Raw genomic sequence first — 113,589 nt, forward strand, 5'->3', positions numbered from 1 at the left:
GCGACGAGTTCACGCTCCATCGGAGTGCGGAAGCGCGGGGTGACGCGGGCGTCGCCCACCCACGCGGCGAGGCGGGAGGCCTCGGCGGTGATCGCCTCCTCGGCGGCGCGGCCGGGGTCGCCCAGCAGCCGCCAGACGATCTCGCCGTCCGGGCGCTGGGCCCAGCCGCCGACGATCTCGCCGTTCCACCACACGGTGGGGCCGATGTTGCCCGCGTAGTCGAACAGGGCGGGTCTGTGGGCGGCATCGAGATGGAACCCCCGGTCGGCCCAGCCCATGCCGGTGGGATCGAGCGCGGGCAGCAGCGCCGCCCATGGCTCGGGAGCCGGCTCGGGCGCGGTGTCCCCCGGGCTGACGAGGGCGGTGCTGCCGTCGTCCAGGCGCACCTGGTCGGGGCCGACGGCCGCGAGCGCCGTACGGACGTCCGTCAGGGTCCAGCCGGTCCACCACTTCAGATCGGCCTCGGTGGCCGGTCCGTACGCGTCCAGCCAGCGACGGGCGATCTCCGCACGGGCCTCTGCGGCCGGTGCGGCGGGCCAGGGCGCGGTGTGGACCCAGCGGAACTGGCTGGAGGTCCACGATCCGCGCGGCCGGTCCCGGCGGATCCGGCCGTCGGCGGCCAGCAGGCGGATGACCCGGGTGGCGACGCCCTGCTCCGTCTCGTACTTCTTGCCCCGGCTGATGGTGATCTTCTGGCGTAGGGCGGGCACCGCGGTGGACAGCTGACTGCCGGTGAGGGGGCCGCGGGTGTCGAGGGTGTCCAGCGCGGCGGCCTCCGCCCGGGCCAGCCAGGCGGCGTCGAGCCCCTGCCCGTCCTCGTCGAGGTGCTTGAGCAAGGTACGGCGTTCCTTGGCGGCGATGGCACGGGCGGTCGACGCGTCGACGTACGGGGCCAGTTCCGTCGACACTGCGAAGAGGGTGTTGCGCATGCTGAGCAGCCGCACGAGGCGGACGTCCTCGTAGAGTGCCTGCTCGACCACGCCGGCGCCGCCCTCGGTCAGCCGGGCCCGCGCGGAGAGGAAGACGGTCGCGGCGTCGGTGGCGTGCAGGGCGACGACGGAGTCCGCCGCCTCCGTGACCGTCGAGGCACGGGCCGAAGGAGCCAGGCGGTGGCGTTGGCCGAGCCGGTTCCGGCGCTCGGTGGCGCTGATGAGGGGGAGACTGGCGCTCATCTTCCCGATCGTAGGCCGGGCCGCCGACACAGCGACCCGGCCCGGCCCACGCAGCGGCCGGTCAGAGCTGGAGCTTGAACCCGACGTGCGACGCGGTGAACCCGAGCCGCTCGTAGAAGCGATGGGCATCGGTCCGGGTCACGTCCGACGTGAGCTGCACGAGCGTGCAGTTCTCGGCACGGGACTTCTCGATCGCCCACTCGATGAACCGGGTGCCCAGCCCGCTGCCGCGCTCGTCCGCGTGGACGCGGACGCCCTCGATGATGGCGCGGGTTGCTCCCTTGCGGGAGAGGCCGGGGACGATCGTCAGCTGGAGGGTGCCCACGACACGGCCGGCCCGGACTGCGACGACCACATGCTGGTTCGGGTCGCCGGAGAGCCGTGCCAGGGCTGTGCGGTACGGGGCGAGGTCCTCCGGGGACTCGCGGGTGGCACCGAGCGGGTCATCCGCCAGCATCGCGACGATGGCAGGCAGATCGGCTTTGGTGGCGGGCCGGATCGCCGGCTCGGAGGTGTTGGTCACGAGGCAGTCCCTTCTCAGCCCGCGGCCACGGTCAGCGGCGCCCACCGGCGGGTCCAGTCACCGGGCAGGTCGGGGATGTCCCGGGCCATGACGGCGTTGAAGGCGACGGATTCCAAGCCGCGTTCCTTGAGCCACGCGAGCAGTTCCTCGTGCCGTACGTCGACATCGGTGCGCAGCGCACGGTCCGTGCCCCTGGCGAGGGCGGTGACCAAGGACTTGGCGGTGTCGGTGTCACGGGCGATCAGCGGGCCGACGACATGGGTGTGCATGTTGGGCCATGCAGCGGCGTAGCCCGTGAGCGTGCCGTCGCCGCTGCTGTCCTCGGAGACGAGCAGCTGATCGGCGAAGGCGGGCAGCCGCGTGATCATGTGCATGCGGTCGGCCCCGAAGACCTCGGCGTCCAAGCGCAGGATCCGGGGAAGGTCTTCTGCGACCGCCCGCCGGACCGGAGTCGTGCCGTGGGTGTCGGAGGCGCTCTCCTCCCGGAAGGTGCCCACCAGCATCTCGGCGCGGCCCGTGGTCTTGAACCCGAGCTGCTCGTAGAGCGGGCGCCCGTAGGGCGTGGCGTGGAGGGTGAGTGGGACGCCCTTGAGCGCGTCGTTGCAGACATGGGTCATCAGGGCGCGCCCCAGACCCTGACGGGCGTAGCGGTCGGCCACGAGAACCATGCCGATGGCGGCGAGTCCGGGTCCGGCGGGGCTGCTGCCGTACCGGGTGACGACGCAGGCGGCGGCGAGGCCCCGGCCGTCCGGGGCATCGACGCCGTAGCCGTTCCCTGCCGTGAGCAGCAGTCTCCACTTGTGCTCCTCGCGGAGCCAGCCACGATCTTCGGAAAGGTCGGCGCAGCGGTGGAGATCGTCCACGGTCAGCGCCCGGATCGGCAGATCGGTGATGTGTGGTGGTGTCACCGGCCCAGACTGGATCATGGGCCGGGAGCCGTCCAGAGGATTTGAGGCTCATGTTTCACGTGAAACACGAGCACACCTGGGGTCGCACCGGATGATGTTTCACGTGAAACGCGGTGTTTCACGTGAAACGAACCCACTAGCCTCGATGGCTATGACGCGCCTGCACCTCTTCGACCTCGACGGAACGCTGATGTACGGCTCGGCGGCTCCGGTGGAGATCTCCCGCCAGCTCGGAGTCAGCGCCGAGATCGCCAAACTGGAGCGGTCCTTCTCCGCGCGCGAGATCGGGCCGCACCAGTTCTCGGTGGCCGTGCACGCGCTGTGGGCCGAGCTGACGCCGGCGCATGTCAGGGCGGCGTTCGACGGGGCTCCGTGGCTCGCGGGCATCCGGGACGTCTGGCAGGAGATCCGGCAGCGCGGAGAGTACTGCGCGGTGGTCTCCCTGTCTCCGTCCTTCTTCGTGGAACTGCTGCTGGAGTGGGGCGCTCATGCCGCCCACGGGTCCGTCTTCCCGGAAGTGCCGTTCACCCGGCCCGTCGAGGAGGCCGGGATCCTGACCCCCGAGGCCAAGGTCATGGTGGCCGACCGGCTGTGCGAGCAGTTCGGCGTGACGCGGGGCGACTGCGTGGCGTACGGGGACTCGGGGACCGACATCCACCTCTTCGAGGCGGTGTCCGTTTCGGTGGCGGTCAACGCGCGACCGCACCTGGCCGAGCGCGCGACCCACGTCTACGAGGGACGGGATCTGCGGGAGGTATACCAGCTCGTGGCGGTGGCACGCCCGGGAGTTGACGCATCTTAGGAGGAAAGTGGGTTCGAAACGCGGATTTTCCGCGTTTCCCCGCAGGCCTCTGGGGCGGGTGGCACGCTGTGAAACCGGGAACCACGGATTCATGACCGTGGCGTGTGCAGACCGACCGAGATGCTCGAAGCGAGGCACCGCATGGACGCTCCGCCCACCAGATCGGCCAGACGCGAAGCGGCCCGGATACCCTCCGAGGGCGGGGCGGCCGAGCCCTCACCGGATGCCGTACTCATCCGCCGGACCCTCGCGGAGATCGCCCCGGTCGCCGACAAGGTGACCTCGTACTTCTACGCTCTGGTCTTCACCGGGCACCCGGAAGTACGAGGGATGTTCCCGGCGGCGATGGACACGCAGCGCGACCGGCTGCTGAAGGCGCTCCTGACAGCCGCCGAGCACATCGACAACCCCGAAGTGCTCGCCCCCTACCTCTGCCGACTCGGCACCGGGCACCGCAAGTACGGCACCATGGCCGGTCACTACCCCGCGGTCGGCGAGGCCCTCGTCGGGGCACTGGCCCGGTTCGCCACGCAGAGCTGGGGGCCGGAGGCCGAGGCCGCGTGGGTCCGGGCGTACACCGCGATCTCCCAGATCATGATCGACGCCGCGGCGGAGGACGAGGTGAAGGCCCCCGCGTGGTGGCACGCGGAGGTGGTCTCCCACGACCTGCGCACCCCGGACATCGCCGTGCTGACCGTCCGCCCCGACCAGCCCTATGCCTTCCTGGCCGGCCAGTACGCGAGCCTGGAGACCCCGTGGTGGCCACGGGTGTGGCGGCACTACTCCTTCGCCTCGGCCCCCCGGGCCGACGGGCTGCTCTCCTTCCACGTCAAGGCCGTCCCCGCGGGCTGGGTCTCCAATGCGCTGGTGCGCCACGCCCGCCCCGGGGACGTGCTGCGCCTGGGGCCGCCGGCCGGGTCGATGGTCGTGGACCACACCACGGACAACGGGATGCTGTGCCTGGGCGGGGGTACCGGTATCGCCCCGATCAAGGCGCTGATCGAGGATGTCGCCGGACACGGGGAGCGGCGCCCGGTGGAGGTGTTCTTCGGGGCGCGCAGCGACAGCGACCTCTACGACAAGGACACCCTGCTGGGACTGCAGCGCTCGCACCCGTGGCTGTCGGTCCGGCCGGTGGTCGGAGACGGGCTGGCCGGACAGCTGCCGCACGCCGTGGGCGAGCACGGGCCGTGGAGTTCGTACGACGCGTTCATCTCCGGCCCGCCCGCGATGATCCGCAGCGGTGTCGACGAGCTGCTGCGCATCGGGATTCCTGGCGAACGGATTCGCCACGACGCGGTCGAGGAACTGGTGGGCATCGGCTGAGACCGGCGGGCACGGCCGGTCCGGGACCGGTGGCAGCCCACCGGCCCCGGAAGGGCCTCAACCCAGGTCGGGCGCGTGCATGGCGCGCACGCCCTCGATGTTGCCGTCCAGGTAGTGCCGTAGGGACAGCGGGACGAGGTGGACCGCGGCGATGCCCACTCGGCTGAAGGGCACACGGACGATCTCGTACTCGCCCTCGGGTTCGTCGACCTCGGGGCCGTGCCGGAGGCTGGGGTCCATCGATTCGAGGCGGCAGACGAAGAAGTGCTGCACCTTCACGCCCGTCACCCCGCCGCCGGCGATGTGCTCGACGGTGTCGACGAAACAGGGCACGACATCGGTGATCTTCGCGCCGAGTTCCTCATGGACCTCTCGGTGGAGGGCGTCGACGACGGTGGCGTCCGAGGACTCCACTCCTCCGCCGGGGGTGAGCCAGTACGGGTCGACGCCGGGCTTGGTGCGCTTGATGAGGATCAGGTCGTCACCGTCGAGCAGGATCGCGCGAGCGGTGCGTTTGACCACGGGACGTTCGGTCATGGGAGAAGAGTGGCCCACCGCTCCGCTTCTGAAACGCGCCACGGGCCGGAAACAGGGGGCTCACCAGTGCACGGCGGCGTCCAGCAGCCGCTCGCGGGCCCGGGCGAGGTGGGGGAGAGAGGGGCTTCCCGTCCGCAGGACCAGGAACCAGGTGCGCAGCGGTGGTACGGCAGGCTCCGCCACGGCGGCGATCCGGCCGCTGTCGAGGGCGTCCTGGCACAGGTAGCGGGGCAGTACGGCGATGCCCGCGCCCGCGAGGACGCATTCCAGTACGGCGCGCAGGTCGGGCGCGACGACGGTGGCGGCGAGGGACCTGGCGTCGGGCAGGGTGTCGAAGACGGCGCTCCAGTACCGGGTGACGAGCGGCAGGGTCTCGTGGACCTCGACGAGCGGGATGCCCTCCAGAGCCGCGGGGCCGTCGCCGCGCAGCCGGTCCGTGTCGACGAGGGCGGCCCAGTAGGGCGCGGCGACCAGGACGTGCTCCTCGTCGCACAGGGCGGTGGCCGTGAAGGGCCCGCCGCGGGGGTGGGCGGTGGTGACCACGAGGTCGTGGTGGCCGGCGGCGAGCCCGTCGAGGACGGTCGCGGAGTCGCTCTGCAGGGTGGCGCGCAAGGTGTGGCCCTGGCCGACGAGTGGCGCGAGGGCGGGAAGCACCCGGAGCGACAGGAACTCGGGCGGCCCGGCGACGTGGAGGGACCGCAGCCCGACCGCGTCCTCCCGCTCGGCCTCGGTGATCCGCAGCAGGGCGTCGAGGTGCGGGGCGGCCTTGTGGGCGAGCTCGTCGCCGACGGCGGTGGGAGTGACCCCGCGGGCCCGGCGGTGGAAGAGCGGGCGCCCCAACTGGCGCTCCAAGGTGCGGATCTGCGAGGTCACGGCGGGCTGGGACAGCCCGAGGAGGGCGGCGGCGCGCGTGAACGAGCCCGCCCGGTGAACGGTGACGAAGGTGCGCAGCAGGGCCAGATCCATCGCGACACCTCTCGGTGGGGGTCTACAACTATAAATATGCAGATAGGCCCCTGTCGCTACCGTGATTGGACTCTGACGCAGAGTCAACTAGCCTTGTCGCGTGGTTCTTCGCGCGCGGAACCCGGGGCGGTCCGAGCCACTAGGGGGGAGGCTCGGACCGCCTTTCCACGTCGTGTTCAGTGGTCGTGGCCGGCCGGGTCGAGGGCACGGTCGAGTGCCCGCAGGACGTCCGAGACCAGGTCCTCGGTGTCCTCGGCCCCGGCCGAGAAGCGGATGAACCCCTCGGGCACGGCGTCGCCGCCCCACCGTCCGCGCCGCTCGGCGGTGGACCGTACGCCACCGAAACTCGTGGCGTCCTCGACCAGGTGCAGGGCGGCCATGAACCGTTCCGCGTGCGCCCGGTCGGGCAGGGTGAAGGAGACCACCGAGCCGAAGCCCCGCATCTGGCGGGCGGCCGTCTTGTGGGAGGGGTCCGTGGTCAGCCCCGGATACCGCACTCCGCTCACGTCGCGGCGGTCGACCAGAACCTCCGCCACGGCCAGTGCGTTGGCCCACTGGCGCTGAGCGCGCAGCTGGATCGTGGCCAGCGAACGGTGGGCGAGCCATGCCTCCATGGGACCGGGGATCGCGCCGACGATCTTGCGCCACCCCCGGACGCGGGCTGCGAGTTCCGGATCGCGGCACACGACGTACCCGAGCAGCACGTCGCCGTGGCCGGTGAGCCCCTTGGTGCCGCTCGCCACGGAGAAGTCCGCGCCGAGTTCCAGGGGCCGCTGCCCGAGGGGCGTCGCGAGGGTGTTGTCCACGGCGACCAGGGTGCCGCCGGCGTGGGCGGCGTCCGCGAGGCGCCGTACGTCGCACACGTCGAGCCCGGGATTGGACGGCGTCTCGATCCACAGCATCCGGGCCCCGTCGAGGACCTCGAGCTGGGCGTCCGCGCCGGTGGGCGCGGTGCGCACGTGGATCCCGTACGCCTCCAGCTGCTCGCGCAGCAGGGGCAGCGCCTGGTAGCCGTCGTCGGGCAGGACGACGGTGTCGCCGGTGCGCGTCTGGGAGAGCAGGGCGGCGGAGACCGCCGCCATGCCGGAGGCGAAGACGACGGTGTGCACGTCCTGGCCGGGGGCCTCCAGCTCTCCGATCGCCCGTTCCAGCAGGGTCCAGGTCGGGTTGGTGTCGCGGCCGTAGGCGTACGGGCCCTCGACGTCTCCCGGAAGGTGGAAGTGGGCGGCGAAGACCGGACCCGGCAGGGGCGGTTCGTTCTTGACTGCCTCGGGCAGACCGGCGCGCACGGCGCGGGTGCCGTCGCCGATCACCTCGCCGGGGCCTCCGGGGGCGTACTCGTTCACGTGGTGTGCTCCTTCATCGCCTCGCGTACGGCGTCCAGCAGACCGGGGCTCGCCGCCTCGACCAGGTCCAGGCACTCCTCGAACCCGGCGAGCGACCCGTAGTAGGGGTCCGGTACGTCGTGCTGCCCGGCGGGGGCCGCCGGATCGTAGGACCGCAGCAGCCGGACCTTGGCGGCGTCCTGCGGAGTGGGTGCGAGTGCCCGCAGGTCGCGCAGGTGCCCGGAGTCGAGTGCGATCACGAGGTCCAGGCGGGAGAACCAGGAGGACCGGAACTGCCGGGCCCTGTGGTCCTGGGCGTAGCCGGCGGCCTCCAGGACGGAGACGGTGCGCGGGTCGGCGCCGTCGCCCTCGTGCCAGCCGCCGGTTCCGGCGCTGTCCACCTCGACGAGGGCGTCGAGTCCGGCCCGTTCCACATGGGTGCGGAAGACGGACTCGGCCATGGGGGAGCGGCATATGTTGCCCGTGCAGACGAAGCAGACGCGGTACATGCGCAGCCCGCTCAGTCGTTGTCGGGAAGGACCATGTTCGCGGCCCAGGAGACGACGGAGATGATCAGGCCGCCGATCAGCGCCGACCAGAAGTTGTCCACATGGAAGCTGAGGTCGAACTGGTCGGCCAGCCACGAGGTCAGCAGCAGCATGAGCGCGTTCACGACGAGCGTGAACAGGCCGAGCGTGAGGATGAACAGCGGCAGCGACAGCAGCTTCACCACGGGCTTGACGATGAGGTTGACCAGGCCGAAGAGCAGGGCGACCAGGATCAGGGTCAGCGTCCGGCGGCCCATCGTGCTGCCGTCGTCCAGGGTGATGCCGGCGACCAGCCAGATGGCCACGGCCAGGGCCGCCGCGTTGGCGAGCGTCTTGACTACGAAATTCGTCATGTGTCTGATCGTGGCAGAGAAGATCCCGGTGGGACATCCGCAGATCAGCGGATGCGAGGGAACGATCGAGTACAAGGGGCACAACGACGATGAAAGCCTTCCGGCTTGACGATCTCGAAGCGGAGCGGGCCGCCAACGACGGCGCCTATCTGCAGTTCCTCCGCGAGCGGAACATGTCGGTCGGGCTGTACGCGCTCGATGCCGGCCAGACCGATCCGCAGCGGCCGCACGGTCAGGACGAGGTGTACTTCGTCGTCAGCGGGAGGGCCTCGATCACGGTCGGAGAGGAGACCACCACCGTGGCGCGCGGCAGCGTCGTCTACGTCCCGGCGGGCGTCCCGCACAAGTTCCACCACATCACCGAGGACCTGAAGGTGATGGTGGTGTTCTCCCCGCCGGAGGGCTGAGCGAGACCGCGGGTGGGGGTCGTGTCCCTGATCCCCCTAAGGGGCGGATCAGGGGACTCCGGGGGCTCGCGGGCCCCGATCGGAGCCCGCGGACTCCTAGCATCGACAGCAGGAAGTCACGGACGGGAAGACCAGGAAGAGGTCGAGGACATGAACGGGATCCGGGAGATATTCGCAGGCATGCCCTGGTGGGTTAAGTGGGTCGCCGTTCCGCTGCTGGCGCTGTTCGTCTTCGGCGGTGTCATCACCAGCATCCTGGGCGCGCTGATCTCGTTCGCCTTCAAGCTGCTGCTTTTCGTCGGCCTCGTCGGCGGGCTGATCTTCGTCGTGAAGAAGGTCGGCGGCGGACGTTCGAAGTCCTCCTTCACCGAGTGGTAGGTGACGGGCCGGGGCGGTTCCCTCGTTAACCCAGCTGAGGGAACCGGACGCTCTGAACCGCTCGCAGCCCCGGAAACGGTGGATAGAGTCGCGAACTGTGCCGTTCCCTGGGCACGAGAGCCGGCAGCACCGCCTGACCTGTGGTGACGCCGACGACCCGCCGAGCGCGACCCCCAGGATCCGGCATGAGCGGGGGCGGCCCCCGCGGGGCGGGCCACCCCTGAAGGCCCGCCGCCACGCCTGGGGGTGAGCTTGTCTCCGGTCCACAATGCGGGTGTGCCGACACTGATCGGTTCGGTGCAGAGGGCGCTGAGGCTGCTCGAAGCCGCGGGATCCCACAGCGGGGGTGCCCCGGCGAAGCAGCTGGCGCGTGAGGCCGGGCTCCCGCTTCCCACCGCGTACCACCTGCTGCGCACCCTGACGCACGAGGGCTACCTGCGCAGAGAGAGCGGGGTCTTCGTCCTCGGCGCCGCGGCCGGCAGGCTGGTCGGCGGGGCACTCCAGCAGAAACGTCGCAGCATGATCCTCGACTCGCTCGCGCACTTCCGCGACACGGTCGGGGCGCCCGTCTACTTCGCGGTCTACCGCGAGGGTGAAATCGAGGTCGTGGGTGTCTCGGACACCCCGGGCAGCCCGGCGTGTGAGGAGTGGGCCGACTTCCGTGCGACGGGATTCGCGCACGCGATCGGGCAGTGCCTGCTCGGCCAGCTCGACGAGAACGCGCGCAAGGACTATTACGACCGCCATCCGGTAGAGGCCATCACCCCTTATACCGTGCGCGATCTGCGCTCCTTGGAGAACCGGATCGGGGCCCTCGGGCGAATGCAGCCCGTAATCGAGCGGCAGGAATATGCCCTCGGCACGGTCTGTGCCGCCATCCCCATCACGGCCGGGGATGCGGCCGCGACGATGGCCATTTCTTTGCCCCTGCACCAGGAAGATCGATTGCTGTATGTAGTCGATCGACTACGGAGTGAAGTAGGCGCGCTGTTGAGCACCCTCTCGTTCTCTATCAGTATCTGAAAACTCACTCCTTGTGATCTGCATGCGCTTCCACCACTCTTGTCAAGAGGGCCCTGGGGGATCATTCCTGGCCACTTCCACTACAGCGGGGTAGGCAATGCGCGAGTCCGTACAGGCTGAGGTCATGATGAGTTTCCTCGTTTCCGAGGAGCTTTCGTTCCGGATCCCGGTGGAACTCCGGTACGACGCCCGTGATCCCTACGCAGTCCGCCTGACCTTCCACCTTCCCGGAGATGCGCCCGTGACCTGGGCGTTCGGCCGGGAGCTGCTGCTCGACGGCATCAACAAGCCGTGCGGTGACGGCGATGTGCACATCGCCCCCACCAGTCCCGAGGAGCTGTCCGACGTCCACATCCGGCTTCAGGTCGGCGGTGACCGGGCCCTGTTCCGGGCCAGCGCGGCACCGCTCGTCGCGTTCCTCGACCGCACCGACCGGATCGTTCCGCTCGGGCAGGAGCGCAACACGGGCGACTTCGAAGAGCACTTGGACGAGGCGCTCGGCAGAATCCTGGCCGAGTCGAAGCAGAACGAGCAGAACGCCGGCTGAACCGCCGCCCCGACCCGCTCACCACTCGGGCTGAACCGCCGTTCAGCGCTTGCGCCGCCGGCCCCGGCCGCCGCGTACCGGTCCCGAGCCCGGTGCGACGGCCGGGGATTCCGGCCGGTCGGCCGAGACCACCAGCGCCGCCAGCGCCGTTGTCACCGGCACCGACGCCACCAGTCCGATCGAGCCGACGAGGGTCCGTACGATCTCCACCGCGACCAGCTCGCTGTTCGCCACCGATCCCATGCTGCTGTTGGCGATCGAGAACAGCAGGAGCAGCGGCAGCGCGGCGCCCGCGTAGGCCAGCACCAGGGTGTTGACCACCGATGCGATGTGGTCGCGGCCGATTCTGATGGCGGCCCGGTACAGGGAGCGGGGCCCCTGGGAGGGGTCTGCCTGGTGGAGTTCCCACACCGCCGAGGTCTGGGTGACCGTCACGTCGTCGAGGACACCCAGCGATCCGATGATGATGCCGGCGAGCAGCAGGCCGCTCATGTCGATGTCAGGGTAGAGCCCGTGGATCAGCCCGGTGTTGTCGTCGGTGTTGCCGCTGAGGAACGCCCAGTCGATGAACACCGAGCCCAGCAGGCCGATCAGCAGGAGTGACACGAGCGTGCCCAGGACGGCCACCGAGGTGCGGGCGGTCAGGCCGTGGCACATGTAGAGCGCGATCAGCATGATCGCGCTCGCCCCGACCACCGCGACCACCAGCGGGTTCGACCCCTGCAGGATGGCGGGGAGGATGAAGAGCGTCAGCACGCCGAAGCTGACGACCAGTGCGATCAGCGCGAACAGCCCGCGCATCCGCCCGACGAGGACGACCGCGAGCGCGAAGATGCCGGCCAGCACCGCCAGCGGGAGCTTGCGGTTCACGTCGATCACCGAGTACTGGAGGTCGCGGGGCGCGTCCGGCGCGTACGCCACCACCACTTCCTGGCCGTCCGCCAACTGCCGTGGCGCGCCCGGCTGGACGATCTCCACGAAGGTGCGCCCCTTGTCCGGGCCGCTCCCGATCTCGACGGTCGCCTTCTTGCACTCGCCGGTCTGCGCGGCCCGGGCTCCGCCGCCCGTCGGGGCGGAGCCCTCGCCGGTCGGCGGCACCTGCGCGGCGTTCACGGATTTGCAGTCGACGAGTTCCAGCGAGACGACCTTGGCCTGCTGCGTCTGTCGGTCGAAGCCCACCCCGGTCCGCTCGTGGTCCGGCGTGCCGCCCGGCCAGAGGACCGCCAGGCCGACGAAGACGGCGACAGCGAAGGGGATCAGTACGGCCGCGATGACCTTGCGCAGGTGCTTCGAGACGGGTGCCGCAGGTCCGTGGCTGTGGCTGTGGGAGTGGCCGGAGGAGTGCCCGTGTCCGGCGTGCGCGTGGCCGGAGTGGCCGTTGGGCTCAGTGGGCTCGGTGGGGGGCTGCGGCGAGGACGTCACCTGCAGATCATCGCAAGAGATGAGGGGGCCCACTGTTCAGCACGCCATGGATGGCGCTAGCGTGGGGGCTACTTTGCACAACGCGGGAGCTCGGAGCACCGGGCTGAGAGGGCGCTGATCACCGTACGCGATCACGAATGCGTACGGGAGGAGGCTGCGTCGACCGCCGAACCTGTTACCGGGTAATGCCGGCGTAGGGAGATCAGGTCTCATGACCATTCAGGACGCACGCACGCCTGCCGTCAGCCAGGACGGCGACGGCTCGACCGAGCGCAAGCCGGGCTGGCACAAGGGCTACGTGGCGGGCTCCCGCCCCGACATCCGGGTGCCGGTCCGCCAGGTCCACCTCACCAACGGCAAGGACGTGACGCTCTACGACACGTCCGGTCCGTACACCGACCCGCAGATCGAGACCGATGTGCGACGGGGCCTCGCGCCGCTGCGCGAGAACTGGATCATCAGCCGCGGCGACACCGAGGAGTACGCCGGCCGTCCGGTACGCCCTGAGGACGACGGCATCAAGCACACCTCTCCGCGCGGTGGCCTCAAGAACCTCGACGCGGTCTTCCCGGGCCGCCCCCGTCAGCCCCGCCGGGGCCGGGACGGCGCCGCCGTCACGCAGCTCGCGTACGCCCGCCGGGGCGAGATCACCCCGGAGATGGAGTACGTCGCGATCCGCGAGAACGTCTCCCCGGAGGTCGTCCGCGAGGAGATCGCCGCAGGTCGCGCGGTGCTTCCGGCGAACGTGAACCACCCGGAGATCGAGCCGATGATCATCGGCAAGAAGTTCCTGGTGAAGGTCAACGCCAACATCGGCAACTCCGCCGTCACCTCCTCCATCGAGGAGGAGGTGGAGAAGATGACCTGGGCGACCCGCTGGGGCGCGGACACGGTCATGGACCTCTCGACGGGCCGCAACATCCACACCACCCGCGAGTGGGTGCTGCGCAACTCCCCGGTTCCGATCGGCACCGTGCCGCTCTACCAGGCGCTGGAGAAGGTCGACGGCCGGGCCGAGGACCTGACCTGGGAGATCTACAAGGACACGGTCATCGAGCAGGCCGAGCAGGGCGTCGACTACATGACGGTCCACGCCGGCGTGCTCCTGCCGTACGTGCCGCTGACCGCCCGCCGCAAGACCGGCATCGTCTCACGCGGCGGCTCGATCATGGCCGCGTGGTGCCTGGCGCACCACAAGGAGAACTTCCTCTACACGAACTTCGAGGAGCTCTGCGACATCCTCGCGACGTACGACGTCACGTATTCCCTCGGTGACGGACTGCGCCCCGGCTCGATCGCGGACGCCAACGACGCGGCCCAGTTTGCCGAGCTGAAGACGCTGGGTGAGCTGAACACCATCGCCAAGCGCCACAACGTCCAGACGATGATCGAGGGCCCGGGCCATGTCCCGATGCACAAGATCAAGGAGAACATCGACCTCCAGCAGGAGATCTGCGAGGAGGCGCCGTTCTACACGCTCGGCCCGCTGACCACGGACGTCGCCCCCGCCTACGACCACATCACCTCGGGCATCGGCGCCGCGATGATCGCCTGGTGGGGCACGGCGATGCTCTGCTACGTCACGCCCAAGGAGCACCTGGGCCTGCCCAACCGGGACGACGTCAAGACCGGCGTGATCACGTACAAGATCTCGGCACACGCCGCTGACCTGGCGAAGGGGCACCCCGGCGCCCAGGAGTGGGACGACGCGCTGTCCGACGCGCGGTTCGAGTTCCGCTGGGAGGACCAGTTCAACCTGGCCCTGGACCCGGACACGGCCCGTGAGTTCCACGACGAGACCCTTCCCGCGGAGCCGGCCAAGACCGCGCACTTCTGCTCCATGTGCGGTCCGAAGTTCTGCTCGATGAAGATCTCGCAGGACATCCGCCGTGAGCACGGCGGGGACCTGAAGGCGGAGGAGATCCAGGCCGGCATGGCGGAGAAGTCCGCCGAGTTCGCCGCCTCGGGCAGCCGCGTCTACCTGCCGCTGGCCGACTGAGACCGATTGCCGGACCCGGCCTACGGGGCGGACCCGCGACCCATGGGGGGAGTCGCGGGTCCGCCCCGTTTTCGTGCGTCCTTGCGGCGGCCATTGGTGTCGCATCAATAGTCCGATAAGTGGACTTATCTGCGAGGTGTGCCGCGACTCGGGGCGGCGATTCCCACGCTACCGATGGGGCCGGAGCGGCCCCGCCGCCATCGTTCGACCGGTTTCGAGAAGGAGTGGTATGCGCCCCGAGAACAGGACCAGGTCGCCTCTGGGCCCGCTGCCGAGGAGCAGTTGGCGCAGGGCCGGCACGCTCGCGTCGCTCGCGCTGGTGATGATGGGGGTCGCCGGCCCCGCCGTCGCCGTGGCACAGGGCGTCCGGGCGGCGGAGCGGGTCGGCGCGGTCATCGGCACGGACGGGGACCACTGCGAGCCGCAGGGGCACCACCACCGCCCGGACCACCGCCCCGACCGGTGGCCGGACTTCGACCCGGACCGGGGTCCGGACGACGGCCCCAGTGCCTCGGGCCTCCTGGCGGGCCCCCGCGGTGACGACCGGTGCGAGGAGGGCCGGCCGGGCCCGACGGGAGCGGACGGCGCGGACGGCGCCGACGGCGCGACGGGGGCCACGGGAGCCCGCGGTGCGACTGGTGCGACGGGTGCTACCGGTTCTACGGGTACGAATGGCGCTGATGGTGCAACCGGTGCCACTGGCGCGACGGGTTCTGACGGTGCCGATGGTGCGACGGGCGCTACCGGCGCCACGGGCGCTACCGGTGGGCTCGGTGCGACCGGAGCCACGGGCGCGACGGGTGCCACGGGCGGGGTCGGACCGACCGGCGCCACGGGCGGGGTCGGACCGACCGGCGCCACCGGGCCCTGCACCGACTTCGACAGCTTCGCGCGCTCGAACACGGAGTCGTTCCACGCCGTCCTCGTGAACGGAAACGCCGCCTTCGCCGGCCGGGCCGTCACGGCCGGTGGCGCGCCCGTCTGGCAGAACATCACGAACGCGGACAACCCGGGATTCCCCTTCGGCAGTGCCTGCGGCATCTCGATCAGCGGCCACGGCAACAACGCCTACATCAGGGTTCTCACCACGGACAACAGGATCTTCCAGACCCACGGTGACACCAACAGCGCCACCTTCATCTGGAACGAGGGCTGGATCGAGCTGACCCCCGCGCCCGCCCCGGCCCTCCGGGGCAAGGCCTTCAAAGCAGACACGACGCACGGAGCGTCCCCGAACCGCCTGCGCTAGCGGGGTTCGTGCGCAGGGGCCGGACACATCCCGCACGGTGGATGCGTCCGGCCCCTCGGCCGTAGGGGTGTGGCGGCCGTCAGGCCACCACCTGGAACTCCGGACCCAGCTTGGCCAGGGCGAACGCGCGGTTCTCACCGACCCGTTCGCGCTGGCTCTCCGGGAGTCGGCCCTCCTTCAGGAGGCGTTCGCAGCACTCCAGCGACTCCTCGTACGCGCCGACCCAGTAGGCGGCCACCGCGAGCTCGTCGAGCGCGCGCCACTCGTACCAGTCGAACTCGACGAACAGGATGTCCTCGGGGCGCGGGATCCGTGCCGCCTGACGGGCGAACAGGTACGCCAGCTCGAAGCGGCCGTCGAGACGGCACAGGCGGGCGAGGTCGCCGAGTGCCTCGGCCCGCCCGGGGCGGCTCTCGTGGGCGCGGAGGTAGCGGTCCAGCACCTCGGCCGACGGGCGCTGGAGGCCCGCCGCGAGCCGTGCCGCGTAGAGCCGGGCGCAGAAGGCCTCCTCTGCGAAGCCGCCCATCGCGGCCCGGCGGTCGTAGGCGGCCAGGGACTTCTCCGGCTCGCCCGCGTCGCGCCAGCTCTGGGCCAGATAAAAGGCGTAGCGGGCATTCCCCGGTTCTTCGATCAGCCCTTTCTCGAGGATCCCGGCATCGCGGAGGTACTTCTCCCGGTCGCCTCCTTCGCCCTGCCGGGCTCCGCCGCCGACGATGCGGATATGGAAGCCTTCGAGTACTCCGCGGGTGAACGGTGCTTCGCAATCCAGGTACTCGTGCAGGACGCCGATGTATTTCCAGGGCAACCGGGTGGAGACCAGAGCGGGCCGCCAGTGGATGACGGGCTGATGGTGCACGGCGATGCCGTACGAATCGAAAGTGAGCTCCGGCATCCGGAATCCGGGGTCCACCTCGATCACGTCGTCCGCGTCGACGAACAGCAGGTAGTCGGCGCTGGACCGGGCCAGGTCGATCGCCTCGCTGCGGCTGCCGTCGAACCCCTTCCAGGGCCGTTCGTGCAGGACGCCGGGGAGATCGCCGAGGAATTCCCGAATGATCTCCTGGGTGCCGTCCGTCGACCCGGTGTCGACGATCACCCAGGTGTCGATCAAGGGGCGCACGGATTCGAGGCAGCGCCTGATCACCGCGGCCTCGTTCTTTACGATCATGTTCAGACAGACTTTTGCTTTCAAGGATCCCGTCCACGGTGGTGGTGAAGACGACCGTGAGGCGACCGTAGGGATCCGGCCAATGGGGTGCAAGGAAGCCACGAGGCGAACCGCCATTGGGTGCCTGTTGCTGGTCCGATGAGATGACTGCCTAGCGAGCCGTTGGACCGCTTTTCTTCTGATATCCCCACGATGACCGAGGCGGCCCATCCGGGCTGTCGCAGATCGTTCGATCCGGTTTCACAAAGGGAGCGGCGTATATGAGCACCGAGAACATGACCAGGTCACCGCTTGGCCCGTTGCCCCGGCGGAACGGCTGGCTGGCGGGGAGCACGCTTGCGTCGCTCGCCCTGGTGATGGTCGGGGTCGCCAGTCCGGCGGTCGCCACCGCACAGAACGTCCAGGCGGCCGAGACGGTCCCGGCGGCGCAGGAGGCGGGCGGCGGGGGCGACTGCACGACGAACAACAACAAGAAGAATCAAAGCCCGAGAGCGGCGGAAGAGGCGCAGGCGGGCCCACGCGGCGGCGACAAGTGCCAGGGCCAGCGGGGCCCGACGGGTCCCACGGGCCCGCGCGGTCCGCGGGGCAGGGACGGCGAGGACGGCGAGGACGGCGCGGACGGCGCGACCGGTGCGACGGGTGCCACGGGTGCGACCGGGGCGACGGGAACCAGCTTCTGCGTCGACATCGACTCCGTCCGGGACAACAACGACCGCGAGTTCAAGGCGGTCAACCCCGGTGACGGCAACACCTACGCGGGCATCCGCGAGCTGTCGAACGGCGGCACCACGGTGGGCCCGTGGACCTGGTACGACCTCAGCACCAACCCCGACGGGGACTACCCGTCCGACGCCTGCGGCGTCTCCATCGGCCACCAGGCCAACCGACTGGTCATCGAGGTGGTGACGCAGGGGGGCGAGATCTGGGAGACCTTCTGTACCGTCCAGCCCGGTGCCGGCACCCTCACCTGCAACGGGGACTGGAACCTGGACGTGCCCCAGCCGGATGCGGGCGACCCGGACATCCGACGAGCGACGGCAGCCCCGGTACGACCGATGGACCCCAACCACCTGCCGAAGACGCTGAAGTAGACCGCCGAGCCGGCCGGAGTGCCTAACCCGGCCGGTGCTCGGGGCCGCCGAAGTCCGGGCTCGTGAAGTCCGGCGGCGTGTAGCCGGGCGGGGACCCCTGCGACGGGGTTCCGGGACTGGTGAAGTCGGGCCGGGTGTACCCCAGACTGGGGATGCGCCCGGCCCCCGGCGTGCGGGGGGTCGGGAAGCCCGGGCCCGCGCTCGGATCGGCCAGTGCGTCCCGCAGGAACGGGATGATGCCGCGCTCCAGCAGCGCGTGCCGCCAGGCCTCGCGGGCCCGCGCCACCTCGTCGGGTATCGCCTCGGTCTCGTCCGCCGCCACCTCGGTCGCACTGTTGCGGACGGCCGTGACCAGCAGCCCGATCACGGCGAAGAGCAGGGCCGCGGCGGTGAGCGCCCCGAAGAGCCAACCCGCCGTCAGCATGGTCTGGGCGAAGGCCGGTTCGGGCTCGATCAACTTCAGGATGTAGCCGACGAGCAGGAAGATCAGCATGGCGGTGCCCGCCAGGACCGGCGCGAGGACCGCGACCACGGCGCTGACGCCCGCGCCGCTGCCGCTGCTGCTGCCCTCGTCCTCGTCCCCCGTCGTACCGGGTCCGGAGAGCGCCTCGTCGCGTCGTTCCTCGCGGACCTTCACGTAGTGGCCGTACTCGGCGGCCGCGGCGGCCGCCAGCAGGGCGCTGGCGCCCTGGGCCATGGTGCGCAGCTGTTCGGCGTTCAGCCGTTCGCCGAGTGTGGCGAGCTCGGGCCGTTCGCTCGCCGCGCGCAGTGCCTCGTCGATGAGCCGGTCGAACTCGGGTCGGTCTTCGGTCAGCAGGTGCGGAGCGCTGGTCATGTGCATCCCCCGATGCTCCGTAGAAGCCGGTTTGCCCGCGTAGACCCGGGCGCCGGCTGAAACGGAGGAGAGCCTGCTACGGATAGAGCGATGGTAGAGCGCCCACACCACGCCGTGACAGGGGCTTTCCGGAAATACCCCTCTGCGTAAGCTCTCAGTCGCTCAGCGGAAGCCGTACGACGAGCAGCTTGCCCGCCATCGTCACGCCGCCGTCCATCGCGATGGCGAGCCCGTCCGCGTAGACGTGCGGGCCGTCCACGGCCTCCGGGCCGCGGGACTCGTCGCCGTCCTCGGTGCCCACTTCGCCGAGCAGGTACGGGATGGGGCTGTGGCCGTGCACGACGCGGCTGCCGCCGTAGGTGTCGAGCAGTTCGCGGACGGCCTGCGGGCCGGTCTCCTCGTCGCGGAACGCGAAGCGCTTGGTGAACTTCCGGAAGAGGTCCCAGGTGATGTCGACGTCACCCCGGTTCAGGAGCTCGTGGATGGTGTCGTTGACGTCCTCGATGGAGTCGCCGTAGTCGAGGTAGGCCGTGGTGTCGGAGTGGAGCAGCAGGTGGTCCTCCTCCAGGACGGCCGCGTCCAGCCGCGACATCCACTGGATGTGCACGTCCTGCAGGCGCTCCATGTCGGTGCGCTGGCCGCCGTTGAGCAGCCAGGCGGCCTGGAAGGTGGCGGTGCCGGCACCGGAGACGACGGGGGTGTCTCCGAACCGCTTGGCGCCGATGAGCAGCAGTTCGTGATTGCCCATCAGGGCCTTGCAGTAGCCGCCGGCGGCGGCCGCCTCGGCGGACAGCCGCATGACGAGGTCGATGACGCCGATGCCGTCGGGGCCGCGGTCGGTGAAGTCGCCGAGGAACCAGAGCCGGGCGTTGCCCGCGGACCAGCGGCCCTCCGCGTCGATCAGGCCCTGGGCGCGCAGCTCGGTGACGAGCTCGTCGAGGTAGCCGTGGACGTCGCCGACGACGTACAGCGGGCCGGGGCCCGCGGTGTCCTGCGGGACGTACTGGACCTGGACGGTGTCACCGGGGCCGCCGAGCGGGCTGCGGCCGATGACGGGGAGGTCCCGGTAGGTGGGCGTGTAGCCCTCGAGGTCGTCCTCCTCGGGGTCCTGGGCCGTCGCGGGCACCGGTTCGGCGTCGGTGTGCGCCTGAGGGTGCGGGTGGCCCTGGGGGCGCCCGTGGGGGTGCTCCTCGTGCCGCAGGTCCTGACGCGGGTCTTGGCGCGGGTCCTGCTGCGGGTCCTGGCGCGGATCGTGCTGCGGGACCGGCGGCGCGGGGGGCACGGGGGGCTGCGGCGCGTAGCCGGGCTGCGCCGGTACGACGGCCTGGGGAGCGTCCTCGTAGTACGCGGGGTACTCGCCGTACACGGGGGCCTCGTCGGGCAGCCCGGTGGACACGGCGTACGGAGCAGCGGGTTCGGTGACTGGCACCCGGAAGTCCCGCAGCGTTTCCGTCCGCATCGCGGGTCCCTGACCGGCCCCCTGAGTCATCGACCCCTCCACCACCACGTCGCGCTGCCGTACACCTGCGGACCCTCCTGACCTCCGGGGAGGAGGGTCCGTGATGTCGTGCGCCCATCATAGGAATGCAGCTCGCGCTCTGTGACGCACCAGGGGTGGTGAATCCTTTGCGGAGCGTATCGTTCCTACCGTTTTTGCCCGATATTGCCGTTGCTGAAATCCTGGACCGCCCGCCGATCAGGCCGACCGGACGGTCTGCCGGTCATTCCTGGGCCGGAGATCGGGGCGGGCTGACGGTCGTTCGGGGCTGCCTGCGCTGTGACGAGGTACGGATGATCAGCTCGGTAGGGACGACCTGTTCGACCGGGCGTCCGGTGTCCACGCCCTCGATCGCGTCGATGAGCAGCTGCACGACGGCGGTGCCGATGCGGCGCGGTTTGAGGGACAGGGTGGTGATGGGCGGCTCGGTGTTGGCGTACACGGTGGACTCGCTGCAGCAGACGAGCAGCAGGTCCTCGGGAACGCGCAGGCCGTAGCGGCGGGCGGCGGCGAGCAGGTCGGTGCCGTTGGGGTCGAAGAGCCCGTAGACGGCGTCCGGGCGGTCGGGGCGGGCGAGGAGCCGGTCGGCGGCGACGGCGCCCGCGCACGGGTCGTGGGCGGGGTAGGACTCGTAGACCGGATCCTGGCCGACGCGCTCGCACCAGTTGAGGTAGGCGGTGGTGGACAGGCGGGTGTAGGTGTCGGTGGTAGTGCCGGTCAGCAGCCCGATCCGGCGGGCGCCGGCCGCGGCTAGGTGGTCGAGGAGGCCGAGCACGGCGGCCTCGTGGTCGTTGTCGACCCAGGCGGTCACGGGGAGGGAGCCGGCGGGCCGGCCGTCGGAGACCACGGGCAGGCCCTGGCGCACCAGCTCGGTGACGACGGGGTCGTGGTCGGAGGGGTCGATGACGACGGTGCCGTCGAGGGCGACGTTGGACCACACGTCGTGGCGGGAGGTGGCGGGGAGGATGACGAGGGCGTATCCGCGGGCGAGCGCCGCCGAGGTGGCGGCCCTGGCCATCTCGGCGAAGTAGGCGAATTCGGTGAAGGTGAAAGGTTCATCCCCGTATGTCGTCACGGTCAGGCCGATGAGGCCGGACTTGCCGGTACGGAGGGTGCGGGCGGCGGCCGACGGGCGGTAGCCCAGTCGGTCGGCGACCTCGCGAACGTGGCGGCGGGTGGCGTCGGGCAGCCGTCCCTTGCCATTGAGCGCGTCGGAGACGGTCGTGATGGAGACGCCCGCCGCGGCGGCCACGTCCCTGATGCCGGCCCGGCCTTGTCGGCCGGCGGCCCGCCGGGTGGTCTCGGTCCGGCTCACCTGATGCTTCCCTGCTGCTGTCATGGCGAGCCGATAGTAGGGCTCGGTGGGGTGCGCGGTCCGGGTGCATATGCACGCGTTGACAGGCACGTTTCTGCATGGTTCGCCACCCCCAATGACCTTGGAAATGAAGGTGCTTGGTCGGACCAGCGAAGTGTGAAGCTTGTCGGCGGGTCCGGGCATGCCAAACCGGTGGGGTTTCGGGTCGATCTCAACTCACCTGTACGAGGGACGCGCGCCACGGCGCAGGCCACCAGCGCACGCATATATGCGTGCGCTCCCCCTCATTCCAGGCGCCCCCATTCTCGGAAGGGCGGAATCCTCATAAGGTGAGCAGTATTGAGTCGACGGCGACGTCGTACGGGACGGTCGAGGAGGACCTGCGGTGAGCGAGAACAGCCCGAAGCTGCGCACCGAGCTGGACGGCATTCCGACATACAAGCCCGGCAAGCCGGCCGCCGCGGGCGGGCGCGTCGCGTACAAGCTGTCCTCGAACGAGAACCCGTACCCGCCGCTGCCGGGCGTGCTGGAGAGCGCCGTCACGGCGGCCGGGACCTTCAACCGGTACCCCGACATGGCCTGCACCGGGCTGGTGAACGAGATCGCCGAGCGGTTCGGCGTGCCGGTCGAGCACGTGGCGACGGGCACCGGCTCGGTGGGCGTGGCCCAGTCGCTGATCCAGTCCACCGCGGGCCCGGGCGACGAGGTCATGTACGCCTGGCGCTCTTTCGAGGCGTACCCGATCATCACGCAGATCTCGGGCGCGACCTCGGTGCAGGTCCCGCTGACCGACGGCGACGTGCACGACCTGGACGCCATGGCTGCGGCCATCACCGAGCGGACCCGGCTGATCTTCGTCTGCAACCCGAACAACCCCACCGGCACGGCCGTGCGCCGGGCCGAGCTGGAGCGGTTCCTGGACCGGGTGCCCTCGGACGTCCTGGTGGTCCTGGACGAGGCGTACCGCGAGTTCGTACGGGACACGGACATCCCGGACGGCATCGAGCTCTACCGCGACCGCCCGAACGTCGCCGTGCTGCGTACGTTCTCCAAGGCGTACGGGCTCGCCGGCCTGCGGGTCGGCTTCGCGGTCGCGCACGAGCGGGTGGCCGCGGCGCTGCGCAAGACGGCGGTGCCCTTCGGCGTCAGCCAGCTCGCGCAGGACGCGGCGGTGGCGTCGCTGCGCGCCGAGGACGAGCTGATGGGCCGGGTCGGCGCACTGGTGGGCGAGCGGGCGCGGGTCCACGAGACGCTGCTGGCGCAGGGCTGGACCGTGCCGGACACGCAGGCGAACTTCGTGTGGCTGCGCCTCGGCGAGCGGACCGTGGATTTCGCGGCCGCCTGCGAGAAGGCCGGTGTGGTGGTCCGGCCCTTCGCGGGTGAGGGCCTTCGGGTCACGATCGGTGAGCCCGAGGCGAACGACCTCTTCCTGCACACGGCGGGGGCGTTCATCAAGGAGCTCTAGGCTCCGCGAACGCGAACGAGCGAACGGCGAAAGCGGGCCGGCGGGCGGTACTGCCGGCCGGGTGGGGCGGGAGTCTCAGGCCAGTTCCACGCGGACGGGGTCGCCGTCGCGGACGGTGGACAGCAGGCGGGGGTCGCCGTCGAACGAGCCGAGCACGTTGCACGGGCTCGCCAGGCGGCTCTCGCCTCCGCGCGAGATGGGCGTCGGGCCGTAGGGCAGCGCGAGGGCGTCTCCCTCGGTCCAGAACGCGACCGTGCCGGGCTCGACCACCTGCCGGGCGTCGTGCTCCAGGGCCACGGATACGCCCGTGTCGAAGTAGACCTCCTCGCCCCAGGTGTTCGCGGAGGCGGAGATCGGGAGGGCCTCGGCCAGCGCCTTGCTGGTCGGGGTCTCGTCGAGCGTTGCGGTGAGCTGGCCCGAGGGCCAGGAGATTCGTATCTGCATGAGCCGCATTCAACAATCTGTTGAATGGATTGGCTAGAGGGGTACCCCGGGTGAGGGGGGCCGAAAGTCGTGCGCCATAATGCTTGTGAATGTGAACGCGTTCACAAGCGTGTCTGCTTCCTCCCTGATTGGGCGGGTTCGGAAGTCAGGCTCCCCCTGTGATCACGGCGACACGAAGGAGACGAGGACGTGGACCTGGCTCTGGCGCCAGAAACCCTGGCGCGATGGCAGTTCGGCATCACCACCGTCTATCACTTCCTCTTCGTGCCCTTGACGATCTCGCTCGCCGCGCTCACGGCCGGCCTGCAGACCGCCTGGGTGCGCACCGAGAAGGAGAAGTACCTCAGAGCCACCAAGTTCTGGGGAAAGCTCTTCTTGATCAATATCGCGATGGGTGTCGTCACCGGCATCGTCCAGGAGTTCCAGTTCGGCATGAACTGGTCCGACTACTCGCGGTTCGTAGGTGACATCTTCGGTGCGCCCCTCGCCTTCGAAGCGCTGATCGCCTTCTTCTTCGAGTCCACCTTCATCGGACTGTGGATCTTCGGCTGGGACAAGCTGCCCAAGAAGATCCACTTGGCCTGCATCTGGATGGTGTCCATCGGCACCGTCCTGTCCGCCTACTTCATCCTGGCGGCGAATTCCTGGATGCAGCACCCGGTCGGATACCGGATCAACGAGGAGCGGGGCCGGGCCGAGCTCACCGACTTCTGGCTGGTGCTCACCCAGAACACCGCGCTCACCCAGTTCTTCCACACGATCACGGCCGCCTTCCTCGTCGGCGGTGCGTTCATGGCCGGCATCTCCGCCTACCACCTGGCGCGCAAGAAGCACGTCCCCGTGATGCGCAGCTCGCTGCGCCTGGGCCTCGTGGTCCTGATCATCGCCGGCCTGGGCACCGCGATCAGCGGTGACCTGCTCGGCAAGGTCATGTTCAAGCAGCAGCCCATGAAGATGGCCGCCGCCGAGGCCCTCTGGGACGGTGAGGCGCCCGCGCCCTTCTCCGTCTTCGCCTACGGAGACGTCGAGAAGGGCCACAACAAGGTGGCCATAGAGATCCCGGGGCTGCTGTCCTTCCTGGCCAACGACGACTTCACCTCTTTCGTCCCGGGCATCAACGATGTCAACAAGGCCGAGCAGGAGAAGTTCGGGCCGGGCGACTACCGGCCCAACATCCCCGTCGCCTACTGGGGCTTCCGCTGGATGATCGGCTTCGGCATGGCCTCGCTCGGTGTGGGCGTGCTGGGGCTCTGGCTGACCCGCAAGAAGTTCCTCCTGCCGCCGGGGCTGCGCACGGGCGAGGACGAGGTTCCGAACCTGGTGCTCTTCAAGAAGGCCCTGAGCCCCAAGATCGGCAACCTCTACTGGATGGTCGCCCTCTGGACCACGGGCTTCCCGCTCATCGCCAGCTCCTGGGGCTGGATCTTCACCGAGATGGGCCGCCAGCCGTGGGTGGTCTACGGAGTCCTGCGCACCCGCGACGCGGTCTCGCCGCACGTCTCCCAGGCCGAGGTGCTCACCTCCATGATCGGCTTCACCCTGCTCTACGCCGTGCTCGCCGTGATCGAGGTCAGGCTCCTGGTCAAGTACGTCAAGCTCGGCCCGCCGGAGCTCACCGAGGCAGACCTCAACCCGCCCACCAAGATCGGCGGGGACGACAAGAACCCCGACCGGCCGATGGCCTTCTCGTACTGAGGCTGAGGAGAACGCACCATGGAGCTCCACGACGTCTGGTTCGTGCTGATCGCCGTCCTGTGGATCGGCTACTTCTTCCTGGAGGGCTTCGACTTCGGCATCGGCGTGCTCACCAAGCTGCTCGCCCGTGACCGCACGGAGAAGCGGGTCCTGATCAACACGATCGGGCCCGTGTGGGACGGCAACGAGGTCTGGCTGCTCACGGCCGGCGGTGCGACCTTCGCCGCCTTCCCCGACTGGTACGCCACTCTCTTCTCCGGCTTCTACCTGCCCCTGCTGCTCATCCTGGTCTGCCTGATCATCAGGGGCGTGGCCTTCGAGTACCGGCACAAGCGCCCCGAGGAGAGCTGGCAGGCCAACTGGGAACACGCGATCTTCTGGACTTCGCTGATCCCCGCGTTCCTGTGGGGCGTGGCCTTCGCCAACATCGTGCGCGGAGTGAAGATCGACCAGGACAAGGAGTACGTCGGCAGCTTCCTCGACCTGCTCAACGTCTACTCGCTTCTCGGCGGGCTGGTCACCCTCACCCTGTTCACCTTCCACGGCGCGGTCTTCGCCTCGCTCAAGACCGTCGGTGACATCCGGGACAGGGCGCGCAGGACGGCGACCGTGCTGGGCCTCGTCACCGCCGTGCTGGCGCTGGTTTTCCTCATCTGGACCCAGGTCTCGCGCGGCGACGGGAAGAGCCTGATCGCGATGGCCGTCGCGGTGCTGGCCCTGCTCGGTGCGCTCGGCTTCAACCTGGCGGGTCGCGAGGGCTGGTCGTTCGCACTGTCCGGGATCACCATCGCGGCTGCCGTCGCGATGCTCTTCCTGACGCTCTTCCCGAACGTGATGCCCTCCTCGCTGGACCCGGCCTGGAGCCTCACGGTCACCAACGCCTCGTCCAGCCCGTACACGCTGAAGATCATGACCTGGTGCGCCGCCGTGGCCACCCCGCTCGTGCTGCTCTACCAGGGCTGGACGTACTGGGTGTTCCGCAAGCGGATCGGGACCCAGCACATCGTCGACGCGCACTGAGCCCACTGCTCATGCACGCGCCCGTGTCCTCGTGCCACCTGACCCGCCGGCCCGGCCGGCCCTCCCCCGGAGGATGTTTCACGTGAAACCGATCGACCCGCGTCTGCTCCGGTACGCCCGGTCCACCCGCCTCTTCCTGGGGGCGGTGGTGGCCCTGGGGCTCGCCGGGGCGGGGCTGGTCGTCGGGCAGGCGATGCTCATCGCCGAGATCGTGGTCGGCGCCTTCGAGCAGGGCCTCGACGGCGCGGCGCTCCGTACCCCCTTGGTGCTGCTCGCGGCGGTGGCGCTCGGCCGCGCCCTGATCGCATGGCTGACGGAACTGGCCGCGCACCGGGCCAGTGCGGCGGTCAAGTCGGAACTGCGGGGCAGGCTGCTGGACCGGGCGGCGGAGCTCGGGCCCGGGCGTCCGGGCGGGCAGCGGACCGGATCGCTGGTGTCGCTGGCCACCCGGGGCGTGGACGCGCTCGACGACTACTTCTCGCGCTACCTGCCCCAGCTGGGGCTCGCGGTCGTCGTGCCGGTGGCGGTGCTCGCCCGCATCGTCACCGAGGACTGGGTCTCGGCGGCCATCATCGTGGTCACCCTCCCCCTCATCCCGGTGTTCATGGTCCTCATCGGCATGGCCACCCAGTCCCGGATGGACCGCCAGTGGCGGCTCCTGTCACGGCTGTCGGGGCACTTCCTCGATGTGGTGGCCGGTCTTCCCACCCTGAAGGTCTTCGGCCGCGCCAAGGCGCAGGCCGAGTCGATCCGCAAGATCACCGACGACTACCGGCGGGCGACGATGCGGACGCTGCGCATCGCCTTCCTCTCCTCCTTCGCCCTGGAACTGCTGGCGACCCTGTCGGTCGCGCTGGTGGCCGTGACCATCGGCATGCGACTGGTCCACGGTGAACTCGACCTCTACACGGGCCTGGTCATCCTGATCCTTGCGCCCGAGGCCTATCTGCCGCTGCGGCAGGTGGGAGCGCAGTACCACGCGGCCGCGGAGGGGCTGGCGGCCGCCGAGGAGATCTTCGAGGTCCTGGAGACCCCCGGTGCCGGGCCGGCCGGTACGGCGGAACTGCCGGGCAGCGCTCCCCTGCGGATCGAGATCGAGGGGGTCGCCGTCCGCTACGAGGGCCGGAACGAGGACTCTCCCCGGCCTGTCTCGCTGACCGTCGGCCCGGGGGAGTGCGTGGCCCTCACCGGCCCGAGCGGCGCCGGCAAGTCCACGCTGCTCCAGGTGCTGCTGGGGTTCGTCCGGCCGACCGCCGGACAGGTGCGGATCGCGGGCGCGGACCTGGCCGAGCTGTCGCCGGAGCACTGGCGGGAGCGGATCGCGTGGGTACCGCAGCGGCCGCACCTGTTCGCCGGCACCGTCGCCGAGAACGTACGGCTGGCCCGGCCCGCCGCCGGTGACAGCGAGGTGACCGCCGCCCTGAAGGACGCCGGCGCCTGGGAGTTCGTGTCCGCCCTGCCGCGCGGGGCCGAGACCCTGCTGGGCGAGGGCGGAGTGGGCCTGTCCGCCGGGCAGCGGCAGCGGCTGGCGCTGGCGCGGGCCTTCCTGGCGGACCGGCCGGTGCTGCTGCTGGACGAGCCGACGGCGGCGCTGGACGGCGAGACCGAGGCCGGGATCGTGGACGCGGTGCGGCGGCTCGCCGCGGGACGGACGGTCCTGCTGGTCGTGCACCGGCCGGCCCTGCTCGCCGTCGCGGACCGGGTGGTCCGGATGACGGCCGGTCCCGTCGCCGACGCTTCCGGCACGCTCCCCCGCACCGGAGGGTCCGCGGCGGACGCCGAGGAGCCGGCCGTCGATGGCCTCGGCCCCGATGCCGGGGAGTGGATCCTCGGCGCCGCCTCCGAGCGGGTGCGGCTCGGCGGGATGCCGTCCGACGCGGGCAGCGCCGATCCGCTGCGCCGGGTGCGGGCGGTGGCCAGGGCATGGCAGGGGCGGTTCAGGCTGGGGCTGCTGCTCGGGTCGCTGGCCGTCGGCTGCAGTGTCGGCCTGATGGCCGTGTCCGGCTGGCTGATCTCCAGGGCCTCCGAACAGCCCCCTGTTCTCTATCTGATGGTTGCCGTCACCGCGACCCGGGCCTTCGGAATGGGCCGAGCCGTCTTCCGGTACGCCGAACGCCTTGTCTCGCACGATGCCGTCCTGCGGATGCTCGCCGACCTCCGGGTGTCCGTGTACCGGCGCCTGGAGCGGATCGCGCCCGCCGGGCTGCGCGAGCACCGGCGCGGGGACCTCCTGGCCCGGCTGGTCGCCGACGCCGACGCCCTGCAGGACTACTGGCTGCGCTGGCTGCTGCCCGTCGGTACCGCGGTGCTCGTCGGAACCGGCTCCGTCGCCTTCACCACATGGCTGCTGCCCGAAGCCGGGGCCGTGCTCGCCGTCGGCCTCCTCGCCGCAGGCGTCGGGGTGCCGCTGGTCAGCGGCGCCTGCGCCCGCCGCGCGGAGCGCAGGCTCGCCCCCGCACGCGGCGAGCTCGCCACCCGGGTGGCGGACCTGCTGACCGGTACCGCGGAGCTGACCGTGGCCGGGGCGCTGGCGGACCGCAAGGGCCGGGCCCGGGAGGGCGACGCCGTGCTGACGCGTATCGCCGCGCGGGGCGCCGCCGCGAGCGGGCTGGGCGGCGGACTGTCCGCCCTCGTCTGCGGGCTCACGGTCGTGGCCGCCGCGGCCGTCGCCGCGGACGCGGTCCACGACGGACGGCTGTCCGGGGTGGCCATGGCCGTCGCGGTCTTCACACCCCTCGCCGCCTTCGAGGCGGTGACCGGACTCCCCCTCGCCGTCCAGTACCGCCAGCGGGTGCGCCGTAGCGCCGAACGGGTCTACGAAGTCATCGACGCGCCCGTGCCCGTCGCCGAGCCGGAGCAGCCTGCCGAGGCTCCCGCCTCGCCCTTCCCGCTCAGGCTGGCAGGGCTCTCCGCCCGCCACCCGGGCCAGGAACGTGACGCGCTGCGCGGGCTGGACCTCACCCTGGACGCAGGCCGCCGCATCGCGGTCGTCGGCCCCTCGGGTTCAGGCAAGACCACGCTGGCGCAGGTCATGCTCCGGTTCCTGGACCCGGCAGAAGGCTCCTACCGCCTGGGCGGCGCCGACGCGCGCACGCTCGACAGCGACGACGTACGGGCGCTCGTCGGCCTGTGCGCCCAGGACGCGCACCTCTTCGACAGCTCGGTCCGGGAGAACCTCCGGCTGGCCCGGACCGGGGCGAGCGAGGAGCAGCTGAGGGACGCGCTGGCCGCGGCCCGGTTGCTGGAGTGGGCGGACGGCCTTCCGGACGGGCTGGACACGCTGGTCGGCGAGCACGGCGAGCGGATCTCGGGCGGCCAGCGCCAGCGCCTGGCTCTGGCCCGGGCGCTGCTGGCGGACTTCCCCGTACTGGTCCTGGACGAGCCTGCCGAGCACCTGGACCTGGTTACCGCGGACGCCCTGACCGCGGACCTGCTGGCCGCGACGGAGGGCCGCACCACCGTGCTGATCACACACCGGCTGGCCGGCCTGGAGGCGGTCGACGAGGTACTCGTGCTGGACCGCGGCGAGGTCGTGCAGCGCGGCGGGTACGCGGAGCTGGCGGCGGTCGAGGGGCCGCTGCGGCGGATGCTGGAGCGGGAACGCGCAACGGACGGGACTTTGGCCAACTTTCCCCTCTAATGGGGACTAACTACTCTCAAGGACATGTCAGCGCAGCCGTCGCAGGAATCACCGGATCCCCTGCCGGACCCATCGCAGGGGACGCCGGACCCCCTGGTGGCCGCCACCGAGGCCACCGCAAGCCTGCACGGACTGTCCACCGAGCTCACGGCGCGGGTACCGCAGCTGCTGGAAGCCATGCGGTCGGTCGGCACCGGGCTGGAGCTGCACTCCACGCTCGACCGCATCTGCGAGACCGCGGCCGAGCTCGCCGGCGCCCGCTACGCGGCGATCGGTGTCGTCGACACGGAGGGCCGCGGGCTCTCCGACTTCGTCACGCACGGGATCAGCCCGGAGGTGTCCCGGAAGATCGGACACCGTCCGGACGGGAAGCGGGGCCTGCTCGGAGCGTTGATCTCGCACTCCGACACGGTGCGGCTCGCCGACCTGACGAAGGACCCGCGCTCGGCAGGCTTCCCGGCGCACCACCCGCCCATGAAGACCTTTCTCGGTGTTCCGATCCGGGTGCAGGGCGAGATCTTCGGCAATCTGTACCTCGCCGAGAAGAACGGCGGCGTCGAGTTCAACGACTACGACGTCCACATGGTCCGGGTGTTGGCCACCGAGGCGGGCATCGCCATCGGCAATGCCCGGCTGTACGAGGCGGCCACCCAGCGCGAGCGCTGGATCGACGGCTCGGTCGCCGTCACCACCGCCCTGCTGTCCGGCGGGGACGCCGACGACGCCCTCTCGGTGGTGGCCGAGCAGGCCCGCCGACTGGCCGACTCCGCCGCCGGGATCGTCCTGCTGCCGGCCGAGGACAGCGGGATGGAGATCGTCGCCGTATCGGCGGAGAACCCGGCCACGTCGCTCGGAGTGGTGCTCCCGGGCGAAAGTCCGGTGGTCGACCATCTACTGCGCGGCGAGCCGGTCTTCACGGACGACGCCTCGGCGGACCCCCGCATGATCAGCCCGCTCACCAGCCAGTACGGCCCCTGCATGATGCTGCCCCTGCACAGTGGCGGGCGGGTGCTGGGTGCACTGGTCACGCCCCGCGCAAGGGGCAAGCGCCCCTTCACCGAGGCCGAGCGGACCCTGGCCACTCAGTTCGCCTCGCAGGCTGCGCTCGCGCTGATGATGGCCGAGGCACAACGCGACCGGGAGCGGCTGGCGGTCTTCGAGGACCGTGACCGGATCGCGCGTGACCTGCACGACCTCGTCATCCAGCGGCTGTTCGCCACCGGGATGATGCTGGAGGGCGCCCAGCGCCGGTCGATCGTCCCCGAGGTACGCGACGGGGTGGGCAAGGCCGTGGACGAGCTGGACGTGACGATCCAGGAGATCCGCACGGCGATCTTCGCCCTCCAGCAGGGGCCTGCGGAGGCCCCGTCCGGGTTGCGCACCCGCGTCCTGCGGGAGATCAACATGGCCGCCGTTCCGCTGGGCTTCAAGCCCGCACACCGCTTCCTCGGACCGGTCGACACGGTTGTCGGCGAGCTGGTCGGCAAGAACCTGATCGCCGCGCTGCGCGAGGCGCTGTCCAATGCGTTCCGGCACGCCGACGCGTCCCGGATCGAGGTGGTCCTGGACTCCACCGTCACGCTGCCCGACGGCAGACCCGGAGTCCGGCTGGAAGTCGCCGATGACGGGGTGGGCATTCCCGAGAGCGGCCGGCGCAGCGGCCTGCGCAACCTGCGGCGGCGGGCGGAGTCGCTGGGCGGCACGAGCTCCTACGGCCCGGGCATCGGGGAGGACGGCGGCGGGACCACCCTGGTCTGGGAAGCCCCGCTCCAGTAGCGCTGCGGTGCGCTGTCTAGGCCTGGCGCCCTGCGAGGCGTTCGGCCAGGATGCGCTCGATGACGAGGGCGACCCCGTCCTCGTTGTTGGCGACCGTACGGCCGGAAGCGGCCGCGATCACATCGGGATGGGCGTTGCCCATCGCGTAGGAGGTGCCGGCCCAGCTGAGCATCTCCACGTCGTTCGGCATGTCCCCGAACGCGACGACCTCGGCGGGGGAGATCCCCCGCTCGGCACAGCACAGGGCCAGGGTGCTCGCCTTGGACACGCCGTGCCCGCTGACCTCCAACAGGGAGGTGGGGCTGGACCGGGTGATCGACGCGTAGGTGCCGGCGGCGGAGCGGGCCAGTGCGAGGAACTCGTCCGGGGCGATCTCGGAGTGGTGCGCCAGCAGCTTGAGAACGGGCGCGGCACTTTCGTCCCTGTTCTCGTGGAGCAGCTGCTCGGCGGTCGCGAGCTTGGCGCCTGGATCCTTGAAGAAGGGCGGGTAGGCCGGCTCGTAGTTGATGCCGGTGGTCAGCTCGACTGCGAAGGACGTGCCGGGTGCCGCTGCGCGCAGGGCCTCGACGACGGAGAGTGCGGCCAGCCTCGGGAGAGCCCTGACCTGTACGAACTCCCGTCCCGCGTGCAGGTCGACCACCGCCGCGCCATTGGCGCAGATCGCGAGGCCGTGGCCGTGGACATGGTCGGCGACCACGTCCATCCACCGGGCAGGGCGGCCGGTGACGAAGAAGACCTCGATTCCCGCCTCCTCCGCGGCGGCGAGGGCGGCGACGGTCCGCGGCGAGACGGACTGGTCATCGCGCAGCAGGGTGCCGTCGAGGTCGGTGGCGATGAGCCGGGGCGCGGGGGTTTGCCCGTCCGGGCACTGAGGAGCCGAGGTCACGGCTCCATCTTCGCCCATGGGAGGGGAGGACCGGACCATGATCAAGCCAGGCTGCCGGGGTGGGAAGTGAGCGATGTTTCACGTGAAACACATCTGCGGTCGATGTTTCACGTGAAACATCGACCCGCCGTAGGCTCGATGCATGAGTCTGCGTCTGAGCACGGTGATCCTTCCGGTACGTCGATGGCACGAGGGGGGTCGGGACCAGTGGCTGCGCGCCGAGCAGCTCGGCTTCCACACCGCTTACACCTACGACCACCTGTCGTGGCGGACCTTCCGCGACGGCCCCTGGTTCGGTGCGGTGCCCACTCTGACCGCGGCGGCCGCCGCCACCGAGCGGATGCGCCTCGGCACGCTCGTCACCTCGCCGAACTTCCGCCATCCGGTGACCCTCGCCAAGGACCTCATCACCCTCGACGACGTCTCGGGCGGCCGTATCACGCTCGGCATCGGCGCTGGTGGAAACGGGTTCGACGCGACGGCCCTGGGCCAGGAGGCCTGGTCCCCGCGTGAGCGCGCCGATCGCTTCGCCGAGTTCGTGTCGCTGCTGGACCGGCTGTTGACCGAAGGCTCCGTGAGCCACGAGGGCACCTTCTACTCCGCGGAGGAGGCCCGCAACATCCCCGGCTGTGTGCAGGGACCGCGGCTGCCGTTCGCGGTCGCCGCGACCGGACCGCGCGGTCTTCGGCTCGCCGCCCGGCACGGGCAGGCGTGGGTGACCACGGGCGACCCGAAGCTCTTCGAGAACGGCACGCCCGAGCAGTCGCTGGAGGCCCTGCGCGGGCAGCTCGAACGGCTCGAGAAGGCCTTCGTAGAGATCGGCCGGGACCCCGAGCCCGTGGAGAAGATCCTGCTGACCGGGTTCACGCCCGAGGCCAACACCGTGCTCTCGTCCGTGGACGCGTTCGTCGACTTCGCCGGCCGGCACCGCGAGCTGGGATTCACGGAGCTCGTGATCCACGCACCGATCCCGGACTCCGACTTCGCTGCGGACGAGACCGTCTTCGAGGAGATCGCCACCGAGGCCCTGGCACAGCTCGACAGCTGATCCCCCGGTCGTCGCCGCTCCCGTACGGAGCGGCGACGACCGGTGCGGGACACCGGGACCGTTACCCGGCCCGGCCACCCAGCTGCGCCAGCAGTCGCCCGGCGGAGGGCAGGAGCCAGTCCGGCACCTCGTCCTCGGGAAGCGCCCGTGCCTCGTCGATCAGCGCGGCGACCCGGGCCGCCCCCGCTTCCGCGTCCCCGCGTTCCTGCTCGGTCCAGGCCGCGTTGTTCAGGCACTGGAACCGGTCCCTCAGGTGGTCCGGGCCGAGTTCCGCGTAGGTCCGGCAGGACCGGTCCCACAGCTCGATCTCCTCCAGGCGCAGTGCATCGACCTGCTCCGGGCTCAGCGGAGCCGCTCGCGCCGGGTCCGTGCCCTCGTCCGCGTCGGCTTCCCGGGCGGCGGCGACGTACCGGTCGAGCACCTGGGCCAGCTGGTGCCAGGTCTGGGCGAGTTCGGACCGCAGGGCAGGCACGCCGGGATCGGCGGCGAGAGCCGCCTCCAGCACCGCTGAGGCCTCCCCCATGCGGCCCCGGGCAAGGTCCACCGTGTGGGCGGTGACCTCCTCGCGCAGTCCCAGCCAGGCCAGGGAGCGCAGAACCCGTACCTCGGCGACCGGGTCGGCGCCCGTCCTGCGGTGCAGTTCCAGGGCCCGCTCGTAGGCGGCGGCCGCCTCCTGGGCCAGCCCCGCGTCGTCCAGGGTGTCGGCGGCCGACTGCGCCAGGCTCGCCTGCGGACGGGGGTCCTCCCAGTCCTTGGCCACCTCCGCCGCCAGCAGGTACTGCTCCGCCGCGGGGCGGAGCTCGCCCAGCCGGCGCAGCAGGTCGCCGAGGAACTCCCGTACGAACACGGTCTGCCCGTCGCCGTGCTCCAGCAGGTCCGGCAGGGCCGACTGCAGTACCTCGGCGGCCTCGGCGGTGCGCTCGTTGCGGGCGTACGCCCTGGCCAGGAGCAGCCGGGCCTGTGCACCGCCGTCTGCCCCGAGCCCGGCCCGGTCGAACCAGTGGGCCGCGGTCAGCGCGTGCGCCGCGGCCTCCGCAGCCTCGTCCCGCCGCAGCAGGATGTCCGCGAGGGTGAGCCGTACGACGCCCTGCGCCTCGGCATCGGTCACCTCGGCGGCATGCTCCAGCCCGGACCGCGCTGCCTGCTCGGCCTCCTCGGCGCGGTCCAGCGACATCAGCACTCCGGCTCGCAGCACCAGGGGGTCCACCGCCTGCCAGGGACGACCCGCCGCCAGCGCCCGCGCGGCGCTCGCCCCCAGCATCGGCAGGGCCCGCTCCGGGTCGCCCTGTGCCAGGGTCACCCGGCCCAGCATCTCCTCGGCCTCCGCCACCAGGTCCGGCGCGGCGTCCTCGTGGGCGGCGACGAAGGCCGTCAGTTCGGCTGCGAGCTCACCATGACCGTGCTCCTGGCCGTCTCCGTGGGGATGGCCGTGGTCGTGGTGCCCGCCCGGGCCGGTGGACTCCACGGTGCGCAGGTACGACTCCAGACGGATCGCCGACAGTTCCGCGAGGGCGATCCGCCGTGCCCGCAGGGGCTCGGCGTGGTCCAGGGACTCGGCGGATCGCAGCGCGGCCCGCAGCAGTTCGCGGATCTCGGCGGGCGCGGCTGCGGACTGAGCGGCCGCGCCCGCCATCCGCAGCTCCGCGAGGGCTGCCCGCTCCGCCCGGCCGAGCGCCCGGTACCCGTCCCGGACGGCGGCCAGGAGTTGGCGCGCCTCCGGCGCGCCGCGCCGCGCCGCAGCCAGTGCCTGCTGGTCCGCGAGGTCCGCACGGACCAGCGGGTCCGCAACCGGCTGCGCGTCCAGCCGCAGGGCCACCTCGGCCCACAGCGCGTCCGCACCCGGGTGGCCCAGGTCCCGGGCATTGCGGGCCCGCGCCACCAGTGCGGTGAACCCGGTGGGCGTCGCCCCGTCCGGCCCCGGCCCGGCGGGAGCGGCTTCCGCGGTGGCGGTGGCCGGCCGGGGCAGCCCGGTGCTGCGCACCCCCAGCGGCAGGTCCGCCGCCAGCGGCTCGCGGACGACCCGGGCGAGGAACCGGTCCGAGACCCGCGTGGTTCCGTTGCGCGCGTCGAACTGCCCTGCGATGTCGAGGCAGCCCGCGTAGAGCACCTCGTACAGGCCGGTGACGGTGCGGGGGGTGCCCTCGTAGGAGACGGCCGGGAGATCCCCGTGCCCCTCTTCCCGCAGGCGGTGCAGCAGGACGAGGATGCTGCCGTGGAAGGCCAGCCGGTCGTCGAGGTTGGCGAGGGGCGCCACGTGGGAGGCGTGTTCGGCCAGGATCTCCAGGCCGCGCGAGGTGTTGCCGGTGAGCGCGCAGAATTCGATGTGCTTGCCGACCGACGGCAGCAGGCTCTCGTTGCCGCGGGCCAAGCGGTAGCCGCGCAGGTGGTTCGAGCGCGCCTCGTCGGTCCGGCCCAGCCGCAGCAGCGGCAGCAGCGAGCTGGCGAGGACGCGGTGCGGTTCCTCGGCGCAGACCAGCTCCCCCGTGAGGACCGGCAGCCACAGTTCCAGGGCCTCGGCGTCGTCGCCCTGCAAGACGGCGTAGTGGCCCTGACCCCCGAGTTCGCAGGCCTGGCAGTCGCTCATGTCGTCGCGTTCCGCCGCCAGCCAGCTCCGGAAGGCGCGCTCCGCGCGCTCGTCGTCGCCCGTGGCATGGGCCAGCCAGAGTTCGGCGTCGCGCACCGGACGTTCGCTGTATCCGGCGAGCCGGTAGCGGCGCTCCATCTCGTCCAACCAGCCGGTCGCCGACGCCAGCGGGATGCCGGGTGAGTCGGCGATGGCCGTGGCCACCCACTTGAACTGCCAGAACAGCGAGTGGGTCTCCCATTCGGAGAAGGCGGCCGGGTCCTTGTCGTACTCCTGCAGCAGACGCGCGAAGGGGACGAGGATCTTCGGCGACTCGGAGCTGTAGAGGTAGGCGTTGATCAGGTTGTCCAGGGCCTCGCGGAACAGGGCCCGGTCGCCGCCGGCCTCGGCCGCGCCGGCCAAGGCCTCCGCGTGTGCGTTGCGCGCGGCGCCGTTCGGCGCCTCGCGGTTCTCCGCCAGGCCCCGCACGATCTCCTCGTGCGTCAGGGTCGTCACTTCTGGTCCTCCTTGCCGTCATGGGCATCGGTGGGGTGCGCGGTGGAGTGCATCGCCCACTCCAGGAGGCCGAGGAAGGCTCGGTTGAGCAGGGCGGAGTCGGCCTGCCGCAGCGGACGCTGGGACATCAGCAGGGCCTGCCCGTACAGCGATTCGACGGCGGTGCCGGTCAGAGCCTCGTCCTGCAGGCCGGAGATCCGGCGGATCAGCGGGTTGTTGTGGTTGAGGACCAGGCGGGCGCGGGGCGCGGATCCGCGCAGCGCCCCGAGGATGCCGCTCCACAGGGAGTCGGCGCTCTCCATCGCGGCGGTGCGGTCGCGCTCCTGGCGGGCCTGGCGGTCGTCCAGGTAGAGCGCCGGCACGGTGACCGGCTGGAAAGCGCGCAGCACCACGTCGCAGCTCTGGGCTTCGAGGCGGGTGCGCGCCGTGGCCAGGAAGGGCGCGAGCGCCAGCTCGGCCGCGGTGGGCACCGGGTCGAGCCGTTCGGTGACGGCTCCGGCGTCCAGCTCGGTCACCTTGAGTTCCGGCCGTACGGACGGCAGCAGGGCCAGCAGGTCCGCGTCGTAGGTGTAGCCGGCGTTGATGACGCCGAGGCCGTGGGCCGAGGCGATCGGCGCGATCTGGCGGAACTCCTCGACGGTGCGGGTGAAGTGGATGTCGGTGTGGGCCGCCGCGAACTCCTGCAGGCTCATCGAACCGGCGCTGGTCTCGAACGGCAGCCACGGCAGCATCAGCCCCAGCAGTTCGGAGTCGTGCCGGGCCATGGACTTCACACCAAGGTGGTGGACCCGCAGGAACGCGGCCAGGCGGTCCGGGTCGCTCGCCGCGAGCTCGGCGAGCCAGCCGCGGATGCGGGCGCCGAGGGCTTCCCGTACGGCGGCGAGCGTCTCGTCGTCGTACAGGTTCTCGCGGGAGGCGGTGGGCCGCAGGGTGTCCGTGTCGATGACGGCGCGGACGAAGAACGCCCAGTCCGGCAGCAGGTTGTCCGCCCGCTGCGTCAGGAGCATCCCCTTGAGGTGGACGCGGTGTCCGGCCCGGTGGGCGGGGCTGGTCGGGTCGGGCAGGACGTAGGCCACCCCGCGCACGCCGGCGACCGGCAGGTCGAGGTCGATGCTGTCGAGCGGGGTGAAACCGAAGAGCTCCGCGCAGTGCCCGGCCAGTGCGACGCGGCGGGCGGCGGGGGTGGGGAAGGCGCGTTCCCACACGGCGGGCCGGTCGGTGACGGGGCGCGGCCCGCCGCCCTCGCCGTCGTCGAAGGTGATGTCGTAGGGGAGCAGGGAGCCGTAGTCGCGGGCCAGTTCCTCGACCTTGGCCGGGACGGTCCATTCCGCCGCACCCGGCCGGGCTTCCAGGACGACGGTGGTGCCGGGCTCGGGGCGGGCCGCGTGGGGCAGTTCGCGCACCGTGTAGGAGCCGTCGTCGGTGGCCAGCCATTCCACGGGTGCGGCCCGGGGGTCGCGGGCGGAGCGGGTGACCACGCGGATCTGGCGGGCCACGACGAAGCATGCGAGCAGTCCGATGCCGAACTGGCCGAGGAACTCGCGGCGGGTGGCCTCCAGGGCCTGGTCGTGGAGCTCGTCCCCGCCGCCCCGCTTGGAGCTGCGGCCGATGGTGGCGAGGAAGGAATGGGCCTCGGCGGCCGTCAGGCCGATGCCGCTGTCCTCGATGGTCACCCGCCCACCGGATGCCGACAGCCGGATGCCGACCTGTGCCTCCGGGTCGATGGCCCGGCGTGCGGTGACCGCGTCCACCGCGTTCTGCAGGAGCTCGCGGACGTAGACACGCGGGCTGGAGTAGAGGTGGTGGGAGAGGAGGTCCACCAGACCGCGCAGATCCACCTGGAAGCTGTGGGGCGCGGGCATGGGTGTGGACATGGGTGTGGACGTCATGGGGCGTCACCTCGCGTGCGGGTGTGAATGGTTCGGCGATCGCGAGGTCCCCCCCTCACTGATCCCGGAGTGGGACACACATTAGGGGGATGGTCCGACAATCTCCGCGCGATTTCAGGCGTCCGCGCAAGGGCTGCCGGGCCGGGCTACTGGAAGCGCAGGAACTGCGGCGGCACGGCGTCGACCAGCCACACCCCGTTGGCGCTGATCCGGAAGACGTGGCCGGCCGCACGCATCCCCCCGGCGTCCACACTGAGGACGACGGGCCGGCCGCGGCGCGCGCCGACCCGGGTCGCGGTCTCCCGGTCGGGGGACAGGTGTACGTGGTGTCGGGCCATCGGTCGCAGGCCCTCGGCGCGGATCGAGTCGAGGGCGGGGGCCACGGTGCCGTGGTAGAGGTACGTGGGCGGTTCGGCCTCCGGAAGGTCCAGCTCCACGGCCACGGTGTGCCCCTGGCTGGCCCGGATGCGGGTGCCGTCCACGGCGAACCGCTGCTTGTCGTTGGCGGCCACGACGTGGTCGAGTTCGGCGCGGCTGAAGGGGAAGCCGTGTGCCGCGGCGGCGCTCAGCAGGTCGTCGATCTCCACCCAGCCGTGGGGATCGAGCGCCAGTCCGATCCGTTCCGGCTGGTGCCGCAGGTGTTTCGAGACGTACTTGGACACCTTCACGGTGCGTCTTTCATCCATGAACCCCAGCGTGCCCGCTCGGGTGGCCCTCCGGCAGGGATTTTCGGCGGCATGCGGCGGGGGACGTCCGGTGGACACCCTCTATCGTCATTCCGAGATGCGGAATATATTTTCCATTGCCACTTCTGCTTTGGGGGAGAAACCATGACAGCCCATACCTCTCTGCCACGCCGTGCGGCTGCCGAGCTGATCGGGACCGCCGGCCTGCTCGTGGTCGTGATCGGCTCCGGGCTCAAGGCCGCGGAGCTCAGCCCCGACACCGGCGTCGCCCTCATCGCCAACTCGTTCGTATCGGCCATCGGCCTCGGGCTGATCATCACCCTCTTCGGGCCGCTGTCCGGAGCCCATCTCAACCCGGTGGTCACCCTTGCCTCCTGGTGGGCCCGCCGTACCGGCGGCGAGGGGCTCGGCGGCCGCGAGGTGCTCGTCTACGTCGTGGCCCAGACCGCAGGAGCCATCGGCGGCGCGGTCCTCGCGGAGGCGATGTTCGGCCGGACCCCGGGCGCCTTCGCCACCCGGGCGCTCGACGGGGGCCACCTGCTCGTCGGCGAGGTGATCGCCACGGCCGGCCTCGTCCTCGTGATCCAGGGGCTGGGGCACATCGGGCGCGACAGGCTCGTTCCGGCGGCGGTGGCGGCGTACATCGCCGCCGCGATCTGGTTCACCTCCTCCGGCTCCTTCGCCAACCCGGCCGGCACCGTCGGGCGTAGCTTCAGCGACTCCTTCACCGGGATATCGCCCGGGTCGCTGCCGGGCTTCGTCGCCGCCCAGCTCCTCGGCGGGATCCTCGGTCTGGCCCTGGCGGCCTTCCTCTACGGGACCCGGGCGAAGGACGCTGCCGCGCCCGACGCCGCCGAGGCCCGTGAGCCCGAGCCGCCGGCGGGCGTCGGACCCGACCGCACCGCTTACCGGGCCGTCGGTTGAGACGCAGTCTCAGTTGCCCACAGGAAAAGGCGACTTGTCCACAGCCGTTTGGGTGGGTTTTGACGACAAACGCGTGATCCGCCCTGTGGAACCTGTGGACCAATTCCGTTCAGGCACTTCGGGTCTACCGGTCACCCCGGCGCGCCAGATCGTTCATCGTCCGGGCCTGGAGCTCCCGCTCCGTCGCGGCCCGCACGAACTCCGCCACGTGCTCGGCGCCGACCAGCTCCTGCACCGCCCGTACCGTCCCGGCCGGCAGCGCCACCGGCGAGGGACCGGTCGGCTGCGGCCCCCCGGCCGCTCCCAGGTGCCGCTGGAGGTGCCGGGTCGCGAAGAGCCGCATCGCCCGCGCCAGCTCCGCGTCCACGGTCTGCTGGGCCAGCGGCCGCAGCCGCCGTACCATCGTCGCCGCCTCCGCCGCGTCCGCGTCCGTGGGCGGCACCTGCCCGAGGTAGCGCGCGAAGACGTGCTCGGTGGTGAACTCCAGGAACCGCGAGGCGATGTGCTCCACCTGGCCCCGCAGTTCCCGGAGGTGTCCGGTGATGGCCACGAGCGGCACCCCGGCCGCGTACAGCTCGGCCGCCACTGCCAGCTCCTGCGGGGACGGAACCAGGAACTGGTCCGGGCGCCCCGGAACCCGCTCCAGCACGCCCAGGTCGCAGGCCTCGCTGACGGCGTCGTCGTCCGGCAGGCCGCCGAACCGTTCGTTCAGCTCCTCCCGGCTGATCCGGGCCGCCTCCTCGTCGGTCCACGGCCCGTGCACCTCGGCGACCAGCCCCAGTACGCCGCCCAGCCCGCGCCCCGCGTCCCAGGCCTCCAACAACTCCTTGATGGAGGCCAGGGTGTAGCCGCGGTCCAGGAGGTCGGCGATCTGGCGCAGCCGCGCCAGGTGCGTGTCCCGGTAGACGTTGGAGCGGCCCCGCCGCTCCGGCTTGGGCAGCAGACCGCGGTCCTGGTACGCGCGGATCGTGCGCACCGTCGCTCCGCTGTGGTGCGCCAGATCCTCGATCCGGTACTCGGCTACCGCCTGATCGGACAATCCCGGCTCCCTACGACATCGCGGCTCGGCCGCCCGCGCCGGCTGCGGCCCGGGCGGCAGGTGGAGCCGCAAGGTACTCGACCGCCCTGCGCAGCGAGCCCTCCTGCGAGGGATGGTACGACCGCCGGAAGGAGCGGGGTATGGCCGTGCCGGGCTCTCTCCGGCACGCGCTCACAGCCGGGGCTCCAGCCGTGCGATGCGCCGCAGGGCGCGCGGGGTGAAGCGGGACATCCACAGGGCGCCCTTGGACTCCGGTGTGACCGGCACGACCGCCTCGTTGCGGACCACGGCGCGCAGGATCGCGTCGGCGACCTTCTCCGGCGGGAAGTTGCGCAGACCGTACAGCCGCGAGGAGCGTTCCTGGCGGCGCTTCTCCTCGGCCTGGTCCACCCCGGCGAAGCGCGAGGTGGCGGTGATGTTGGTGTTGACGATGCCGGGGCAGATCGCGGAGACGCCGATGGACTTCGAGGCGAGCTCCGCGCGCAGGCACTCCGACAGCATCAGCACCGCGGCCTTCGAGGTGCTGTAGGCGGGCAGGGTGCGCGAGGGCAGATAGGCCGCGGCCGAGGCGGTGTTGACGATGTGCCCGCCCTGACCGCGGTCGGCCATCTGCTTCCCGAAGATCCGGCAGCCGTGGATGACCCCCCACAGATTGACGTCCAGGACCTTCTTCCAGTCCTCGGACGTGGTGTCCAGGAAGGCTCCGGACAGGCCGATGCCGGCGTTGTTGACCAGGACGTCGACGATCCCGTACTCGGCGGCGACCTTCGCCGCGAGCTTCTCCATCGCCTGCTCGTCGCTGACGTCCACGCACTCCCCCCAGGCCGCGGGGGCGCCGACGAGGCGGGCCATGTCGGCCGTGCGCGCCGCGCCCTCCGCGTCCCGGTCCACGGCCACCACCCGTGCTCCCGCCTCGGCGAAGGCGAAGGCGGTGGCCCGGCCGATGCCGCTGGCCGCGCCGGTGACCAGGACCAGCTGGCCGCCGAAGCGGTCGGCGTACTTGGCCGGGGCCTTCTGCTCGGGTGCCCGCGAGGTCGGCTCCTCGTGGGCCGTGACGAATTCGGCGATCCAGGAGGCCACCTGGTCGGGCCGGGTCCGGGGGATCCAGTGCTTGGCGGGCAGGGTCCGCCGCAGCAGGTCCGGGGCCCACCGCTCCAGGCCGTCGTAGAGCCGCTCGGACAGGAACGCGTCCCCGGTCGGAGTGATCAGCTGCACCGGTACGTGTGCGTAGGCGTCGGAGCGCGGCCGGCGCAGCCTCGGCCGCACGTTGTCGCGGTAGAGCCAGGCGCCGTGGGCCGCGTCCGAGGGCAGCGAGGCCGTCGGGTAGGAGCCGGCCGGCACCTTCTCGACGCGCTGCAGCATCTTGGGCCACCTCTTGCCGAGCGGTCCGCGCCAGGCGAGCTCCGGCAGGACAGGCGTGTGCAGCATGTAGACGTACCAGGACTTGGCGCCCTGACCGAGGAGCTGCGCCGCCGCACGCGGGGTCGGCCGGGACATGCGCTTCTTGATCCAGTGCCCGAAGTGGTCCAGGGAGGGCCCCGACATCGAGGTGAAGGACGCGATCCGCCCCTCCGTACGGCCGACGGTCGCGAACTCCCAGCCCTGGACGGAACCCCAGTCGTGGCCGACCAGGTGCACCGGCCGGTCCGGACTGACCGCGTCCGCCACTGCCAGGAAGTCGTCGGTCAGCTTCTCCAGGGTGAAGCCGCCGCGCAGCGGCTGCGGCGCGGTGGAGCGCCCGTGGCCGCGCACGTCGTAGAGCACGACGTGGAAGCGGGTCGCGAGCCGCTCGGCGACCTCCGTCCAGACCTCCTTGCTGTCCGGGTAGCCGTGCACCAGCACTACAGTCGGGCGGTCCTTCTCGCCGAGCTCGACCACGCACAGCTCGATCCCGCCGGTGCGCACCCAGTGTTCCCGCGCACCCGCGAGCTCCGCCGCTCCTGCTCCGGTCATGCCGCTCATGCTGCCTTCTCCTCCTCGGCCCAGCGCCGCACGTGCGGCAGATCGTCGTCGAGCCAGAACGCGCTCTCCTCGGGGTCCCGTGAGTCGGTGACCACGAGGATCTCCTCGAACTTCGCTCCGGTGCCCCGGAAGCCCAGGTGCGGTTCCACCGCCCACAGGCCGGGCTGCGGCGGGTGGTCGGAGAAGTGGTACGGGCTCCACAGCGGGGACCAGCCCTCACGGTGCCCGTGCAGGGCGTCACTGGCCAGCCCCTTGAGGGACTGGGTGCCGAATCCGAACGCCGTGGGCGACCAGCGACGCTCCTTCACCCGGTCGATCTTGTGGGCGATCACGCCGAAGGGGTACGCGCGGTGCCGGTTGGCGTACCCCTGCCGGTTCATCAGCCGCTCGACGTCCTCGTAGATCTCCCGCAGGGAGCGGCGCTCGCGCACCTGCTCCAGGATCAGCATCCGGTGCGCCTGCAGATCGGACATGAGCCGGTCCTGCACCGGGTTCAGGCCGAGGCTGCCCGAGTAGCCGATGTCCGCCGAGAAGCCCTTGTAGACCGGCGCCATGTCGAGGATGAACGGCATGCCCGGCTCCAGCCGCCGGTTGGTCGGGAAGAACTGCAGCGGGATCCGGAAGTCCGCGAAGGCGGTGCGGTCCCCGAACCAGGCGAACGGCAGGTGGAACCAGTCCCGCACCCCGCGGTCGCGCAGCCACTCGCGCTGCATGCGTGCGGCCTCGCGCTCGGTCACTCCGGGCCTCAGCCGGGCCGCGACCGCCTCTGCGCACTCGTACGAGAGGCGCTGCACCTCTCTGAACCCGCTCAGGTCGGCGGAGAGCCGTCCGGAGTGCCGCGCGGTGCGTTGCCTGGTGTCCCCAGCCATGTCAGCCCGTCCATCCGTGTAGCCGTACGCGCCCGTAAGTTGACACTGATGAATGTGACAATGACCGGAGATCACGTCAAGGGTCGTGCGCGGACCTGTGGACAAAGTTGTCCGGTCCACATCAGCCTCCAGTACGGGCATGTACGCCTGAAGGCGGAGACGGGATCCAGCTCCAGGTCTGACGCCTCACCGGGACCGCGCCACTAACGTCGGATCCGTGACTGTCATCGCGACTGAAAGCCTGAGCAAGCGGTACCCCCGAGTGACCGCCCTCGACCGGCTCTCCCTGGACATCGGACCCGGCGTGACCGGGCTCGTGGGCGCCAACGGAGCCGGCAAGTCCACGCTGATCAAGATTCTGCTGGGACTGTCCCCCGCCACCGAGGGCAGCGCCGCCGTGCTCGGCCTCGACGTCAATACGCATGGCAGCGCCATCCGTGAACGCGTCGGGTACATGCCCGAACACGACTGCCTGCCACCCGACGTCTCGGCCACCGAGTTCGTCGTCCACATGGCGCGCATGTCCGGGCTGCCGCCGACCGCGGCCCGCGAGCGCACCGCCGACACTCTGCGCCACGTCGGGCTGTACGAGGAGCGCTACCGCCCCATCGGCGGCTACTCCACCGGCATGAAGCAGCGCGTCAAGCTCGCCCAGGCACTCGTCCACGACCCCCAGCTGGTCCTGCTCGACGAGCCGACCAACGGCCTGGACCCCGTCGGCCGCGACGAGATGCTCGGCCTGATCCGCCGCGTCTACACCGACTTCGGGATCTCCGTCCTGGTCACGTCCCACCTCCTCGGCGAGCTGGAGAGGACCTGCGACCACGTCGTGGTCGTCGACGGCGGCAAGCTGCTGCGCTCCAGCTCCACCAGCGACTTCACCCAGACCACCGCGACCCTCGCGGTCGAGGTCACCGACTCCGACGCCCACCCGGACGGCACTACCGCCCTGCGCAAGGCGCTCACCGAGGCCGGCCTCACCCTGCACGCGGGCGAGGAGCAGGGCCTGCCGGGAGCCGGCCACATCCTCCTCGTCGAGGCCACCGGCGAGGACACCTACGACACCATCCGCGACACCGTCGCCGAGCTGGGCATCGGCCTGGTCCGCATGGAACAGCGCCGCCACCACATCGCGGAGGTCTTCCGCGACAACGACCAGCCCGCGTACTCCGCCCAGCAGAAGGGAGCCGGTTCCGATGGCGCCTGAGACGTCGACGCAGATCCACAACATCGGCTACCGGTCCTACGACGGACCGCGGCTCGGCCGTGCCTACGCCCGCAAGTCGCTCTTCTCGCAGTCCCTGCGCGGCGCCTACGGGCTCGGCCGGTCCGCCAAGTCCAAGGTCCTGCCGATGCTGCTCTTCGCGGTGATGTGCGTTCCGGCGCTGATCATCGTCGCGGTGGCCATCGCGGTACCCGGTTCCACGGACCTGCCGATCAAGTACACGACGTACGCCCTGACGACCCAGGTGGTCATCGGCCTCTACCTCGCCTCCCAGGCGCCGCAGTCCGTCTCCCGGGACCTGCGCTTCAAGACCGTCCCGCTCTACTTCTCGCGGCCCATCGAGCGCGTCGACTACGTCGTGGCCAAGTTCGCGGCCATGGCCTCGGCCATGTTCATCCTCACCGCGACTCCGCTGCTGATCATGTGGATCGGTGCGCTCCTGGCGAAGTTCGACTTCGCCGACCAGACCAAGGGATTCGGGCAAGGACTCGTGTCGGTTCTGCTGCTCTCGCTCCTGTTCTCCGGGATTGGCCTGGTGATGGCTGCGCTCACCCCGCGTCGCGGGTTCGGCGTCGCGGCGATCATCGCGGTGCTGCTGATCCCCTACGGGGCGGTCACCGCGGTGCAGGGCATCGCCTACAGCACCGGCAACGCGGGAGCCATCGACTGGATGGGCCTGTTCTCCCCGATCACCCTCATCGACGGCGTGCAGACCGCGTTCCTCGGTGGCACCTCCGCCTTCCCCGGCGGTGAGGGCCCCTCGGCCGCCATCGGCTTCGTCTACCTGCTCGTCGCCCTCGGCCTGATCGCCGGCTCCTACGCCGCCCTGATGGCCCGCTACCGGAAGGCCGGGCTGTGACCACCATCGACATCGACCACACCTCCCGCTGGTTCGGGAACGTCGTCGCCGTCAACGACGTGACCATGCGCATCGGCCCCGGCGTCACGGGACTGCTGGGCCCCAACGGTGCGGGCAAGTCCACGCTCATCAACATGATGGGCGGCTTCCTCGCCCCCTCCACGGGCACCGTCACCCTCGACGGCGCCCCGATCTGGCAGAACGAGCAGATCTACAAGCACGTGGGCGTCGTGCCCGAGCGCGAGGCGATGTACGACTTCCTCACCGGTCGGGAGTTCGTCGTCGCCAACGCCGAGCTCCACGGCCTCGACGACGCGGCCGCGCAGCGCGCGCTCGCCACCGTCGAGATGGAGTACGCGCAGGACCGCAAGATCTCCACCTACTCCAAGGGCATGCGCCAGCGCGTGAAGATGGCGTCCGCCCTCGTCCACGATCCGTCCGTGCTGCTCCTGGACGAGCCGTTCAACGGCATGGACCCCCGCCAGCGCATGCAGCTGATGGACCTGCTGCGGCGCATGGGCGACGAAGGACGCACCGTCCTGTTCTCCTCCCACATCCTGGAGGAGGTCGAGCAGCTCGCCTCGCACATCGAGGTGGTCGTGGCCGGACGGCACGCAGCCTCCGGTGACTTCCGCAAGATCCGCCGCCTGATGACGGACCGCCCGCACCGCTACCTGGTCCGCTCCTCCGACGACCGGGTCCTCGCCGCGGCCCTGATCGCCGACCCCTCCACGGCCGGCATCGAGGTCGACCTGAAGGAGGGCGCGCTGCGCATCCAGGCCGTCGACTTCGGCCGGTTCACCGAGCTGCTGCCCGTGGTGGCCCGACAGCACGGCATCCGGCTGCTGACCGTCTCGCCCTCCGACGAGTCCCTCGAGTCGGTCTTCTCCTACCTCGTCACGGCCTGAAAGGAGCTGGCACCCATGTATGACCCCACCGTTGCCCGGCTCACCTACCGGGCCCTGCTCGGCCGGCGCCGCGCGCTGATCCTCTTCGCCCTTCCCGCCCTGCTGATCGTCATCGCCTTCGTGGTCCGCGCCTTCGTCGGTGTGGACGACAAGGTCGCTGCTGACCTCCTCGGGGGCTTCGCCCTCGCCACGATGGTCCCGCTGATCGGCGTGATCGCCGGCACCGGCGCCATCGGCCCCGAGATCGACGACGGCTCCATCGTCTATCTGCTGGCCAAGCCGGTGAAGCGCCCGAAGATCATCATGACCAAGCTGATCGTGGCGATCTCCGTCACCATGGCCTTCTCCGCGATCCCCACCCTGATCGCCGGCTTCATCCTCAACGGCAACGGCCAGCAGATCGCCGTCGCCTACACGATCGCCGCACTCGTGGCCTCGATCGCCTACAGCGCACTGTTCCTGCTGCTCGGCACGGTCAGCCGGCACGCGGTCGTCTTCGGCCTGGTCTACGCCCTGATCTGGGAGTCGCTCTTCGGCAGCCTGGTCTCGGGCGCCAAGACCCTCAGCGTCCAGCAGTGGGCCCTGTCCCTGGCCGAGAAGGTCGCCGGGGAGGGGTACGTCGACGCCACCGTGGCCCTGCCCACCGCGTCGGTCCTGCTCGTCGTGGTCACCGTCGGAGCCACCGTTTACGCGGGCCAGAAGCTGCGCCGCCTCACGCTGGCCGGCGAGGAGTAGGCCCGGCTGCAGTACGCGCGCACCAGTGCCCCGCCCGGCCCACCGGCCAGGCGGGGCACAGCTTTGCGGGTCATCATCGGTGCATGAGCGAGCGCACCGACCCGGAGCCGTCCCGGCCCCTGCGGTCCTGGATACGTTCCTCACCCGGAACCCACGTCTGGCTGCTGATCATCGCCGTGACCAGCGCCATCGTCGCGATAGCGCCGGACCAGCTGGACCGCGTCCTGCTCCACCGCAACAGCAGCAACATCCACCAGCTCGTCCAGCACCCCGTCCGAGCCCTCATCAGCAGCGCGTTCTGGATAGCGAACCCGGCCTCTCTCGCCCTCTACGCCGTGCTCTTCGAGGTGTTCCACGCGCCCGTCGAACGCTGGCTCGGAACCCTTCGCTGGCTCGTGATCGTGGCCACAGCCCATGTCGTCGCCACCCTGATCAGCCAGAAGGTCCTTCTGACGGCCATCCAGGACCACCGGGCCCCGCGCAGCATGACCCATGTCGTCGACATCGGCGTCAGCTACGGGCTGGCGGCCTCCATCGGTGTCCTCACCTACCGGCTCCCCAACCCCTGGAGATGGTTCTACCTGGCCGGAGTGGTCGCCTTCTTCGGCATCCCCCTCGCCACCGGCGGCACCTTCACCGACCTCGGCCACGCCATCGCGCTCACGGTCGGACTGCTGTCCTGGCCGCTGACGCGCCACGTTGTTTCACGTGAAACATCGCCTCACGCGAAGGAGCGCCGTGTTTCACGTGAAACGTGATTAGTCGGCCTCCGCTTTCGCGACGCCGTGCTCCCACGCCCATGCAGCGATCCCCACCCGGTTGCGGGCTCCGATCTTGGCCTGCACGTTCGCGATATGGGTCTTGGCCGTGCCCGCGGTGATGAACAGCTCAGCGCCGATCTCGGCGTTGGTGAGCCCCCTCGCCACCAGCCGCACGATCTCCAGCTCCCGCTCCGTCAGCGGGTGCGCCGCGGGCCGGACGGCCGGACCCGCCTGCGTCAGCCGGCTCAGCAGCCGCACCGTGATCTGCGGACTGATCAGGGTGTCCCCCGCCATTGCGGCCCGTACGCCCTCGATGAGCAGCGCCGGCCCGGACCGCTTCAGCAGAAAGCCGCAGGCGCCGTTGCGCAGTGCGGTGTGCACGTACTCGTCGAGGTCGAAGGTGGTCACGACCACCACCCGTGTCTCGGGTGCCAGCAGCCGGGTCACCTCCAGCCCGTCGAGCCGTGGCATCCGGATGTCAGCGAGCACCACGTCGGGCCGCAGCCGCCGGGCCAGCGCCACGGCCTGCTCCCCGTCCGCAGCCTCCCCCACGACGGTCATGTCCGGCTGCGAATCGAGGATCAGCCGGAAGCCGCTGCGGATGTCCTCTTGGTCGTCGGCTATCAGGATGCGTGTGGTCACGCCGCCATGATCACCTGAGGGCGTTCTCCTCCGCCGGGAAGACGGCGCAAACCCGCCATCCCCCGTCCTCGGCCGCCCCGGCGCGCAGGGTTCCACCCGCCGCCTCCACCCGTGCGCGCAGACCGGCCAGCCCGGTACCGCCCCGCCTGCGGCGGGCCAGTAGCCCGCCCCCGCCGCGGGGGGCGGCGGAGTTGGTCACGCTGAGCTCGGTGCCTGCCCCGGCCCGGCGTACGGCGACCCGGACCACGGCTGCCCCGGGCGCGTGCCGGCGTACGTTCGTCAGTGCTTCGACGGCCACCCGGTAGGCGGTGGTGTCTGCCTCCCGCGACAGCTCCTGCACGGCCACGGGGTCGGCTTCCAGGGCTCCGCCCTCGAACCGGTCCACCAGCTGCGGCAGTTGGGACAGGCCCGGAACCGGGGCAGTCGGCCCGCCCGCGGCCTCCTGCAGGGCGTGCACGGTGCGGTCCATCGACGCCAGCGCGCTCAACCCAGCCGTCTCGATCCGCTCCAGCGCCCGGACCGCCTGCCCGGGATCCTGTTCGGCCACGAACCTCGCTGCCTGGGCCTGCACGACGATGGCACTCACGTCGTGCGCCACGAAGTCGTGCAGATCGCGGGCCAGTTCCAGCTGCTGATCGCGCCGCGCGTCCCGCACGGCCTGCTCCATCCGGGACGCCTGACGGCGCAGGTAGCCGCCGGCCAGCGCGGCCCCGAGCGCCGGTACCGCCCAGAAGCCCGCCACACCGCTGCGCTCCAGCCACGAACCGGTCTCCCACACCAGCGGTACGGGCCACACCGAGACCGCGACCACGCCCAGACCACCCGCGACGGCCCCCGGACGCACCGGCGACCAGCGGGCCACCAGGGCGAGCAGCAGGAGCAGCAGGCCCGCCCAGAGCATCAGCCACGTCGCGGGCACCCCCAGGACGGTGCCGACGATGCTCGCAAGCGCGGCCGAAGCCAGTAACGGGGCCCATAGGGCACGGAGGTTGACGGTCATGCGCCGACCCTACGAGCGCAGGCCGACGCCCGACCATCTGCCGTCCGGCAGATCCACACGCCCGGCGGTCCCGCCGACTCTGCCGATCGGCTGATGCGCTGAAATTCGCTGGTAAGGGGCTTCGGGGCGGGGCAGAGTGAGTCGTGCGGGGAGCAACAAAAAGGTCCGGGGCAGCCACTTCGAGCGCGCCTTCTGGCGCGGGCTGCCCCGGACCTCTCGTACGTTCCGCGCGTTACGCGGCGCCCAGCAGGCGCTCCAGCACCACCGCGATCCCGTCCTCCTCGTTGGAGGTCGTCACCTCGTCGGCAACCGCCTTGAGTTCCGGATGGGCGTTGGCCATGGCCACCCCGTGGGCGGCCCAGCCGAACATCGGGATGTCGTTGGGCATGTCGCCGAAGGCGATCGTCTCCGCCGCCTTCACCCCGAGCCGGCGAGCGGCCAGGGACAGGCCGGTGGCCTTCGTCAGGCCCAGCGGCAGGATCTCCACTATCCCCGGACCGGCCATGACGACGTCGACCAGGCTGCCCACGGTCTCCCGGGCCGCCTTGACGAGCTGGTCGTCGTCCAGCTCCGGGTGCTGGATGTAGAGCTTGTTGAGAGGAGCCGTCCACACCGCCGCGGTGTCCTCCAGGTAGAGGGCCGGGAGGCCCTCCTGCACCTGGTAGCCGGGTCCGAAGAGGACCTCGCCGTCCACCCCGTCACGGCTGGCGGCCAGGGCCAGCGGACCGACCTCCGCCTCCAGCTTCGAGAGCGCGAGGCCGGCCAGCTGCCGGTCCAGCGTCACCGAGGTCAGCAGCCGGTGCGCACCCGCGTCGTAGACCTGCGCGCCCTGTCCGCAGACGGCGATCCCCTTGTAGCCGAGGTCGTCGAGTACGTGACGGGTCCAGGGCACGGCGCGGCCGGTGACGATGATGTGCGCCGCGCCCGCCGCGGTGGCCGCGGCGAGCGCCTCACGGGTGCGTTCCGAGACGGTGTCGTTGCCGCGCAGCAGTGTGCCGTCGAGATCGGTTGCGACGAGCTTGTACGGGAACGGGGCCGGGCTCACTTGTTGATCGGCTCCAGGACCTCGCGGCCGCCCAGGTACGGACGGAGCGCCTCGGGCACCCGCACGGAACCGTCGGCCAGCTGGTGGTTCTCCAGGATCGCCACGATCGTGCGCGGAACCGCGCACAGGGTGCCGTTCAGCGTGGAGAGCGGCTGGGCCTTCTTGCCGTCGCGGTAGCGGATCGACAGGCGGCGGGCCTGGAAGCTGTCGCAGTTCGAGGCGGAGGTCAGCTCGCGGTACTTGCCCTGGGTCGGGATCCACGCCTCGCAGTCGAACTTGCGCGAGGCGGAGGCGCCCAGGTCACCGGTGGCGACGTCGATCACCTGGAACGGCAGCTCCAGGCTGGTCAGCCACTGCTTCTCCCACTCCAGGAGCCGCTGGTGCTCGGCCTCGGCGTCCTCGGGGGCGACGTACGAGAACATCTCGACCTTGTCGAACTGGTGGACGCGGAAGATGCCGCGGGTGTCCTTGCCGTACGTACCGGCCTCACGGCGGAAGCACGGGGAGAAGCCGGCGTACCGGAGCGGCAGCTTGTCGCCCTCGATGATCTCGTCCATGTGGTACGCGGCGAGCGGGACCTCGGAAGTGCCGACCAGGTAGTAGTCGTCCTTCTCCAGGTGGTAGACGTTCTCCGCGGCCTGGCCGAGGAATCCGGTGCCCTCCATGGCGCGCGGGCGGACCAGAGCGGGGGTCAGCATCGGGATGAAGCCGGCCTCGGTGGCCTGCGCGATCGCGGCGTTGACCAGCGCCAGCTCCAGCAGCGCGCCCACACCGGTCAGGTAGTAGAAGCGCGAGCCCGAGACCTTGGCGCCGCGCTCGACATCGATGGCACCCAGCAGCTCGCCGAGTTCCAGGTGGTCCTTGGGCTCGAAGCCCTCGGCGGCGAAGTCGCGGATGGTGCCGTGCGTTTCCAGGACGGTGAAGTCCTCTTCGCCGCCGACCGGAACATCCTCGTGCACGATGTTGCCGAGCTGGAGGAGAAGGCGCTTGGCGGCTTCGTCGGCCTCGTTCTGCTCGGCCTCGGCGGCCTTGACGTCCTGCTTGAGCTGCTCGGCCTTCTTCAGCAGCTCCGCCCGCTCCTCCGGGGAGGCCTTCGGGATGAGCTTGCCGAGCGACTTCTGCTCATTGCGCAGTTCGTCGAAGCGCACGCCAGAGGACCTGCGGCGCTCGTCCGCGGAGAGCAGGGCGTCGACGAGTTCGACGTCCTCTCCACGAGCGCGCTGCGAGGCGCGGACACGGTCAGGGTCTTCACGGAGCAGCCGGAGGTCAATCACCCCTCCAGGCTACCGGGCTGGGGTTCCTGGGATCACACCGATATCACGCTGCGTGTCGCTATGTCCTAATTGCAACGAATGGATAAGTCTTGATCGCTGACCGGAAGTGGCCCTACTCGGGCTGTCAATAAAAGCGGGCCCATTCCCCGAAAAGGGGCACAATGCCGGATCCCTGGTTGTCCCTGAGCAGGGCCGGAGGTGGTTCTTGTCCACAGGAATTGTGACCGTCCGCAGCTTATCCACAGGCTGTGTGCTGCATCTGTGGACACAGGAATAGATCATTCCTGATCGGTGGATGGCCGAGGTGAATCAGGGTTCAAACCACCCTCACACACTCATTCGGGTGGGAATGACTCGCTCCAAAGAGTTGATCGGCGATACGGAGGTGACACCGTTCACCTCCCGCTTCCCAGCGCGAAACCTGAGCCCACCGACCGATTTGTCGACCTTGTCGTGCCGCTCTGTCGACTTGTCCCCAGGTCTCTCTCTCGGCCTGTGGATAACTCTGTGGACAGTGGACGACGCTACGCCCGGCCGTCGAGGCAGCGCGCCAGCCAGTCGGAGGCAGCCGTGAAGTCGCCATCGGTGGTTCCGTGCCGCGGGGAGCGCACGTCACTCTGCGCGACACCGGCACGCGGGTAGGAGCCGAGGAAGCGGACCTGGGGGCAGGTCCGCTTGAGGCCCATGAGCGCCTCGCTGACCCGCCGGTCCGAGATGTGGCCCTCGGCGTCGACGGCGAAGCAGTAGTTGCCGATGCCCTGTCCCGTCGGACGGGACTGGATCAGCATCAGGTTCACCCCGCGGACCGCGAACTCCTGGAGGAGCTCCAGCAGCGCACCGGGGTGGTCGTCGCCGAGCCACAGCACGACGGACGTCTTGTCGGCGCCGGTCGGTGCGGCCGGCCGCGCGGGGCGTCCCACCAGTACGAACCGGGTCTCGGCGTTCTCCGCATCGTGGATCTCGGTGACCAGCGGAACGAGGCCGTAGGTGGCGGCGGCGAACTCGCCCGCGAAGGCGGCGTCGAAGCGCCCCTCCTGGACCAGCCGGGCGCCGTCGGCGTTCGAGGCCGCCGACTCCCACACCGCGTCGGGCAGGTTCGCCCGCAGCCAGTTCCGGACCTGGGGCTGGGCGACCGGGTGCCCGGTGACGGTCTTGACGTCCGACAGGGCGGTGCCCGGCCGTACGAGCAGGGCGAACGCGATGGGCAGCAGCACCTCGCGGTAGATCATCAGCGGTTCGCCCGAGGCCAGCTCGTCGAGGGTGGCCGTGACCCCGCCCTCCACCGAGTTCTCGATCGGCACGAGGGCGGCGGCCGCCTCGCCGTTGCGTACGGCGTCCAGGGCGGCCGGGACCGACACCATCGGGACGAGCTCCCGGGTCGCGGCTTCCGGCAGGGTGCGCAGGGCGGCCTCGGTGAACGTGCCCTCGGGACCGAGATACGTGAAGCGGGTGGCTGACATGTGATCAGCCTAATGCCGGGGTGCCGGCCACCGCGGCGCTGTTCATCCTTCGAGCAGCCGCTGACCCACGTACTCGCCGCTGCGAGGCCCGCGCGGTACCGCGTACAAGCCACTGGACTCGTGCCGGATGAACGCCGACAGCGCGTCCCCGCGGTCGAGCTTGCGCTGTACGGGGACGAATCCGCGCAGCGGGTCGGCCTGCCAGCAGATGAACAGGAGCCCTGCGTCGGGAGCGCCGTCGGATCCGATCCCGTCGTGGAAGGAGAAGGGGCGCCGCAGCATGGCGGCCCCGCCGTTCTGCTCGGGGGCCGAGATCCGGGCGTGGGCGTTGGACGGGATGACGGGCTTGCCGTCGGGGCCGATCTTGTCGAGTTCCATCTCGGTGGTCTCGCCGCCCCCTGTCAGCGGGGCGCCGGTGGCCTTGGTCCGGCCGATCACCTGCTCCTGCTGCGCCAAGGACTGCTTGTCCCAGTCGTCGAGGAGCATGCGGATGCGCCGCACGACCGCGTACGAGCCCCCGCCCATCCAGGCGTGCTCCGCGGGCCCGGGTCCCGTGGCGGGAACGAAGATCCGCCGGTCGAAGTCGGGCTCGGAAGGCTTCGGGTTGCCGGTGCCGTCAACCTGTCCCATGAGGTTGCGGGCGGTCATCGGGGTGCCGGTCGCGCCGGGGGACCGGTTGAAGCCGTTCATCTGCCAGCGGATGCGCGCGGCGTCCCCGGCGTCCTTCTGGAGTGCGCGCAGGGCGTGGAAGGCGACGAGTCCGTCGTTCGCGCCGATCTGGACCCACAGGTCGCCGTTGCTGCGCTGGGCGTCGAGCCGGTCGGAGGAGAAGTCGGGCAGCGGGTCGAGGGCCGCGGGGCGACGGGCGCCGAGGCCGGTGCGCTCGAAGAAGGAGTGCCCGAAGCCGAAGGTGACCGTGAGGGAGCACGGCCCGGCATCGAGGGCGATACCGCTGTCGGCGGCCGGGGCGGTCTCGCCCGCCATGAGCCGCCGTGCGGTGTCGGACCAGCGTCGCAGCAGCGCTGCGGCCTCGGTCCGGCCCGCCCCGGGGGCCAGGTCGAAGGCGACGACGTGTCCCTTGGCCTGCAGGGGTGTGGTGATGCCGGCCTGGTGGTCCCCGTGGAACGCGACCTGGGTGGCTCCGAGGGAGGAAAGGCTCCCTGCCGCGCCGGTGGCGGAGCCGCTCCCGGAGCCGGCGAGCGCGGAGTGCGCGAGGGCGCCGCTCGCGCCGCCGAGGGCCAGGCCTGCGGCGCCTGCGGCGCCGACGGTGCCCAGCAGCCGGCGCCGGGAGATCTCGATGTCGGGGTTGCTCTCGGTCACGCTGGTCAGCCGATCTTCACGGTCTTCTGGACGGTGGTCTGGTCGATGTCGGACGTACGGACGGTCACATCGATGCGCCATTCGCCGGCGAGCGGCAGTTGGACGCCGGATGCGGTCCAGTGCCCGGGGGCGGCCTGGTCGGGGACGACCGGCAGGGGGCCGATGTCCTTGGCCGCGAGGGTGAAGGCGACCTTGATCTCGGGGAGGTCGAAGGGCTGCCCGTCGCCGGTGTCCGCCCAGAGGTGCAGGGTGTTGGCGCCGACCCGGCCCGGGTCGAGCTCCAGCCGGACGGACCCCTTGCCGTTCGGGCCGCCGGTGTCGAACGGCAGAGTGATCTTCACGGCGCGGTCGGGAACCGCGGTGGCGGCGGAGCCGCGGGCCGCCTCCTGCTCCACGGTGCGCCCGGGCTCGGTGCTCGTGAGGACCGTGGTCACGACGAGCAGGACCACGGCGATCCCCGCCTCGGCGAGGACGGAGCGGCGCAGGCCCGCACGGTCCGGGTCCGCGTCACGCACCCGCTTCTCGCGTGCGCTCTCCAGAGCGGCCCGCTGCCGGGCGAGCTGGGCGGCCCGTTCCGGGTCGGCGGTGATGTTCACGGACTCTGTTTCACGTGAAACATCGTCGTCCGCGGCCACCTGCGCGCCCACCTTCGCGTCGGCCTCTTCGAGTGCCGTGGGGGCCTCGGCGAGCCGGGCGGTCCACTTCCGCGACGTGTAGGCGACGGCGAGCAGAACGGCGACCAGGGCGACCTTGAGGAGCAGCAGCCGCCCGTACTCGGTGCCGGTGAGGGCGGACCAGCTACCGGTCTGTCGCCAGGTCTGGTAGACGCCCGTGACAGCCAGGACCACCACGCTGACGAAGGCGACCCGGGAGAACCGCCGGACCGCCGAGCGCTCGATCCCGGGCACCTTGTGCAGGGCGACGAGCAGGGCGGAGAGGCCGCCGAGCCAGGTGGCCGCGGCCATCATGTGCAGGATGTCGGCGGGCATGGCGAGGCCGGGCTGGATACCGGTGGACGCGTGCTCGGAGAGGGCCCAGGTGGCCGCGATGCCGCCGGAGACCACGGCGCCTCCGATGGCCAGGCCGAAGGTGAGGTCGTTGGTGTCCCCGGCCTTCTCCCCGGCCCTTACCCCGGCTTCCCCTGACTTCTCCCCGTCCTTCTCCTCGGTCCCGGAGTCCTCCAGGCGGCGTGCGTACACCCCGAAGAGGACCGCGACGAAGAGGGCGGCCGCCCCCAGCAGCAGCAGCCGCGAGACCAGCGACGCGCCCGTCTTGGTCTCCAGGACCGCCCTGAGACCGTCCAGGTCGAAGGCGTCGGCGAACCGGCCGGACCCCGTGTACGGAGTCCGCAGCACCAGCATCGCCAGGGTGGCGGCGGTCAGGGTGACCCAGGCCCGCACGACGAGCTTCTGGAGCGGCCGCTCGGCGGCGCCCCGGCGCCAGCACAGCAGGATGAACGCCGCGCCGCCCACCAGGACGGCGAACCCGGCGTAGGCGGCGTAGCGGGCGATGCCGTAGGCGATCCCGACGGGACCGCCGCCCGCCGTCGTGGCGGGGAGGGAGACCTCGGTGGCCGAGGGCGCGCCGATGGAGAACGTGAACGCGCCGGAGATCGGGTGGCTGTCCGCCGAGACGGCCTGCCAGGCGACGGTGTAGGTGCCGTTGGGCAGGCCGGCGTGCAGGGCGGTGCCGTAGCGGATGGTGTTGCCGCTGCACATGTCGCGCAGTTCACCGGTGTCCACGCGCCGGCCCTGGGGGTCGAGGACGCGGATCGAGTCGTCGCCCATGGCGACCTGCTCCGAGAAGGAGAGCGTGACCTGGGCGGGTGCCGTGGCGACCACCGCCCCGTCCGTGGGGTCGCTCGCGGTGAGTGCGGCGTGCGCCGTGGCCGGTGCGGCCGCGGTGAACAGGGTCGCCAGCAGAGCTGCGAGGACCAGCGCGAGCCGTGGCAGGAATGCCGTGGCACGGGCGCGGGCCGCGGAGGGGGCGGGGGCGGTGGCCGTCATGGGCGTGTCAGTCCTCGGTCCGTCAGTGGCCGTGGCCGGCCGTGGATGTCGGAGCCTGCGCGTTGTACGTGCGATCCTTCACGTCCAGCTCGACCTTGACGGAGCCGGCCTTCTCGAAGCGGAGCTCGACGGCGACCTTGTCGCCGACCTTGGGTGTGCTCTTGAGCCCCATGAACATGATGTGGTTGCCGCCGCGCTCCAGCTTGAGCTCGCCGTCCGCCGGCACGTCCATCGACGGGACCTGCTGCATCTTCTGGTCCTTGGTCTCGTGGATCTGGAGATCGTCGGAGAGCGGGGAGGTGGCGCCGATGAGCTTGTCGGGGTTTTCGGTGGGATTGCCGATGACCATGAAGGCACCGGCCATCTTGTCGTTCACGGGCTGGGGCATGAAGGCGCCCTTGACGACCAGCTGGGGTTCGGCCTCGCCGGAACACCCGGATATGGCGAGCGCTGCCGTCAGGGAGAGAGCGGCGGCGAGGGTACGGATGGTGCGGGTGTTCACGGGTTCTCCCCCTTGATGAGCTTCGGCAGATCCTTGGCGTAGTCGTCGACGGTCGTGCCCTCGCCGTAGAGGACGTAGCCCTCGTCGGTCTTGGGCGAGAACGCGATGACCTGCGCGCCGTGCATGGAGACGACGCTGCCGTCGGCCTCCTTCTTGGCGGGATCGATACCGATGCCGAGGGTTCGTGCGGCGGCCTGGATGGTCGCGAAGTCCCCGGTGAGTCCGATGAAGGACGGGTCCTGCGCCTTGAGCCACGCACCGAGGGATTCGGGGGTGTCCCGTTCGGGGTCGGTGGTGACGAAGACGACGCGGAGGTTGTCCTGGTCCTCCTTCGGGAGGTTCTTCTTGGCGACGGCGATGTTGCTCATCGTCAGCGGGCACACGTCGGGGCAGTTGGTGTAGCCGAAGTAGATGAGCGTCGGCTTGCCCTTGGTCTGCTCACGGAGGTTCCACGGCTTGCCGGCGGTGTCCGTCAGGACGAGCTCCGGCTTGTTGAACGGGCGGTCCAGTACGGTGGCCGCCTTCTTGGCGTCCTGACCGCCGGAGATCTGGGTGACCCCGCTGTTCTCGGCGGGCTCAGTGCCACAGGCGGTGAGGGTGAGTACGGCCGCGGCGAGGAGCGCGGCGACCGTCACACGTGTGGTGCGCATGGAGGGATGTCCCTGGGATCGGGGATGTAGGGATGGAGAGGTACGGGGCGACGGCGCCCGGGGCGCGGCCCGTCAGGCGGAGCGGCGGCGCGAGGCGATGCCGAAGGCGACGCCGGCGAGTCCGACGATGATGCCGGCGATGCCGAGGACGCGCGCGGTGGTGTCGGAGCCGTGGTCGGCGGAGGCCTCGTCGTGGCCGTGGTCCGCGTCCTTGCCGGCGTCCTTCCCGGTGTTCTTCGCCTCGTCGCTCTTCGCGCCGGCGTGGTGGTCGTCGCCCTTCGCGGCGGTCAGCTTCAGCACGGGTGCAGGGGTCTGCGGTTCCGCGGCACCTTCCTTGGCCTCCTCGATCCAGCGCACGACCTCGTTGTTGTCGTAGGTCTGGATCGCCTTGAAGACCATCTGGTCGGCGTTCTCGGGGAGCTTGCCGACGGAGACCGGGAACTGCTGGAACATGCCCGGGCCGATTTTGCCGCCGGACCAGGTCACCTTGGTGACGACCTCGTTGACCTGCTTGCCGTGCACGGTCAGGGGCTTGTCGAGCTTCGTCTTCTCGACGTTCACGGTCCAGCCGGGGATGTCCTGCGGCATGACGGACGTGAGGGGCTGGTCGACAGGGAAGTTGACTTCGAGCTGCGTGGTCGAGGCGTTGTCGCGCTCGTTCGGGACCTTGAAGTTGAGCGTCGCGTACCCGCCCTTGGCGGCTTCGCCGATCGGCTGCACGCCGACGTGCGCGAATGCGGTGCCGGACAGGACGAGGACGGAGCCGGCGGCGAGGGCGGCGGCGAAGGAGACACGAGAGGTCTTCATGGCAGAAACACTCCACGGAAGCAGTGCTGGCGGTAACTCCGCGCACGGGCGCGCGCGGAGTACGCGGCACCGGTGCTCCCGCTGTGTGTCCAGGGGAGGCGGGCGCCGCGTCAGGCTGCGAGGGCGAACGCCGCGGGTGGCCCGCGGCGGATCACCGTGTGCTGGAGTGCTTCCCGGCCCGTGGAGGCCGCGGGACCGGCTCCGGTCCGGCGGCCGGTCCGCGGGCTGCGGGTGGACGTGCCGAGTCCGGCGCCGAGGGCGCGTACGAAGGCAAGTGCCGCGCGCAGCGGGCGCATCGGGGCCGCTTCGGCAGTGAGCCGGGACAGTTCGACGAGCCGGAAGAGCGCAGCGTCGCCGCGGCCGAGCAGCCAGCCGGCGACGAGCGCGGCCAGCAGGTGCCCGAGCAGCATGGCCGGGCTGAACAGGCCGGTCTCGGGAGCGGTGGTGACGGCCTGGGCCACGTGCGCGCCATGGCCCTGTTCCGCGGCCTGCTCGGCCAGGGCGGCCGGGTCCAGGCCGGCGGCCTCCAGGATCCGGCGGGCATCGGCCGGGCTCAGGGGTACGGAGTTGCCCCCGCACACCAGCCGCGCGGCGAGTTCTGCGAGCGAGCCGTCGGAGGCCCCGCCGGGTGCCTGAACTGCCGCGGTGCTGTGCTGGCCGAGACCGAACAGCGCGTGCAGCGAGAGCTGCCCGGCGGTGAGCCCGGCGGCGAGGCCGGGCAGCGTCCGACGGCGTCCCGCGAGCGGGGCGGCGATCGCGAAGACGGCGAGGAAGCCGATGCACAGGGACCACCAGGGCACGGTGGCGCAGGACGCCAGGGCGTGCCCGGCCGCGGACAGCACGACACAGACCGCGGTGAACACCGCGGCCCGGATCAGCCGGAGGCCGGCTCCGGCGTGCGTCGCGTGGGGGTCAGACATGGCCGGGACATCATCGCACTGCGCTGATGCCCTCCATACGGCAGGTCCGGAACATCCGCATCCGCCGGACGTGTGCAATGAGGTCCCGGACGGCCCAAGGGCGCTTACGGCCCCTCGCGGGCGGCAATAGGTAACCGTATGAGCATCTGGTGGTCTCTCCACTTGAGGCGCGAAGCCGCGAGCGTGTCGCTCGCCAGGCGACTGCTGCTGGGGACTATGGAGACCGCGGGGGTGGACCCGGACATCTCCTTCGATCTCTCGGTGGCACTGAGCGAAGCCTGTGCGAACGCGGTGGAGCACGGCGGGGGCGGCGACATCCCGGACGAGACCGAGGCGTACCACGTCACGGCCTATCTGGACGGGGACTGCTGCCGCATCGAGGTGACCGACTCCGGGCCGGGATTCCCGCCCGCCACGGTGGCTCGCCGCAGACCCGCCCTGGCCGAGCACGGCCGGGGCCTGCACCTGATCGCCGAGCTCTCCGACCACGTCCGTTTCCGCAACCGTCCGGGGCGGGGCGCGGTGGTGAGCTTCGACAAGATGCTGAAGTGGCGCGAGGACGCGCTGCTGAAGGTGTCGTAGTACGCCGGTGGGCGGGACCCCCTTCCGGGATCCCGCCCACCGACACGCCTGGGCGCGGACGTCGGTCCTGTCGGCCTCGGTCCGGCCGGCGTCAGCCCTTCAGGCGCGCCATCCAGGCCTCGACGTCGGTCGAGGTGCGGGGCAGCCCGGCCGACAGGTTCCGGTTGCCGTCCTCCGTCACCAGGATGTCGTCCTCGATCCGGACGCCGATGCCGCGGTACTCCTCGGGCACGGTCAGGTCGTCGGCCTGGAAGTAGAGACCCGGCTCGACGGTCAGGCACATGCCCGGCTCCAGCGTCCCGTCCACGTACGCCTCGGTGCGCGCGGCGGCGCAGTCGTGGACGTCCATGCCGAGCATGTGGCCGGTTCCGTGCAGGGTCCAGCGGCGCTGCAGGCCGAGCTCCAGGACACGCTCGACCGGGCCCTCCAGCAGGCCCCATTCGACGAGCTTCTCGGCCAGCACGTGCTGGGAGGCGTCGTGGAAGTCGCGGAACTTCGCGCCCGGCTTCACCGCGGCGATGCCGGCTTCCTGGGACTCGTAGACCGCGTCGTAGATCTTGCGCTGGATGTCGGTGTACGTGCCGTTGATCGGCAGCGTGCGCGTGACGTCGGCGGTGTAGAGGGAGTGGGTCTCCACACCGGCGTCGAGCAGCAGCAGGTCACCGGAGCGGACGTCGCCGTCGTTGCGCACCCAGTGCAGGGTGCAGGCGTGCGGGCCGGCGGCGCAGATCGAGCCGTAGCCGACATCGTTGCCCTCGACGCGGGCGCGCAGGAAGAAGGTGCCCTCGATGTAGCGCTCGGACGTGGCCTCGGCCTTGTCGAGGACCTTCACGACGTCCTCGAAACCGCGGACGGTGGAGTCGACGGCCTTCTGCAGCTCGCCGATCTCGAAATCGTCCTTCACGGCGCGGGCCTCGGAGAGGTAGACGCGCAGCTCTTCGTCGCGCTCCTTGGTCACCTTGTCGGTGAGGGCGGACTCGATCACCGTGTCGTGGCCGCGCACGGCGCGGACCGGGCCCTCGGCCTCGGTGAGGGCGGCGGCGAGCTCGCGCACGTCCTGGGCGGGGATGCCCAGGAGCTGCTCGGCCTCGGTGAGGGAGTGGCGGCGGCCGACCCACAGCTCGCCCTGGCCGGACAGCCAGAACTCGCCGTTCTCCCGGTCGGAGCGCGGCAGCAGGTAAATGGTCGCGGTGTGCCCGGTCGCACCTGCCGGCTCCAGGACCAGGACGCCGTTCTCGGTCTGGTCGCCCGTGAGGTACGCGTACTCGGTCGAGGCGCGGAAGGGGTACTCGGTGTCGTTCGAGCGGGTCTTCAGACGGCCCGCGGGGACGACCAGGCGCTCACCGGGGAAGCGCTCGGACAGCGCGGCACGCCGGGCGGCGGTGTGCGCGGCCTGCGCGATCGGCTCCAGGCCCTGCAGCTCGGTGTCGGCCCAGCCGGTGCGCATGTTCTCGGCGAGTTCGTCGCTGACGCCCGGGTACAGACCGTTCTTGCGCTGCTTGTGCGTCTTCTTGGGCTGCTCTTCTTCCGGGGTCTCCGGGGTGAGCTCGTCAGCCACGTCTTCTCCTCAGCTACGACGGTACGGACCTGGGTGTGGACCTCATCCATCGTATGCGTGTACGGGGAAGGCGTGGTCCGGATCGTGCGGGTTGTCACGGTCCGGGGCCCACGGCGGATCACTCGAAGCGGGCTGCGAGCAGCACGATGTCCTCGGGGGCGTCGGTCGGCCGCCCGTCGGGCAGCACGGTCCGCAGGATGTGGTCGCACAGGGCCGCCGGGTCCTCCCGGGCGGCGCGAGGCGCCCCTGCGGCCGCCGCGTGCAGTCGCGCGTACGCCCGGTCCATCGGGTCGCCGGTGTGGTGCAGCAGCCCGTCGGTGTAGAGAAGCACCGTTTCTCCGGGTGCCGGTTCGATCTCCATGCTCGGCGCCTCCCAGCAGGACAGCATGCCCAGGGGCGCGGAGAGCGAGGTCTCCACGTACTCGGTGCGGTGTTCGCCGATGAGGAGCGGCGGGGCGTGCCCGGCCCCCGCCATGATGATCTTGCTGCGCCGGCCGTCGGCCTGCGGCCCTCCGGCGGGCTCGCAGTAGGCGAAGAGCGCGGTGGCGCAGCGGGCGGGCTCGGTCAGCCGCAGCAGCAGTTCCAGGTCCGACAGGACGGCCACGGGGTCCTCGCCCTCCATGACGGCGTAGGCGCGCAGGGACGCGCGCAGCCTCCCCATGGCGGCGACGGCGCTCGGGCCGGATCCGGTGACGGAGCCCACGGCCAGTCCCAGGGCGCCCTCGGGCAGCGGCAGCGCGTCGTACCAGTCGCCCCCGCCGCGCGGTCCCGTGTGGTGGCGGGCCGCGAGCTGCACCCCGGGGATCCGGGGGAGCCGGCTGGGCAGCAGTTCCTCCGCGACGGTGGCCAGGCGGGTGCGGGATCGTTCCACCTCCAGCATCCGGGCCAGGTGCTCGGCGGCGTGGCGCACGTACAGCCCGGCCAGGTCGCGCTGGCGGTCGCTCGGCTCGGCCTGCTCGTCGTAGAGCCACACGGCGGCACCGAGCCGGCCGGTGGCCTCGGCGGTCAGCGGGAGCGCGTAGCTGGCGGCGTAGCCGAGCCGGGCGGCGACCTCGCGGTGGCGGGGGTCCACGGGGGCGGCGAATCCGCCGGTGCCGGGGGGTGCGTCCGGTTCGGGGAGGACTTCGGAGCCGCCCTGGGCGTCGGGCAGCCCGTCGAGGATCCGTCCGTAGCAGGTCGCGCTGCGCGGGACGGTCTCGATGTGGCCCAGGTCGGCGTGGCCGAGTCCGAGGCCGATGGTGGCGGTGGGGCCGAGCCCGTCGGCGGGCTCCAGGACGATCAGGCCGCGGCGGGCGCCGACGAGTGCGGCTCCGGCCCGCAGGAATTCGTGGAGGGAGGTGTCGAGGTCGCCGGTGCGGGCCAGGCGCTCGGTGAGCTCGTGCAGCGTGGTGAGGTCCGAGACCATGCCCGCCAACCGGTCCTGGATGACGCTGCCCGGTGCGGTCGGCGGGGCCGGTGCGGGTGTGGGTCGGGCGGGTGCGGGCGCCGCAGTGTGCGGCGACGCGGTGACAGCTGGATCGATTCCAGCCACTTTCGGCAGATGCGGGGCGCTCATGGCGTCCGCCTTTCCACCTGGTGCGATTCGCCGAATAGCATCGCAAACCCCCAGACCGTGCTGCGCCGCCATCAAGGAATCCACATCTACACGCACACATGGATGCATGTCCAGCATTGCCCAGGTGGGAATCCTGGTGTCCAGGAGGCGGCAACTCACCGTCGGGCCAAGGCTAGAACTTGGCCGGAAAAAGCTGGAAGCAGTCGGTTTTTGAGGTCGACTGGACGAGCTCCGCAGGGGGGTCGGGTACGTACTCGGTAGTGGCCGAGGTCAGTTGGCGTACCGGGAACCGCTCGGTCGCGGTCTGTCGTCCTAAGCGGCGGCAGCCGGTCTAGGCAGTCGGCGCGGGTCGCGCTCCATCCCCGCCGGACGTTTGATGGACCCGTAAGAAAACTGCACGAACCGCGTGAACCCGCCCCTGGCGGACAGTGACGCGAAACCTGTACGTGTGGTGAGTCACCGGTTACATGGTGTGATGTGGCCCTCGGCGTTCAACGGAAAGGAACGAGCGCTCATGCGCGAGATCCTCGGAAGGCGTCTCCAGCGGCTCCGCGATCGCTTTCAATCCCTGCGCCCCGACCGGGGTGGGAGCGGCGGCACTTCCGCTCTCCTCGAAGCGGCGCTCACCTGCGCCACCACCTGGCAGTGGCCCGTCCTGCCCGGCGTCGGCCTGTCCGGTACGGACGGCACGCGCTGCGCCTGCCCCGACCCCGACTGCGTCGTCCCCGGCGCCCACCCCTTCGACCCGGGTCTGCTCGCCGCTTCCACCGACCCCCGGATGGTGTCCTGGTGGTGGACCAACCGGCCCACCGCACCGGTCCTGATGGCGACGGGCGGAACCGCTCCGTGCGCGGTGAGTCTCCCGGCGGGCGCCGCCGCGCGGGCCCTCGTGCGACTGGACGCGCAGGGGCTGAAGCTCGGCCCTGTCGTCGCCACACCCACCCGGTGGGCGCTGCTCGTGGCGCCGTACTCGCTGGAGCGGCTCGGAGAACTCCTGTACGCGAAGGACCACGTGCCCTCCTCGCTGCGGTTCCACGGCGAGGGCGGCTACCTGCTCCTGCCGCCGTCCGCCGCCTCCAGCGGCGGCCGGGTGCGCTGGGAGCGCGAACCGCGTGCGCTGCAGCAGGGTCCGGCCGATCCGAAGTCCCCCGGCGCGCAGGCGTCGCAGGCCGCGGGGGCGAAGCTCTGGCTGCCCGACGTCGAGGCGGTCGTGGACGCGCTGGTCGAGGCGAGCAGCAGTGCGCCCGGCGGCGGCAGCCGGCTCGCGTACTGACCTGTGAGGTCCCGCAGGATCACTCGTACGGGTGCCAGCGGGACGAGTTTCCAAGGGAATTGGGCGCGGGGATCTCCGCGCCCCTTTCCCGCGTCGCTATCTTCGGCGAATGAATCTCCGCCTGATCGGTATCGGCGCCGGTGTGCTGATCATCTTGTCGCTCCCGCTCGCCGGTGCGATCGCCGGGCCTGATTTTGCCGGTCAGGACGACGGAAAGGGCGGCGGCCTGTTCAAGACCCTCGGCCTTTCGGACCCCGCGCGTACCTCTCCCTCGCGGACCGGACGTCCGGCGGAGCCGGCCGCGACCCAGCCGTCCGGCCCGGCGGAGCAGCCGCGTACGGATTCCCGCTGCGGTCCCGAACTGTCCTCGCCCCACGGAGTGGAGGCGCAGACGTGCGTGCTGGTGGCCGAAGGCCGCACGTGGGGCAGGAGTTACTACAGAAACACGAGTGGTCACGCGTTGGATGCCGTGCTGACGGTGATGGGTCCGGCCGGGCGCACGGTGCAGATCCGCTGTTCGGTCGGTGCCGGTGACGAACCCGGTCTGTGCGAGACGCCGCAGGAGGACTCCGCCGGGGAGCCCGAGAGTTACTCAGCCGTAGCGGAGTTTGCAGTTCCGGATGATGAAGGGCAGCTGCTCTTGAGGTCCGGGAGCAACTCACCGGCACCGGGTGACGGTTGAGTACCGTCGTAAATGGAAGGGCCCGGTCGCTGGCGACGGGGGATGCACCAGCGACCGGGCTACAAGAACGGTAACAAGAGATCGCCTGTTCGCAAATTCGATCTCTGATATTCAGACACCGATTTGCAGACGATTAGCGGGAGTTGTGACTCCGGTCACCGGCTCCGCGCGCGTGCGCGACGTCAGCTGAGGGTCACCTGGCGGTTGGTGAGACCGCCGCGCGCCCGGCGCTCCTCCGTGGTCAGCGGAGCATCCGTGGCCAGTGCCTTGGCCAGCCGCTCCGCGAACTGTGCCGCCGGCTTCTCGACGTCGTCGGCGGTCACTCCGGTCGGCAGGTCCCAGACCGGGACCATCAGACCGTGGGCGCGGAAGGAGCCGACGAGCTTCGTGCCCTCGCCGAGCGAGGACGTGCCGGCCGCGTGCAGCCGCGCGAGGGCGTCGAGCAGCTTTTCCTCGGGGTGCGGCATGACCCAGCGCAGGTGGTTCTTGTCCGGGGTCTCGCACCAGTAGGCGGCGTCGACGCCGGTCAGCTTGACGGTGGGGATGGCGGCCGCGTTGGCGCGCTCCAGCGAGGCGGCGATCTCCGGGGACGCGTTCTGGTCGCCCTCGGATTCCGGAATCCAGAATTCGAAGCCGCTGTGCACAACCGGCTCGAAACCGCCGTCGGCGTCCAGGAGATCCTGAAGTCGGGGACCCTCCGCGGGGACCCGGCGGGCGGCGACCGGAGTTCCCGGCTCCGCGACGAGCGCGCGCTCCAGGGTGTCGGCCATGTCGCGGCTGAGGTCCCCGGTGGTCGTCTCGTTCTGCAGGCCGAGCAGTACGGACCCGTCCTCGCGGCGCAGCGCCGGCGAGGCCATGGGCAGTACGGTCACCAGTGTGACGGAGGGGACGCCCTCGGGCAGGCCGCCCTTCAGCGACAGCGGGATGGTGGCCGCGGGCACGAGCTCGCGCAGGGCGACCCAGTCGCACTCGCCCGGCAGGCCCTCGAAGGGCCGCTGGACGTGCTCGGTGACGGCGTGTGCGGCGGCTGCGCCGTGACAGGCCTTGTAGCGGCGCCCGGATCCGCAGGGGCAGGGCTCGCGTGCGCCGACAACGGGGATCTCACCGTTGTTGAGCTGCGGCTTTGCAGACTTGGCTGCGGGGCGCTTCTTGGCCATCGTGCGTGTCTCCCGGTTGCGGCGGTACGGCGTCGTGTCTGGGCGCGAGCCTAGCCGTTCGTACCGCCGGAACCGGTGGGGTGCGGCCGGGAGCACGGTCGGCGTGCGCTCCCGGACGGCCGCCTGTACGGATGACCGGTACTGCTGTGCTGATGTTGAGCTGTTGTGCGGTCAGGGGTCCCGGTTCCAGAGGGTCCTGGCTCCCGAGCCCACGCGATCAGACATCGAGATCGTCGAATGCCGTGCTGAAGTCGATCGCCGGGGGCGCAACGCGCGTAGCGAAATCCTCGTGCCGGGGCCCACAGGCGACGACCACCCAGACGGTGACCTCACCCGCCGCTCCGTCCCGGACACCCCAGTCCTGGGCGAGGGCGCTGATGATGTTCAGCCCCCGGCCGCCGCGTGCGGTGACCGAGGGCGTGGAAGGAACAGGCCGGGTGGGCCCACCCCCGTCCGTGACCTCGACCGTCAGCCGCCCCACTCTGTCGATGCGCCATGCGGCGCGTACAGCCCCGTCCCCGACTTCCCGCGCGCCCAGCGGCCTGCCGTGTCGGCAGGCGTTGCTGAGCAGTTCGGAAAGGATCAGTACGGCATCGTCCACGACCGAATCGGCCACCCCGCTGATACGCAGTTGTTCGCGCATCCGCTGCCTGGCCTCACCCACGCCCGCAGGACCATGGCGTACGTCCATGCACGACGACGTGGGCACTTCTTGTGCCACCACCAACGCCACCCCCGGAACCTCCTTAGCCCCACGCATGGTCTGGATGCCCCCTTGGCCTGGACCGGAAACCGCCGAAGCAGGCCGCGCTGACGCATTCGCGCCGATCGAATGCGGAGCGGATGCGCCGGAGCACACCCTGTGACGGAGGGGGTGGGGGTGACGGGTGCGCAAATCGGGACGTCAGCGCCCCAGTTGGGACAGAACTTGTCGAGGTCTGTTCGTAATGATCGCTTCAACACCTAGATCAGCGCAGAGCTGAACGTCTTCCGGCTCGTTCACTGTCCATACGTGAACGGAGTGGCCCGCGCCCTGAAGCTTGCGGATGAATCCGGGATGATTGCGGACGATCCGCATCCCGGGGCCGGCGATCGTCACCCCGGCCGGCAGCCGCCCGTCGCGCATCCGGGGCGAGATGAACTGCATCAGGTACACGGTCGGGACCGTCGGCGCCGCAGCCCGTACCCGGTGCAGGGAGCGCGCGGAGAAGCTCATGACCCGGACCGGGTGCGGGCCCCCGGCCGGGGGTGCGTCCAGGCCGAAGCGCTTGAGGAGGAAGAGGAGGCGTTCCTCCACCTGTCCGGCCCAGCGGGTCGGGTGCTTCGTCTCGATTGCGAGCTGTACGGGCCGTCCGGTGTCCGCGACCAGCTCCAGGAGGCGCTCCAGGGTGAGGACGGAGGTGCGCTCGGGGTCGGCGTCCCAGTCGGGGGACTCCTCGCGGTCCTTCCAGGAGCCGAAGTCGAGGGCGGCGAGATCGGCCAGCTCCAGGGCGGAGACGGCTCCGCGGCCGTTCGAGGTGCGGTTCACCCGGCGGTCGTGCACCAGGACCAGATGGCCGTCGGCGGTGAGCCGGACATCGCATTCGAGGGCGTCTGCGCCGTCCTCGATGGCCTTGCGGTAGGCGGCCAGGGTGTGCTCGGGGGCATCCTCCGAAGCGCCGCGGTGGGCGACGACCTGGATGGTGCGCGGCATTGCGTGGGTCACCGGGTCATGGTGCCACCGTCAGCCCTCCGGGGGTCGGGGTCCGGCCCTGCGAGTGCATCCGAAATGCCGGACATAAAGAATGGGGGGAGATGCACAGGTCCGGCTTACAGTGCTCTGACGGGGCATGGGAAAGGCTTTGCTCTGGAACTTGTACGGCACGTCGAACGTTCAGCCGGATCGATATCGCCGGATTTCTGCAGCTGTGTGTGACGAGGAGAGAGAGCTGTGAGCACCGAGAACGAGGGCACCGCGGCCCCCACACCCCCCGCGGCCCCGTCCGTGACCCCTGCTCAGGGCTCCGAGACGGCGCCGGCGGCCCCCGCGCCCGCCCCGCATCCGGGCCACGCCCCGCAGGACGCCGCCCCGGCCGCTCCGGCCGTGCCGCCCGCCCCGCCTGCGGCACCCGCCGCCGGTGAGCAGGTGACCCAGCAGCTTCCGCCGACGCCCGCGCCGGGCACCGAGCCGACCCAGCAGATCCCGCCCGCGCCCGCGGCGGAGGTTCCCGGCTACGGCCGGCCCGCTGCGCCGACCGCGCAGGTTCCCGGCTACGGCCAGCCCCCCGCGCCCCCCGCGCCGGCCGCGCACGGAGCCGAGGGCTGGCCGCCCCCGCCGCCCACCGTGCCGGCGTACGGCGCCGGCGGCGCGGGCGGAGGCCCCGCCTGGGGCGCTCCCCCGGCCGCAGAGGGCTATCCCGCGCCCAAGCCGAAGGGCAGGGGCGGCATGATCGCGGCCGTGCTGGTGGCGGCCCTCCTCGCGGGCGGCATCGGTGGCAGCGTGGGCTACTGGGCCGCCGAGCGCAGCAACAACGGCAGCGGCTCGACCACCATCAGCGCCACCAACACCCCGAAGGACCTCAAGCGCGAGGCCGGCTCCATCGCCGGGCTCGCCGCGGGCGCACTGCCCAGCGTGGTCACCATCGAGGCTTCGGCCGGAGACGGCGAGGGCGGCACCGGCACCGGGTTCGTCTACGACCAGCAGGGCCACATCCTCACCAACAACCACGTGGTGGCCTCCGCCGCGAACGGCGGCAAGCTCTTCGCGACCTTCTCCGACGGCAAGCGGTACGACGCCGAGGTGGTCGGCCGCGCCCAGGGCTACGACGTCGCCGTGCTCAAGCTGAAGAACCCGCCGGCCGGACTGAAGCCGCTGGCGCTCGGCGACTCCGACAAGGTCGCGGTCGGCGACGCCACGATCGCGATCGGCGCCCCGTTCGGCCTGTCCAACACGGTCACCACCGGCATCGTCAGCGCCAAGAACCGCCCGGTCGCCTCCGGTGACGGCACCGGCAGCAAGAACTCGTACATGAGCGCGCTCCAGACGGACGCCTCGATCAACCCGGGCAACTCCGGCGGCCCGCTGCTCGACGGCCGTGGCGCGGTCATCGGCATCAACTCCGCGATCCAGTCGGCCGGCAACGGCGGCTTCGGCGGCGGCCAGGCCGGCTCCATCGGCCTCGGCTTCGCCATCCCGATCAACCAGGCCAAGAACGTGGCCGAATCGCTGATCAAGACGGGCAAGCCGGTCTACCCCGTGATCTCGGTCTCCGTCGACCTCCAGGCCAAGACCGAGGGCGCGAAGATCTCCGAGCAGGGCGGGGCCGCCAACGAGCTCGTCGACCCCAACGGTCCGGCCGGCAAGGCGGGCCTGAAGCCGGGCGACGTCATCACCGACTTCGGCGGCAAGCCCGTCGACAGCGGCCCGACCCTGATCAGCATGATCTGGACCTACAAGCCCGGCGACACCGTGAAGCTGACCTACCTGCGCGACGGCAAGCCGACCACCGTCGACATCACGCTCGGCTCCAGGGTCGGCGACAAGTAGCACCACCGGCCACGGCAGTGGCCCGGTGACGAGGGGCCGTGGGCGCGATTCCGCCCACGGCCCCTCCAACGTCCGCTTATGATTCCCTGGTGTTCGATTCTCGGCACATACGGACGTTCCATACGGTGGTCGCCTCCGGCTCGTACTCGGCGGCCGCGCGCGTGCTGGGGTACACCCAGCCCGCCATCACCCAGCAGATGAAGGCGCTCGAACGCGCCGTCGGAACCCCGCTGTTCACCCGCGTGGGCCGCAAGATGCACCTCACCGAGGCCGGGGAGTCCCTGTCCCGGCATGCCGAGACCATCCTCGGAAACCTCTCCGCCGCCGAGGCCCAGCTGAGGGCGTACGCGCGCCTGCGCACCGGCCGGGTCAGACTCTGCGGCTTCCCCAGCGCCAACGTCACCCTCGTCCCGGAAGCCCTGAGCGGCCTGGCCAAGGACCACCCGGGCATACAGGTTGAACTGCTGGAGGGAGAGCCCCCGGAGTCGCTGCGACGGCTGGAGCGCGGCGAGTGCGACATCACCCTGGCCTTCACCTATCCCGGCCTGCACGAGGAGGTGCCGGAGGAGGTCGCCGAGGTCAGGCTGCTGGAGGACCAGCTGACCGTGCTTCTTCCGACCGGGCATCCGCTGGCCCGGCGTCGCGCCGTGCACCTGGCCGACCTCGCCGAGGAACGGTGGATCGCGGGCTGCCCGCGCTGCCGGGCGAACCTGCTGCACGAGTGCGCGGAGCTGGGCTTCGTGCCCGACATCCGCTTCGCCACCGACGACAACCTGGTGGTGCAGAGCCTGGTGGCCCAAGGGCTGGGCGTGGCCATGATGCCCGCGCTGGTCCTGCCCTCGCTCTCGCTGAGCCGGGTCTGCGGACGCGCGCTCCAGCCTGCCGCCCGCCGGCACATCGCGGCGTACGTCTACCGGGACCATCTGCGGATCCCGGCGACAGCCGTGGTGCTGGACGCACTGAAGCGGGTGGCCGCCAACCGGGTCGGCTGCTGACCAATCCATAAGCGCTGCTTGGCATTTCACGTCACAACTGTCGTTGGACGCGATGGAACGACGCCCGCACGCTGCCCGTATGACCACCACCACACCGGCCCGTACCACCACGAGGATGGCCGCCCTCGTCAGTGAGATCCGTACGGTCGTGGAGCGGGGACTGGCTCCCGACCTCACCGCCTACCTCGTGGGTGAAAGGCTCGCTCCGCACCTGGGGGAGCCCGACCTGCTGACGCCGATGCAGCAGGAGGGCGACCCCGAGCGCTACCGGCAGCACATCCTGCACGCGGAGTCCGACGGCAGCTTCTCCGTGGTGGCGCTGGTGTGGCTGCCCGGCCAGGAGACCTGCATCCACGACCACGTGTCGTGGTGCGTGGCAGGGGTGCACCAGGGCGAGGAGAGCGAACGCCGCTTCCGCCTCGCACCCGGTGCGGGTCCGGCCCGGCTGGTGGCGACGGAGGACGTGGTCAACGCCCAGGGCGACGTCTGCGGATTCGCGCCCCCCGGCGACATTCACAAGGTGCGCAACTCCTGTTCCACGAAGGCGATATCGGTGCATGTGTACGGCGCCGACGTGTCCCGGCTGGGGACCAGCATCCGTCGGGTCTACAAGCTCCCCGTCGACTGATGGCCCTCCTCCATCGCCCCCAGGGCGCAGTGGTTCGGGATGTTTCACGTGAAACATCCACTCCCTGGCCCGGGTTGGCGCTGGCTGTCGGCGGAGCCCTGGTCGCGTGGTGCGTTCACCGCCTCATACCGGCCGTGCCGATGCTGACCGCGTCGGTGGTGCTGGGCATCGCGGTGGCGCACCTCCCCGGACCGCGGACCTTCGTGCGGGGCGCCGGGCGCGCGGGCCTCTCGCTGGCCGGCCGGCGGCTCATGCGGATCGGTATCGTCCTGCTGGGCCTCGGCCTGGGGCTGGACCAAGTGCTCCGGCTGGGGTGGGCCACGGTGGCCATGGTGGTCGCAGTCGTCGCGGCCACGTTCTTCGGCACCCTCTGGCTGGGCCGCAGGCTGGGGCTTCCGGGCGACCAGCCACTGCTGATCGCCACGGGGTACTCGATCTGCGGGGCCTCGGCGATCGGCGCGGTGAGCCAGGTCTCGGGCAGCGACGAGGAGGACGTGGCGGCCTCGGTGGCACTGGTCACTCTGTGCGGAACGCTCGCCATCGCCGTACTCCCCCTCCTGCAGGACCCGCTGACCCTTTCCGACCCGGCCTTCGGACGGTGGGTCGGCGCCGGTGTCCACGACGTCGGTCAGGTGGTGGCGACCGCGCAGACCGCGGGCCCGGACGCCCTGGGCGAGGCGGTGCTGGTCAAGCTGATGAGGGTCGCCCTGCTCGCCCCGCTGGTGGCGGCAGTCGCCTTCTCGGTACGGGCCCGGCGGCGCGGGGCGCGCACCCCCTCGGGGCGTCGGCCGGCCCCGGTGCCGCTGTTCGTGGCAGGGTTCCTGGCCGCGGCCGCGCTGCGCGCCACCGGCGTGCTGCCCGACGTAGTGCTGGAGTGGGCGCACACCATGCAGGAGGCTCTGCTGGCGGCGGCCCTGTTCGGGCTGGGAAGCGCGGTCCATCTGCCGACGCTTGCCCGGACCGGGGGGCGCGCGGCGGCGCTGGGACTGGGCGCGTGGGTGGTCGTCGCCGGAGTCTCGTATGCGGGCGTGATGCTCACCGTATGACGCTGCAACGGCCGGGAGTTGGCCATTTCCTGGCCGGAACCGACCGAAGGTTCTGACTGCCCGCTGACATTGAAGCGGGGCCGTGCCACTCTGCCCCGGCAAGCCGCACCACGTACGACGCACCACGCACAGCCGATCCGCACCGACCGCTCTTCACCCCCACCCTGCCCGGCTCCGACCGGTCCGGGCACGGCAGAAGGAGTCATGCGTGAATCGTCATCGCACGGCCTTGTCCGTCCTGCTCTCGGCGGGCGCCCTGGTCGCGGGCGTCCTGACGGCGGCCACCCCCTCGATCGCGGCGGACGCTCCGACGTCCTTCCGGCCGCAGCACACCCAGGGCTTCTGGACCGCCGAGCGGATGCGGGCGGCCACCCCGCTCGACGTGACGGCGGTCCCCGGTGCTGCCCGTACCGCGGTGGCCGCCTCCGCCACCCCGACGGCCATCGCCCCGACGGCCGCCGCTCCTGCCGCATCGCCCGCGGCGTTCCCGCAGGCGGGCGGTGCCTGGACGGGCGGCGGGGCAGTCGTGAAGACCTCGGGCCGGGTCTTCTTCACGATGGGCAGCCGCACGGCCTCCTGTTCCGGCAACTCGATCACCAGCGCCAACGGCAGCACGGTCATGACGGCCGGCCACTGCGTGAAGTACCAGGGTGCCTGGCACACGAACTGGGTCTTCGTACCCGCCTACAACAACGGGTCGGCGCCCTACGGCCAGTGGTCGGCCACCAAGACCTTCGCCACCGACCAGTGGGCGGCGAGCGAGGACATGAACATGGACGTCGGCCTCGCCGTCGTCGCCCCGCTGAACGGCCAGACCCTCAGCCAGGCCGTCGGCGCACAGGGAGTCCTCTTCAACGGCGGCTACAACAAGAAGATGTACTCCTTCGGCTTCCCCGCGGCGGCCCCGTACGACGGAACGAAGCTGGTCTACTGCAGCGGCAACAGCGGCAAGGACTTCCTGCTCACCAAGGACCACAGCCTGGGCTGCAACATGACCGGCGGCTCCAGCGGCGGCCCCTGGTTCCAGGACTTCAACGAGGCCACGGGCCTCGGCACCCAGGTTTCGGTGAACAGCTTCGGCTACACCTTCCTGCCGAACCGCATGTACGGCCCGTACCTCGGCAACGAGGCGAAGGCGGCCTACGACAAGGCGCAGGCCTCCTGACCGCACAGTCGCCCGCCACCCCCGCCCGGCCGGTACTCTGTACCGGCCAGGTGGGTTGCCCGAGCGGCCTAAGGGAACGGTCTTGAAAACCGTCGTGGCAGCGATGTCACCGTGGGTTCAAATCCCACACCCACCGCAGATGAACGGCCCCTGACCGGTACGACCGGTCAGGGGCCGCTTTCATGCCCCCTACGCGACGAGATCTCCGTCGGGGTAAGGCGCGCGGTGCGATTTTCGGCTTGCGGGCCGACAGTCGGTGTGCCGGGTCGGTGGCCCGGGCCTGACCTGGGGCAAGGTGGCCCCGGAAGGCCTGTCACCAGGGGCCGGGACATGGGCCGAAAAGTCAGATTGATCCTTCCGGGTGGTGTTTGTCGGAAGATCGGCGCGTGTGATGAGCGCAGTGCGGTTGCCCCCACATCATGACGAATGTATTCAGATCCGCCCGTCGGAACAACGCGAATCGAGGCACTCAGTCATGGCTCACCGCAACATCCTCACGTCGCTCTGGACCTCGGTCCTGGCCGCCCTCGTGGCCGTCCTCTCCTCCCTCGGCTTCGGCGGCAAGGCGGCTCCGGCTGCTGCTGCCTCCTCCGCCGGTGGCGCGACTGCGGCCGCTGCCACCGCCGCCCCCGTGCGCCGGCCGGCCGTCACGGCTCCGCGGAGTTGGCGGGAGATGATGCGGGGCGGTTCGCTGCCGCCGACCCTGAAGCAGCGCATCCGGGCCGAGGCCCACGGCAAGACCCCCGGTGTCCGCCGCTCGACCACCGCCGCAGCCATGGGTGCCGCCCCGGGAACCGCCACGCGCGTCCTGACGCCTTCCGCAGTGCCCGCCCCCCGCGCACCCCGTGCCCCCCATGTCCCCCGCGCAGGACGCGCCGCCCGTGCCACCCGCGAGACGCTGGCGCTCGCCGCGTAGCCCCGTACGGGCAGGCAGGGTGAAGCAGGACCGCAGGCAGAAGCCAGGTGCGCAAGCAGCAGCATGAGCTGCAGCAGAAGAAGCGGCAGAGCAGAAGAAGCGGCAGAACAGCAGAAGCGGCAGAACAGCAGAAGCGGCAGAACAGCAGAAGCAGTACGCAGGTAGCGGCAGGGACGTAGGAGCAGGTTCGTAGAAGCAGGAACGCAGGCAGGCGCTGGAGCCCGGTCGGTCGTGGCCGTGGATCGCGCCGTGCGGCGCCCCGGCAGCGGGGCGCGGATGGATCACCCCGGCGTGCGCCGGGGAGCGTGCAGGGGGCGTGGAGCTTGGTATTGCAGGGCCGCAGGCCCGGGAGACGGTGGGGTTCCCGGACGGCGCGGCCCTTTTCGGCATGTCCGGGAGCGGCGATCTGGCGGAACGCTTCATCCCTTCTGCGGCGCGGGGTTCAGCCGGTTGCAGGGTGCTGACCTGGGGCTTCGGGGGAGCGAATGGGTTTATCCGTTGTTGGTCATACTTGCGGGGGATTCGGGTGCTCCGGGGTGGTTCGCCGGGGATTCGGTGGGCAACTCTGGTCTCGCGACGTCGTCAGCACAACGGAACGACCGAGGCGGTCGGCCAACTGCCTTGGAGTAATTCCCACTTCGGTTTCTGGAGGAATGAAGACATGGCAAGCATCCGTACCGCCCGCGTCATCGCCGCTGTCACCGCCCTTCCCCTCGCCGTCGCGCTCTGCGGCGGAGTGGCGTCGGCCGACAACGGCTCCTTCGCGAACGACGGATCGAATGCGAGCGTCGCCAGCGTCATCGGCAGCGGCGTGGGTGGCGACAACAACGGCAACTCGTCCACCTCGCAGCAGGTGGCCACCGGCTCCGGTGCCTCCAACCAGAACAACACCGCGCAGGTCAACGGCTCGGCCTTCACCGCGATCAACCAGGGCAACTCGAACGTGGCGGTCAACTTCCATCCCTGGTGGTAGCGGCGGCAGCAGTCGCTCCGAATCTTGAGGGCGCCCGTGCGACCGGACCGGCTGGGGTCCGGTCGCGCGGGCGCCCTCGCGCATGTCCCGCCGGCTTCGGCGACCTTGACACCACGGGTAAATCTGACGGACAGTCAGTTACCTTGTTGATGTGGACGCCGGGAGGCCTGCGCCGTGCACCTCGCCCCGACCGAAGGCCAGTTGCGGCTCCGTGCCGAACTGCGCTCGTACTTCAAGGAACTGCTGCCCGACGGAGTCCCCGAGGACCCGGCCCACCAGCGCGGACTGCTGCGCCGCATCGGCGCCGACGGACTGCTCGGCCTCGGCTGGCCCGTCGAGTACGGCGGGCAGGGCCGCGGCGCGGACGAGCAGTTCGTCTTCTTCGACGAGGCCTACCGGGCGGGCGCACCCGTCTCCATGGTCACGCTGAACACCGTCGGCCCGACCCTGATGAAGTACGGGACCGAGGAACAGAAGGACTACTTCCTCCCCCGGATCCTCGCCGGCGAGATCGTCTTCGCCATCGGCTACTCCGAGCCCGAGGCCGGCACCGACCTCGCCTCCCTGCGCACCCGCGCGGTCCGCGACGGCGCCGACTGGCTGATCGACGGGCAGAAGATCTTCACCTCCAATGCCCAGAACGCGGACTGGATCTGGCTCGCCTGCCGCACCGACCCCCAGGCTCCGAAGCACAAGGGCATCTCGATCATCCTCGTGCCCACCGACGACCCCGGCTTCTCGTGGACCCCGATCGACACCGTCGGCGGGCTCACGACCACGGCGACCTACTACGACTCGGTCCGGGTGCCGGCCGGCAACCTCGTCGGCCCCGAACACGGCGGCTGGGGGCTGATCACCAACCAGCTCAACCACGAGCGCGTGGCCCTCGCCGCCATCGGCATGCAGGCCGAGGACTTCTACGAGCTCGCGCTCCGGCACGCCCGCACCCCCGACCCGGCCACCGGAGAGCGGCCCGCCGACCTTCCCTGGGTGCGGTCCCGCCTCGCCGAGGCCCACGCCCGGCTGGCCGCCGTACGCCTCCTCAACTGGCGTCTCGTCCAGGACGTGGGCAGCGGAAACCTGGCGCCCGGCGACGCCAGCGGGGTGAAGTTCCTCGGCACCGAGTCGGCCGTCGAGGTGTACCGGATGTGCCAGGAGGTGGTGGGCGAGGAGGCGCTCGTACGGGGGACGGCGGCCTTCGCGGGCGGCGAGCTCGAGCGGATGAACCGGGCCGCGCAGATCAACACCTTCGGCGGCGGGGTGAGCGAGGTCCAGCGGGAGATCGTCGCCATGATGCGGCTCGGGATGAAGGGGAGGAAGCGATGACGGCGGACGCAACCGGCACGGCCGAGGAGGCGGCCCGGTTCCACACGCTGCTGGCGGCCTTCGAGGGAGCTCCGGCCGCCACCGCCGGCCGGGGCAAGGACGCGGTCAACGAGCCGATGATCCGCCACTGGTGCGAGGCGATGGGCGACAGCAACCCCGCCTACGCCGGGCCGGCCGCCATCGCTCCCCCCACCATGCTCCAGGCCTGGACCATGGGCGGGCTCTCCGGCCACTCCGACCGCTCCTCCGCCTACGACGAGCTCTTCGCGCTCCTCGACGGCGCCGGTTTCACCTCCGTGGTCGCCACCGACTGCGAACAGGAGTACCTTCGTCCGCTGCGCCCCGGCGACACGGTCACCTTCGACGCCGTCATCGAGTCCGTGTCGCCGCGCAAGACGACCAAGCTGGGCACCGGCCACTTCGTGACGACCCGCATGGACGTCCGGGCGGGCGGGGAGCCCGCAGGCACCCACCGCTTCCGGATCCTCAAGTACGCGCCCGCCGGAAGACCGACGAAGGAGCCCGAGGCCGGACCGAAGGCAGCTGCCCAGCGCCCGCGCCCCGTGGTCAACCGCGACAACCAGGGCTTCTGGGACGGCGTCCGGGAGCACCGGCTGCTGATCCAGCGCTGCACGTCCTGTGCCACCCTCCGCTTCCCCTGGCTCCCCGGCTGCAACACCTGTGCGAGCCCCAACTGGGACACGGTCGAAGCCTGCGGCAGTGGAACCGTTTTCAGCTACGTCGTCATGCATCACCCGCCGTTCCCGGCCTTCGACCCGCCCTACGCGGTCGCGCTCGTCGAGCTCGCCGAAGGGGTCCGCATGATCAGCAACATCACCGGTGTCCCGTACGACAAGGTGCGCATCGGCCTCCCCGTCCAGCTGGAGTTCCTGCGCGTCGACGACGACCTCGAACTCCCCGTCTTCCGCGGGAGCGAGGGCTGATGGACTTCCACCCCACGGAGGAGCAGGCCGCCGCGGCCGGTCTCGCCGCCCGGATCCTCTCCGACCTCGCCACCCACGAACGGCTCGCCGCCACCGGTACCGGTAGCGACGCCGACCTCTGGAAGGCCCTCACCGCGGCCGGACTGACGGCCGCGGTCGAGGAGATCGGCCTGCTCGGACTGGTCCTGCTGCTGGAGGAGCAGGGCCGCACCACCGCCCAGGTGCCCTTCGCCGCCACCTGCGTGTACGGGATCCTCCCCGTGGTCGCCCACGGCAGCCCGGAGCAGCGCGCCCGCCTGCTGCCCGCGCTCGGCAGCGGGGCCGCGGTGGCCACCGGGGCCTTCCCGGCCCGCGGCCGGATCACCGCCCAAGGCGGCCGGCTCACCGGGACTGCCCCCACGGTCCCCTGGCTGCGCGACGCCACCCACGTGCTGGTCCCCGACACCGAGCTCGCCCTGTGGCTCGTACGGACCGACGCGCCCGGCGTGCGGACGTCCCCCGTCGATACCACCGCGCCCTGGTCGGCGGGCCGGCTGGACCTGAGCGGGGCCGACGCCGAACGCGTCGGCTCCGACGGCGCCTACGAGCACACCCTCGCCGCCGCCCGCACCGCCTTCGCCGGGCTCCAGGCGGGCGTCTGCGCGGGCTCGCTCGCCCGCGCGGTCGAGTACACCTCCACCCGTGAGCAGTTCGGCCGGCCGCTCTCCACCAACCAGGGGGTCATGCTGCGCGCGGCCGACGCGTACATGGACACCGAGGCGATCCGGGTGACCACGTACGAAGCGGCCTGGCGCATCGACCAGGGGCTCGCGGCGAACGAGCACGCGCTGACGGCGGCCTGGTGGGCCTCCGAGGCGGGCAGGCGCGTCGTGCACGCGGGCCAGCACCTGCACGGCGGCATGGGCGCCGACCTGGACCACCCCGTGCACCGGCACTTCCTGTGGGGGCGCCAGCTGGACGCGTACCTGGGCTGCGGCAGCGAGCTGCTGGCCGAGCTGGGAGCTTCGATAGCCGAGGGGGAACAGGCATGAACGTCGGCGACACGCTGCCGCCGCTGGAGATCGCGGTCACCCGCACCCTGATCGTCGCGGGTGCGATCGCCTCCCGCGACTACCAGGACGTGCACCACGACGCGACGCTCGCGCGGGAGAAGGGCTCCCCGGACATCTTCATGAACATCCTGACCACCAACGGTCTCGTCGGCCGCTACATCACCGACCACCTCGGGCCCCGGGCCGTCCTGCGCAAGGTGGCCATCCGGCTCGGCGCCCCCAACTATCCGGGGGACACCATGACCCTCACCGGAACGGTCACGGCCGTGCTCGGCACCACCGTCGAGATCCGGGTCGTCGGGGTCAACGGCATCGGACACCACGTGTCGGGCACGGTCACCGCGGAGGTGGCGGCATGAGCGTCCGCACGCGGGACCAGCTCGGCGGCCGGGCCGCGATCGCCGGCATCGGCGCGACCGAGTTCTCCAAGGACTCCGGTCGCAGCGAGCTGAAGCTGGCCGTCGAAGCCGTGCACGCGGCCCTCGACGACGCCGGGCTCACCCCCGCCGACGTCGACGGCATGGTCACCTTCACGATGGACACCAGCCCCGAGATCACCGTCGCCCAGGCGGCGGGCATCGGGGAGCTGTCCTTCTTCTCCCGCATCCACTACGGCGGGGGCGCCGCCTGCGCCACCGTCCAGCAGGCCGCCCTCGCCGTCGCCACCGGGGTCGCCGAGGTCGTCGTCTGCTACCGCGCGTTCAACGAGCGCTCGGGGCGCCGTTTCGGGTCCGGCGTCCAGCAGCGCGAGGCCTCGGCGGAGGGCGCGGCGCTGGGCTGGTCGCTCCCCTGGGGACTGCTGACCCCCGCCTCCTGGGTGGCCATGGCCGCCCAGCGCTACCTGCACACCTACCACCTCACTCCCGAGGCCTTCGGGCACGTCGCGGTCACCGACCGCAGGCACGCCGCGAACAACCCGGCCGCCTATTTCCACGGCAAGCCGATCACCCTCTCCGACCACGCCGCCTCGCGCTGGATCGTCGAGCCGCTGCGGCTGCTGGACTGCTGTCAGGAGACCGACGGCGGCCAGGCTCTCGTCGTCACCACGGTCGAGCGGGCCCGTTCCCTGCGGCACGCGCCTGCAGTGATCACCGCGGCGGCGCAGGGCGCCGGACGCCGCCAGGAGGGCATGACCTCCTTCTACCGCGACGACCTGTCCGGGCTGCCGGAGATGGACGTGGTCGCGCGCCAGCTGTGGCGCACCAGTGGGCTGCGGCCCTCCGACATCGACGTCGGCATCCTCTACGACCACTTCACGCCCTTCGTCCTGATGCAGCTCGAGGAGTTCGGCTTCTGCAAGCCGGGCGAGGCCGCCGACTTCGTGGCCGCCGACGCGCTCCCGCTCAACACCCATGGCGGCCAGCTCGGAGAGGCGTACCTGCACGGCATGAACGGCATCGCCGAGGCCGTCCGCCAGCTGCGCGGCACCTCCGTCAACCAGGTGGCGGGGGCCTCGCGCGCACTCGTCACGGCAGGTACCGGGGTGCCGACGTCCGGGCTGATCCTCGGCGCCGACGGCTGAGACCCCGGTCCCTGCCGGGCCCCGCCCCCTCCACCTTCAGGGGGTGGGGATGGCCCTACTCCTACAACCTGAGATGGATCCCCCATCGGCACCTGCGGGCGATTCCAGCGATGACGGGCGCTCCTAGCGTGGAGACATGACCCCGCCTGTGTGCACGCTCGCCTCGAATCCGACGCCGTACCCGTCGTTCTCGGCGTACGTCCGTACCCGCGGCACCGTCCTGATGCGCACCGCGCGCTCCCTCACCGCCAACCCCTGCGACGCGGAGGACCTGCTCCAGACGGCCCTCGTGAAGACGTACGTCGCCTGGGACCGCATCGAGGACCACCGCGCCCTGGACGGCTACGTCCGGCGGACCCTCGTCAACACCCGTACCTCCCAGTGGCGCAAGCGCAAGGTCGACGAGTTCGTATGCGACGAGCTCCCGGAAGCCGAAGGGGCCCCGTCCTCCGACCCCGCCGAGGTCCAGGCGCTGCGCGACGCGATGTGGCGTGCGGTGACCCGGCTGCCGGACCGGCAGCGGGCCATGGTCGTCCTGCGCTACTACGAGGACTTGAGCGAGGTGCAGACCGCCGAACTCCTGGGAGTCTCGGTCGGCACGGTCAAGAGCGCCGTCTCCCGCGCGCTGGGCAAGCTCCGAGAGGACCCGGAGCTCACCCCGGTGCGCTGAGGCGGCGGTGTTTCACGTGAAACCCGAGGATGTTTCACGTGAAACACGAAGCGGTTTCTACTCTCGGGTAGTGACAGACCGAGCGGTACGTGCGCAGAATCGGCAGCATCCGTAGCCGCCGCAGCGCCGCAGCGCTCACCGGGAGGACGCTTTGCTCAGCACCATGCAGGACGTACCGCTCCTCGTCACCCGCATACTCCGCCACGGGATGACGATCCACGGAAAGTCCCAGGTCACGACCTGGACCGGGGAGGCAGAGCCGCACCGACGCAGTTTCGCCGAGATCGGCCTCCGAGCCACCCGCCTCGCCGGCGCCCTGCGCGACGAGCTCGGAGTGCAGCAGGACGAGCGGGTCGCCACCCTCATGTGGAACAACGCCGAGCACGTCGAGGCGTACTTCGCGATCCCCTCGATGGGCGCGGTCCTGCACACGCTGAACCTGCGGCTTCCCCCGGAGCAGCTGGTCTTCATCGTCAACCACGCCGCCGACCGGGTCGTCCTGGTCAACGGCACGCTGCTGCCGCTGCTCGCGCCGCTGCTGCCGCACCTGCCGACCGTCGAGCACGTCGTCGTGTCCGGCATCGGCGACCGCTCCGCGCTCGACGGCCTGAACGTGCGCGTGCACGAGTACGAGGAGCTCCTCCAAGGCCGCTCCGACAGCTACGACTGGCCCGAGCTGGACGAGCGCCAGGCCGCCGCGATGTGCTACACCTCCGGCACGACCGGGGACCCGAAGGGCGTCGTCTACTCCCACCGCTCGCTCTACCTGCACTCCATGCAGGTCAACATGGCCGAGTCGATGGGGCTGACCGACAAGGACACCACCCTCGTGGTGGTTCCGCAGTTCCACGTGAACGCCTGGGGCCTGCCGCACGCCACCTTCATGACCGGCATCAACATGCTGATGCCGGACCGCTTCCTGCAGCCCGCCCCGCTCGCCGAGATGATCGAGCGGGAGAAGCCCTCGCACGCCGCGGCCGTGCCCACCATCTGGCAGGGGCTGCTGGCCGAGGTCACCGCCAACCCGCGCGACCTGTCCTCGATGAAGCAGGTGACCATCGGCGGCTCGGCCTGTCCGCCCTCCCTGATGGAGGCCTACGACAAGCTCGGGGTCCGCGTCTGCCACGCCTGGGGCATGACGGAGACCTCCCCGCTGGGCACGATGGCGCACCCGCCGGCCGGTCTGAGCGCCGAGGAGGAGTGGCCCTACCGGATCACGCAGGGCCGCTTCCCCGCAGGTGTCGAAGCCCGTCTCGTCGGCCCCGGCGGCGACCTGCTGCCCTGGGACGGTGCGTCGGCCGGCGAGCTCGAGGTCCGCGGCAACTGGATCGCGAACGCCTACTACGGCGGCGCCTCGGGCGAGCCCTTCCAGCCCGAGGACAAGTTCAGCGCCGACGGGTGGCTCAAGACCGGGGACGTCGGCGTCATCAGCCCCGACGGCTACCTCACCCTCACCGACCGCGCCAAGGACGTCATCAAGTCCGGCGGCGAGTGGATCTCGAGCGTCGAGCTGGAGAACGCGCTCATGGCGCACCCCGAGGTCGCCGAGGCCGCGGTGGTCGCCGTCCCCGACGAGAAGTGGGGCGAGCGGCCGCTGGCCACCGTCGTCCTCAAGGACGGCGCGACCGTGGACTACACGGGGCTGCGCGAGTTCCTCTCGCTGTCGATCGCCAAGTGGCAGCTGCCGGAGCGCTGGACGATCATCGCCGCCGTGCCGAAGACCAGCGTGGGCAAGTTCGACAAGAAGGTGATCCGCCAGCAGTACGCGGACGGTGCACTGGAGGTCACCAAGATCGCCTGATGCGGCCGGCCCCGACGGGGTCTAGCCCCGCGTGAGCCATGGCCGTAGCAGCCTGCTGACGGCGGGCATGGCCACGTAGGTCATCAGCGTGCTGAAGACGAAGGCGAAGGCGGCCGTTCGCAGCACGAAGTGCAGATCCACCAGGTACGGCCCGAGCACCGCGTTGCCCGCGAGCGAGATCGGGAAGATGGCCAGCCCCGAGCTGATGGCCATCTTCCACCGCGGCGGCGCGGGCCGGGTCGTACCCGGCTTGGCGAACCACGTCTCCATGCCGTGCAGTTCCCGCCGGGCTATCTCCGTGTGGTGGTGGCCCAGGCAGTTGGAGAACCACTGGGCCCGCTCCGGGGAGTCCTGCCAGCGCTGGAAGGCAGCCTGGTTGCGGAAACGGTGGACCAGGAACCACGGCCCGCCCTCGGTCGCCGGACGGAAGAGCCCGTAGCCCAGATGGTCCGGAAAACCGGCGGCCGTCTCCAGGATCCCGTGGGCCCAGGCTTCGAACGTCTCCTCGTGCCCGGGCTCGACCTGCCGCGCGATGAGCAGGTTCACCTCCCCGTTGTCGGCGGGGACTGTGTGCTCGGTCGTGTCGGTGATGGCCATCGGGCCAGGATCGCTAGTTGGTGCCGATCTTGGCCAGCAGGTCCACGATGCGGCCCTGGACGTCCGTCGTGGTGGCCCGCTCGGCGAGGAAGAGCACGCTCTCGCCCGAGGCCAGACGCGGCAGTTCGGCCGGATCGATCCCGGTCGCCGTGTAGACGACCAGCGGGGTGCGGTTCAGCTGCCCGTTCGCCCGCAGCCAGTCCACGATCCCGGCCCGCCGGCGGCGCACCTGCATCAGGTCCATGACCACCAGGTTGGGCCGCATCCGCGTCGCGAGCTCCACGGCGTCGGTGTCCGCGCCCGCCCGGGCGACCTGCATGCCGCGCCGCTCCAGGGCCGCGGTCAGCGCGGTCGCGATCTCGTCGTGCTCCTCGATGAGCAGCACCCGGGAGGGGTGCTGCTCGCTGTCGCGCGGGGCCAGCGCCTTGAGCAGCACGGCCGGATCGGCGCCGTACGCCGCTTCGCGCGTGGCATGCCCCAGCCCGGCCGTGACCAGTACGGGCACCTCGGCGGCCACGGCGGCCTGCCGCAGCGACTGCAGGGCGGTCCGGGTGATCGGACCGGTCAGTGGGTCGACGAACAGCGCGGCCGGGAAGGCGGCGATCTGCGCGTCCACCTCCTCACGGGAGTGCACGACCACCGGGCGGTAGCCACGGTCGCTGAGCGCCTGCTGCGTCTGCACATCGGGCGCCGGCCACACCAGGAGCCGGCGCGGGTTGTCCAGGGGCTCCGGAGGGAGTTCGTCGTCCACGGGCTGCGGCACGGGCCGGTTGACCACCTCGACCGCACCCCCCGGACCGTCCAGCGGCTCGGGTCCCTCGTCGGAACCCTCCTCGGGGGCCCCTATGGCGAAGGCCCGGCCCTGCGGGCTGGGCTCGGCGAGCCGGCGACGGCGGCCGGAACCGGAACCGGCGGCGGGGACCGCCCCGGCCGGATCGACGGCGATGCCCTGGCCGAGGGTGCCCAGCGCGCGCACGCTGATCGGCTGCGCGGCCTGCCCCTGCGCCGGGGCGTCCTGTGGCTGGCGGGCTCCGGGAACCGCGACCTGGCCGGAGGCACCGTCGTCCTCGGCAGCGGTACGGGCCGCCGGAACCGGCCACGCGGGGGCACCGGACAGCGCACGCCGCCGTCCGGTCGGGTTCTCGGCGGGCGCGTCAAAGGGCGCGGACGGCGCCTCGGGCTCGGCTGCCGGGGCGCCCAGAGCGCGGCGGCCACGGCGCCCGGCCGGTGCCGCGGCGTCGGGGCCGGTCTCGCCCTCGGAGGCAGCGGCGGCGGGGCCGGCTTCCGCGGGAACCGGGGTCGGGCCGGCGGGCAGCGCGAAGCCGCCCTCCGGGGCGATGGGCCGTGCCGGAGCGGGCGTCGGGCCGAGCCCCGTCGCCGGGACGGGACCGCCGGGCTGCGCCGGACCCGCCGGGCCCAGAGCCCGCCGCCGGCCGGCGGGGTGCTCGGTCACCGGGACCGGAGGCACCGCGGGCACGGGCGGGAGGGCGGGCATGGCGGTGCCCTGCGGCTGCACGGGGCGGCCGGGGCCGCCCTGGCCCTCGGGGCCGCCGCTCTCACCGCTGTCGTCACCGGCCCGGCCGCGCCTGCGACCGGTGCCGAGGCCCGCGGGGTTCACCGGGGACTGTGCGAGCTCGGGACCGGCCTGCGGCGCGGCCTCGCCGGCCCGTCGCCGGCCCGAGGGCAGCGCCAGTGCGCCCCCGCCCTGGCCGGCCTGCGCGGCCTCGGGTCCAGGCGCCTCGTCCTCCAGGAAGGCGTCCACTCCGCGCCGGGCCCGCCGGCCGCCGGAGACCTTGCCGGGGGCGGCGTCCGCGGCCGTCCCTGCGCCGTCCGGGCCGGTGCCCGCAGGGGGCTCCTCCGGCGGCTCGGGCAGGGTCACCGTCCCGGCACCCGCGCCGAGGGGGAGTTCCAGCACGTAGGCCCCGCCGGGCGCGCCCGGCACCTCCACCGTCTGCAGCACACCGCCGTGCGCGGCCACGATGCCCCGCACGATCGGCTCGTGGACCGGGTTGCCGCCCTCGTAGGGGCCGCGCACCTCGATCCGTACGACGTCGCCGCGCTGCGCGGCGGCCACCACGATCGTCGAGTCGCTGTACCCGCTGCCCTGACGGGTCTTGCCGGTGGCGTCCACGCCGGCGACGTCCGCGACCAGGTGGGCGAGGGCGGTCGAGATCCGCTCGGCGTCCACCTCGGCCTCGATGGTGGGCGCGTGGACGGCGAACTGCGCACGACCCGGGCCGATCAGCTCGATCGCGCCGTCGACGCCGGCCGTGACCACGCCGTTGATCAGGACCTTCTTCTTGGCGAGCCTGTCCCGGCCGGAGTCCAGACGCTGGAAGCCGAGCACGTTGTCCACCAGGGTGGTCATCCGCGAGTACCCGGCGGCCAGGTGGTGCAGGAGCTGGTTGGCCTCGGGCCACAGCTGCCCGGCGTCGTCGGCGGCCAGGGTCGCCAGCTCGCCGCGCAGCTCGTCCAGCGGTCCGCGCAGGGAGTCCCCGAGGACGGCGATCAGCTGCGCGTGCCGCGCGGCGAGGGCGTCGTAGGGCCGGCGGTCCGTGAAGGTCATGACGGCGCCCACGAGCTGCTCCCCGTCCCGTACGGGAGAGGTGGTCAGGTCGACGGCGACCGGCTGCCCGGCCTTGTTCCACAGCACCTGCCCGCGCACGCGGTGCTTGCGTCCGCTGCGCAGGGTGTCGGCGAGCGGGGACTCCTCGAAGGGGAAGGGCGAGCCGTCGGCGCGGGAGTGCTGGACCAGGCCGTGCAGTTCGCGGTTGCCGAGGTCGGTGGCGCGGTAACCGAGGATCTGGGCGGCCGCCGGGTTGACCAGCACCACGCGTCCGTCGGTGTCGGTGCCCACGACGCCCTCGGCGGCGGCGCGCAGGATCATCTCGGTCTGCCGCTGGGAGCGAGCCAGCTCGGCCTCGGTGTCGACGGTCTGGGAGAGGTCCCGGACCACGAGCATCAGCAGCTCGTCACCGGTGTAGGCCGGTTGCGGCTCGCGGTAGGCGTCGCGGCCGTCGAGGTGGGCGCTGGTGACCTCGACGGGAAACTCGGAGCCGTCGGTGCGGCGGGCGACCATCCGCTTGGGTTTGGTGCGGCCGCCCTCGTCCTCGCCCGGCCGGCGCATCGAGCCGGGGATCAGCTTGGAGTCGAACTCGGGCAGGAGGTCGAGCACGCCCCGGCCGACCAGTCCTGTGCCGGGGCTCTCCATGACCTCGAGCGCGATCGAATTGGCGTTGACGACCGTGCCGTTGGCGTTGACGAGCAACAGCGCGTCCGGAAGGGCGTCGAGTATTGCTGCGAGGCGAGCAGCGCCTCGGGATGGCCTGCTGCTCACGACGAGCTTCCTCCCTGACCAACGACTACCGGCAAGTCACGGGAGGAGTCTAAGGCCACAGGCTCGCGGCGGGGTGGCCGATGTGCTGCCGACAACGCGCATTCCGGTCATCCTCCCAGGTCAGGAACGCCCACTCGGAAGCAGAGGTTCCAACTCGTCCCAGCGCTTGATTTCGCATCCGTCCGTCCGGCGGAAGGTGGCGTTCACCTTGCGGCCGTTCCACGTTCCGGTGACGCGGGCGGTGGCGGGTCCGCCGTACTGCTTGGTGCAGAGCTGGTCCGGGGGGACGGGGGTGAAGGGGTTTCGTCCTTCTGCGGCGAGCTGGTCCAGGCGCGCGCAGGCGCCCTCGGCCTCCGGGTGGTCGCCGCCGACGGGGCCGCATTCGAGCGTGTACTCGCGGTCCAGCTGGCGGTTGCCGGTGTCGGCCATGGTCATGGTCAGCCGGTCGGGCGCGGCCAGCAGCTGTCCCAGGGGCAGTGGGGGCAGCGGCCCGGCGGCCGCGGTGGCCAGGGCCGAGGTGACGGCGAAGGCGGCGAGACGCAGCATGGGGCACTCCAGGTCGTCCGTACGTCATACGCCTGACCAACGACGCGGGCGCGCCGATGTTGCGTGCGGCGGGGCCTTTAAGGCTTTGCCCTCGGCCCGTCCCGCCTAGTACCGTGGGAGCGGATTGGTGAGGGGCCCTGCGCCTGTGTCATCATCTGCACGCACCTTCGTACGCGGGGGTGTGCTGGAGGCGTCGCCTAGTCCGGTCTATGGCGCCGCACTGCTAATGCGGTTTGGGTCTTACCACCCATCGAGGGTTCAAATCCCTCCGCCTCCGCAGTTCATCGAAGCCCCGGTCCGTCAGGACCGGGGCTTCGATGCGTTCCGGGGTCCGCACGCCGACCGGGGCGTTCCGGTGCGTTCCGAGCCTTGCCCCACCCCGGGCGCCGACCCATGCGGACGATCTTCATCCGGAGCGTTTCCCCAGGTCAGAGTGGGTTTGGCTAATGGATTTCGCGTCCCGGCAAGGTCCATGTATTGTTGTTCTCGCAAGGCCAACGGGGCGAAAAACCCCGGGAAGCCCAAGCACTCGTAGCTTAACGGATAGAGCATCTGACTACGGATCAGAAGGTTGCAGGTTCGAATCCTGCCGAGTGCACAGCAGGCAAGAGGCCCCGGACGAAAGTCCGGGGCCTCTGTCGTATGTCCCGGATGTGCCGGGCGGAGCGTCCTCCTTGAAGGGGAGGGGATCCCCCGGGGGATGTCAGGGGCGGGATGGCTCTGGCGGGGGACGTCGGCTACCCGACGGCGTCGGTACGGTTTTTGGAGATCGTCCGAAGCTGGAAAACGGGGGCAATCATGGGACTGTTCGGGAATGCGCACACCGTCGACCCCGTGTCGGCGCAGCGGGACTATGCGCGGTTGCTGGGTCAGGGGGAGCAGGTGCACGCCGCCTTCCTGCTCATCCGCGACACGATCCTGTTCACCGACCGGCGGCTGGTGCTCGTCGACAAGCAGGGGCTCACGGGCAAGAAGGTGGAGTACCACTCCGTCCCGTACCGGAGCATCACGCACTTCTCGGTGGAGACCGCCGGCCACTTCGATCTGGACGCCGAGCTGAAGATCTGGATATCCGGCAGCTCGACGCCGATCGAGAAGACCTTCACCAAGGGTGTCGACATCTACGAGGTGCAGGCGATCCTGACGCAGTTCGTAGCCCGGTAGCCCGGCGTCCGGCCTGCCGGTGTCAGAGGACCCGGGGGAGGCCGGTCACCGACATCACCAGCGAGTAGAGGGAGGTGGTGGCGGTGATGAAGAGGCGGTTGTTCCTGGGGCCGCCGAAGGCGATGTTCGAGACGGGCTCGGGGACGCGCAGGCGGCCGATCAGGGTGCCGTCCGCGGCGTAGCAGTGGACGCCGTTCTCCATCGCGGCCGCCCACAGCCGTCCCTCGTCGTCGAAGCGGATGTTGTCGATGCCGGGGCAAGTCGTGAAGACCCGGTCGCCGGTGAGGGCGCCGTCGTCGGTGACCTTGAAGGCGCGGATGTGGCCCGCCCTGGTGTCCGCCGCGTACAGCTCGCTCTCGTCGGGGGAGAAGACGAGCCCGTTGGGGCCGAGGAAGCCGTCGGCGACCATGCGCACCACGCCGGTCGCGGGATCGGCCCGGTAGAGGTTGCAGGCTCCGATCTCGCTGGGTGCGCGGTGGCCCTCGTAGTCGCTGGTGATGCCGAAGTCCGGGTCGGAGAACCAGACGGACCCGTCCGAGCGGACCACCGCGTCGTTCGGGCTGTTGAGCCGCTTGCCGTCGAAGCGGTCTGCGATGACGGTGATGCTGCCGTCGGGTTCGGTCCGGGTCACGCGCCGGTTGCCCTGTTCACAGGAGATCAGGCGGCCTTCGCGGTCGAGGGTGTTGCCGTTGGGGTGCCCGGCGGGCGAGCGGAAGACGGAGACCGCGCCGGTCGCCTCGTCCCAGCGCAGCATCCGGTCGTTGGGGATGTCGCTCCACACCAGTTGCCGCCAGGCCGGCAGATACAGCGGGCCTTCCGCCCAGCGGCAGTCGTCGTAGAGCCGGTCCAGCCGGGCGTCGCCGTTCGCGCAGCGGCCGGTCTTGAAGCGCTCGTCCAGGATCTCGTACAACGTGAGGTCGGCTATGGCAGACACGATTCCCCCTGATAGTGAATTGCCGAATCTTGTTCGGCCCGATGGTGAGATTGCAGGATCAGGTACCGTCTTCGCAAGGGTTGTCAGGCCCAAGAGAGGGAGATTGCGTGGACGACATCGACCGGGCGCTCGTCCTGCGCCTGCAGCAGGACGCCGGGCAGTCCTACGCGGCTCTCGGCACGGCCGTCGGGCTTTCGGCCGGGGCCACCCACGAGCGCGTACGCAAACTGCGCGAGCGCGGGGTGATCCGGCGGACCACCATCGACGTCGACCCGGCCGCTGTCGGCAGCGGGGTCCTCGCCTACGTGATGGTCGACTCCAACGCGTGGATGGGCGAGTCCGCAGGCGACTTCGCCGCGATCCCGGAGATCCAGGAGGCGCACATCATCGCGGGCAGCGCGTCGGTGCTGGTGAAGGTGCGCACGGCCTCGACCGAGCAGCTGCAGGACGTGCTGCGCCGCCTCTACGCCATCAACGGCGTCAGCGGTACGCATGCGACCGTCGTCCTGGACACCTTCTTCGAGCGACCGCTCCCGCTGTGACCTGGTGGTGCACCGGAATCCGGTGGAAGGGCTCCGCCCCGGTCATCGGCTGGTACGGCCAGGGGCGCGGCGAGCGCGTGAGCGCGCCGGCGTACGGGCAGAGGCTGGCCTTCGTCGCGCGCGGGGAGCGGCACTGCCTCGGCGTGTGGCGGGCCGGGAAGCGGACCCCCTGCCCGGTCTCCGCCCTCGTTCCGGGCCGCGCAGGCGGTGCGCAGTGCCCCGAATGCGCGCGCCTCGACCGGTCGTTCTCCGTGGCGTCCGACACCAACGTCGCCGATCCGCGGACCTACCGGGTCTATCTGGCCTGGTTCGGCCCCGGCATGGTCAAGGTCGGGATCACCGCCGAGGAGCGCGGCTCCGCCCGGCTGCTGGAGCAGGGGGCGATGTCCTGGACCTGGCTGGGACGCGGGCCGCTGATGGCCACCCGGCGTACCGAGGAGCTGTTGCGGGCGGCGCTCGGGGTGCCCGACCGGATCGCGTACGCGCGCAAGCGTGCCGTGCGGGCACATCTGCCCGGTGCGCCGGAGCGGGCGCGGGAGGTTACTGAGCTGCACGGCCGGGCGGCGGCGCTGGCCGGGTGGCCGGAGTCCCTGGAGCGACTGGGATGCGAAGTCACCGATCATGCAGTGGTGTTCGGGATGGACAGCTGGGAGGGACTCCCGGCCCCGGACCGGGTGGTCGCGGAGATGGCGGCCGACCGGGCCGTCGTGGGGCGGCTGGTCGGCGCCGCCGGGCCCGACCTGCACTTCGAGGACGGGCTCGTGGTCGACACCCGGCTGCTGGCCGGCTGGGAGCTCGCTGCCCCGGACGAGGGGGCGGTGACCTCGGTGCCGGTGGCCCAGATCCCGTCCGCGGCCGCGCCTCCCGCGGAGCAGGACGGGCTGTTCTGACATCCTGGGAGGGGGGTCCACGCGGCCGGTGCCATGGTCAAGTCTTGGATCCCTTTGGTCTCCCGGGGCCGCATCGGGTGGACATGCCGGGGTCGCTCGGCCGAGGGTGGTGGGCATGACCACTCAGCCGGTGGCGGCCTTCGAACCGCCCTATGTCATGGCCGTTTTCAGTAGCGTCCGTACCGCGGACGACACCGGACTCGATGAGCTCAACGATCGGATGGAGGAGATCGTCCAGGCGATCCCCGGCTACCTCGGCTACGAGTCCGCGCGCAATCCCGAAGGCCTGGGCATCACCGTCGCCTACTTCCGGGACCACGAGTCCCTCACGGTGTGGCGCGAGAACATGGAGCACCAGGCGGCCATGAAGAAGGGTCGCGCCGACTGGTACGAGAGCTACACCCTGCACGTCGCGACCGTCGAGCGGAGCCACGGCTTTGTCCGCAACGGCTGATGCGGTCCGCGCCTTCCGGGAGCGGCTCGGGCTGCCCGGACTGGTTGACGTCCACACGCACTTCATGCCCGAGCGGGTCCTGGACAAGGTGTGGGACTACTTCGACGCGATCGGCCCGCTGACCGGTGTCGAGTGGCCCATCACCTACCGCCACGAGGAGGACCAGCGCGTCGCGCTCCTGCGGGAGTTCGGGGTACGGGCCTTCACCTCGATGCTCTATCCGCACAAGCCGGAGATGGCCGCCTGGCTCAACGCCTGGTCCGCCGATTTCGCGGCCCGCACCCCGGACTGCCTGCACACCGCGACCTTCTTCCCGGAGGAGGGAGTGGACACCTACGTCCGCCAGGCCGTGGAATCGGGTGCGCGGATCTTCAAGGCGCACCTCCAGGTCGGCGGCTACGACCCGAACGACGATCTGCTCGACCCCGTCTGGGGGCTGCTGGCCGAGGCCGGCACCCCCACCGTGATCCACTGCGGCTCCGGTCCCGTCCCCGGCAAGTACACGGGCCCCGACCCGGTCGCCCGGCTGCTGGCCCGTCATCCGCGGTTGCCGCTGGTCATCGCCCACATGGGCATGCCCGAGTACGCGGACTTCCTCGACCTCGCCGACCGGCATCCGGCGGTGCGCCTCGACACGACCATGGCCTTCACCGACTTCTCCGAGCGGTTCAGCGGATTCCCGCCCGCGGATCTCGGCCGGCTCGCGGACCTCGGCGACCGGATCCTGTTCGGGACCGACTTCCCGAACATCCCCTACCCGTACGAGCACCAGCTCGCCGCCCTCGAACGGCTGAGCCTGGGCGACGACTGGCTGCGGGCGGTCTGCCACGACAACGGCGCCCGGCTGTTCCGCCTCGACGGCTGACCGGCCCCGCCCGGACCCGCGCCGCCCGACCGGGCTCCCGACCGGGCTCCCGACGGGCCGGGGCCCCTTTCTCAGGAAATTCACAGGTTGGGGCAAGAACGCTCTCAGAGGCGCCGGGGAGCGTGTCCGTATGACTGCGACGACCACCTCCCAAGCGTCCACGTCCACCGGCAACCACACGGCCCTGGTACGGCCCGACGGCGGGCCCTGCCGGGTGCTCGTCGTCGACGACGAGGCCTCGCTCTCCGAGCTGCTGTCCATGGCCCTGCGCTACGAAGGCTGCGAGGTCCGCAGCGCCGGCGACGGCGCCGGGGCCCTGCGGGCAGCGCGTGGCTTCCGCCCGGACGTGGTCGTCCTCGACGTCATGCTCCCCGACATGGACGGTCTCACCGTCCTCGGACAGCTGCGCCGGGAGATTCCCCAGGTCCCCGTCCTGTTCCTGACCGCCAAGGACTCCGTGGAGGACCGGATCGCCGGCCTCACCGCCGGCGGCGACGACTACGTCACCAAGCCCTTCAGCCTGGAGGAGGTCGTGGCCCGGCTGCGCGGCCTGGTGCGGCGTTCGGGCGCGGCACAGGCGGCGCGCGGCGGCTCGGTGCTCACCGTCGGTGATCTGCGCCTCGACGAGGACAGCCACGAGGTGGTCCGGGGCGGCCAGGAGGTCCACCTGACCGCCACCGAGTTCGAGCTGCTGCGCTACCTCATGCGAAATCCGCGGCGCGTGCTCAGCAAGGCGCAGATCCTGGACCGGGTCTGGTCCTACGACTTCGGCGGCCAGGCCAACGTGGTCGAGCTCTACATCTCCTACCTGCGCCGCAAGCTGGAGAGCGGCCTCGGCCTGCCGTCGATGATCCACACCCGGCGCGGGGCGGGCTACCTGATCAAGCCGGCCGAGTAGTGGCACAGCGCAGGAGCCGGCGGCCGGGCGGGCGCCGGCCCTGGTCGCTGCGGACCCGGCTCGTCGTCTCGGCGGTGGCCCTGATCGCCGTGGTGGGAGCGGCCATCGGAACCGTCACCACCCTCGCGCTGCGCTCGTACCTGGTCACCCAGCTCGACGAGCAGCTGGACACGTCCATGAAGATGGCCGCCCGGGTGCCCGGCGGGAAGGCGGCCCGGGAGGGCGGAGCCGGCTTCGTCATGGCCCCCGGCAGCCCGCTGGACACCGTGGGGATCCGCCTGGACCACGACGGCGCGGTCGTGGCCAGCGCCCGCAACACCCGCGGCGAGGGATGGTCGCCCGACCAGGTACCGCCGCCGCTCACCGAAGCCCAGAGCACGGTCCTCGCCCGGGCCGCCCGGGCCGCCCAGAAGGACGGCCAGGGCTCGCCCGGGCGAGCGGTGGGCGCGGAGCTGCCGGGCCTGGGCAGCTACCGGGTGCTCGCCTCCCCGGACCGGGCAGTCGTCCTCGCCTTCCCGCTCAGCGAGGTCGACTCCACCGTCCGCACCCTGGTCGGGGTCGAGGTCTGCGTCACCCTGGCCGGGCTGATCGCCGCCTCGCTCGCCGGGCAGGCCCTGGTCGGGGTCGCCCTGCGTCCGCTGCGCCGAGTCGCGGCCACCGCCACCCGGGTCTCCGAACTCCCCCTGCACAAGGGCGAGCCCGCGCTCCACGAACGGGTCCCGGACGCCGAGGCCGACCCCCGCACCGAGGTGGGCCAGGTCGGCGCCGCCATCAACCGGATGCTCGGCCATGTCTCCTCCGCCCTCACGGCGCGCCAGCAGAGCGAGATGCGGGTGCGGCAGTTCGTCGCCGACGCCAGCCATGAACTGCGTACGCCGCTGGCCTCCATCCGCGGCTACGCCGAACTCACCCGCCGGGGCCGCGAGGAGCCCGGCCCCGACACCCGGCACGCCCTGGGCCGGATCGAGTCCGAGGCCACCCGGATGACCGGCCTGGTCGAGGACCTGCTCCTGCTGGCGCGACTCGACGCGGGCCGCCCGCTGTCCACCACCGACACCGAAGCCGACCTCGCCCCGCTCGTCATCGACGCCGTCAGCGACGCCCGGGCCGCCGGGCCGGAACACCGCTGGCGCCTGAACCTGCCCGAGGAGCCCGCGTCCGTACGCGCCGACGCCGCCCGCATCCAACAGGTGCTGGTGAACCTGCTCGCCAACGCCCGTACCCACACACCGCCCGGCACCACCGTCACCGCCCATGTTTCACGTGAAACATCCGCCGTCCGGCTGCGCATCGAGGACGACGGACCCGGAATCGCTCCCGAGCTGCTCCCCCGCGTCTTCGAGCGCTTCGCCCGCGGGGATGCCTCCCGCTCCCGGGCCGCCGGTTCCACGGGCCTCGGGCTGGCCATCGTCCAGGCCGTGGTCACGGCCCACGGCGGGAGCGTCGGCGTGCAGAGCGAGCCGGGACGGACCTGCTTCGAGGTCGTCCTGCCGCTCGCCGGGGCCAACGGGCCGACGGGTCCGGACTCACAGACCGGCCACAGGCTCACCACACTGAGGTGACAGGCGGCTCCGCGAGTGTCGGAGCATGCCAACCGACACCTCTCCCGGGGCCCTTCCGGCGCGGGCGCCCCTCGCGCCGCTGCCCGGCGAGCCCGTCCTCGACGTGGTGATCCCGGTCTTCAACGAGGAGAAGGACCTCGGGCCGTGCGTGCGCCGACTCCACGAGCACCTCAGCCGGACCTTCCCTTATCCCTTCCGGATCACGGTCGCCGACAACGCGAGTACCGACCGCACCCCCGAGGTCGCGGCCGGGCTCGCCGCGGCCCTGGACGGCGTACGCAGCACCCGCCTGGAGGAGAAGGGCCGGGGCAGGGCCCTGCGCACGGTCTGGTCCGGTTCCGACGCCCCCGTCCTCGCCTACATGGACGTGGACCTCTCCACCGACCTGAACGCGCTGCTGCCGCTCGTCGCCCCCCTCATCTCCGGTCACTCCGACCTCGCCATCGGCACCCGCCTGGCCCGCTCCTCACGGGTCGTGCGGGGAGCCAAGCGGGAGTTCGTCTCCCGCGCCTACAACCTCCTGCTGCGGTCCTCCCTCGCCGCCCGGTTCAGCGACGCGCAGTGCGGCTTCAAGGCCATCCGGCGCGAGGTCGCCGAGCGCCTGCTGCCACTGGTGGAGGACACGGGCTGGTTCTTCGACACCGAACTGCTCGTGCTCGCCGAACGGGCCGGGCTGCGGATCCACGAAGTGCCCGTGGACTGGGTCGACGACCCCGACTCCACCGTCCACATCGTCAGGACCGCCACCGAGGACCTCAAAGGCGTCTGGCGCGTGGGCCGGGCGCTGGCCGTCGGAGCGCTCCCGCTCGACCGGCTCGCCCGCCCCTTCGGCGACGACCCGCGCGACCGCACCGCGGTGCCGGGGGTGGACGGCGGACTCGCCCGGCAGCTCATCGGCTTCTGCACCGTCGGAGTCCTCTCCACCCTGCTCTACCTGGTGCTGTACTCCGCCTTCCGGGGCGGGGCCGGCCCTCAGCTCGCCAACGGCGCTGCTCTGCTGCTTTCCGCCGTGGCCAACACAGCGGCCAACCGCCGGCTGACCTTCGGCGTCCGCGGCAGGGAGCGGGCCGTACGTCACCAGGCCCAGGGGCTGGTGGTCTTCGGCATCGGGCTGGCGCTCACCAGCGGCTCCCTGGCCGCCCTCACGGCGGCCACGCCCCACCCCGCGCACGGCACCGAGCTGGCCGTCCTGATCACCGCGAACCTCGCAGCCACCGTGCTGCGCTTCCTGCTCCTGCGCGCCTGGGTCTTCCCCGAGCGGCGCGGCGCCCATGCCCGTATCTCCACCTCCACCTCCACCTCCGCATCCCTATCCACTTCCACGTCCAAGGAGGGCCGATGACCACGGCAGCACTCCCGATCTTCCCGGCCGCCGTGGCCGGCGCCCCCACCGCCCGGCCCCGCTGGGAACGGCCCGCCCTCGCCGGGCTGCTGATCGCCACCGCGGCCCTGCTGCTGTGGGACCTGGACGCCTCCGGCTACGCGAACTCCTTCTACTCGGCGGCCGTGCAGGCCGGCAGCGAGAGTTGGAAGGCCTTCTTCTTCGGCTCCTCCGACGCGGGCAACTCCATCACCGTCGACAAGCCCCCGGCCGCCCTGTGGCCGATGATGCTGTCGGTCCGGCTCTTCGGGCTGGGCTCCTGGCAGATCCTCGTCCCGCAGGCCCTGATGGGTGTGGCGACCACCGGTGTGCTGTACGCCGCTGTACGCCGCCAGTTCGGGCCGGGGGCGGCGCTGCTGAGCGGCGCCGCCTTCGCACTGACACCCGTCGCCGCATTGATGTTCCGCTTCAACAACCCCGACGCGCTGCTGACCCTGCTGCTCACCGTCACCGTGTACTGCCTGCTGCGGGCCCTCGAAGGGGCGCACACCCGCTGGCTGGTCTGGGCCGGCGTGGCGGTCGGCTTCGCCTTCCTCACCAAGACCCTGCAGGCTTTCGTCATCCTGCCGCCGCTCGCCGTGCTGTACGCCGTCTGCGCGCCCACCGGGCTGCGCCGCAGGCTCGGTCAGCTGCTGCTCGCAGGCGGCGCGATGGTGGTGGCGGGCGGCTGGTGGGTCGCCGTCGTCGAACTGTGGCCCGCCTCCTCCCGCCCGTACATCGGCGGCTCGCAGAACAACTCCTTCCTGGAACTGACCCTCGGATACAACGGCCTCGGCCGGATCAACGGCAATGAGACCGGCAGCGTCGGCGGCGGCGGAGCGGGTGGCCCCGGTGGCGGCGGCGGTGGCGGACGCTGGGGAGAGAGCGGGATCGACCGGCTCTTCTCGGGCAACATCGGCGGGCAGATCTCCTGGCTGCTGCCTGCCGCCCTGGTGCTGCTCGTGGCCGGGCTGGTGATCACCTGGCGGGCCCGCCGGGCCACCGACTCGGTGGACGGCATGGCGCGCGCGGCCTTCCTGGCCTGGGGCGGCTCGCTGCTGATCACCGCGGTGGTCTTCAGCTACATGCAGGGCATCTTCCACGAGTACTACACCGTGGCTCTGGCGCCTTTCGTGGCCGCGCTGATCGGCATGGGCGTGGCCGTGCTGTGGGAGGAGCGCGGCAGCACGATGGCCGCCGTCACCCTCTCCGGGACGCTCGCACTGACGGCGCTCTGGTCGTACGTCCTGCTCGGCCGCGCCACCGGCTACCTGCCGTGGCTGCGCTGGGCCGTGCTGGTGGGCGGGCTGCTCGCCGCGGTCGCGCTGCCGTTCGCGGGGCGGGTCGGCCGGCGGATGCTGCAGGCCACGGCGGGGCTCGGAGTGGCCGCGGCCCTGGCCGGACCGCTCGCGTACTGCATGACCACCGTGAGCACCGGCCACACCGGATCCATCGTGACCGCCGGACCGGCGGTGGCGGGTGGCCGGGGCGGACCCGGCGGGATGATGGGCGGCCCGGGCGGGGCCGGTGGGGCCGGCGGATTCGGCGAAATGCGGCCGGGTGGTCAGGACGGTCAGGGCGGCGGCCAGGACGGTCAGGGCGGTGGCGGTACGTGGCCGGGCGGCGGGCAGCAGCCCGGTGGCGCGCTGCCGCAGGGAGCCGTACCGCCGGGCCAGGGCCAGGGAGGCATGCCCGGAGCGGCCGGCCGCGGAGCCGAGCGTCCGGGAGGCTTCCCCGGCGGCATGACGGGCGGCGGCCCGGGCGGAGCCGGCGGCCTGCTCAACGGTGCCCGCGTCAGCGCCGAGGCCAAGGCGGCCCTCACGGCCGACTCCGACGCCTACACCTGGGCAGCGGCGGCCATCGGCGCGCAGAACGCGGCGAGTTACCAGCTGGCCTCCGGCGTGCCCGTCATGCCGATCGGCGGCTTCAACGGCAGTGACCCCTCACCGACCCTGGAGCAGTTCAAGGAGTACGTGCGGGACGGGAAGATCCACTGGTTCATCGGGCAGGGCAGCACGAGCACGAGCACGAGCACGAGCGCGGGCACGGGCACGGGTGAGGGCGGCGGACGCCGTGGCGGCGGTGGTCCCGGAGGCCCGGGGGGCGGCACCAGCACGGAGATCGAGAACTGGGTGAAGGCCACGTTCAAGGAGTCCACGGTCGGCGGAGCCACCTTCTACGACCTGACGACCCCTACGTCCTGACCCCGCGTCATCCGGCCCGAGCGCTAGCATCAAGAGGGCGGACCGGGCATTCCGGGCTGGTCCGGCTGTCGCGAGGAGGGTGCCTGCATGGTGACCGCGGCCGATCCGGGCGAGACCCGGACCAGCGTGTGGCTGGTGGCCAGGCCCGCCCCGTCCGGCAGACGCCGAACCGAGGCACCCTCCGGGCTCGACCGGGACCGGATCACCACCGCCACCGTGCGGCTGCTCGACGCCGACGGGCTCGCCCGGTTCTCGATGCGGAGGCTGGCCGCCGGGCTCGGCGTCACCGCGATGTCCCTGTACTGGTACGTGGACACCAAGCACGATCTGCTCGAACTGGCCCTGGACCGGGCCCTGGGCGAGCTGGCCCTGCCGGCCGGGCAGCCGGGGTCCGGCGGGGCGGGCTGGCCGGGCGGGCTCAAGGAGCTGGCCCGGGGCTACCGGCGGGTGCTGGCGGACCACCCGTGGGTGGCTCCGCTCAGCGCCGCCTACCCGAACATCGGCCCACACGCGAGGGCCTTCGACGCGGCCCTCCAGCGGCTGATGGACGCCACGGGCCTGGTGGGCGCCGCCCGGACCGGCGCCCACCTGGCCGTCCGGCAGTTCCTGCACGGCTGCGGGGGAGCGTTCCGGCGGACGCCCGAGGACGACTTCTGCCTGGCGCTCGACGTCCTGACAGCGGGTATCGAGGCCACGGCCGCCACCACCGCCCGAGCACGGCCCGAGCGCCTCCTGTGAACGGCCTGAGCGCCGCCCGGATGACCGGGCGGCGCTCAGGGGTGAAAGGGGTGAAGGGGCAAAGGGGCTCAGCGGCTCAGCAGCTCAGAGGAGTGGGGGATCAGGCCTTGACGGCGGCGTCCGCGGCCTCGCCGATCTTTGCGGTCCCGGCCGGCGGGGCGCCCTCGGAAGCGGCCGCCGGGTTGTGCACCGCAGGCTTGGACTTCAGGGCGACCTCCTTGATGAACACCACCAGGACCAGTCCGAGGAGCGCGAACGGGGCGGCGCAGAGGAAGACGTCGCCGACGCCGTGCCCGTACGCGGACTCGATGACCTCGCGGATGGGCGCGGGCAGCTTGTCGAGGTCGGGGATCCCGCCGCCGGCGGTGCCGCTCCGGCCCAGGGCCGCGGCCTTCGGGCCGAGGGCGGTGAGCCCGTCCTGGACGTAGTGCGTGACCCGGTTGGCCATGACCGCGCCGAGCGCGGAGACACCCATGGCGCCGCCGAGGGAGCGGAAGAAGGTGACGACCGAGCTCGCCGCGCCCAGGTCCTCGGGGGCCACCTGGTTCTGGGTGGCGAGGACCAGGTTCTGCATCATCATGCCGAGACCGAGGCCGGTCACCGCCATGTAGATCGCGATGTGCCAGTACGGGGTGTCGTGGCGGAGGGTGCCGAGCAGGCCCAGTCCGGCAGTCAGCAGCACACCGCCGGAGACGAGCCAGGCCTTCCACTTACCGGTCTTGGTGATCACCTGACCGGAAACGGTGGAGGAGACGAAGAGCCCGGCGATCATCGGAATCGTGAGGATTCCGGACATCGTGGGGGACTCGCCACGGGCCAACTGGAAGAACTGGCTGAAAAACACGGTCCCCGAGAACATCGCGATGCCCACGAACAGCGACGCGGCGGACGCGAGAGTGATCGTCTTGTTGCGGAAGAACCGCAGGGGGATGATCGGGTCGCTCGCACGGGACTCGACGAGGACGAAGAGCACTCCGAGGAGCACCGAGCCGCCCGTCATCGCCCAGGTCTGCCAGGAGATCCACTCGTAGGAGTCGCCGGCCTGGGTGACCCAGATCAGCAGCAGCGAGACGGCGGCGCTGATCAGGAAGGCGCCCAGCCAGTCGACCTTGACGTCGCGCCGGACGACCGGCAGCCGCAGCGTCTTCTGGAGGACGATCAGCGCGATGATCGCGAAGGGCACGCCGACGTAGAAGCACCAGCGCCAGCCCAGCCACTCGGTGTCGGTGATGACGCCGCCCAGCAGCGGGCCGCCGACGGTGGCGACGGCGAAGACCGCGCCGAGGTAGCCGCTGTACCGGCCGCGCTCGCGGGGGGAGATCATCGCGGCCATCACGATCTGGGCGAGGGCGGAGAGGCCGCCGACCCCGATGCCCTGAACCACGCGGCAGGCGATGAGCGTGCCGGTGTTCTGGGACAGGCCCGCGACCACGGAGCCGAGGACGTAGATCACCAGGGATATCTGGACCAGCAGCTTCTTGCTGAAGAGGTCGGACAGCTTGCCCCACAGCGGGGTGGCCGCCGTCATGGACAGCAGGGCGGCGGTGACCACCCAGGTGTACGAGGACTGGGTGCCGCCGAGGTCGCTGATGATCTGGGGCAGGGCGTTGGACACGATCGTGGACGAGAGGATCGCCACGAACATGCCGAGCATGAGCCCGGACAGCGCCTTCATGATCTGGGGATGGGTCATGTCCACGGATGTGGACACGGGGTCGGTCGTCGTCTCCGACTGGGCCATGTCTTTCCTTCCTCTAGAAGCTCGATCGGAGTCGGGCCAGCAGGGTGTTGAGTACGTCGATGTCCTGGGCGGACCAGTCGTGGAGGGCTCTCTCCAGGGCGGCCGAGTACCGGGCACCGATCTCGGTGAGCAGCGCCCTTCCGGCCGGGGTGAGCCGCAGGATGCGGCAGCGTCCGTCGCCCGGGTCCGGCTCGCGCTCGATCCAGCCGCGGGCCGTGATGTGGGTGACGTGCCGGCTGGTGACCGAGATGTCGACGGCCATGAGGTCGGCCAGCCGGCTCAGCCGCATCTCCCCGTGCCGGTCGAGCACCGTGAGTACGGCGGCCGTGCCGGGCGGGCAGTCCGCCGGCAGGTTGCGGGCGAGCTCGCGCTTGACCGCGCCGATTCCGGTCAGCCGGCGGGCCAGCTCCTCGTGCGGAGTGGTCCGCGTCGTCTGTGTCGGCACCGGGCGACCCCCCATCTTGTTGCTTGAGGCAACCATAGAAGCCGGTGGTTGCTACAGGCAAATGAATCCGGGGGGTGGGGCGGTAAAAGAATCGGAAAACCGGCTAGGGTCCTGCTCCATGGCTGAGAACCACAACTCACAGGTCCCCGAGGGCAACTACGACCCGGCGGGCAGCACCCAGATGTTCCGGGCCTTCGTCGAGGAGGCCGCACCGGCCCGGCAGGCGGGCGGTCCGGGGTCGCGCCAGCAGCGCCGCGCCGAGCAGGAGGCGTCCAAGTCGTCCGGCCCGGCCGTGAAGGTGGGGCTGGTCCTCGCGCTCGTGCTCGTGATCGGCGCGGCCGCCTGGGTCGTCCTGCACTGAGGCCGCGGGCCCGCCAGGGCCGCGTGGGCCGCGGGGGTCGCCGGGGCCGGTCAGCCCCAGGTCGCGGTGACCTTCCGGGTGTCCACGTGCATGCCCAGCGGCACCCGCCAGGCCTCCAGGCACACCGTGTAGGTCTGCGTCCTGGAGGCTCCGCCCGCGACGGGCGCGGGCAGCGGCTGGGTCGTGGTGATCGTGGCCCAGTCGATGCCGAGGGCGCCGATGACGTGTGTCGCGAAGCTGACCGTGCCCGAACGGGCCGCGGTGGTGCCGGTGTTGGTGAAGGTCACCGTGACCCGCTCGCACCAGCGGTCGGCCGCGGCGGACCGGACCGGCGCGGACAGCGTCAGCTGCGCCGGGGTGGCCGGGGGCGGCGCCGGGGGTGTCGTGCCGGGCCTGCCCGGAGGTCCGGTCGGACTCGTGGGGCCACTGGGGCTCGCGGGGTCCGTCGGCGCGGCGGGAGCGCCCGGAGCGCCGGGGTTTCCGGGTGACGCGGGCGTACGGCCCGGGCCGGCGGCGGCGCCGGGGGCGCCTGCGGAGCCGCCGGGGGCGAGGCTCGCGGCTCCGCCCGGTGCGGGTCCGGCCGCGCTCCCCGATCCCGCGGGACCGGTCGACGTACTGGACGACCCGGCGGATCCGCCTGCCGCGGACGGGCCGCCGAGCTGCTGGAACTCCACTCCGCCCTGCGGGGCGACGTTCTCCCCCGCACCCCGTTCGGGGCCCGGGGCGGCTGCGCCCACGGCGGAGAAGCCCTCGCGCGCCGGGCCGCCGCAGCCGGTGAGGCCGGCGGCGGCGGTGCAGCACAGGGCGAGCAGGGCGGTGGCCGCCCGCGATCCCTTTCGCATCGCGCCAGTGTTCCTGACGCTCCGTCAATTGGGAAGCGGTAGGTGCCGGATCGCCCCGCGGAGCGATCCGGCGACCAGGCCCGCGACCCCGCGGTCCCTGCGTCAGTCGCCGATGAGGCCCACGCGCAGCTGCGCGAGCGTGCGCGTCAGCAGCCGGGAGACGTGCATCTGGGAGATGCCGACCTCCTCGCCGATCTGCGACTGCGTCATGTTCGCGAAGAAGCGCAGCATGATGATCTGCCGCTCCCGGGGCGGGAGTTTGGCGAGCAGCGGCTTCAGGGACTCGCGGTACTCGACGCCCTCCAGCGCGGTGTCCTCGTAGCCGAGGCGGTCCGCGAGCGAGCCCTCGCCGCCCTCGTCCTCCGGGGAGGGCGAGTCGAGCGAGGAGGCCGTGTAGGCGTTCCCGACGGCGAGGCCGTCGACGACGTCCTCCTCGGAGACGCCGAGCACGGCGGCGAGTTCCGGCACGGTCGGCGAGCGGTCCAGCTTCTGGGCGAGCTCGTCGCTGGCCTTGGTCAGCGCCAGGCGCAGCTCCTGGAGCCGGCGCGGGACGCGCACGGACCAGGAGGTGTCCCTAAAGAATCGTTTGATCTCGCCCACGACGGTCGGCATGGCGAACGTCGGGAACTCCACCCCGCGTTCGCAGTCGAACCGGTCGATCGCCTTGATCAGGCCGATGGTGCCGACCTGGACGATGTCCTCCATCGGCTCGTTGCGGCTGCGGAAGCGGGCGGCGGCGTACCGCACGAGGGGCAGGTTCAGCTCGATCAGGGTGTCGCGTACGTACACCCGTTCGGGGCTGTCCGCGTCCAGGGTGGCAAGTCGCTGGAAGAGCGAGCGGGAGAGGGTGCGGGTGTCGATGGCTTCCGAGCGTTCGGAGACTGCCGGCGGCGTCACGGGCTTTACAAGCGTGAGCACCTTGGAGCTGCCCTGGTCTACGGACATGCCACCCCCTTGAGGTCGCGGACGGTCGCGTACGGCGCGCCCGTCAGAGGAACGCAGCTTCCACCTGAATACCGGAGGCGGGGCCGCGGCAAACGCGGTTCACGCAGAATGTCACATGTCGGCAACACGCTGTAGCGCCATATCGACATATAGCTCCGACGACAGAAGGGGGCAGAACGTGATCAGCCCGTTCTGTCGGGAAACGCGTGATTGATCTACACCCGTTCCGGTTAAGCCTCGATCCTGTTTGCGGATCTCAGACGGGCGAAGCTCCGGGCGAGCAGGCGTGAGACGTGCATCTGGGAGACGCCCAGCTCCGCACTGATCTGTGACTGCGTCAGATTGTTGTAGTACCGCAGGAGCAGGATCCGTTGCTCGCGCTCGGGCAGTTGTACGAGGAGGTGGCGGACGAGGTCGCGGTGCTCGACCCCGGCCAGCTCGGGGTCCTCGTAGCCGAGCCGGTCCAGCAGTCCGGGCATGCCGTCGCCCTCCTGGGCGGCCTCCAGGGAGGTCGCGTGGTAGCTGCGCCCGGCCTCGATGCAGGACAGCACCTCGTCCTCGGTGATGCGCAGCCGCTCGGCGATCTCGGCGGTGGTCGGGGTGCGGCCGTGGAGCGTGGTGAGGTCCTCGGTGGCGGCGTTGACCTGCACCCACAGCTCGTGGAGGCGGCGCGGTACGTGGACGGTGCGGACGTTGTCGCGGAAGTACCGCTTGATCTCGCCCACGACCGTCGGCATCGCGAAGGTCGGGAACTGCACGCCGCGGTCCGGGTCGAACCGGTCGATGGCGTTGATCAGCCCGATCGTCCCGACCTGGACCACGTCCTCCATCGGCTCGTTGCGGCTGCGGAAGCGGGCGGCCGCGTACCGGACCAGCGGGAGGTTGGCCTCGATCAGAGCCCCGCGCACCCGGGCGTGCTCGCCGGTGCCCGGCTGGAGGCCCTTCAGCTGGCCGAACAGGACCTGGGTGAGGGCCCGGGTGTCCGCGCCCCGGCTCGCGGGTCTCGGGGCTGTCGGCGCTGCCGGAGCTGTCGGCGCTGCCGGGGGCTCCTCGGGCGGCTGCCCCTGGCGGGTCCCGTTCCGGGGTTCCTGCTGGGGCGGCACCTGGGGGTCCTGCTGGGGTGGCACTTGAGGCGCAGTACTGGCCGGCACGGTCACGCCACCCCTTCAGTCAACTCATCCGTCAAAAGCGGTCATAGCATCACAAGAGATGTGCACTGTGTGCAAGCACCGTATATCGCCGTGTTGAGGGCAAGTTGGGCATATCCGGGCATTATGCCTGGCGGGGGGTACGCAAAAGCCCCCCACCCGTCGAGTGGGGGGCCGGAAGTCCGGGAACCGCTTCGGCGTATGGGTCAGCGCACCAGTTCGGTTATGAACTCGCCGATGCCGGAGGCGGCATCCGATATCCCCTGGAAGCCTATTTCCACGATCTCGGCGGCTCGCTTCGGCTGGGTGATGATCACGAAGAGGGCGAAAACGGTGAGGGCACCCGTGATGAGCTTCTTGGTGTCCACGTGCGGGCGGCCTCCCCAACCGGTCCTTGCAAGTCGGGTGAGTCTAACCGGTCAGGATGTGGCACTCACCTGTCCTTTAAGGACCAATGGCCCGGTGCTCCGGGCCTTTTGCCGGTCGGTCGGCGGTCGTTGCGGGGCGCACGATGGAGGGGAGCCCACCGGTTCTGGCAGGAAACCGGTGGGTGAGGGACAGGGCCTCACTGCGGGGTCCGGGCCGCGAGCTTCCCCCTGACTGCGGCCCGGACCGGCAGGCCCGTCCGCGTCGGGGGAAGCGGCTTGTCCCCCCGATGCCGCTTCCCCCGTCCAACGCGTCGAAGGCCCCGACCCCCGGTCGGGGCCTTCTTCGTGTCCGCCCGCGCAGCCGCCGCTACTGGATGGCGCCGGCCAGGTCCGTGAGGGGCTGCACGGGGGCGATCACGGGTGCCAGCTGGTTGGGCAGGTCCGTCAGCGCGTTGAGCCCGTTCGCGCCGTCGCCGACCTTCCCGACGACCTCCTGGACGGATGCGGGCTGGACCCCCGCGGGCGTCCCGGGCGACGGGATCGGCACGTCGGGGAGGGTCAGCGGGGAGATCGGGGCCGTGTCCGCGGAGGCGGCGGGTGCGGCGAGGCCCGCGGCGGCCCCCGCGAGGGCGAAGGCGGCGAGGATGCGCTGGGTCTTGGTCATGCCGTGACAACGGCCGAGGGGGCGGGCGGTCACGCCGCTGTCCTCCGGAGAGCCGATCGGGAACACCACCGGAACACAGCCGGAGCGAGAGGGAGCGCCTCGGCAAGGCCTCCGGAATACGCCGAGAGCCCCGACCCTTGCGGGGCGGGGCTCTCGATCGAAGCGGTAGTGGAGGGATTTGAACCCCCGATGGGTTGCCCCATACTCGCTTTCGAGGCGAGCTCCTTCGGCCACTCGGACACACTACCGAGATGGATCCTAGCCTAAGGAACCCCATCCGCTGAAATCGGTGGGGCCGGGGGCGTCCCGGCGGGGCTCACAGGTCGCGGAAGAAGTCCCTCAGCTGCCGTGCGCACTCGTCTCCGAGCACCCCGCGCACCACTTCCGGCCGGTGGTTGAGCCTGCGGTCCCGTACGAGGTCCCACAGCGAGCCGGCGGCGCCGGCCTTCTCGTCGTCCGCGCCGTAGACGACCCGGGCGACCCGCGACTGCACGAGCGCGCCCGCGCACATCACGCACGGCTCCAGGGTGACCACGAGGGTGCACCCCGGGAGCCGCCATTCCCCGAGCTCGGCGGCGGCCCTGCGCAACGCCAGGACCTCGGCGTGCGCCGTGGGGTCGCCGCTCGCCTCGCGCTCGTTGTGCCCGGTGGCGAGGACTTTCCCGTCCGGGCCCAGCACGACGGCGCCGACCGGCACGTCGCCGGCCGGCACCGCCCGGGCGGCCTCCTGGAGCGCCAGGCGCATGGAGGCCCGCCACGGGTCCCGTACGGGATCGACGGGATCGGTGGTGTCCGTGGTGAGCACTAGCGGACGGCCTCCAGGACCTCGGTGGCGCCGAGGGACTCGGCGATCTCCGAGAGAGCGTCCCCGTCCAGGGTCATCAGTTGCTTGTTGGTCACGCCGAGGTCGTCCAGCAGCCGGGGATCGCCGAGCGGACCGGCCGGTACCGGCTCCGAGCCGGCCCCGCGCTCCCCGTCCTCGTCGGCGTCCTCGTCCGTGAACGCGGCGATGGATTCCTCCTCGCCGTCCTCGGTGCCGTCCAGGTCCAGCTCGTCGAGTTCGTCGTCCTCCTCGTCGCTGCCCAGCAGCTCTTTGGTCAGCATCGAGCCGTAGGAGCTGCGGGCGGCCGCTGCGGCGTTCGACACGAAGTACCGCGGGTCCTCCTCGCCGTCCACGCGGACGACGCCGAACCAGGCGTCCTCCTGCTCGATGAGGGCGACCACCGTGTCGTCGTCGACAGCGGCGGAACGGGCGAGATCGATCAGATCACTGAGGGACTCGACACCGTCGAGTTCCATGTCGCTCGCTTCCCACCCGTCTTCGGTGCGCGCGAGCAGTGCGGCGAAATACACCGTGACTCTCCCACTGTCTTAGGCGTGCCGGTTGGAGGTCCCCCCGGCCGGAGGTTGGAGCGGAACGGCCGTGCTGCTCGCCGCCCTGCCCCGCCCAATCGGCATCGTGGCAGAAACAGCGGCCTTGCGAGAGGTCTTCCGCGCTTGCGTCGTGCCGCGCCCTGTCCCGACGGGGCCGGTGCGGGGTTGTGGCGCCGGGGCGTTCCGGGGTGGCGGGGGCCGTGCCGGTTGCCCGGAGAGCCGCTCGTGTCGCGCCGGCGACACCGTCCGGACGCCCGGGTCACCGCCGGGTCACCAGCGGAAAGTGCGCATCCGCATCTGCTGGCGCATTCGGGCGGCACGGGCGCGGCGGGGCTGTACGCGATCGCGCAGTGCGCGGGCCTCCATCAGGTCACGCAGGAACTGCGCGCGGCGTGCTCGGCGCTGCGCCGCGGTCTCCGGAGTGTCGTCGCTCGGCTGCGTGTCGGGCATCGGCCACCACCCTGGGCTGGTCGGTCGTTTCCCCCTGCACCCACCTTCCCCCGGACAGGGCGTTTGATGCCACCCCCGTGCAGGTCAGACGTTGTCCTTGAGGGTCGGGACGATCGCCACCGGGCCGTGTGCGTGGTGCAGTACGGCATGGGCCACCGAGCCGATCTGCAGCGACATGGCGGTGCGCCGGGGGTGGTGGCGGCCGACCACGACCAGGGCCGCCGACCGGGAGGCGTCGACCAGCCGGCCCGCCGGGTCGCCGGGGACCGCGGCCTGCTCGACGGGGACGTCCGGGTAGCGCGCGCGCAGCGGCGCCAGCCGCTGTGTCTGGGAGCGCAGCATCTCCCGCTCGGCCGGGACGCCGTCCCCCTCGTCGGCGAGGCCCTCCGGCGGGATCACCTCGAAGGGCCGGTCGATCACCAGGGCCGGCGCGGGCGGGACGGCGTACGCGGAGACCACCTGGACGGTGGTCCCCCGCACGGCCGCCTCCTCGAAGGCGAAGGACAGTACGTCGTCGGGCGTCTCGGCGGCGTGCAGCCCGAGCACGACGCGTCCGGCGGACTCCTCCGAGGCGGCCGCCCCGGCGTCGCGATCGGCGTGCGGGACCACCACCACGGGGCACGCCGCCGTCGAGGCCACCGCCCTGCTGCTCGACCCGAGCAGCAGGCTGGCGAAGCCGCCGCGGCCCCGCGAGCCCATCACGAGCATCAGGGCTCCCGTTCCGATCACCCGCAGCGCCTCGGGGACGGATCCCTCCAGCGACTCGTACCGGACCCCGTCCGGCAGGGCGGCGCCTCCGCCGATCATGCTCCTGACCCAGTCGTTCACGGGGTCGGGGTACTCCTCCGGCTCGGAGGCGTCGTGCAGCGACGCCCGCCGGCCGGCGTACAACTGGGCGTGATCGGGCAGTACATGGGCGACGAGAAGCCCGGTACCGTGCCGCAGGGCGGCCCCCCGCGCCCACTGGAGTGCTTTGAGGCTGTGCTCGGACCCGTCGACGGCTGCGATCACCGGTGCGTTGCTCACCAGTCCAGCGTGCTGGGCGTCCGGGCGGGTCGCATCCGCAGGCCGCCGCGGACGTGGCCGCCGCCGGGGACGCGAAGGGGCGTCGTCAGCGCGTAGCCTTTTGGGTGCAGGTCGCGTCGTGCGACCGTTTTTGCCGGTCGCAGGCTGAGTTTTGGAGGATGTTGTGCGTTTGCAGGTCGTCGATCACCCCTTGGTGGCGCACAAACTCACCACCCTGCGCGACAAGCGCACCGATTCCGCCACCTTCCGGCGGCTCGCGGACGAGCTCGTGACCCTGCTCGCGTACGAGGCCACCCGTGACGTGCGCACCGAGCAGGCCGACATCGAGACGCCGGTCGCCCCGACCACGGGCGTGAAGCTCTCGGCCCCCCGGCCGCTGATCGTCCCGATCCTGCGGGCGGGCCTGGGCATGCTGGACGGCATGGTGCGGCTGCTGCCGACCGCCGAGGTGGGCTTCATGGGCATGGTCCGCAACGAGGAGACCCTGGAGGCCTCCACGTACGCGACCCGCATGCCGGAGGACCTCTCCGGACGCCAGGTCTACGTCGTGGACCCGATGCTCGCCACCGGCGGCACCCTCGTCGCGGCGATCCAGGAACTGATCAAGCGCGGCGCCGACGACGTCACGGCCGTGGTGCTGCTGGCCGCGCCGGAGGGCGTCGAGGTCATGGAGCGCGACCTGGCGGGCACGCCGGTGACGGTCGTGACGGCCGCGGTGGACGAGCGGCTCAACGAGCACGGCTACATCGTGCCGGGCCTGGGCGACGCCGGCGACCGGATGTACGGCTCGGCGGAGTAGTTCCCGGCGGCCAGGCGGCCGACCGGCCAGGCGGTCCGGCGGCCCGGCGTCTCCGCCGGGCCGTCCGCTCAGCAGTTCTTGGCGGGCGCGGGTGCGGGGTTGGCCAGGAGGGCCAGCGCCTTGTCAGCGTCCTCCTTCGTGCTGAGCTCCTTGAAGGCGTCGCCCAGGATCAGGTCGACGTCCGCGGTCTCACGGGTGTCGGTCTGCTGGGTGGTGCCGGCGAGCTGGGTGCCGAGGACGGCGAAGACGGCCTTGTCGGTCGCCGGGGAGCCCAGCAGTATCCCGGTCCCGGGGACCTTCTTGTCGAAGTCCGCCGGGGCGTTGCCGACGGTGCCGATGAGGAAGCCGCGTTTGGCGAGTTCGTCGCCGACGGCCTTGGCCAGGCCCGCCCGCGGGGTCGCGTTGTAGACGTTGACCGTGATGGTGCCGGGCTGGGGGAGTACGACCGCCGGTTTGGCGGGTGCGGACGCCGTGGCGGCGGCCGCTGGGGCACCGCCCTTGGCCGCGGCCTCGGGTGACTTCGTCGGACAGTCCTTGGCACCGGCAGCCGTGTTCCGCTTGGGGCCATCGCCCCGGAACACGCCGATGAGCTGCAGTGCCCCGTAGCCGACCAGGGCAAGCGCGAGGACCGAGCCGAGCACGGCGAGGACGATCCGACGTCGGCTCCGCTTACGGCTCATGCGGGGGTAGGCGGTCCCCGTGACGCGGTACTTTCCGCCCATGCCGGGGGGAGTGAGCATGCTCATGGGCGCAGCGTAATGCGACCCGGTGGCGATGCCTACTAAATGATCTGCTGATAGGTCAATGGTGACCCGAAAGGCGCAATCTACGCGAAGCGTCAGTCCATCTCGAGGACGCGGGCGTGCAGCACCTGACGCTGCTGCAGGGCCGCGCGGACGGCGCGGTGCAGCCCGTCCTCCAGGTAGAGGTCGCCCTGCCACTTCACGACGTGGGCGAAGAGGTCGCCGTAGAAGGTCGAGTCCTCGGCGAGCAGCGTTTCGAGGTCCAGCTGGCCCTTGGTCGTCACGAGCTGGTCGAGCCGGACCGGGCGCGGCGCGACGTCCGCCCACTGCCGGGTGGTTTCCCTGCCGTGGTCGGGGTACGGCCGCCCGCTTCCGATGCGCTTGAAGATCACACGGAAAGCCTACCGGGCCCGTGCCTGCGAGCGCAGCCTCGCAAGGGTGGTGCAAAAGTGGCAGACAGTGCTATTTGGGGAGTGATCCATGAGTGAGAGCACCGATGCCGCCGCCGCGGACCCGACGGACCCGGCCGGGCAGATCGCCGCCGGGTACGCCTTCACCGGGCCCGCGCTCGATCTGGGGGCCCTCCTCTGGGACGGCGCGTGCCTGCCCGACCGTCAGATCCGCATCCCCCTGTCCATGCTCAACCGGCACGGGCTGGTCGCCGGTGCCACCGGCACCGGCAAGACCAAGACGCTCCAGCTCATCGCCGAGCAGCTCTCGGCGAACGGCGTCCCCGTCTTCCTCGCGGACATCAAGGGCGATGTCTCGGGGATCACCGCACCCGGCACGCCCGGCGAGCGGATCGACGAGCGGGCCCGGGACGTGGCCCAGACCTGGGAGCCCACCGGATACCCGGGCGAGTTCTACTCGTTGGGCGGGATCGGCCCCGGCATCCCGGTCCGCTCGACCGTCACCGCATTCGGCCCGGTGCTGATGTCGAAGGTGCTCCAGCTCAACCAGACCCAGGAGCAGTCCCTCGGCCTGATCTTCCACTACGCCGACACCAAGGGCCTGGAGCTGATCGACCTCAAGGACCTGCGCGCGGTCGTCGCCTTCCTCGTCTCCGACCAGGGGAAGGCCGAGCTCAAGGGCATCGGCGGACTGTCCACGGTGACCGCCGGGGTGATCCTGCGGGCGCTGACCGCCTTCGAGACGCAAGGGGCCACGGAATTCTTCGGCGAGCCCGAGTTCGACACGAGCGAGCTCCTGCGCACGGCCGCCGACGGCCGCGGGGTGGTCTCCGTACTGGAGCTCCCGGCCGTCCAGGACAAGCCGCAGCTCTTCTCCACCTTCCTGATGTGGCTGCTGGCCGACCTGTACAACGACCTGCCGGAGGTCGGCGACCTGGACAAGCCCAAGCTCGTCTTCTTCTTCGACGAGGCCCACCTGCTCTTCAGCGGCGCCTCGAAGGCCTTCCTGCAGTCGGTCACCCAGACCGTCCGGCTGATCCGCTCCAAGGGCGTCGGCGTCTTCTTCGTGACGCAGACCCCCAAGGACGTCCCGGCCGACGTGCTCGCCCAGCTCGGCAACCGCGTGCAGCACGCCCTGCGCGCCTTCACCCCCGACGACGCCAAGGCGCTCAAGGCGACCGTGAAGACCTTCCCGCACTCCGCCTACGACCTGGAGGAGCTGCTCACCGGGCTGGGGACCGGCGAGGCGGTGGTCACCGTGCTCAGCGAGAACGGCGCCCCCACCCCGGTCGCGGCGACCCGGCTGCGCGCCCCGCAGTCGCTGATGGGACCGATCGCGGCGGCGGACCTGGAGCGGGCCGTGAAGGCCTCGCTGCTCTGGTCGCGCTACGCGGAGCCGGTCGACCGCGAGTCGGCGTACGAGAAGATCAGCGCCGAGCAGGCCGCCGCCGAGGCGCAGGCGGAGGCCGCCGCCGCGGCGGCCGAGGCGGAGAAGCAGGCCAAGGCGGCGGAGAAGGAGGCCGCGCGGGCGGCCGGGCGCGGCGCCCCGAAGGCGGACCCCTCGCTGGCCGAGCAGGTGGTGGGCAGCGGACTGTTCCGCTCGCTGGCCCGCTCGATCGGTACCCAGCTGGGCCGGGAGATCTCCCGCTCCATCTTCGGTACGGCGCGCAGGCGCAGATGACGCGGTGACAGACTCGCCCCATGCGGACTGAACTCACCGACACCACGTCCAGCAAGGTCAACCGGGCCCTGCTCGCAGCACGCCGGGCGATAGGCAGCCCCACCATGGGGCTGGTGCTGACGCTCGTCGTCGTCACCGACGAGGAGAACGCCTACGACGCCGTACGCGCGGCCTCCGAGGCCTCGCGCGAGCACCCCTGCCGCATCATCGTGGTCATCAAGCGGGTCTCGCGCGGCCCGCACAAGCTCCGCGCGAGCCGGGTGGACGCCGAACTGCGGGTCGGGTCCGACGCCGGCACCGGCGAACTCGTACTGCTGCGCCTGCACGGCGCGCTCACCGAGCAGGCCGGATCGGTCGTCCTGCCGCTGCTGGTGCCGGACGCGCCGGTGGTGGCGTGGTGGCCGGCCGCGGCCCCCGCCGACCCGGCGCGCGACCCGCTGGGTGCGCTCGCGCAGCGCCGGATCACGGACGCGGCCGCCGCCTTCGATCCGGTGGGCGTGCTCGACGAGCGGGCCGCCGGCTACCAGCCCGGCGACACCGACCTGGCCTGGACCCGGCTCACGCCGTGGCGGGCCCTGCTGGCCGCGGCCCTGGACCAGAAGCCGCTGCCGGTGACCGGTGCGGCGGTGGAGAGCGAGCCCGACAACGCGAGCGCCGAGCTGCTGGCGCGCTGGCTGGAGGACCGGCTCGGGGTGCCCGTCGACCGGGTGGCGACCGGTGGCCCGGTCATCACCGGGGTGGTGCTGCGCACCACGGGCGGGGACGTCCGGGTGGACCGGCCCGCGGGCGCGCTGGCCACGCTGACCCTGCCGGGGAGCCCCGACCGCAGGGTGGCCCTGAAGATCCGCAGCGGTGCCGAACTGATCGCGGAGGAACTGCGCCGCCTCGACGCGGACGTGGTCTACGGCTCCGCGCTGCGGCGGCGGCCGCTCCAGGCGGGGCTCTCGGCGTAGTGGTTGTCGTAGGTCGCCGAGCTGTCCTTGATGTCCTGCACGGTGGCCTCGCCCGCGTTGACCCGGCCGAGGAGCCGGTAGTAGTCGAAGCGGCCCATGCCGGGGGTGAAGCCGACGAAGACGCTCGCCGTGTGGCCGGCGGCGGGGGCGAAGGCGTGCTTCACGCCCGGCGGGACCGCGATGAAGTCGCCGGCGTCCAGGGTCTGGATCTCGTCGCCGACGAGGACGTCGAGGCGTCCCGCGGTGACG

The 113,589-nt window shown here is 71.4% G+C and carries 106 protein-coding genes, 4 tRNA genes, 1 pseudogene and 1 riboswitch (2 of these 112 cut by a window edge); of the genes and pseudogenes, 55 read left to right on the top strand and 56 right to left on the bottom strand.

What is annotated here, in order from left to right; genetic code table 11:
- The 3 genes from E6U81_RS13410 to E6U81_RS13420 form a co-directional block, all read right to left on the bottom strand.
- Positions 1-1,172, bottom strand: partial view of a winged helix DNA-binding domain-containing protein gene (locus E6U81_RS13410; RefSeq protein WP_136230303.1) — the 5' portion only. Its footprint begins 4 nt before the window's first position; only the first 1,172 of its 1,176 coding nucleotides appear in the window; its start codon is at positions 1,170-1,172; its stop codon lies beyond the left edge, outside the window.
- A 61-nt stretch (positions 1,173-1,233) separates the two neighbouring features.
- Positions 1,234-1,695 carry a GNAT family N-acetyltransferase gene (locus E6U81_RS13415; protein ID WP_136230304.1) on the bottom strand — a complete coding sequence of 154 codons (462 nt, stop codon included), beginning with the start codon at positions 1,693-1,695 and terminating at the stop codon, positions 1,234-1,236.
- Positions 1,696-1,709: 14 nt separating this feature from the next.
- Positions 1,710-2,603, bottom strand: a complete 894-nt coding sequence (locus E6U81_RS13420) for a GNAT family N-acetyltransferase (protein ID WP_136230305.1) — start codon at positions 2,601-2,603, stop codon at positions 1,710-1,712.
- 151 nt (positions 2,604-2,754) lie between these two features.
- Between E6U81_RS13420 and E6U81_RS13425 the strand changes: the two genes are divergently transcribed.
- Positions 2,755-3,405: an HAD-IB family phosphatase gene (locus E6U81_RS13425; protein ID WP_136230306.1), complete on the top strand. Its 651-nt coding sequence runs from the start codon at positions 2,755-2,757 to the stop codon at positions 3,403-3,405.
- Between the two features lie 120 nt (positions 3,406-3,525).
- The gene (locus E6U81_RS13430) at positions 3,526-4,731 is read left to right on the top strand and encodes a globin domain-containing protein (protein WP_136230307.1); all 1,206 of its coding nucleotides are present in this window, start codon (positions 3,526-3,528) and stop codon (positions 4,729-4,731) included.
- A gap of 57 nt (positions 4,732-4,788) precedes the next feature.
- Here E6U81_RS13430 and E6U81_RS13435 read toward each other — a convergent pair whose 3' ends face one another.
- From E6U81_RS13435 to E6U81_RS13455, 5 genes are all read right to left on the bottom strand, one after another.
- Positions 4,789-5,268, bottom strand: coding sequence for an NUDIX hydrolase (locus E6U81_RS13435; RefSeq protein WP_031156081.1), 480 nt, complete (start codon positions 5,266-5,268; stop codon positions 4,789-4,791).
- 60 nt (positions 5,269-5,328) lie between these two features.
- Positions 5,329-6,234, bottom strand: coding sequence for a LysR family transcriptional regulator (locus tag E6U81_RS13440; protein WP_136230308.1), 906 nt, complete (start codon positions 6,232-6,234; stop codon positions 5,329-5,331).
- A 176-nt stretch (positions 6,235-6,410) separates the two neighbouring features.
- The gene (locus E6U81_RS13445) at positions 6,411-7,580 is read right to left on the bottom strand and encodes a cystathionine gamma-lyase (protein WP_240803788.1); all 1,170 of its coding nucleotides are present in this window, start codon (positions 7,578-7,580) and stop codon (positions 6,411-6,413) included.
- Positions 7,577-8,068 (bottom strand): low molecular weight protein-tyrosine-phosphatase, encoded by a 492-nt coding sequence (locus tag E6U81_RS13450; protein WP_136230309.1) that lies wholly within the window; start codon positions 8,066-8,068, stop codon positions 7,577-7,579. The genes E6U81_RS13445 and E6U81_RS13450 overlap by 4 nt, the downstream gene beginning before the upstream one ends.
- Positions 8,069-8,079: 11 nt before the next feature.
- Complete coding sequence (locus E6U81_RS13455; protein ID WP_136230310.1) at positions 8,080-8,460, bottom strand: phage holin family protein; 381 nt, start codon at positions 8,458-8,460, stop codon at positions 8,080-8,082.
- 89 nt (positions 8,461-8,549) lie between these two features.
- Here E6U81_RS13455 and E6U81_RS13460 point away from each other — a divergent pair, with 89 nt between their 5' ends.
- The 4 genes from E6U81_RS13460 to E6U81_RS13475 all read left to right on the top strand — a co-directional run bounded on the left by E6U81_RS13460 (position 8,550) and on the right by E6U81_RS13475 (position 10,815).
- Entirely contained in the window at positions 8,550-8,867 is a 318-nt protein-coding gene (locus E6U81_RS13460) for a cupin domain-containing protein (protein ID WP_030817023.1), read from the top strand.
- Positions 8,868-9,017: 150 nt separating this feature from the next.
- Positions 9,018-9,245 (top strand): DUF5326 family protein, encoded by a 228-nt coding sequence (locus E6U81_RS13465; RefSeq protein WP_206309916.1) that lies wholly within the window; start codon positions 9,018-9,020, stop codon positions 9,243-9,245.
- 276 nt (positions 9,246-9,521) lie between these two features.
- Positions 9,522-10,268, top strand: a complete 747-nt coding sequence (locus tag E6U81_RS13470) for a helix-turn-helix domain-containing protein (RefSeq protein WP_136230311.1) — start codon at positions 9,522-9,524, stop codon at positions 10,266-10,268.
- A gap of 97 nt (positions 10,269-10,365) precedes the next feature.
- Positions 10,366-10,815: an SsgA family sporulation/cell division regulator gene (locus E6U81_RS13475; protein ID WP_136230312.1), complete on the top strand. Its 450-nt coding sequence runs from the start codon at positions 10,366-10,368 to the stop codon at positions 10,813-10,815.
- A 42-nt stretch (positions 10,816-10,857) separates the two neighbouring features.
- Here the strand turns inward: E6U81_RS13475 and E6U81_RS13480 are convergent, their stop codons facing one another.
- Positions 10,858-12,237 (bottom strand): YibE/F family protein, encoded by a 1,380-nt coding sequence (locus E6U81_RS13480; RefSeq protein ID WP_240803789.1) that lies wholly within the window; start codon positions 12,235-12,237, stop codon positions 10,858-10,860.
- A gap of 72 nt (positions 12,238-12,309) precedes the next feature.
- Positions 12,310-12,454, top strand: a riboswitch (TPP riboswitch).
- Between E6U81_RS13480 and thiC the strand changes: the two genes are divergently transcribed.
- Both thiC and E6U81_RS40475 read left to right on the top strand, forming a co-directional pair.
- Positions 12,449-14,236 carry a phosphomethylpyrimidine synthase ThiC gene (gene thiC / locus E6U81_RS13485; protein ID WP_136230314.1) on the top strand — a complete coding sequence of 596 codons (1,788 nt, stop codon included), beginning with the start codon at positions 12,449-12,451 and terminating at the stop codon, positions 14,234-14,236. It overlaps the preceding riboswitch by 6 nt.
- Positions 14,237-14,465: 229 nt before the next feature.
- Positions 14,466-15,485 (top strand): hypothetical protein, encoded by a 1,020-nt coding sequence (locus E6U81_RS40475; protein WP_206309918.1) that lies wholly within the window; start codon positions 14,466-14,468, stop codon positions 15,483-15,485.
- A 79-nt stretch (positions 15,486-15,564) separates the two neighbouring features.
- Here E6U81_RS40475 and E6U81_RS13495 read toward each other — a convergent pair whose 3' ends face one another.
- Positions 15,565-16,653 carry a glycosyltransferase gene (locus E6U81_RS13495; protein ID WP_206309919.1) on the bottom strand — a complete coding sequence of 363 codons (1,089 nt, stop codon included), beginning with the start codon at positions 16,651-16,653 and terminating at the stop codon, positions 15,565-15,567.
- Positions 16,654-16,913: 260 nt separating this feature from the next.
- Between E6U81_RS13495 and E6U81_RS13500 the strand changes: the two genes are divergently transcribed.
- Positions 16,914-17,744, top strand: coding sequence for a hypothetical protein (locus tag E6U81_RS13500; protein WP_136230316.1), 831 nt, complete (start codon positions 16,914-16,916; stop codon positions 17,742-17,744).
- A 22-nt stretch (positions 17,745-17,766) separates the two neighbouring features.
- Here the strand turns inward: E6U81_RS13500 and E6U81_RS13505 are convergent, their stop codons facing one another.
- The 3 genes from E6U81_RS13505 to E6U81_RS13515 all read right to left on the bottom strand — a co-directional run bounded on the left by E6U81_RS13505 (position 17,767) and on the right by E6U81_RS13515 (position 21,416).
- Positions 17,767-18,585, bottom strand: coding sequence for a hypothetical protein (locus E6U81_RS13505; protein ID WP_136230317.1), 819 nt, complete (start codon positions 18,583-18,585; stop codon positions 17,767-17,769).
- Between the two features lie 148 nt (positions 18,586-18,733).
- Complete coding sequence (locus E6U81_RS13510) at positions 18,734-20,083, bottom strand: metallophosphoesterase family protein (protein ID WP_136230409.1); 1,350 nt, start codon at positions 20,081-20,083, stop codon at positions 18,734-18,736.
- A gap of 217 nt (positions 20,084-20,300) precedes the next feature.
- The gene (locus tag E6U81_RS13515; RefSeq protein WP_136230318.1) at positions 20,301-21,416 is read right to left on the bottom strand and encodes a LacI family DNA-binding transcriptional regulator; all 1,116 of its coding nucleotides are present in this window, start codon (positions 21,414-21,416) and stop codon (positions 20,301-20,303) included.
- Between the two features lie 361 nt (positions 21,417-21,777).
- On the opposite strand from E6U81_RS13515, the gene hisC reads away from it, so the two are divergent.
- Positions 21,778-22,857, top strand: a complete 1,080-nt coding sequence (hisC, locus tag E6U81_RS13520; RefSeq protein WP_136230319.1) for a histidinol-phosphate transaminase — start codon at positions 21,778-21,780, stop codon at positions 22,855-22,857.
- Between the two features lie 75 nt (positions 22,858-22,932).
- Here hisC and E6U81_RS13525 read toward each other — a convergent pair whose 3' ends face one another.
- On the bottom strand, positions 22,933-23,301 hold the full coding sequence (locus tag E6U81_RS13525; RefSeq protein ID WP_136230320.1) for a cyclophilin-like fold protein: 369 nt from the start codon (positions 23,299-23,301) through the stop codon (positions 22,933-22,935).
- Between the two features lie 189 nt (positions 23,302-23,490).
- On the opposite strand from E6U81_RS13525, the gene E6U81_RS13530 reads away from it, so the two are divergent.
- From E6U81_RS13530 to E6U81_RS13545, 4 genes are all read left to right on the top strand, one after another.
- Complete coding sequence (locus E6U81_RS13530; protein WP_136230321.1) at positions 23,491-24,996, top strand: cytochrome ubiquinol oxidase subunit I; 1,506 nt, start codon at positions 23,491-23,493, stop codon at positions 24,994-24,996.
- An 18-nt stretch (positions 24,997-25,014) separates the two neighbouring features.
- Positions 25,015-26,016: a cytochrome d ubiquinol oxidase subunit II gene (gene cydB / locus E6U81_RS13535; protein WP_136230322.1), complete on the top strand. Its 1,002-nt coding sequence runs from the start codon at positions 25,015-25,017 to the stop codon at positions 26,014-26,016.
- Positions 26,017-26,098: 82 nt separating this feature from the next.
- The gene (gene cydD, locus E6U81_RS13540) at positions 26,099-29,656 is read left to right on the top strand and encodes a thiol reductant ABC exporter subunit CydD (protein ID WP_136230323.1); all 3,558 of its coding nucleotides are present in this window, start codon (positions 26,099-26,101) and stop codon (positions 29,654-29,656) included.
- A 24-nt stretch (positions 29,657-29,680) separates the two neighbouring features.
- Positions 29,681-31,432 (top strand): GAF domain-containing protein, encoded by a 1,752-nt coding sequence (locus tag E6U81_RS13545; protein ID WP_136230324.1) that lies wholly within the window; start codon positions 29,681-29,683, stop codon positions 31,430-31,432.
- Positions 31,433-31,448: 16 nt separating this feature from the next.
- On the opposite strand, the gene E6U81_RS13550 is transcribed toward E6U81_RS13545, so the two are convergent.
- Positions 31,449-32,336: a Cof-type HAD-IIB family hydrolase gene (locus tag E6U81_RS13550; RefSeq protein ID WP_136230325.1), complete on the bottom strand. Its 888-nt coding sequence runs from the start codon at positions 32,334-32,336 to the stop codon at positions 31,449-31,451.
- Between the two features lie 124 nt (positions 32,337-32,460).
- Here E6U81_RS13550 and E6U81_RS13555 point away from each other — a divergent pair, with 124 nt between their 5' ends.
- Complete coding sequence (locus tag E6U81_RS13555) at positions 32,461-33,366, top strand: LLM class flavin-dependent oxidoreductase (RefSeq protein ID WP_136230326.1); 906 nt, start codon at positions 32,461-32,463, stop codon at positions 33,364-33,366.
- A 61-nt stretch (positions 33,367-33,427) separates the two neighbouring features.
- Here E6U81_RS13555 and E6U81_RS13560 read toward each other — a convergent pair whose 3' ends face one another.
- The 3 genes from E6U81_RS13560 to E6U81_RS13570 all read right to left on the bottom strand — a co-directional run bounded on the left by E6U81_RS13560 (position 33,428) and on the right by E6U81_RS13570 (position 39,020).
- Positions 33,428-36,445 carry a tetratricopeptide repeat protein gene (locus E6U81_RS13560; RefSeq protein WP_136230327.1) on the bottom strand — a complete coding sequence of 1,006 codons (3,018 nt, stop codon included), beginning with the start codon at positions 36,443-36,445 and terminating at the stop codon, positions 33,428-33,430.
- Positions 36,442-38,334 carry an HSP90 family protein gene (locus E6U81_RS13565; RefSeq protein WP_136230328.1) on the bottom strand — a complete coding sequence of 631 codons (1,893 nt, stop codon included), beginning with the start codon at positions 38,332-38,334 and terminating at the stop codon, positions 36,442-36,444. Before E6U81_RS13565 ends, E6U81_RS13560 begins: the two co-directional genes overlap by 4 nt.
- A gap of 146 nt (positions 38,335-38,480) precedes the next feature.
- On the bottom strand, positions 38,481-39,020 hold the full coding sequence (locus E6U81_RS13570) for an RNA 2'-phosphotransferase (RefSeq protein WP_136230329.1): 540 nt from the start codon (positions 39,018-39,020) through the stop codon (positions 38,481-38,483).
- A gap of 144 nt (positions 39,021-39,164) precedes the next feature.
- On the opposite strand from E6U81_RS13570, the gene E6U81_RS13575 reads away from it, so the two are divergent.
- The gene (locus E6U81_RS13575) at positions 39,165-39,944 is read left to right on the top strand and encodes an aquaporin (protein WP_136230330.1); all 780 of its coding nucleotides are present in this window, start codon (positions 39,165-39,167) and stop codon (positions 39,942-39,944) included.
- 124 nt (positions 39,945-40,068) lie between these two features.
- On the opposite strand, the gene E6U81_RS13580 is transcribed toward E6U81_RS13575, so the two are convergent.
- The 3 genes from E6U81_RS13580 to E6U81_RS13590 form a co-directional block, all read right to left on the bottom strand.
- Complete coding sequence (locus E6U81_RS13580) at positions 40,069-40,983, bottom strand: MerR family transcriptional regulator (protein WP_136230331.1); 915 nt, start codon at positions 40,981-40,983, stop codon at positions 40,069-40,071.
- Positions 40,984-41,154: 171 nt separating this feature from the next.
- A complete protein-coding gene (locus tag E6U81_RS13585) occupies positions 41,155-42,936 on the bottom strand; it encodes an SDR family oxidoreductase (protein WP_136230410.1) in 1,782 nt (593 codons plus the stop codon).
- A 5-nt stretch (positions 42,937-42,941) separates the two neighbouring features.
- Positions 42,942-43,814, bottom strand: coding sequence for a M24 family metallopeptidase (locus E6U81_RS13590; RefSeq protein WP_136230332.1), 873 nt, complete (start codon positions 43,812-43,814; stop codon positions 42,942-42,944).
- Positions 43,815-44,031: 217 nt separating this feature from the next.
- Between E6U81_RS13590 and E6U81_RS13595 the strand changes: the two genes are divergently transcribed.
- From E6U81_RS13595 to E6U81_RS13615, 5 genes are all read left to right on the top strand, one after another.
- Complete coding sequence (locus E6U81_RS13595) at positions 44,032-45,021, top strand: ABC transporter ATP-binding protein (RefSeq protein WP_136230333.1); 990 nt, start codon at positions 44,032-44,034, stop codon at positions 45,019-45,021.
- Positions 45,011-45,898 carry an ABC transporter permease subunit gene (locus E6U81_RS13600; protein ID WP_136230334.1) on the top strand — a complete coding sequence of 296 codons (888 nt, stop codon included), beginning with the start codon at positions 45,011-45,013 and terminating at the stop codon, positions 45,896-45,898. Before E6U81_RS13595 ends, E6U81_RS13600 begins: the two co-directional genes overlap by 11 nt.
- Positions 45,895-46,806 carry an ABC transporter ATP-binding protein gene (locus E6U81_RS13605; protein ID WP_136230335.1) on the top strand — a complete coding sequence of 304 codons (912 nt, stop codon included), beginning with the start codon at positions 45,895-45,897 and terminating at the stop codon, positions 46,804-46,806. Before E6U81_RS13600 ends, E6U81_RS13605 begins: the two co-directional genes overlap by 4 nt.
- Positions 46,807-46,821: 15 nt before the next feature.
- Positions 46,822-47,541, top strand: a complete 720-nt coding sequence (locus E6U81_RS13610; RefSeq protein WP_136230336.1) for an ABC transporter permease subunit — start codon at positions 46,822-46,824, stop codon at positions 47,539-47,541.
- Between the two features lie 83 nt (positions 47,542-47,624).
- Complete coding sequence (locus E6U81_RS13615; RefSeq protein WP_136230337.1) at positions 47,625-48,299, top strand: rhomboid-like protein; 675 nt, start codon at positions 47,625-47,627, stop codon at positions 48,297-48,299.
- Here the strand turns inward: E6U81_RS13615 and E6U81_RS13620 are convergent, their stop codons facing one another.
- The 11 genes from E6U81_RS13620 to E6U81_RS13670 form a co-directional block, all read right to left on the bottom strand.
- Positions 48,300-48,944, bottom strand: coding sequence for a response regulator transcription factor (locus tag E6U81_RS13620; protein ID WP_136230338.1), 645 nt, complete (start codon positions 48,942-48,944; stop codon positions 48,300-48,302). It abuts the gene before it with no gap.
- A 10-nt stretch (positions 48,945-48,954) separates the two neighbouring features.
- On the bottom strand, positions 48,955-49,944 hold the full coding sequence (locus tag E6U81_RS13625; RefSeq protein WP_136230339.1) for a histidine kinase: 990 nt from the start codon (positions 49,942-49,944) through the stop codon (positions 48,955-48,957).
- A gap of 232 nt (positions 49,945-50,176) precedes the next feature.
- The gene (locus tag E6U81_RS13630) at positions 50,177-50,989 is read right to left on the bottom strand and encodes an HAD family hydrolase (RefSeq protein ID WP_136230340.1); all 813 of its coding nucleotides are present in this window, start codon (positions 50,987-50,989) and stop codon (positions 50,177-50,179) included.
- The gene (gene serS, locus E6U81_RS13635; RefSeq protein WP_136230341.1) at positions 50,986-52,263 is read right to left on the bottom strand and encodes a serine--tRNA ligase; all 1,278 of its coding nucleotides are present in this window, start codon (positions 52,261-52,263) and stop codon (positions 50,986-50,988) included. The genes E6U81_RS13630 and serS overlap by 4 nt, the downstream gene beginning before the upstream one ends.
- Positions 52,264-52,787: 524 nt before the next feature.
- On the bottom strand, positions 52,788-53,723 hold the full coding sequence (pheA, locus tag E6U81_RS13640; RefSeq protein WP_031156165.1) for a prephenate dehydratase: 936 nt from the start codon (positions 53,721-53,723) through the stop codon (positions 52,788-52,790).
- 42 nt (positions 53,724-53,765) lie between these two features.
- The gene (gene efeB, locus E6U81_RS13645; RefSeq protein ID WP_240803791.1) at positions 53,766-55,043 is read right to left on the bottom strand and encodes an iron uptake transporter deferrochelatase/peroxidase subunit; all 1,278 of its coding nucleotides are present in this window, start codon (positions 55,041-55,043) and stop codon (positions 53,766-53,768) included.
- Positions 55,044-55,048: 5 nt separating this feature from the next.
- Positions 55,049-57,049, bottom strand: coding sequence for a copper resistance protein CopC (locus tag E6U81_RS13650; protein WP_136230343.1), 2,001 nt, complete (start codon positions 57,047-57,049; stop codon positions 55,049-55,051).
- Positions 57,050-57,071: 22 nt separating this feature from the next.
- Entirely contained in the window at positions 57,072-57,551 is a 480-nt protein-coding gene (locus E6U81_RS13655) for a copper chaperone PCu(A)C (RefSeq protein ID WP_136230344.1), read from the bottom strand.
- On the bottom strand, positions 57,548-58,201 hold the full coding sequence (locus E6U81_RS13660) for an SCO family protein (RefSeq protein WP_136230345.1): 654 nt from the start codon (positions 58,199-58,201) through the stop codon (positions 57,548-57,550). Before E6U81_RS13660 ends, E6U81_RS13655 begins: the two co-directional genes overlap by 4 nt.
- Before the next feature lie 72 nt (positions 58,202-58,273).
- The gene (locus E6U81_RS13665; protein WP_136230346.1) at positions 58,274-59,008 is read right to left on the bottom strand and encodes a YcnI family protein; all 735 of its coding nucleotides are present in this window, start codon (positions 59,006-59,008) and stop codon (positions 58,274-58,276) included.
- Between the two features lie 110 nt (positions 59,009-59,118).
- Entirely contained in the window at positions 59,119-59,928 is an 810-nt protein-coding gene (locus tag E6U81_RS13670) for a hypothetical protein (protein WP_136230347.1), read from the bottom strand.
- A 138-nt stretch (positions 59,929-60,066) separates the two neighbouring features.
- Here E6U81_RS13670 and E6U81_RS13675 point away from each other — a divergent pair, with 138 nt between their 5' ends.
- On the top strand, positions 60,067-60,510 hold the full coding sequence (locus tag E6U81_RS13675) for an ATP-binding protein (RefSeq protein WP_136230348.1): 444 nt from the start codon (positions 60,067-60,069) through the stop codon (positions 60,508-60,510).
- A 91-nt stretch (positions 60,511-60,601) separates the two neighbouring features.
- On the opposite strand, the gene E6U81_RS13680 is transcribed toward E6U81_RS13675, so the two are convergent.
- Positions 60,602-62,068 (bottom strand): aminopeptidase P family protein, encoded by a 1,467-nt coding sequence (locus E6U81_RS13680; RefSeq protein ID WP_136230349.1) that lies wholly within the window; start codon positions 62,066-62,068, stop codon positions 60,602-60,604.
- 118 nt (positions 62,069-62,186) lie between these two features.
- A complete protein-coding gene (locus tag E6U81_RS13685; RefSeq protein ID WP_136230350.1) occupies positions 62,187-63,740 on the bottom strand; it encodes a PP2C family protein-serine/threonine phosphatase in 1,554 nt (517 codons plus the stop codon).
- Positions 63,741-64,137: 397 nt separating this feature from the next.
- On the opposite strand from E6U81_RS13685, the gene E6U81_RS13690 reads away from it, so the two are divergent.
- Together E6U81_RS13690 and E6U81_RS13695 are read left to right on the top strand one after the other, a co-directional pair.
- Positions 64,138-64,896, top strand: coding sequence for a bifunctional DNA primase/polymerase (locus E6U81_RS13690; RefSeq protein ID WP_136230351.1), 759 nt, complete (start codon positions 64,138-64,140; stop codon positions 64,894-64,896).
- Positions 64,897-65,005: 109 nt separating this feature from the next.
- A complete protein-coding gene (locus E6U81_RS13695) occupies positions 65,006-65,578 on the top strand; it encodes a hypothetical protein (protein ID WP_168714624.1) in 573 nt (190 codons plus the stop codon).
- 182 nt (positions 65,579-65,760) lie between these two features.
- Here the strand turns inward: E6U81_RS13695 and E6U81_RS13700 are convergent, their stop codons facing one another.
- The 3 genes and pseudogenes from E6U81_RS13700 to E6U81_RS13710 all read right to left on the bottom strand — a co-directional run bounded on the left by E6U81_RS13700 (position 65,761) and on the right by E6U81_RS13710 (position 68,428).
- The gene (locus E6U81_RS13700; RefSeq protein WP_136230353.1) at positions 65,761-66,735 is read right to left on the bottom strand and encodes a DUF5926 family protein; all 975 of its coding nucleotides are present in this window, start codon (positions 66,733-66,735) and stop codon (positions 65,761-65,763) included.
- 217 nt (positions 66,736-66,952) lie between these two features.
- Positions 66,953-67,554: pseudogene (locus E6U81_RS13705) on the bottom strand (ATP-binding protein).
- 85 nt (positions 67,555-67,639) lie between these two features.
- Positions 67,640-68,428 (bottom strand): glycerophosphodiester phosphodiesterase, encoded by a 789-nt coding sequence (locus tag E6U81_RS13710; protein WP_206309926.1) that lies wholly within the window; start codon positions 68,426-68,428, stop codon positions 67,640-67,642.
- A gap of 237 nt (positions 68,429-68,665) precedes the next feature.
- Here E6U81_RS13710 and E6U81_RS13715 point away from each other — a divergent pair, with 237 nt between their 5' ends.
- From E6U81_RS13715 to E6U81_RS13785, 15 genes are all read left to right on the top strand, one after another.
- Complete coding sequence (locus tag E6U81_RS13715) at positions 68,666-70,261, top strand: trypsin-like peptidase domain-containing protein (protein ID WP_168714626.1); 1,596 nt, start codon at positions 68,666-68,668, stop codon at positions 70,259-70,261.
- Positions 70,262-70,350: 89 nt separating this feature from the next.
- Entirely contained in the window at positions 70,351-71,256 is a 906-nt protein-coding gene (locus E6U81_RS13720; protein WP_136230355.1) for a LysR family transcriptional regulator, read from the top strand.
- Positions 71,257-71,335: 79 nt separating this feature from the next.
- Positions 71,336-71,884 (top strand): cysteine dioxygenase family protein, encoded by a 549-nt coding sequence (locus E6U81_RS13725; protein ID WP_136230356.1) that lies wholly within the window; start codon positions 71,336-71,338, stop codon positions 71,882-71,884.
- Positions 71,884-72,930 carry a putative sulfate exporter family transporter gene (locus tag E6U81_RS13730; RefSeq protein WP_136230357.1) on the top strand — a complete coding sequence of 349 codons (1,047 nt, stop codon included), beginning with the start codon at positions 71,884-71,886 and terminating at the stop codon, positions 72,928-72,930. The genes E6U81_RS13725 and E6U81_RS13730 overlap by 1 nt, the downstream gene beginning before the upstream one ends.
- A gap of 208 nt (positions 72,931-73,138) precedes the next feature.
- Complete coding sequence (locus tag E6U81_RS13735; RefSeq protein WP_136230358.1) at positions 73,139-74,095, top strand: peptidase; 957 nt, start codon at positions 73,139-73,141, stop codon at positions 74,093-74,095.
- A gap of 49 nt (positions 74,096-74,144) precedes the next feature.
- Positions 74,145-74,231 (top strand) — tRNA-Ser (locus E6U81_RS13740).
- Between the two features lie 339 nt (positions 74,232-74,570).
- Positions 74,571-75,011 (top strand): DUF6344 domain-containing protein, encoded by a 441-nt coding sequence (locus tag E6U81_RS13745; RefSeq protein WP_136230359.1) that lies wholly within the window; start codon positions 74,571-74,573, stop codon positions 75,009-75,011.
- Positions 75,012-75,672: 661 nt separating this feature from the next.
- Positions 75,673-75,984: a hypothetical protein gene (locus E6U81_RS13750; RefSeq protein WP_136230360.1), complete on the top strand. Its 312-nt coding sequence runs from the start codon at positions 75,673-75,675 to the stop codon at positions 75,982-75,984.
- 174 nt (positions 75,985-76,158) lie between these two features.
- Positions 76,159-77,310 (top strand): acyl-CoA dehydrogenase family protein, encoded by a 1,152-nt coding sequence (locus E6U81_RS13755; protein WP_136230361.1) that lies wholly within the window; start codon positions 76,159-76,161, stop codon positions 77,308-77,310.
- Positions 77,307-78,254, top strand: a complete 948-nt coding sequence (locus tag E6U81_RS13760) for an OB-fold domain-containing protein (protein WP_136230362.1) — start codon at positions 77,307-77,309, stop codon at positions 78,252-78,254. Before E6U81_RS13755 ends, E6U81_RS13760 begins: the two co-directional genes overlap by 4 nt.
- A complete protein-coding gene (locus E6U81_RS13765) occupies positions 78,254-79,285 on the top strand; it encodes an acyl-CoA dehydrogenase family protein (RefSeq protein ID WP_136230363.1) in 1,032 nt (343 codons plus the stop codon). Before E6U81_RS13760 ends, E6U81_RS13765 begins: the two co-directional genes overlap by 1 nt.
- Positions 79,282-79,665, top strand: a complete 384-nt coding sequence (locus tag E6U81_RS13770; RefSeq protein WP_136230364.1) for a MaoC family dehydratase — start codon at positions 79,282-79,284, stop codon at positions 79,663-79,665. The genes E6U81_RS13765 and E6U81_RS13770 overlap by 4 nt, the downstream gene beginning before the upstream one ends.
- Positions 79,662-80,828 carry a lipid-transfer protein gene (locus E6U81_RS13775; protein ID WP_136230365.1) on the top strand — a complete coding sequence of 389 codons (1,167 nt, stop codon included), beginning with the start codon at positions 79,662-79,664 and terminating at the stop codon, positions 80,826-80,828. Before E6U81_RS13770 ends, E6U81_RS13775 begins: the two co-directional genes overlap by 4 nt.
- A gap of 136 nt (positions 80,829-80,964) precedes the next feature.
- Entirely contained in the window at positions 80,965-81,498 is a 534-nt protein-coding gene (locus E6U81_RS13780) for a SigE family RNA polymerase sigma factor (RefSeq protein WP_136230366.1), read from the top strand.
- Between the two features lie 151 nt (positions 81,499-81,649).
- Positions 81,650-83,299 (top strand): long-chain fatty acid--CoA ligase, encoded by a 1,650-nt coding sequence (locus E6U81_RS13785; RefSeq protein ID WP_136230367.1) that lies wholly within the window; start codon positions 81,650-81,652, stop codon positions 83,297-83,299.
- A 21-nt stretch (positions 83,300-83,320) separates the two neighbouring features.
- Here E6U81_RS13785 and E6U81_RS13790 read toward each other — a convergent pair whose 3' ends face one another.
- From E6U81_RS13790 to E6U81_RS13800, 3 genes are all read right to left on the bottom strand, one after another.
- Positions 83,321-83,896: an antibiotic biosynthesis monooxygenase gene (locus tag E6U81_RS13790; protein ID WP_136230368.1), complete on the bottom strand. Its 576-nt coding sequence runs from the start codon at positions 83,894-83,896 to the stop codon at positions 83,321-83,323.
- 13 nt (positions 83,897-83,909) lie between these two features.
- Positions 83,910-87,233: a PAS domain-containing protein gene (locus tag E6U81_RS13795; protein ID WP_136230369.1), complete on the bottom strand. Its 3,324-nt coding sequence runs from the start codon at positions 87,231-87,233 to the stop codon at positions 83,910-83,912.
- 120 nt (positions 87,234-87,353) lie between these two features.
- The gene (locus tag E6U81_RS13800; RefSeq protein WP_136230370.1) at positions 87,354-87,779 is read right to left on the bottom strand and encodes an SSI family serine proteinase inhibitor; all 426 of its coding nucleotides are present in this window, start codon (positions 87,777-87,779) and stop codon (positions 87,354-87,356) included.
- Positions 87,780-87,965: 186 nt separating this feature from the next.
- Between E6U81_RS13800 and E6U81_RS13805 the strand changes: the two genes are divergently transcribed.
- From E6U81_RS13805 to E6U81_RS13815, 3 genes are all read left to right on the top strand, one after another.
- Positions 87,966-88,056, top strand: a tRNA-Ser gene (locus tag E6U81_RS13805).
- A 248-nt stretch (positions 88,057-88,304) separates the two neighbouring features.
- A tRNA-Arg gene (locus E6U81_RS13810) sits at positions 88,305-88,377 on the top strand.
- A 200-nt stretch (positions 88,378-88,577) separates the two neighbouring features.
- Positions 88,578-88,943 carry a PH domain-containing protein gene (locus E6U81_RS13815; protein ID WP_030839590.1) on the top strand — a complete coding sequence of 122 codons (366 nt, stop codon included), beginning with the start codon at positions 88,578-88,580 and terminating at the stop codon, positions 88,941-88,943.
- A gap of 22 nt (positions 88,944-88,965) precedes the next feature.
- Here E6U81_RS13815 and E6U81_RS13820 read toward each other — a convergent pair whose 3' ends face one another.
- A complete protein-coding gene (locus E6U81_RS13820) occupies positions 88,966-89,877 on the bottom strand; it encodes an SMP-30/gluconolactonase/LRE family protein (RefSeq protein ID WP_206309920.1) in 912 nt (303 codons plus the stop codon).
- A gap of 107 nt (positions 89,878-89,984) precedes the next feature.
- On the opposite strand from E6U81_RS13820, the gene E6U81_RS13825 reads away from it, so the two are divergent.
- From E6U81_RS13825 to E6U81_RS13865, 9 genes are all read left to right on the top strand, one after another.
- Entirely contained in the window at positions 89,985-90,419 is a 435-nt protein-coding gene (locus tag E6U81_RS13825; protein ID WP_136230371.1) for an Lrp/AsnC family transcriptional regulator, read from the top strand.
- Positions 90,416-91,309 carry a DUF2797 domain-containing protein gene (locus tag E6U81_RS13830; RefSeq protein ID WP_136230372.1) on the top strand — a complete coding sequence of 298 codons (894 nt, stop codon included), beginning with the start codon at positions 90,416-90,418 and terminating at the stop codon, positions 91,307-91,309. Before E6U81_RS13825 ends, E6U81_RS13830 begins: the two co-directional genes overlap by 4 nt.
- A 115-nt stretch (positions 91,310-91,424) precedes the next feature.
- Positions 91,425-91,763 (top strand): antibiotic biosynthesis monooxygenase, encoded by a 339-nt coding sequence (locus tag E6U81_RS13835; protein ID WP_031156277.1) that lies wholly within the window; start codon positions 91,425-91,427, stop codon positions 91,761-91,763.
- On the top strand, positions 91,747-92,628 hold the full coding sequence (locus E6U81_RS13840) for an amidohydrolase family protein (RefSeq protein WP_136230373.1): 882 nt from the start codon (positions 91,747-91,749) through the stop codon (positions 92,626-92,628). Before E6U81_RS13835 ends, E6U81_RS13840 begins: the two co-directional genes overlap by 17 nt.
- A gap of 130 nt (positions 92,629-92,758) precedes the next feature.
- Positions 92,759-93,526: a response regulator transcription factor gene (locus tag E6U81_RS13845; RefSeq protein ID WP_136230374.1), complete on the top strand. Its 768-nt coding sequence runs from the start codon at positions 92,759-92,761 to the stop codon at positions 93,524-93,526.
- A complete protein-coding gene (locus E6U81_RS13850; protein WP_136230375.1) occupies positions 93,526-95,088 on the top strand; it encodes a HAMP domain-containing sensor histidine kinase in 1,563 nt (520 codons plus the stop codon). Before E6U81_RS13845 ends, E6U81_RS13850 begins: the two co-directional genes overlap by 1 nt.
- A 25-nt stretch (positions 95,089-95,113) precedes the next feature.
- Complete coding sequence (locus E6U81_RS13855) at positions 95,114-96,430, top strand: bifunctional glycosyltransferase family 2/GtrA family protein (RefSeq protein WP_136230376.1); 1,317 nt, start codon at positions 95,114-95,116, stop codon at positions 96,428-96,430.
- Positions 96,427-98,652, top strand: coding sequence for a glycosyltransferase family 39 protein (locus E6U81_RS13860; protein ID WP_136230377.1), 2,226 nt, complete (start codon positions 96,427-96,429; stop codon positions 98,650-98,652). The genes E6U81_RS13855 and E6U81_RS13860 overlap by 4 nt, the downstream gene beginning before the upstream one ends.
- Before the next feature lie 87 nt (positions 98,653-98,739).
- Positions 98,740-99,390, top strand: a complete 651-nt coding sequence (locus E6U81_RS13865) for a TetR/AcrR family transcriptional regulator (RefSeq protein WP_136230378.1) — start codon at positions 98,740-98,742, stop codon at positions 99,388-99,390.
- Between the two features lie 100 nt (positions 99,391-99,490).
- On the opposite strand, the gene E6U81_RS13870 is transcribed toward E6U81_RS13865, so the two are convergent.
- The gene (locus E6U81_RS13870) at positions 99,491-101,131 is read right to left on the bottom strand and encodes an MDR family MFS transporter (protein ID WP_136230379.1); all 1,641 of its coding nucleotides are present in this window, start codon (positions 101,129-101,131) and stop codon (positions 99,491-99,493) included.
- 13 nt (positions 101,132-101,144) lie between these two features.
- Positions 101,145-101,591 (bottom strand): MarR family winged helix-turn-helix transcriptional regulator, encoded by a 447-nt coding sequence (locus E6U81_RS13875; protein WP_136230380.1) that lies wholly within the window; start codon positions 101,589-101,591, stop codon positions 101,145-101,147.
- Positions 101,592-101,694: 103 nt separating this feature from the next.
- Between E6U81_RS13875 and E6U81_RS13880 the strand changes: the two genes are divergently transcribed.
- Positions 101,695-101,937: a hypothetical protein gene (locus E6U81_RS13880; protein ID WP_136230381.1), complete on the top strand. Its 243-nt coding sequence runs from the start codon at positions 101,695-101,697 to the stop codon at positions 101,935-101,937.
- Between the two features lie 50 nt (positions 101,938-101,987).
- Here the strand turns inward: E6U81_RS13880 and E6U81_RS13885 are convergent, their stop codons facing one another.
- The 10 genes from E6U81_RS13885 to E6U81_RS13925 all read right to left on the bottom strand — a co-directional run bounded on the left by E6U81_RS13885 (position 101,988) and on the right by E6U81_RS13925 (position 108,754).
- Entirely contained in the window at positions 101,988-102,779 is a 792-nt protein-coding gene (locus E6U81_RS13885) for a hypothetical protein (protein ID WP_136230382.1), read from the bottom strand.
- A gap of 102 nt (positions 102,780-102,881) precedes the next feature.
- Positions 102,882-103,724 (bottom strand): RNA polymerase sigma factor SigF, encoded by an 843-nt coding sequence (locus E6U81_RS13890; protein WP_136230383.1) that lies wholly within the window; start codon positions 103,722-103,724, stop codon positions 102,882-102,884.
- A 230-nt stretch (positions 103,725-103,954) separates the two neighbouring features.
- Entirely contained in the window at positions 103,955-104,851 is an 897-nt protein-coding gene (locus tag E6U81_RS13895) for an RNA polymerase sigma factor SigF (protein WP_240803792.1), read from the bottom strand.
- A gap of 227 nt (positions 104,852-105,078) precedes the next feature.
- Positions 105,079-105,240 carry a hypothetical protein gene (locus tag E6U81_RS39795; protein ID WP_167344740.1) on the bottom strand — a complete coding sequence of 54 codons (162 nt, stop codon included), beginning with the start codon at positions 105,238-105,240 and terminating at the stop codon, positions 105,079-105,081.
- Between the two features lie 367 nt (positions 105,241-105,607).
- Positions 105,608-105,937 (bottom strand): hypothetical protein, encoded by a 330-nt coding sequence (locus tag E6U81_RS13900; RefSeq protein ID WP_136230385.1) that lies wholly within the window; start codon positions 105,935-105,937, stop codon positions 105,608-105,610.
- Positions 105,938-106,067: 130 nt separating this feature from the next.
- Positions 106,068-106,152, bottom strand: a tRNA-Ser gene (locus E6U81_RS13905).
- A gap of 68 nt (positions 106,153-106,220) precedes the next feature.
- On the bottom strand, positions 106,221-106,649 hold the full coding sequence (tadA, locus tag E6U81_RS13910) for a tRNA adenosine(34) deaminase TadA (protein WP_240803802.1): 429 nt from the start codon (positions 106,647-106,649) through the stop codon (positions 106,221-106,223).
- Between the two features lie 59 nt (positions 106,650-106,708).
- The gene (locus E6U81_RS13915; RefSeq protein WP_136230387.1) at positions 106,709-107,257 is read right to left on the bottom strand and encodes a hypothetical protein; all 549 of its coding nucleotides are present in this window, start codon (positions 107,255-107,257) and stop codon (positions 106,709-106,711) included.
- 291 nt (positions 107,258-107,548) lie between these two features.
- Positions 107,549-107,728 (bottom strand): hypothetical protein, encoded by a 180-nt coding sequence (locus E6U81_RS13920; RefSeq protein ID WP_030647083.1) that lies wholly within the window; start codon positions 107,726-107,728, stop codon positions 107,549-107,551.
- An 84-nt stretch (positions 107,729-107,812) separates the two neighbouring features.
- Positions 107,813-108,754, bottom strand: a complete 942-nt coding sequence (locus E6U81_RS13925; RefSeq protein ID WP_240803793.1) for a universal stress protein — start codon at positions 108,752-108,754, stop codon at positions 107,813-107,815.
- Between the two features lie 163 nt (positions 108,755-108,917).
- On the opposite strand from E6U81_RS13925, the gene upp reads away from it, so the two are divergent.
- On the top strand, positions 108,918-109,553 hold the full coding sequence (gene upp / locus E6U81_RS13930) for a uracil phosphoribosyltransferase (protein WP_030647077.1): 636 nt from the start codon (positions 108,918-108,920) through the stop codon (positions 109,551-109,553).
- Between the two features lie 68 nt (positions 109,554-109,621).
- On the opposite strand, the gene E6U81_RS13935 is transcribed toward upp, so the two are convergent.
- Both E6U81_RS13935 and E6U81_RS13940 read right to left on the bottom strand, forming a co-directional pair.
- Positions 109,622-110,299 carry a LytR C-terminal domain-containing protein gene (locus E6U81_RS13935; RefSeq protein WP_136230388.1) on the bottom strand — a complete coding sequence of 226 codons (678 nt, stop codon included), beginning with the start codon at positions 110,297-110,299 and terminating at the stop codon, positions 109,622-109,624.
- A gap of 92 nt (positions 110,300-110,391) precedes the next feature.
- Positions 110,392-110,688, bottom strand: a complete 297-nt coding sequence (locus E6U81_RS13940) for a type II toxin-antitoxin system VapB family antitoxin (RefSeq protein ID WP_008740979.1) — start codon at positions 110,686-110,688, stop codon at positions 110,392-110,394.
- An 88-nt stretch (positions 110,689-110,776) separates the two neighbouring features.
- Between E6U81_RS13940 and E6U81_RS13945 the strand changes: the two genes are divergently transcribed.
- Together E6U81_RS13945 and opcA are read left to right on the top strand one after the other, a co-directional pair.
- Positions 110,777-112,387, top strand: coding sequence for a helicase HerA-like domain-containing protein (locus tag E6U81_RS13945; protein WP_136230389.1), 1,611 nt, complete (start codon positions 110,777-110,779; stop codon positions 112,385-112,387).
- Between the two features lie 20 nt (positions 112,388-112,407).
- Positions 112,408-113,340: a glucose-6-phosphate dehydrogenase assembly protein OpcA gene (gene opcA, locus E6U81_RS13950; RefSeq protein ID WP_136230390.1), complete on the top strand. Its 933-nt coding sequence runs from the start codon at positions 112,408-112,410 to the stop codon at positions 113,338-113,340.
- Here the strand turns inward: opcA and E6U81_RS13955 are convergent.
- On the bottom strand, positions 113,289-113,589 hold the 3' portion of the coding sequence (locus tag E6U81_RS13955) for a cupin domain-containing protein (protein ID WP_136230391.1). Its footprint extends 173 nt past the window's final position; 301 of the gene's 474 nt are visible here — the last part of the coding sequence; its start codon lies beyond the right edge, outside the window; it ends in the stop codon at positions 113,289-113,291. The genes opcA and E6U81_RS13955 overlap by 52 nt on opposite strands.

Origin of the sequence: Streptomyces sp. A0592 (genome assembly GCF_004795115.1) — a bacterium.
GTDB classification, from domain to species: Bacteria; Actinomycetota; Actinomycetes; order Streptomycetales; family Streptomycetaceae; genus Streptomyces; species Streptomyces erythrochromogenes.

Coding starts and splice junctions, on each gene's coding strand:
- E6U81_RS13845 (WP_136230374.1), top strand. CDS start 92,759: ATGACTGCGACGACCACCTCCCAAGCGTCCACGTCCACCGGCAACCAC.
- E6U81_RS13585 (WP_136230410.1), bottom strand. CDS start 42,936: ATGACCGGAGCAGGAGCGGCGGAGCTCGCGGGTGCGCGGGAACACTGG.
- E6U81_RS13880 (WP_136230381.1), top strand. CDS start 101,695: ATGGCTGAGAACCACAACTCACAGGTCCCCGAGGGCAACTACGACCCG.
- E6U81_RS13525 (WP_136230320.1), bottom strand. CDS start 23,301: ATGCAGATACGAATCTCCTGGCCCTCGGGCCAGCTCACCGCAACGCTC.
- E6U81_RS13460 (WP_030817023.1), top strand. CDS start 8,550: ATGAAAGCCTTCCGGCTTGACGATCTCGAAGCGGAGCGGGCCGCCAAC.
- E6U81_RS13855 (WP_136230376.1), top strand. CDS start 95,114: ATGCCAACCGACACCTCTCCCGGGGCCCTTCCGGCGCGGGCGCCCCTC.
- E6U81_RS13495 (WP_206309919.1), bottom strand. CDS start 16,653: ATGATCGTAAAGAACGAGGCCGCGGTGATCAGGCGCTGCCTCGAATCC.
- E6U81_RS13570 (WP_136230329.1), bottom strand. CDS start 39,020: ATGGATGAAAGACGCACCGTGAAGGTGTCCAAGTACGTCTCGAAACAC.
- E6U81_RS13835 (WP_031156277.1), top strand. CDS start 91,425: ATGACCACTCAGCCGGTGGCGGCCTTCGAACCGCCCTATGTCATGGCC.
- E6U81_RS13590 (WP_136230332.1), bottom strand. CDS start 43,814: ATGGCTGGGGACACCAGGCAACGCACCGCGCGGCACTCCGGACGGCTC.
- E6U81_RS13440 (WP_136230308.1), bottom strand. CDS start 6,234: ATGGATCTGGCCCTGCTGCGCACCTTCGTCACCGTTCACCGGGCGGGC.
- E6U81_RS13710 (WP_206309926.1), bottom strand. CDS start 68,428: ATGCCGCGCACCATCCAGGTCGTCGCCCACCGCGGCGCTTCGGAGGAT.
- E6U81_RS13545 (WP_136230324.1), top strand. CDS start 29,681: ATGTCAGCGCAGCCGTCGCAGGAATCACCGGATCCCCTGCCGGACCCA.
- E6U81_RS13745 (WP_136230359.1), top strand. CDS start 74,571: ATGGCTCACCGCAACATCCTCACGTCGCTCTGGACCTCGGTCCTGGCC.
- E6U81_RS13615 (WP_136230337.1), top strand. CDS start 47,625: ATGAGCGAGCGCACCGACCCGGAGCCGTCCCGGCCCCTGCGGTCCTGG.
- E6U81_RS13675 (WP_136230348.1), top strand. CDS start 60,067: ATGAGCATCTGGTGGTCTCTCCACTTGAGGCGCGAAGCCGCGAGCGTG.
- E6U81_RS13500 (WP_136230316.1), top strand. CDS start 16,914: ATGAGCACCGAGAACATGACCAGGTCACCGCTTGGCCCGTTGCCCCGG.
- E6U81_RS13685 (WP_136230350.1), bottom strand. CDS start 63,740: ATGCTGGACATGCATCCATGTGTGCGTGTAGATGTGGATTCCTTGATG.
- E6U81_RS13790 (WP_136230368.1), bottom strand. CDS start 83,896: ATGGCCATCACCGACACGACCGAGCACACAGTCCCCGCCGACAACGGG.
- E6U81_RS13815 (WP_030839590.1), top strand. CDS start 88,578: ATGGGACTGTTCGGGAATGCGCACACCGTCGACCCCGTGTCGGCGCAG.
- pheA (WP_031156165.1), bottom strand. CDS start 53,723: ATGTCAGCCACCCGCTTCACGTATCTCGGTCCCGAGGGCACGTTCACC.
- E6U81_RS13575 (WP_136230330.1), top strand. CDS start 39,165: ATGACAGCCCATACCTCTCTGCCACGCCGTGCGGCTGCCGAGCTGATC.
- cydB (WP_136230322.1), top strand. CDS start 25,015: ATGGAGCTCCACGACGTCTGGTTCGTGCTGATCGCCGTCCTGTGGATC.
- E6U81_RS13700 (WP_136230353.1), bottom strand. CDS start 66,735: ATGGCCAAGAAGCGCCCCGCAGCCAAGTCTGCAAAGCCGCAGCTCAAC.
- E6U81_RS13670 (WP_136230347.1), bottom strand. CDS start 59,928: ATGTCTGACCCCCACGCGACGCACGCCGGAGCCGGCCTCCGGCTGATC.
- E6U81_RS13610 (WP_136230336.1), top strand. CDS start 46,822: ATGTATGACCCCACCGTTGCCCGGCTCACCTACCGGGCCCTGCTCGGC.
- E6U81_RS13465 (WP_206309916.1), top strand. CDS start 9,018: ATGAACGGGATCCGGGAGATATTCGCAGGCATGCCCTGGTGGGTTAAG.
- E6U81_RS13665 (WP_136230346.1), bottom strand. CDS start 59,008: ATGAAGACCTCTCGTGTCTCCTTCGCCGCCGCCCTCGCCGCCGGCTCC.
- E6U81_RS13875 (WP_136230380.1), bottom strand. CDS start 101,591: ATGGGGGGTCGCCCGGTGCCGACACAGACGACGCGGACCACTCCGCAC.
- thiC (WP_136230314.1), top strand. CDS start 12,449: ATGACCATTCAGGACGCACGCACGCCTGCCGTCAGCCAGGACGGCGAC.
- E6U81_RS13690 (WP_136230351.1), top strand. CDS start 64,138: ATGCGCGAGATCCTCGGAAGGCGTCTCCAGCGGCTCCGCGATCGCTTT.
- opcA (WP_136230390.1), top strand. CDS start 112,408: ATGCGGACTGAACTCACCGACACCACGTCCAGCAAGGTCAACCGGGCC.
- E6U81_RS13890 (WP_136230383.1), bottom strand. CDS start 103,724: ATGTCCGTAGACCAGGGCAGCTCCAAGGTGCTCACGCTTGTAAAGCCC.
- E6U81_RS13870 (WP_136230379.1), bottom strand. CDS start 101,131: ATGGCCCAGTCGGAGACGACGACCGACCCCGTGTCCACATCCGTGGAC.
- E6U81_RS40475 (WP_206309918.1), top strand. CDS start 14,466: ATGCGCCCCGAGAACAGGACCAGGTCGCCTCTGGGCCCGCTGCCGAGG.
- E6U81_RS13450 (WP_136230309.1), bottom strand. CDS start 8,068: ATGTACCGCGTCTGCTTCGTCTGCACGGGCAACATATGCCGCTCCCCC.
- E6U81_RS13425 (WP_136230306.1), top strand. CDS start 2,755: ATGACGCGCCTGCACCTCTTCGACCTCGACGGAACGCTGATGTACGGC.
- E6U81_RS13765 (WP_136230363.1), top strand. CDS start 78,254: ATGGACTTCCACCCCACGGAGGAGCAGGCCGCCGCGGCCGGTCTCGCC.
- E6U81_RS13865 (WP_136230378.1), top strand. CDS start 98,740: ATGGTGACCGCGGCCGATCCGGGCGAGACCCGGACCAGCGTGTGGCTG.
- E6U81_RS13760 (WP_136230362.1), top strand. CDS start 77,307: ATGACGGCGGACGCAACCGGCACGGCCGAGGAGGCGGCCCGGTTCCAC.
- E6U81_RS13660 (WP_136230345.1), bottom strand. CDS start 58,201: ATGCGCACCACACGTGTGACGGTCGCCGCGCTCCTCGCCGCGGCCGTA.
- E6U81_RS13505 (WP_136230317.1), bottom strand. CDS start 18,585: ATGCACATGACCAGCGCTCCGCACCTGCTGACCGAAGACCGACCCGAG.
- E6U81_RS13885 (WP_136230382.1), bottom strand. CDS start 102,779: ATGCGAAAGGGATCGCGGGCGGCCACCGCCCTGCTCGCCCTGTGCTGC.
- E6U81_RS13435 (WP_031156081.1), bottom strand. CDS start 5,268: ATGACCGAACGTCCCGTGGTCAAACGCACCGCTCGCGCGATCCTGCTC.
- E6U81_RS13650 (WP_136230343.1), bottom strand. CDS start 57,049: ATGACGGCCACCGCCCCCGCCCCCTCCGCGGCCCGCGCCCGTGCCACG.
- E6U81_RS13725 (WP_136230356.1), top strand. CDS start 71,336: ATGACCACCACCACACCGGCCCGTACCACCACGAGGATGGCCGCCCTC.
- E6U81_RS13565 (WP_136230328.1), bottom strand. CDS start 38,334: ATGACGTCCACACCCATGTCCACACCCATGCCCGCGCCCCACAGCTTC.
- E6U81_RS13800 (WP_136230370.1), bottom strand. CDS start 87,779: ATGCTGCGTCTCGCCGCCTTCGCCGTCACCTCGGCCCTGGCCACCGCG.
- E6U81_RS13935 (WP_136230388.1), bottom strand. CDS start 110,299: ATGAGCATGCTCACTCCCCCCGGCATGGGCGGAAAGTACCGCGTCACG.
- E6U81_RS13750 (WP_136230360.1), top strand. CDS start 75,673: ATGGCAAGCATCCGTACCGCCCGCGTCATCGCCGCTGTCACCGCCCTT.
- E6U81_RS13775 (WP_136230365.1), top strand. CDS start 79,662: ATGAGCGTCCGCACGCGGGACCAGCTCGGCGGCCGGGCCGCGATCGCC.
- tadA (WP_240803802.1), bottom strand. CDS start 106,649: ATGCGCCTGGCGCTCCAGGAGGCCGCCCGGGCGGTGCCGGCCGGCGAC.
- E6U81_RS13695 (WP_168714624.1), top strand. CDS start 65,006: ATGAATCTCCGCCTGATCGGTATCGGCGCCGGTGTGCTGATCATCTTG.
- E6U81_RS13555 (WP_136230326.1), top strand. CDS start 32,461: ATGAGTCTGCGTCTGAGCACGGTGATCCTTCCGGTACGTCGATGGCAC.
- E6U81_RS13945 (WP_136230389.1), top strand. CDS start 110,777: ATGAGTGAGAGCACCGATGCCGCCGCCGCGGACCCGACGGACCCGGCC.
- E6U81_RS13770 (WP_136230364.1), top strand. CDS start 79,282: ATGAACGTCGGCGACACGCTGCCGCCGCTGGAGATCGCGGTCACCCGC.
- E6U81_RS13860 (WP_136230377.1), top strand. CDS start 96,427: ATGACCACGGCAGCACTCCCGATCTTCCCGGCCGCCGTGGCCGGCGCC.
- E6U81_RS13780 (WP_136230366.1), top strand. CDS start 80,965: ATGACCCCGCCTGTGTGCACGCTCGCCTCGAATCCGACGCCGTACCCG.
- E6U81_RS13455 (WP_136230310.1), bottom strand. CDS start 8,460: ATGACGAATTTCGTAGTCAAGACGCTCGCCAACGCGGCGGCCCTGGCC.
- E6U81_RS13550 (WP_136230325.1), bottom strand. CDS start 32,336: ATGGGCGAAGATGGAGCCGTGACCTCGGCTCCTCAGTGCCCGGACGGG.
- E6U81_RS13430 (WP_136230307.1), top strand. CDS start 3,526: ATGCTCGAAGCGAGGCACCGCATGGACGCTCCGCCCACCAGATCGGCC.
- E6U81_RS13515 (WP_136230318.1), bottom strand. CDS start 21,416: ATGACAGCAGCAGGGAAGCATCAGGTGAGCCGGACCGAGACCACCCGG.
- E6U81_RS13600 (WP_136230334.1), top strand. CDS start 45,011: ATGGCGCCTGAGACGTCGACGCAGATCCACAACATCGGCTACCGGTCC.
- E6U81_RS13730 (WP_136230357.1), top strand. CDS start 71,884: ATGGCCCTCCTCCATCGCCCCCAGGGCGCAGTGGTTCGGGATGTTTCA.
- E6U81_RS13920 (WP_030647083.1), bottom strand. CDS start 107,728: ATGCCCGACACGCAGCCGAGCGACGACACTCCGGAGACCGCGGCGCAG.
- E6U81_RS13475 (WP_136230312.1), top strand. CDS start 10,366: ATGCGCGAGTCCGTACAGGCTGAGGTCATGATGAGTTTCCTCGTTTCC.
- E6U81_RS13625 (WP_136230339.1), bottom strand. CDS start 49,944: ATGACCGTCAACCTCCGTGCCCTATGGGCCCCGTTACTGGCTTCGGCC.